Origin of the sequence: Sulfuricella sp., assembly GCF_035531155.1 — a bacterium.
Lineage (GTDB): Bacteria > Pseudomonadota > Gammaproteobacteria > Burkholderiales > Sulfuricellaceae > Sulfuricella.
This window is the reverse complement of the sequence record NZ_DATKTK010000069.1, coordinates 57,080-172,422: the sequence shown is the minus strand read 5'-3', so window position 1 is coordinate 172,422 and position 115,343 is coordinate 57,080. Positions and strand designations below refer to the sequence as shown.

The window sequence follows — 115,343 nt, the reverse complement described above, 5'->3', positions numbered from 1 at the left end:
ATTGTTGAGCGTCCTGCGGATCTGGCTGACGGCGTCCATCACATAGCGCAGGTGCACGTTCGGATCGGGTACGGCCAGGTCGCGGATTTCCCATTCGTCGCGCAACGGGCGCTCGAATTTCGGCCCCTCGCCGGTGCTGAAATACAGCCCCAGGCCCATGGCGTCCGGTATGGTGAGAATGTCCGAGAACAGGATGGCGGCGTCGAGCGGAAAGCGCGCCAGCGGCTGCAGGGTGACTTCGGTGGCGAGGTCGGGGTTTTTGCACAGCGACATGAAATCGCCGGCCCGGCTGCGCGTCTGGTTGTATTCCGGCAGGTAGCGGCCGGCCTGGCGCATCATCCATACCGGGGTGTATTCGGTCGGCTGGCGCAGCAGGGCGCGCAGGAAGGTGTCGTTTTTGAGTTTTGTCATTTCTTATTTCACCGCAGAGACGCAGAGGCGCAGAGAGGACGAAGAGTGATCACTCAGCGCCTCTGCGCCTCCGCGGTTAAAAATTATTAAATGATACCCAGGTAATTCAAAATGCCTTCCGCCGCCTGCCGGCCCTCGTGCACGGCGGTCACAACCAGGTCGGAGCCGCGCACCATGTCGCCGCCGGCAAAAACTTTCGGGTTGGCGGTCTGGAACAGGCACGGGTTGCCCTTGGCGACTACCTTGCCTTGCGGGTCGGTGGTGATGCCGTGGTCGGCGAACCAGGGCTGCGGGCTGGGGCGGAAGCCGAAGGCGACGATGACGTGGTCGCAGGGAATGATTTCCTCGCTGCCGGGAATCACTTCCGGGGTGCGGCGGCCGCGCGCATCGGGTGCGCCGAGCTGGGTGGTGACCAGCTTGACGCCCTCGACCTTGCCGTTGCCGACGATTTCGACCGGTTGGCGATTCCACAGAAAAACGACGCCTTCTTCCTTGGCGTTCGCCACTTCGCGCTTGGAACCGGGCATGTTGGCTTCGTCGCGACGGTAGGCGCAGGTGACGCTGGCCGCGCCTTGGCGGATCGAGGTGCGATTGCAGTCCATGGCGGTGTCGCCGCCGCCCAGCACGACGACGCGTTTGCCCTGCATGGAATGGAAAATTTCGTCCGGTTTGGTCAGGCCGAGGCAGTTGCGCGCATTGGAAATCAGGAAGGGCAGGGCTTCCAGCACGCCGGGCAGGTCCTCGCCGGGGAAGCCGCCTTTCATGTAGCTGTAAGTGCCCATGCCGAGGAATACCGCATCGAACTCGTCGAGCAGTTGCTGGAACGGGACGTCCTTGCCGATTTCGGTGGCGAGGCGGAATTCCACGCCCATTTCCTCGAAAATGCGGCGGCGGTTCTGGATTACTGTTTTTTCCATCTTGAATTCGGGAATGCCGAAGGTGAGCAGGCCGCCGATTTCCTCGTAGCGGTCGAACACCACCGGTTTTACCCCGTGCCTGACCAGCACGTCGGCGCAGGCCAGGCCCGCCGGCCCGGCGCCGATGACTGCGACGCGCTTGCTGGATTGCACCACCTTGCGCATGTCCGGGCGCCAGCCCTGCTTGAAGGCTTCGTCGGAAATGTATTTTTCCACTTGGCCGATAGTTACGGCACCGAAGCCGGTATTCAGGGTGCACGCCCCTTCGCACAAGCGGTCTTGCGGGCAGACGCGGCCACAGATTTCCGGCAGCGAGTTGGTCCTGTGCGACATTTCCGCTGCTTCGAACAGGTTGCCTTCCTTCACTAGCTTGAGCCAGTTGGGAATGTAGTTGTGCACCGGGCACTTCCATTCGCAGTAGGGGTTGCCGCAGGACAGGCAGCGGCCTGCCTGTTCGGCAGCCTGCACGGCATCGAACGGGGCATAGATCTCGCGGTATTCGGTTTTACGGATTTCCGCGGGTTTCTTGTCGCCATCGCGGCGAGCAAGATTCAGAAATTGAAAGACATCGTCAGACATATTGGTTCCCGTAGCTAATCAGGGGTGCAGCAGGCTATCCAGTTGTGCCGCCTTGGGCTTGACCAGCCAGAAGCGGTTGACCGCGTCGTCGAAGCTGTCGAGCAATTCGCGACCGCGCGCGCTTTGCGTGAGCTTCACATGCTCCTCGATCTGGGCGCGCAGCCATTGGCGATACTGGCCGGTGGCTTCGTTGTTGACGCGGTGAATGTCGATCAGTTCATGGTTGTAGCGGTGCACGAACTGGTCGTTTTCATCGTAAACCAGGGCGAAGCCCCCGGTCATGCCGGCGCCGAAGTTCAGGCCGGTATCACCGAGCACGATGATGTGGCCGCCGGTCATGTATTCGCAGCCATGGTCGCCGAGGCCTTCCACCACCGCGAAGGCGCCGGAGTTGCGTACGGCAAACCGCTCGCCAGCCATGCCCGCGGCGAACAGCCGGCCGCCGGTGGCGCCATACAAACAGGTGTTGCCGATGATGGTGGCCTGGTGAGACTTGTAGCTGGCGTTCCGCGGCGGATAGATCACAATTTGGCCGCCGGCCATGCCTTTGCCGACATAATCGTTGGCATCGCCTTCCAGCACTAGCTGCAGGCCCTTGGCGTTCCATACGCCGAAACTTTGGCCGGCGCTGCCATGCAGGCGGATGGTCAGGCTGTTGTCCGGTAATCCCTCGGCACCGTGCTGGCGTGCGATTTCGCCTGATAGCCGCGCGCCGATGGAGCGGTGGATATTGCCGACAGGGTAGGACAGTTCCAGCGGCCGTTTTGCCTTGATCGATTCGACCGCGTCCGCCACCATTTGTTCGGCCAGCTCGCCCTTGTCGAAAGACGGGTTGGAGGATTCGATGCAGAAACGCGGTTCGCTGTCGGGGATGCCGCCCTGGCTCAGCAGGGCGGCGAGGTTAAGCCTGTGCTGGCGCGGGGTTTCGCCGGGCAGAACTTCAAGCAGGTCCATCCGGCCGATCAGCTCCTCCATCGAGGAAACGCCCAGCTTGGCCATCCATTCCCGGGTTTCGCGCGCGACGAAGGTGAAGTAGTTCATCACCATCTCCGGCAGGCCGATGAAGTGCTTGCTGCGCAACCGGGCGTCCTGGGTGGCGATGCCGGTGGCGCAGTTGTTGAGGTGGCAAATGCGCAGGAATTTACAGCCCAGGGCGACCATCGGACCGGTGCCGAAGCCGAAGCTCTCGGCGCCGAGAATGGCGGCCTTCACTACGTCCAGGCCAGTCTTCAGGCCGCCGTCAGTCTGCACCCGTACCCGGCCTCTAAGGCCGTTGGCACGCAGCACTTGTTGGGCCTCGCTTAATCCCAGTTCCCATGGGGAGCCGGCATATTTGACGGAAGTCAGCGGGCTTGCCCCGGTGCCGCCGTCGTAGCCGGAGATGGTGATCAGATCGGCATAGGCCTTGGCCACGCCCGCTGCGATCGTCCCCACGCCCGGCTCTGCCACCAGCTTGACGGAAACCAGCGCCTGCGGATTGACCTGCTTGAGGTCGAAAATCAGCTGCGCCAGATCCTCGATGGAGTAAATGTCGTGGTGCGGCGGCGGCGAAATCAGGGTGATGCCGGGCTTGGAACAGCGCAGCTTGGCGATCATTTCGGATACTTTGTGGCCGGGCAGCTGCCCGCCTTCGCCGGGTTTTGCACCCTGAGCGATCTTGATCTGCAGCACTTCGGCGTTGACCAGGTAATGCGGGGTCACGCCGAAACGGCCGGAGGCAACCTGCTTGATCTTGGACATCCTGACGGTGCCGTAGCGCTTCGGGTCTTCGCCGCCTTCGCCCGAGTTGGAGCGGCCGCCGAGGCGGTTCATGGCTTCCGCCAGCGCTTCGTGGGCTTCGGGGGAAAGGGCGCCGAGGCTCATTCCGGCGGAGTCGAAGCGCTTGAGGATTTTTTCCACCGGCTCCACTTTTTCCAGCGGGATGGCCGGGGCGTCGGTCTTGAGCCGCATCAGGTCGCGCAGCATTGCGGCTGGCCGCTCGTTGACCAGCTGGGCGTACTTGCGGTATTCCTCGTAATCGCCGCCCTGCACCGCCTTTTGCAGTTGCATCACCACATCCGGGTTGTAGGCGTGGAATTCGCCACCGAAAATGAATTTCAGCAGCCCGCCCTGAGAGATGGGTTTCATCGGATTGAAGGCATACCAGGAAAGCTCTTCCTGATCCGCTTCGAAATCGTCGAAATTTGCGCCGCTGATCCGGCTTACCGTGCCGGGCAGGCACAGGTCGATGACTTCCTCGCCCAGGCCGACGGCTTCGAACAGCTGCGCGCCCCGGTAGCTGGCGATGGTGGAAATGCCCATCTTCGAAATGATCTTGAGCAGGCCCTTGTGGATGCCTTTGCGGTAATTCTGCGCGGCCCTATCGAAGGGCAGGGCCAGCTCCTTGTTGTCGATCAGGTCATGGATAACCTGATAGGCCAGGTAGGGGTAGACCGCGGTGGCGCCATAGCCGATCAGGCAGGCGAAATGGTGCGGATCTCTGGCGGCGCCGGTTTCCACCACGATGTTGGAGTTGCAGCGCAGCCCCGCACCGATCAGGGCATGGTGGACGCAGCCGGTGGCGAACAGGGCGTGGATCGGCAGGTGGCCTTTATCAATGGCGCGGTCGGACAGCACCAGGATGACGTTGCCGTCGCGCACCGCTTCGATCGCCTGTTTGGCGAGGTCGTCCAGCGCGCCGCGCAGGTTGGTGTGGGCCGAATCGTAGTTCAAATTCAGCGTGATGCTGCGGTATTCCACTTCGCTCAGGCTGGTGAGGCGCTTGAATTTCTCGTGCGACAGCACCGGTGAGCGCACTTCGAGGCGCCGCGCATGCTCCGGTGTTTCATCGAACAGGTTGCGTTCCGGCCCGAAGCAGGTATTGAGCGACATCACGATGCTTTCGCGGATCGGGTCGATCGGCGGGTTGGTCACCTGGGCGAATTGCTGGCGCAGGAAGTCGAAAGGCGAGCGCACCATCTTCGACAGCACCGCCATCGGGGTATCGTCGCCCATCGATCCGGTCGCCTCCTGGCCTTCCTCGGCCAGCACGCGGATGATCTGGTCGCGTTCCTCGAAGCTGACGTTAAACAGCTTCTGGTGGGCGAGCATCGCGTCGGAGTCGAAGGCCGGCAAGGCTTCTCCTTCGCCGAGGCCGATTTCGAGGTAGCGCGAGTTTTCCTTCAGCCACTGGCGATAGGGGTGGGCGGCTTTGAGTTCGGCATCGATGTCTTCCGACAGCAGCAGGCGCCCGGTTTCGAGGTCGGCGGCGATCATCTGGCCCGGCTTGACCCGGCCTTTCTGTACCACGTCTTCAGGCTTGTAATCCCACACGCCGACTTCTGACGCGATGGTCAGGTGGCGATCCTTGGTGACCACATAACGCGCCGGACGCAGGCCATTGCGGTCGAGGATGCACACGCCGTAGCGGCCATCGGTGAGCACCACGCCGGCCGGGCCGTCCCACGGCTCCATGTGCATCGAGTTGTATTCGTAGAAAGCGCGCAGGTCGGGGTCCATGCTGTCGACGTTCTGCCAGGCCGGCGGGATCATCATGCGCAGCGAGCGGAACAGCCCGGCGCCGCCCATCACCAGACCTTCCAGCATGTTGTCCATGCTGTAGGAGTCGGAGCCGTTTACGGAAACCATCGGACGCACGTCGTCCATGTTCGGGATGAAGGGCGAGGCGAATTTTTGTTCGCGTGCCCGCGCCCAGTTGCGGTTGCCTTGCAGAGAGTTGATTTCGCCGTTGTGGGCGAGATAGCGGAACGGTTGTGCCAAACGCCATTCCGGCCAGGTGTTGGTGGAAAAGCGCAGATGGTAAACAGCCAGGCTGGAAGCAAAGCGCTCATCCTGCAGGTCCGGGTAGAATACTGCCAGGTTGTCCGGGGTCACCAGACCTTTATAGGACATCACCTTCGACGACAGGGTGGGGATGTAGAAGGCTTTGTCCGCGACTTCAAGCAGCGCTTTTTCGGTGCGCCGGCGCGCAATGTAGAGGCGCCGCTCGAACGCTTCCGCATCCATGCCCTGCGGGCAGTTGACGAAGATCTGTTCAATCCGCGGCAGGGTAGCGAGCGCATACTTGCCGCAAGCCGCAGCGTTGGTCGGCACGGAGCGGAAACCGGCGACGGTCAGCCCTTGGCCTTCGAGTTCTGCTTTGAGCAGGGTCTGGGCGGATTCCCCGCGAGCGATCTCGCTGTCCAGGAAAACCAGTCCTGCGGCGTACGGCTCGCTCAAGGCAAAGCCGTTCTCGGCGGCGACTGCGCGCAGAAAAGCGTCGGGTTTCTTGAATAGCAGGCCGCAGCCGTCGCCGGACTTGCCGTCGGCGGCGACTGCGCCACGGTGCGTCAAGCGAGCCAGTGAATTGATCGCGGTTTCGACCAGCCAGTGACTGGGCTTGTCGTCCATTTGGGCCATCAGGCCAAAACCGCAACTGTCCTGCTCAAAATGCGGACGGTACAGGGTGCCGTCCAACCAGCCTTGTCTATCCATTGCCAACCCTGAAAAATCAAGTGAAAAGTGCTCGATTTTACCGGTAACGGCTTGTTGCGGCAATGGGCATTAGAGTTGGACCGGCGGGGCCGGCCTAACCTTCTTCAATGGCGAGCAGGCGCCGGGACTCCCGAATGGCGTAGTGGTCGGTCAAGCCGGTAATATAGTCGGGAATGGCGCGAGGCTTGTCCTGCTGGGCTTTTTCCTGGTATTGCGAAGGCAGGAGGCGAGCGCCCACTTCGCTGAACGTGACGGCGTTTTGCGGGGAGCAGTGCTTGAGGATGCCCTCGCGGGTTTCGAAGGTCAGATTAAGGCCGTCGAATTCAGCGTAGCGCTGTTCCGGCATATCCACTACGCGCAGGGACTGGAGGTTGTGCTCGAAGCCGCCGTAGTCCTTCATGCAGCCGTTGAGTTCATCCTGCCCGGCGTGGCCGAATGGCGTATGGCCGAGATCGTGGGCCAGCGCGATGGCTTCCGCCAGACCCTCGTCGAGTCGAGGTTGCGAGCGCCCCTTGCGAATTCCCCTTGACCGCCTATTCTTGAAATAGCGCTTCGCCCAGAAACGAAAATTTGAGCCTAGCTCAGTGAATGCGTAGCGTTTCCAGAAAGGAAATTGTTGAATACTGCCGGGGAGGACAAGCTCCGCATCCTTTTCATCGCCGAGGCGGTGTCGCTCGCCCATGTCGCCCGGCCTCTCGCCTTGGCCATGGCGCTGGACCCGGCACGCCATGCGGTGTTTTTTGCATCCGATCCACGCTTCAACGCCCTGCTCGGGGCCTTGCCCTTCCCCTTGCGACCGCTTGAAAGCATCGAAAGCAGCCGCTTTTTCACCGCCCTTGCAAATGGCACGCCGATCTACGATCTGCCTACCCTGCGCCGCTATGTTCGGGATGATCTTGAGCTTATCTCTGCCGTGCGTCCGCACTTGGTGGTGGGCGACTTTCGTCTTTCCCTGTCGGTCAGCGCGCGCCTCGCCGGCGTGCCTTATTTCTCCATCACCAACAGCTACTGGAGCCCTTATGCCCGCCAGCGGTTTCCTCTTCCGACTCACCCGCTGGCGCAGCTGCTGGGGGTTTCGGCTGCCCAGGCGCTGTTTCGCCTGGTGCGGCCCATCGTATTCGCCCTCCATGCGCGGCCGCTGAACCGGCTGCGCCGCGAACATGGCCTGCCCTCCCTAGGGTCCGACCTGCGACGCGTCTACACCGATGCCGACCACACCCTTTATGCGGATGTGCCCGAGTTCCTGGACTTGCCCTTCCTGCCCGCCCACCACCATTTTCTGGGGCCGCTGCTGTGGTCGCCGAATGTTCCCCTGCCGGACTGGTGGGAAGAGATTCCCGGCGACCGCCCCCTGCTTTACGTCACTTTGGGCAGTTCCGGCCTGCACCGGGCGCTCCCCCCGATCATCGATGCCCTGGCGGACCTTCCGGTAACGGCGATGGTCGCAACGGCCGGAGTGGCGCTGAGAACTCACCCCGAAAACGTCTTCACCGCGAATTACCTGCCGGGCGAAGCCGCCGCGGCGCGGGCTCAACTGGTTATCTGCAACGGCGGCAGCCCTACCAGCCAGCAGGCCCTTGCCGCCGGCGTGCCGGTACTCGGCATCGCGAGCAACCTGGATCAGTTTCTCAACATGCAGGCGGTCGAAGCGCACGGTGCCGGGCTCTGCCTGAGGGCTGACCGCGCCATGCCTGCCGACATCCGCCGTGCGGCGACGACGCTTTTGGGAAACCCGGCGTTCCGCGACTCCGCCCGGGGACTCGCCGGCATTTTTGCCCGCTACGACTCTGGGCGGCGGTTTTCCGAACTGGTGGCGGGCCTTAGACCCAAAACGGGTGCGCGCGGTGCACGCTGCTGATTTTTTCCAGGTTCAACAAAACAAGGGAGAAAAATTATGAGCGGCTTCAAGATACTCGACAAGAACAAATTTTTTGAAGTATTGGGTGGACTGAATGTAGAAAATCGGGGCGACGACAAGGTTGCCATGCTTTCCGAAATCGATATGTCTTCCGTGGAACGCCTGCGCATGGAGAATATGCGAGTTGTCGGTATGAAACCCTCCTACACCGCCTTCGTGGCCAAGGCCGTTTCCCTGGCACTGCGCGAGCAACCCTACGCCAATCGAATTGCAATCGAACTACCTTTCTGGAAACGGATCGTTCAGTTGAATGACGTTCACATGACCGTAGCGGTCGAAAAAGACAGTCCCGAGGTAGAGCAAGCGGTTTATGCCGGCACCATTCGCCATACCGACAAACTTGGTCTAATCGCCATCACACGGGAGCTGCAGGCGCTCGCCCAAGCCACGCCGGAAACGTCCGAACGCTGGCGGCAGTTCAATTGGATTGTCGAAAAGCTTCCCGTCTGGCTGGCCAAGCGGTTGCTTTCCATGCCCCGCTGGTCGCCTTCCTTATGGATCGAGCACCGCGGCGGCGCCGTGATGATTTCCTCGCCAGCCAAGTACGGCGTAGACATCATGGTGGGAGCATGGCCATGGCCGATCGGTTTTTCGTTCGGCCTGGTCAAACAGCGCCCGCTCGCGATCGACGGAGAAGTCGTGGTGCGCAGAACCATGATGCTGACCATGAGTTTCGACCGGCGCATAATGGTAGGCGCCCCGGCGGCCCGCTTTTTCCATACTGTCTGCGACCATCTGGAAAATGCCGAAAGGGATATGGGCGCACCGGCTTCTGTCTGAATCACCAAGTCGACACAAAGCCCGCTATCCCATATTGCCAGTGTCTCCCGGCGAACAACTTAAACTCGGCCTCGAAAAACGATCATCATCTCGGACCGTGGCGGGAAAAAATATCCGAAGACCGCGTAAAACCACAACATCGGCGAAGACAGCACCAATCCTATTTTCGGGTCCTCAAATGCAGCGTCCAGGTCGTTTCCGGCGCGTCTCACATACTCACGCAGAAACCGGTAGTTCACGGTTGGATACAATGTGTCGTAATAAAAGCGGTCATAATGAGCAATCGGGCTCAACCCAACCTTCTCAGCCATTGCGAGTAAAGTTTGCTTGGATAAAAGATGTCTGTGGTAGGGCTGATGAAGAGAAAGCGCGAAAATTTCAGGCTTGCTCAGGTCAATCGCGGATGCGTTCGGGGTGCCTATACACATCAGCCCCCCCGGCTTCATCCGTCCAACAAGCCATCCCAACCATTCGCGAGGATTTTCGACGTGCTCAATGACATCCTGGGCAATAATGCAGTCGTAAGCGCGCTGCAAGGGGGCGGGGCTCGAAAACTCCGGCACATGGGCATCATAACCGGACACATCCCGGAACCCACGCTGCCTGAGAAATTGAACGAACAGGCCTGGTCCGCACCCATAATCAAGCACGCTTTGACTGGGATTGATTCCGGGCCGGCTCAACCGATGCAAATAATTTGCATATGCCGCCCGAGCCCAAAAGTCCAAACGGTGCGCTTTCACCGGATAATTGCGATAGTAGTAATCCAAATCCACCGCCTGTTTGCAGTGCAGCGAAGCGCACACGGGACAACGCCAGACCAGAAAAGTCTCGTGCCGATATGCACGCACGTTGCACGCCACATTGCGTGACTCCCGCGCATCCTCTATCCGGCCACGCCCATCGCAGACGTTGCATACAATGCAATCCGCCATTCAAACCCCCACACTAGCCAAAGCGACGCTGCGCTTACATGCCAGGCAACGCCATTCTCGACAGTGAATCTCTCAAGAAAGAGTAAAAAAGCCTCCCGCTATTCCGGGAGGCTTTCGTCAAACAATTTCAGTTTTTTTGAAAATCAGGAGGAACGTTTTTGGCGACGTCCCACCCAGCCCATCCCCATCAACCCGATTCCGAGCAACGACAGCATCGCAGGTTCCGGCACGGTGGTGAAGTTCTGGGAAGTGTCGGTCTGCAGGACGAAGCTTGTCCCCGTATCGGCACCGGTGGCCGTCCCGTTGAACGCTGCCGGCCGGGTGTAGGTCGGCGAGCTTTGCCCCGGGAACTGCAGCGAGGCCTGAACCGTGGTGCCGAGCAGGTCAGGTTTCACGTAAGCGCTGTTGGTCGACGTGACAGTCCCGGTCAGGAAGCCCCCGCCAGTACCGAGGCTTCCCACGGAGATAAAGGAGGACAGCCCGCTGACGAAATCCCCTGCCAGAATCTGCACGCCGTCCGTGAAGCCGGTTCCGAGTGCCTGATTCGCATCGGGAGTGGTATCGAACAGGATCTGCCAGCTCCCGTTGTTCAGAACGATCGAGATGCTGGAGCAGTCGGCATTCGTGCAGGTGGCCGTCTCGGTCAATACGGCGTAGGTGGTGAGTTCATAGGTTCCCGTCGCCGTGCCGGGCGAGGCGACATAAAGATTGGGGGTCGGACTGGTGGTGCCGATGGTCCCCGCAAACGCCTGGTAAGTAAAGGTAAATTGATCCGTATCCCCCGTGGTATTGACGCCGGTCGTCAGACCATAGTCTTGAATCCAGCCTGCGCCGTTGGCGTTCCAGTCGATGCCGCTGAAGTTTTGCAGGGTACCGTCATTCGGCGGCCCGGCCGTGGTCGTATCCAGGGTTGATGCCTGAACTGCGCAGGCCCCGCCGATCATTAGCAAGCCAGCTACTGTAGCGCTGGTCATCCTCTTTAATGTTTTCATGTCGTACTCCTTCTCAAACGTCCCATTAAAAGAAAAACGGATTTTTGAAATCTCTTAGTATCTGATAAGGAACAGAGCAAGCATCATGCCAAACCCCGATGAATGAATGTTAAGTCTATATTTATCTGATACTTGTAAAAAAACAGCCGCTCTGAAATCGGGTTTTTCCATTGATACACAAAGAAGGCTGTAAAAATTCCCGACAGGAATTTTTACTTCGGCAACCGGAAGGGTCACGCAAATCAATATTCAAGCATCAGAGGAAGTGATTTTGCTTGCTGAATCCATTTAGATACCTCAGCTTCAGAAGGAACCCGACGAGTGAATTTTTTCTTCTCATTCACGTCGATCATCGCTTGCGCGAGATTTGCGGCATTACGTTGCGCCAATTCTTGAACCGTATAGATACCAGTCACCTCAAGCAACTCGGCGAACTCGGAGCCAACACCGCTAATACGGTAGAGATCAGCCATATTTGCGAATTTGAGTACCTGGGATTCGGTGAGGCCGGCTTTCCAAGCGAGCGCCTTTCTTTCCTTGGGCGTACGGCAGTTGGCCAGTAGCGCGTCCATCTTTTACACCTGCTGTGTGGAGTTTTTCTCCTGTAAAGGGGCCAATGCCCTCAACACCTCCGATCTTGTGGTTAGCGTGTAAGCGCCAGTCATGGAACGGCGTAAAATTTTTCGACAAGGGATTTGAGTGTGTGCTGCGGGATCGTACGCAGGAGCGTCTACATGCCCCTGCGCTGCGAGAAGCGCTCACGGACAGCGTAGTCTGAAGCCTCCGACAGCCAGTTGGGTTTGACGCTGTTGAGCAGTTCCCAATCGTCTTCAACGTAGCGGGTGAGCGTCTCGATACTATGCAGTGGCTTATCCCGGGCGAGGGCTTGCGCGAATTCGGCGGCAGGAATGGATCGAATGGGATGGAACGCACAGCCAAGCGATGCTTCCAAATCGGTGTAGCGAGGATTTGAGGCGACAACCATTTCATCCGAAGACGGATCGAGCCCCTTCGCTAGCGTCGCAATCCGCGCAAGGGTGACCACTTCAGCAACAAGAAGAACGACCGGCCTGTTTTTGAATTTGCATTACACTCACACCAGGAAAGCAATCGCATAACATAAAAATGTTATTGTATTATGGTTCATGCAATGAAATTAATGGGAGTTCTCCCAGATGTGTGATATTGCAACTATAATTCAAATGTCATCATGAGAGCAGCGAGCTCTTGCAATGACGCTATTCCGGCAATTGATGGATTATCCAGTTGTAAATTCTGAAGCATTGGAGTGCCATGGCTAACCTGCTGATCGCCGCGCGCAACCTCGCACGCAATCGGCGGCGGGCGCTGACAGCCCTGCTTACGGTGGCAGTCGGTGTCACCTCCCTGGTGCTCGCCGACGGCTTCATCCAGTGGATTTTCTGGGCCATGCGCGAAGGCACCATCCAGTCCCAATTAGGCCACATTCAGGTCATGCGACCGGGATACCTCAGCGCGGGCGCAGCCAATCCTTACGCTTATGTATTGCCGGAAAACTCGCCGGAACGAAAGGCGGTCGAGGCTACGCCAGGAGTCAAGCTGGCGGCACCGCGGCTGGCGGTGACCGGGCTTATCAGCCATGGCGAGACAACGGTGTCATTTGTGGCGGATGGCGTCGACCCGCAAAAGGAGGCGGAGTTGAGCAAGGCTCTGCGTATCGTGGAAGGACGGAATCTCTCCGGCGCGACCGCGAAAGAGGTGATCCTTGGGCACGGCCTGGCGCGCAATCTCGACGTGAGACCGGGCGCCACCGTGGCGCTGCTGGCCAATGCTGCAGGCGGCGGGATCAACGCCGTCGAGGCGAAAGTGGCCGGTATATTCGTCAGCGCCAACCAGGCCTACGATGATGCCGCCTTGCGTCTGCCCATCGGCCTGGCGCAGTCACTGCTGCGCGTTAACGGTGCCCACGCCTGGCTGGTGCTGCTCAATGACACCGAGCAAACGGATCACTTTCTGGAGCAGTTCCGCGCCCGCTTCCCCGCACCGGCTAACAAGCTGGAGTTCGTGCCCTGGTACCAGCAGGCAGATTTCTACAACAAGACGGTGGCGCTGTTCTCGCAGCAGATGAACGTGCTGCGGCTGATCATTGGCTGCATTATCGTGCTCAGCATTTCCAACATGCTGGTGATGAATGTGCTTGAGCGTACCGGCGAGATCGGAACGCTGCTGGCCATCGGCTTCAAGCGCAAAAAAATCCTTTACCTGTTCGCCATCGAGGGGCTGCTGCTCGGACTGGCCGGTGCATCCCTGGGGTTAGTCGCCGGTTATGGGCTGGCCGAATTGATTTCCGCGATGGGTATCCCCATGCCGCCGCCCCCCGGCATGGAAGAGGGCTACACCGGGGAAATCCGGATTACCTTGCACGTTTTGATGAATGCATTTCTGATTGCATTCATCACTACTGCGCTGGCGGGGTTGTATCCAGCATGGAAAGCTTCGCGCCTGCAAATCATCAACGCATTGCGTCACAATATTTGAGGTCCGCGAAAGCCACATGTTCAAGCTCGCCTTCCGCAACATCTTCCGCAATCGTCTGCGCACTGCGCTGACGCTGGCGGCAATTATCACCGGGGTGGCCGCCATCATTATCAGCGGCGGCTTTGTCGAGGATGTGTTTGTGCAGTTGCGCGAGGCGACAATCCACTCGCGCATCGGGCATGTGCAGATTATGCGGCGCGGCTATATCGAGTATGGTCGGCGCGAGCCGTCGCGTTATATGATCGCGCAGCCAAAGGTCGTGGTGGACGCAGTACAGCCCATTCCGCATGTGCAGGCTGTAATGACCCGCGTGAATTTTTCCGGGCTGGCCAACAACGGCCGCGCCGATTTGCCCATCATCGGCGAAGGCGTTGAACCGGGCAAGGAGGCGCGACTGGGAACCGCCACCACCATCGTTGCCGGCCGCCTGTTGCGGGAGGCGGACGCATTCGGCGCGGTGATCGGGGAAGGTGTCGCCGCCGCCCTGCATCTGCGCCCCGGCAGCTTCGTGACCTTGATGGTGAATACGCCGGAAGGTGCGCTGAACACCCTTGAGTATGAAGTCGTCGGCGTGTTCCGTACTTTCTCCAGGGATTACGACGATCGAGCCGTACGCATTCCATTGTCAGCCGCCCAGGAACTGCTGTTTACCAAGTCGGTACATAGCGCTGTCGTGTTGCTGGACGACACCGCCGCAACAGATGCGGTGACAGCAGCCATCAGAGCCAGGCTGGAGCCGCTCGGCTATGTCGTGAAGCCCTGGTATGAGTTGGCCGATTTTTATCAAAAGACCGAGGCGCTGTACCGGCGCCAGTTCGGGGCGTTGCAGTCCATCATTCTTGTCATGCTGGTTTTGAGCGTGGCCAGCACCATCAACATGGTGGTCTACGAACGCACCGGCGAGTTCGGAACCTTGCTCGCCATGGGGTTGCGCCGGCGCCAAATCTTCAAACTCGTGCTGCTCGAAAATGCGCTGCTGGGCTTGCTCGGCAGCCTGCTCGGCGTGGTCGTGGGGGGCGCGCTTGCGGGCTTGATATCGGGCATCGGCATTCCCATGCCGCCGCCGCCCGGCTCGAACGTCGGCTACACCGCTACGATTCGACTGGTGCCGTGGGTGCTCGTGGTGGCGGCCCTGACTGGGGCACTGGCGGCGGTTGCGGCTGCCGTGCTTCCGGCTCGCCGCGCCTCACGCCTGCCGGTAGTGGACGCACTGCGCCATAATATTTGAAATGCCGCTTCAGTGACTGAGCTTCTTCAGGTAATCCTTGGTGAATACCTTGTCAGGCAGGTCGCGCATGACCATGTCGCGGTATTCGAGTACCGAACGTCGACCGTGACGCAAGGCATCTTCTATCACCAATCGGGTCGGTCGCGTTTCCCCGCCCAGTGCACGAAACTCCTGGTAGTGGCCGGTTTTCAGGAGGCGGCCTGAGAGCGCATAGAACTCGGCTTTATAAGGCCGACTGTTTTTTGCGTTCACCCAATAGAGCACCTGGTGATAAGTGACTCCGCTATCGACTGCATCCAGTTGCAAAACGTGATAGGACACGCCGTCGATTTTCTCTGTGCGCAGAAGCCTGGGTTCGTAATCACCCGCGAAATTGGCGCGAGCCAGGTCCCCGTTCGCAACCTGACCGGTCAGTTTCTGCGAGAGCGGCAAGCGAATCGGCTGTGACAGGTTAGGCAGGAAAGCCCACAGGTCGCGATCCCGCATCAGCAGAATCTGACCGCGGTCAACCACTGGCGCCGTTGTCTGCACCAGGGTCTGGTTGTTGCCTTTGGAGAGTATCCGGTAAGCGCGTACGTCTTCAGCGACATCGGGTTCGGTTGTCGTGATGGTCACGTCGACCTGGAAGCCCTCGGCAGGGAAGCGGATACGATCTGCGCGCGTCAGTATTTCACGCGCAAGAGGGTCTCCGCCTGTGTTGTCGGCAGCCAGCGTCGGCCTGAAAATCGACAACAGCAGCGCGACGGCGAATATTGTCCAGAAAGGCATCAGCCGATAGCGCTTAACGTGAACGTCGCGTGGATAAGATGGAGGTATAGCCATAAGTGGTGTCCTGTCAACCCAAACCGAATAAGTCAAGATTATCCAATATTATATGATAGAGTTAAGCGAGGTCATGTGCATGCCGGGCAACAAGCAAAAATCTGTGTTTTGTCCTCGCCAGTTTTGTTCCTGGACAACTGGAAGGTGGGGTCGTGGCTAGCCTCCTGATAAGGCAGGATCAGCAGATCCTGCGGAATATTCGACTCTACACGGCTGATCTCAAGATTGGCCGCGCCTCGGAATGCGAGATACAACTGTCAGACCCGGGGGTCAGCCGCAAACATGCGCGCATTACTTTGGTCGACGGCCTCTATTACGTGGAAGATTTGGGGAGCAGAAGAGGTGTCTTCCTGAACGGAGAGAAAATCCAGCGTGCCCAATTGCAAAGCGGCGACAAGCTCGCCATTCACAACTTTCAACTGGAGTTTGTTGCCGATGAAGGAAACGCTGCTGAACCTGCGGCGGTGATTGTCGAGGTTCGAGCAGTCGGCAAAGAATATGCGCTTGGAAAGCAAATCGTTACGGCATTGCGCAACATTTCGCTCACGATCCGTAAAGGCGAGTTCATGGCGCTGGCCGGGCCGTCGGGTAGCGGCAAGTCAACCCTGCTCAATCTGATTGGCTGTATTGACACACCGACCTCGGGAAGCATCCTGATCGAAGGGCAGGACATCAGCGGCAAAACGCCCGATGAACTGGCTGATCTGCGACTAAACACGCTGGGCTTTGTCTTCCAGACCTTCAATCTGCTGCCGGTATTATCAGCATGGGAAAATGTCGAATATCCCTTGTTGCAACAGCGTGATGTGGCCAAGAAAACGCGTCAGGAACGCGTCCGGCATTATCTGAATGTGGTTGGCCTGGAACCCTATGCGCACCACCGCCCCAATGAATTGAGCGGCGGTCAACGCCAGCGGGTGGCGATCGCGCGCGCCCTCGCCACCCGCCCAAGCATTGTCCTGGCAGACGAACCGACCGCCAACCTCGATCACAAGACCGGCGAAGGGATTCTTAGGCTGATGAAGGATCTCAATCAGGAAGAAGGCACGACCTTCATTTTCTCCACCCACGATGCGCGGGTCATGGAGATGGCCGACCGGGTGATTGAACTGGCCGATGGCCAGATAATGGAATAGGGAGAACACCGTGGGAGCACATTTTTGCCCCAAAAACCGACGGCCGGGTCAGCAGCCAGGAGTTCTGGGAACCTTGCTGCTGGGCCTGCTGATAACCGCCGTCCCGGCGGGCGCAGCAGAAAAGAACAAAACCAGCCGGGATGTGGAATCCATCGACGACCTCTTCGGCAGCCCTGCTCCCGCCCCCCAGGACAAACCGGCCGTAGCGCCGCAAGACATCAGCGCACCTGCCGCGCCTGAACCCGTGCCGCCAAGCCAGCCCCCACCCTCCGAACCGCGCCTGACCGGTTTTTATCAGAATGACCTGGCTTACACCTATGCCGACAAAAAGCATTGGTCCAGATTCAACAACACCCTCGACCTTGCTACCCAAGGCCGCACGGCGGGTGGGGCGGCGTGGAAGTTGGGCGGGCGCATCAATTACGACCCGATCTACGATCTCACCGACACCTACCCCGAAGCGGTGCGCAAAGACCAGCGTTTCGAGGCCATGATCCGTGAAGCCTATATGGATTTTTCGGCGGGCGACTGGGATTTTCGTTTGGGTCGACAGCATGTCATCTGGGGCGAAATGGTCGGGCTGTTTTTTGCTGACGTGGTGTCGGCCAAGGATATGCGCCAGCTCGTGCTGCCGGATTTCGACATCATCCGTATCCCGCAATGGGCGGCGCGAGCTGAGTATTTTCAGGGGGATTTTCACGCCGAAGGGGTGTGGATACCCTACATGACGTATGACAACATCGGCAAGCCCGGAGCCGAGTTTTACCCGTTCAATCCGCCTGCCGTCGCCGGTTTTCAAACGGTCATTGCCTCGGAAAAACAACCTGTCGGCCTGAGTGACGCGGCTTACGGCGCGCGGCTTTCCTGGCTCAAGGGCGGCTGGGACGTCTCGGGTTTCTACTACACCGCCAACGACCCGTCGGCAGCCTTCTCGCGCCAGACCGCGCTGCTCCCCACCCCCGTCATCACCTATCAGCCCATCCATGAGCGCATTCACCAATTAGGCGCCACTCTAGGCAAGGATCTGGGGCCGATGGTGCTCAAGGCCGAGGCGGTCTATACCAAAGACAAGTTGTTCAGCACCACCAGCGCCACCGATGCGGACGGGCTGGTCAAGCAAAACATCCTCGATACCATCGTCGGGCTGGAATGGAGTTTCCCGCAGGAAACCCGCTTCAACGTGCAATTCTTTCAGCGCTGGTTTCCCAACCACGATGCAGGCATCGTGCCGGACAAGACCGAAAACGGTGTCTCGCTCCTCTTAAGCACCCAGGCACTGCATCCCAGGATAAAGCCTGAGCTACTGTTGATTCATAGTCTTAACCGGGACGACTGGTCTGCCCAGTTCAAGGTAACATGGCGTCTGGATGGCAACTGGCAACTGAGGGCCGGCGCAGATATTTTCTCCGGGCCAGCCACTGGCCTGTTTGGCCAGTACGATAACCAGGACCGCATCTATACCGAGGTGCGCTACAGTTTCTAGTTGCGGAGATGAAACAGCAGGACCCTGCCATTGCCTTGAGCAGTGAAATTGTGGGGTTGTGAGGCGGCCGTTGGGATATCCCGCTTGGGCGTGCGCCGTGCCGTGCTTTGGGCGCACCAAAGAAAAAGCGGCGCCAAGCGCCGCTTTAAGTGGAGTGTGGCTTCAGGCAACCGGACGTGCTTTTCTGCGCGACAGGGCTAATCCCATCAAGCCCAGACCCAGCAGAGCAAGGGTCGCAGGTTCCGGGACGGTTACCCCAGCGGCACTAGCGATGAACAGCTGCTCGTAACCGTTGTTGGCGTCGCGTCCAATGCAACTGCCTGCCGCGGTGTTAGGATCGCAGCCAAAGCGCAGGTCGACGTGCATGGAGTCATACCCCCCCGCAAGCAGGAAAGCGTTCAACTCCGGGAACACCACCGCATAAGCGGCCTGATTGGCACCCAGGTTGTTGTTGATAGTAATCGTGCCAGCCGGGCAAGACCCATCTGCTAGGTTTTCCATCAAGACGGGATAGGGGGTACCAGGCAGTATGCAGAGCCTCCCGCCAGAGAACACGTAGTCGGTGCTCGTGTTGTCACCTGCGACTGGCCCTGAACCCGTCGAGCTGTAGGCACCTGGATTACCCATAAATCTAGGATCCAGAGGAACGAGCGAGGGCTCCGCAAATGGGTTGAGAGTGTTGGTAAAGTCGAAGATCTTCGCAGCATTGGCACCCGTGCTGTCGGTCAGGGTGATCTGCGCCCAGACAGCAATATCCTGGTTGGTGGTGGCGCCGCTGCTGGTCTGGTTGTTGTTGAAGAAGAAAATCGGCGTGTTGCCGGCACCCAGGAAAGCCTGCAAGGCGGAGACTTTGGTGTCCCAGCTGTTGGCTAAGTCGCCCGTGAATTGCCCGGCGCCGCCGGGGTCCGCCGGATAAGCTGGGGGATTGCCGGTTAGAGGCTGGCCGTAGGCGGTCTTGTTCATGCTGAAGAAAGTGGTGCCGTTCACCCCGCTGGGCGTGGGGTAAGCATTGTCCATATTGGGGAAGTTCGTGACGATGGGGTTGCCGCTGCTGCCGGTCGCGTTTACGATCAGGCTCGAGATTTGGCCGGGAGAGGACTGTACAAAAAACGGATTGCTCGGCCCGGTGCCGCCGCCTTGAGCCGCATCGTAAATATAGGCATTGAGCGCCAGCGAGTAGGAATTGCCGTCGCCGTAGGTCACCCAAGGGCAGGCGAGTCCGGTGCCGTTACAATTGTTAAGATCGAACGCGGCCGCGGTTCCGCTCACGGCCGCCATGCTGGCCAGTGCGATTCCGGCGAAGAAATTTTTTGTGGATTTCAGTTTCATGACGCTCTCCTACTATCCAAGCAACAATTGAGAAGAAAAATAAATGGGGTCAGACTCGATTCATATACTTCTCTAATCCCTATCGTACTGCCCTTACCAAATCATTAAGCATTACCCATGCCAGCAGAGAACAAAGTATATAAAATATGCATTAACTTCAGCATGTTAAAAGTTATCGGTGTGGGCGGCAGGAGCTCGTCTGGAAAGTTTTCAAGCGAGACAGTAAAAATTTTCGACATTCAGACGCTATGTTTCTGGCTTAGCAAAGACCACTCCAGCATCCCCGCCAGACTCATCAACAAGCCGAACAATTGCGGCGACTCAAACTTACCTGGAAACTGGATGGCAACTGGCGGCTGGCAGCCGCTGTCGATATTTTTGAAGGGCCGGCAACCGGCCTGTTCGGTGCGTTCGACGACAAAGACCGGGTTTACACCGAGGTGCGCTACAGTTTTTGACTTTATCCCGCGCGCATCAACCGCCCAACGGACTGGCGCAGGGATCGGCTGGCTGCTGACCGCCCGTTGCCGATTCGTCCGAGAAAGACGGCTTGTCCCACTGCATAGTTCTGCAACAGCCGGGAAAGCCGGTCGCCCAGGTTTGCAGCTGTTTCCATGCCACCGGGCAGACGGCTGAACGCCCTGCCTTCGCGCACGTAGCGACCGAAAATCAGCGGGGTCATCTCCGGTTGCAGTTGCAGGCCCAGACTTGTGGCAGTGAGCCAGAAGCGCTGCACCGCACGGCCTGCGGCCACGTAATCCTCGATCGTCTCCGGCGCCTTGCTGGCGAGGATGGCAAAGTGCGCGGCACAGAACAGGCCGGGCAGGAGATCCATTTCGATCCGCGGAGTCAGATGGCCGGCCAGATAAGTGTTAAAAAAATCGACACGCTGCCAACTCGCCATGACCCAGCGCATCAGCTTGAGCGTCATGGTATCCAGCCCCAGCGCCTGATCCGGCACCTTATCCTCGCTGAAACTCGCGTTCCACTCGATGATGTCGCGATGAACCGGGTAGGCTTCGGGCAGGGTTAGCCTGAGCTTTGCATTGTCGAACATCAGTTTGGCCAGGCGCCAGCGTTGTGGCCCGTTCTCGAACCAGCGCACGGTGTAAAATTTTCCGACAGCATCTTGAAGCGCCTGTTTCTGCGATGCGGTGAGGGGGGTGGTGCGCATCGGCCGACGCTGTACGGAACGCTGCCGGATATGGGGCAGCAGGGGATCGGTCGTCAAGGCACTGTCCGGGATCAAGTCCACAAGATAGCCGGGGTGAGTATCCGGCGAACCGGGGCGGCGCCTGAATTCAGCGCGCAGGCCGTGCGCGCTGGCAGCGATGGCGAGGGTTTCCAGCAGTGCGCCGTGGGCGATCTGGCTGGGGTGGCCGTCGAGGTCATAGACGCAATGGTCGCGGGTATCGAAGGCATGGACGACCAGATGATGGTCGTCGATCACTTCGAAACGCCAGGGCTGGGTGTTGTCGCCGGAGGGCGCCCAGCGGGCGAATTCGAGAATATCTGAGATGGGTGGGGGAATCGGGTGCATTTATAGTCCGAGTTTGCGTTTGGCGAGGGCAATGGCGAGACGCTGCAAGGGGTTGCGGTTGCCGCCGGGCCGCCAGGTCAGCGCCAGCTTGTTGCGGTAGGCGTCGAAGTGATAGCCCTTGGGGGCCGTCCGAACCGGGCCGCGGCCGAGGAGAATTTTCAGGGCTTCGGTCGCCGCCACGCCAGCGCAAAGCTGGCAGGCCATGATGGTGGACGGGCCCTTGCGATTGGCCAGATCAACTGCGGAGGGGTCGGCCAGGTAGCCCATTTGCAGGCGGACAGGCGCAAGCCCCATGAGGAAACGCAGGGGTTTTTCCGCCTCAGGGCCGTCGTCCAGGCGAAAATAATTATTAAAACTCATGCCGCCGGGCAAAAAATTGAGCACCGCCGCGCCCATGCCCAACGGCGCGGCGGTGACGGCGGGGATATTTTTTGTCTCACAAGCGGCAAAGACCTGCTGGCGAGCCTGAAAAGCGAAGAAATCCAGGCCATCGACGTAGATATCCACGCCATCCAGAAAGGCATCCAGGTTGTCGCTTGTCACGCCGTCGGCAAAGCCAGTGATGTCGAGATCGGGATTGATGTCGAGCGCCTGGCGGATCATGACCTCCAGCTTGCCCAGACCCAGGGTGCTGACCGTCGCTCCAGCCTGACGATTGAAATTAACCAGATCGAAGGTATCGAACTCGGCCAGATGGAATTTGCCTATGCCCAGCCGACAAAGCGTCAGCAGGTGCGTCCCCCCCACGCCACCCAGGCCGGCAATCGCCACCCGTTTTTGGCGCAACTGCTGCTGCTCCTGCCGGGTCAGCCAGCCGATGTTGCGGGAAAAAGCTTCATCATAGGTAAAGGATTGCATGCGATCAAACCAGAGAGCCCATCAGGGGTCATTCTCCCCTAAGCAGGCGCTGTGTGATACCCAATTCATCTTCACGTGAGAAAAAATAGGGATAGATCGACTTCACGCCCTTGGCGGTCGCCCCCATCCCGCCGTAGCGGTTTATCTGTTGATCCGCGTGGCTGGTATCCAGTCTCATCAGTACGGCTGGCGCATTGACCCGGGGGCATGTCCTTTCTTCACCAAAGGGTTCAAATCCCATCATGCGTTGATAGAAAAGCACATGGCGCGGATTCACTTCAATCAGAAAATCCGTAGCGTGGTGAATGTTGTGCCCATAAATGAACGACATATGAAACAAGGCGGCCAATACACTTTTTGTCTTGATATCACGATCCACGGCAAGCCGGGTGATGTCGCAGAGCTTTCTTCCTTCTGCGCGCAGTTGATCTGCCTCCTGCTTGTAAAGTTGGTCTACCGCCATACCTTGGGGGGAGTCCATGCCCAAGGACATGGTGCCCACCACTTTGTCATCCTGGTAGGCCACCAGGGTTATCTTGTTGGGATCATGGCTTATGGCGTCGGCTTCATAGCCACGCCAGTCATACATTTTCTGGATGAGCAGGCTGGCTGATTTACGGCGGTCTTCGTTGTTAGCGAGACGAACCTTGAAAGCCTGCTCTTCGATCTTGTCATCCTGCAGGTTCGTAACGTCCCGGGGTGCCGGTATGGCGAGGTCTTTGAGCCAGTAGGGCGAGAAGGCGACAATGGTTTTATCCCATTCGTGCGGCTTTCTACGACGCTTCTTGACGCCAAAAAGAAATTTGCGAATATTAAACATGCTCTGCGTTGACAAGATTGTATGAGTTTAGTTGCGGATTTCTGGTACGACCAGTAGCCGGAAAACACAACGAAACGCATTGTGCATAGATTCGCCTCTGGGAGAGAGAGGGATAAAGGGTTTGCAGGAATCCAGGGATTTTCATTGAACCATTTCACGGGAATCTCCGTTCAGGTTCAATAGCCTGTGGACAATACCCTCCTCCTCGTGATGGGAAAAAAAATACGGATACAAAGACTTTTCGGATCCGGGGTGGTTACTTGACCCGCCGAATTTCTGGATCTGTTGTTCCGCATAACCAAGATCAAGCCATAGCAAAACCGCCGGCGCGTTGACGCGCGGGTTGGTCTTTATTTGCCCGTACCGTTTGAAGCCCAGCATTCTTTTATAAAAACGGCGGTGCCTCGGATTGACCTCGATGAGCAGGTCAGTGCAATTCCGAATGTGCCAGGCGTAGATGAAAGCAACATGAAAGAGCGAAGCGAGAACTTGTTTTGAACGGACGGCGGGGTCGAAGGCGAGCTTGGTGAATTCGCAAATCCTGCAGCCCCTGCTCCTTAAAATATTGATTTCGTCCTCATAGGTTTCGTCGGCCAGAATTCCTATGGGGGAATCGAGAGAGATGGAAATCGTTCCGATCACGGAGTGGTTTTCCATGGCCATCAAGGTTATCAGGTTGGGACTTTTCGGCGTTTGGTGGGATGTGGTGTAGCCCCTCCACGAATACATCCGGTCGATGAGCATGTTTGCGGCGTTGCGGCCTTCGTCCGTGTCGGCAAGACGGATTCTGAAGGTCTTGTGAGCTACAGCAATATCACGGATATTGGAGCGTGCCGCCTCTTCCTCCGGGAAAGGTGGATCCGGCTCTGCGGGGACATAACGTACCTCGGCAATGGCATTGCCGGTTTTCGTTTTGTCCCTGTCATGGGGAATTTTGGCCATCCTGCCCACCTCTCTCAGAGAGATTCCTGCCGTTACCTGAACCATGCTCGGCGCAACGGGGGCCACTGCCTTACAGCGCTTGGCGTCACATGTCTCCGCCGACTATAGCTGCTTCAACAAACCCCTTGCTTCCTCAATCCTGGAAAACGTTTTCCCCTTGGCCAGAAGTTGCTCAAGCTCCTTGCGCGCCTTGGCCTTGTCGCCGGATTTCACCAGTCCAAGCACAAAATGGTAGTGGATTTCAGCTGCTTCCGGCGCCAGGCTGGTGGCCTTTTGCAAGAGTGGCAAGCCGCGGGTGGTGTTGCCTTGCTCCACCAGCATCCATCCCAGGGTATCCAGGATCGACGGGTTGTTCGGTCCCACTTGATAGGCCTGTTCGGCATAGTTAAGGGCGCGGGGGTCTTTTTCCTGTTGATACAACCAGGCCAGATTGTTCAGCGCCAAGGAATTTTTTGGCTCCTGCAGCAAGACGGACTGATATTGCTCGATGGCCGCCTTGCTCTTTTTGGCCCCGAGGTAGCTATGTGCAAGATACATGCGGATTGAAGTATCGGCGGGATGTTCCTTCAGCCATTGCAGGATGCGTGTTTCCGCCTCCTTGACTTTTCCGGACTGGCTGAGGGCGGCATGCAGCTTCATCATCAATAAACTGTTCTTGCTAATGGCCAATCCCTGTTCATAGGCCTTAACAGCAAGCCCGGGCTTGGTTTGCGCCATGAACGAGTCGCCTTCGAGCAAGTAGCCCACCGGGGATTCTTCCCGCTGTTTCTGGATTTGCCGGGCTATTTTAAGGGCTTCATCATGATTGCCCTTGCGCAACTCCATACTTGCCAAAGCCAACTGGGCATCCAGATAGTCCGGCTGCAGGGCGAGCGCCTTCTTCAAGCCGCCGTAAGCCGCCCGTTCGTTCTGCATGGCCTTGTGAACGGCAGCAATGCGGTATTGGGCGAGGGCGGATCCTGGCATCAACGCCGCAAGTCTTTCATAGGACTCCAGGGCTTTTTCCTTGTTGTCGCCGGCAAGGTAGGTCTGAGCCAGAAGGTCCAGCAGTTCCGGACTCTGAGGATGGCTGGCTTGCATTTTTTGCGCCAGATCGAGCGCCTTTTTCTTTTCCCCTGTTTTCAGATAATGCCCAACCAGCAGCGTGATCGGCTGCAAGGCCTCGGGATGCTCCTTGTTGGCCCGTTGCAGCCAGGATTCCACCTCTTTGCCCTGCCCTTGGATGATGGCGAGTTGCGCAAGCGCAATCATGGCCTGAAGGTTGCCCTTGTCCTTTTCCAGGATGGCCTCAAAGCGTTTTTGGGCAGATGCCGGGTTTTTCTCCTGCAAATCGAGTTGTGCAAGGTTCATCGTAGCCGGGAAATAGGCAGGCTGCAGGGAAAGGGCTTTTTCGAAGCTTGCCCGGGCGCTAATCTTGTCCTTTTTTGCCAGGTAGACTGCGCCCTTCAGGTTGTGGGTGAGGGGATTGTTGGGCTGCGCCTTCTCCATGTTTTTCAATGCAGCCATGGCCTTGTCGTTTTCCTGCCGGCCAAGGTAGGTCATGATCAGCAGTACATCCGCCTGGGATGATTGGGTATCCAGGGTCGCAGCGGTTTCCAGTTCAGTAATGGCGCGTTCGTTTTCCCCCTGAGCCAGCCTGCTCAGGCCCAGCGAGGTATGCAGTTTGGGGTTCTTGGGTGCGATGGCGCTGGCTTTTTCAAAGTATTCCGTCGCCTTCGTGAAATCCTTGGCCTGCATGTAGGCTTCGCCCGCCAAAGCCAGCAACTGTGCGTCTTGCGGCGCCTCCTTCAGCGCACGCTGGAGCACGTCTAGCGCGGCTTTGGTCTGGCGACTTTTCAGCCGGGTTGCGACCAGCAGTTTGCGCGCATAGAGGTTGTTTGGGTCTTTCTCCAGATATGCTTTCAGATGCTGTTCGGCCTGTGGCAGCGAGCCCAAGGAAAATTGGACTGCGCCGGCAAGCAGCACACTGGGCATATGGTTGGGTGCGGCGCTCAGTATCTGCTGAAGGGAATCGAGCGCTGCGGCATTTTTCCCCTGACGGAAATCGAGCAGCGCCTGCAAGTAGTAGACCATCAGGTTCTTTGGCGCCTTCTTGCGCGCCGCCGCGATATCGGCACGGGCCGCGTCAAATTTTTCGGCGGCAAGTTCCACGGACGCCCTGCTCAGGCGCGCCGGAGTGTTGTCCGGCGTGATCTTCAGGGCCTCGCCGTAGGCGTCCAGGGCAGGTTCGATCTTCCCTTGGGCCCGCAGCAGATCGCCCTTGAAAAGCCAAGCGTCGATATTTTTCGGGTTTTTGTCCACCGCGAGATCGGCGATGCGCGTAGCAGCATCGATGTCTTTGTCCACGATGGCGAGACGGGCCATCCCGAGCAGGGCATCGGCAAAGTCAGCCCTGGCCTGGAGCGCCTGCTCGAATGATAACTTGGCATCCTGGTATTTGCCCAGAGCGAGGTAGGCATTTCCGCGCACGCCCAGTATTTCGGGGGAGGCCGGCCCCTTGGCGGCAGCCAGGCCTGTTTCATCCAGAACTTTCTGGAATTGCCCTTGCATCAGCAAGACCTTCCCCAGACCCGGCATCACCTTGTCACGGCCCATGCCTAGCGCCAGGGCCTTGCGTAGCTCTTTCTCGGCCGAAACGGGATCGCCGTTTTCCTGATAAATCATGCCTAAAAGATAGCGTGCTTCGGCATCGTCCGGGTTTTTCTGCAGGGCGTTCTTAAGCTGAATAATGGCGGCCTGGCTGTCCCCCTTTTGCTGATATTGCTTGGCTTCAGAGACCAGCGCCTGGGTGGTTTCGAACTTGCCACAGGCAGTTGTTCCTCCCCCGATTAGCACGGCAACTGTCGAAAGCATCACCCATCTATTTACCCGCTTATTGCTGCCGAAATGATGCATGCGTATTTTCCTCTCTCTGCTATCAGCAAGGGTTTGGCTGGGCGACTCGGTCTTGTGGTATCTCTTTTGCCGCAAGGTTTGACAAAACCGACCGTTTGGATTCAGACCGAAATGGAGAAAGACTCGTAAGCTTTCTATTGTTTATTAATAGACCCTGCCCTAAGGGTAGTCAAGCATGTCGCCGTCGGGGTTGTCGGAATCTATTACAACAGATGCAAGTGAGTGAGTTACTACATGCCCGGATTAATCCGGGCCGTCATTATAGCGGTTACCCATTTGGAATTCCGCGAAGAGAAGCGTTTACTTGGATGTTTGCGGGATTCCAGGGTGCGCCCGCGTCCGGAATGGCAGGGATATTTGGTGTCTGGGTTGATGATGCCAAGGCCCAAGGTTTGTCGGTTTTTTTTACATACTCCGCAGTCAAGCGCCGAGCGCCGTCTGTTAATCTGTTGTAATTAAAAGTAAATCATGTTTTGGCGCGAAACTTGCGGGTTGTATCCACCAGTCTTGAACAAAAAGTATGTGGTGAGGTGCAATGACTTTTCCAGGCAAGTTCTTGGTGGTGCTGGCAGCGTGGGCCTTGTGTGTCGGTAGCGTAGGCGCCGACAGCAATCCGCGCTCACTTCCGGCGGCGCCGGAAGCAAGTTTGGACAATCCTGAAGCGCTGGTCGCTCTGGCGCTAAAGTACGAACACGCCGAAGGCGTGGCGCGGGATTTTGCCAAGGCCGCAGACTTGTATTGTCGTGCCGCCCGCCTTGGCTTTGCCGATGCCCAGTTCGCCCTCGGATGGATGTATGCCAATGGCCGCGGCGTTTCCCGGGACGATGGGCTGGCCGCACATTTGTTCGCCATGGCGGCCGAACAGGGGCATGGCCACGCGCTGGAAATGGTCCGCTATACCCGCTCTTCTGCCGCGACACCGCTGCCACGCTGTATGTTGCCCGAGGAATCCGCGCCGGAAACGGGAAACGCGGGAGAAAACCCGGAGCAGGTGGATGCAACGGCTTATCCGAAAGGCCCCATCGTCGACCTGGTGCAACAATTGTCGCCCCGCTACTCGGTAGATCCCAAGCTGGTTTTGGCGATTATATCGGTAGAATCCGGTTTCAACGTGCGAGCAATATCGCCTAAAAATGCACAAGGTCTGATGCAACTCATCCCCGAAACGGCCCGTCGCTTCCGCGTCAAAAATGCCTTCGATCCGGCGCAAAACATCAGGGGTGGGCTGGCCTACCTGCAATGGCTGCTGGCATTCTTCAAGGGCAATGTGCCGCTGGTGGCCGCGGCTTACAATGCCGGGGAGCGGGCGGTGGAAAGGCATCGCGGGATTCCGCCCTATCCCGAAACGAGGAACTACGTGCGAAAAGTTACGGTCCTTTACGGGAAATCCACCCACCCCTTCTTGCTCAACCTGGCGGAGACGTCATCATTTGTGGCGTTGCCAGTTAACTATCATCAATAAACCAGTAACTGGTGCCCGGGTTTGAGTTTGGCACGATACTTCTTAAGTTGTTGAAACGATGCGCTCACTGCTTCTGGAACAATTCCCCATCTTCAAAAGCATCGCCCTCAGCACGTGGATTTTCGTGAAGGGTGTGCGCCTTCCCAAGCTGACATCTCCAAGGCTGGCAAGCTGTTCTTCAAGTCCGACAGGCTGCTAGCGCCACTGTTGAACGCATATTAAGGCCGGCATTGAGTCAGCCCAGGGGCTGCACCTCCGATAAACGCGATTTTTGGTCCTGTTATCGCTATCAGCAGTGCATCAGTCTTCACTAATGGGCCAAGACCTAAGTGGAATTTTTGATAGCCCACAAACACCTGCGGACTGCTCGAAACACGGCGTTTCTGTCTCATCCGGAAGCTGGCGCTATTGCAAAAAGGTAGTGTTCAGTGAGCGCCATGGACCATTTTTTTATGGTCTATAGTGAAGTTGACGATAGATATGTCATAAAAATGGGCTTTGAGGGCTTAGCCTATCTATTATGTAAATGGAGAGGGTCACGTAATTATTTGCCTGATCTTTGCGGCAAGGGTTCGTAGCGGGATGGATATGAATATCAACACGCGATTGAATGGCTGCCGTGCTTTCCCGGGCTTTCTCCTGGGGCGCGTCAGAAGCATTGTCCTTGTGGGGCTGGGGTTGCTGTTTGTTTCCCCGCTTTGGGGCGCCGAGCTCGTCCAAACCATCGAACGTATCAAGCCAGCCGTTGTGGGGGTAGGGACTTTTCAAAAGACGCGTACCCCGCCAGTGAATTTTCTGGGCACGGGCTTTGTGCTGGAAGACGGTCTCCACGTGGTCACCAACTTCCACGTCGTCCCAGAAATGCTGGATATCGCGAACAAGGAGTCGCTTGTCGTGATCACCGGCAAAGGCAAAGAGCCGGAACTCAGGATGGCAGCTCCGGTCGCCCTCGACAAGGAGCACGATCTGGTTCTGCTAAGGATCAGCGGGCCGGCTCTGTCTGCCATGGAGCTCGGGGATTCTGGCGCAGCCCGGGAGGGACAGACATTGGCTTTCACCGGGTTTCCGATCGGCATGATTCTGGGTTTTTATCCGGTGACTCACCGCGCCATGGTTTCCTCGATCACGCCTATCGTGTTGCCAGCGCGGAACGCCCGGGGACTCGACGCAAAGATGATCGGCCAGTTGCATCGGTCCGCCTATACCGTGTTTCAGCTCGACGGCACGGCCTATCCCGGCAGCAGCGGAAGCCCCCTCTACGATCCTGAAACCGGGCTGGTCTACGGCATCATCAACATGGTGTTTGTAAAGGGAATGAAGGAAGCCGCCCTCACTCATCCGAGCGGCATAACCTACGCCATTCCCGGAAATTACATCCGCGATCTGCTGCGGCGGAAATTGCCGTGAAGAGGGATACCGGAGATGACTCGAATTTACAATCATTACATTTCCATAACGGCAGTCTTTCTTTTCGTCGTGGAAGTGCTCGTGCTGATGGCCTCGGTTTACCTGGGGACAAGAATCCGTTTTCTTGAAGAGGCCCAGTTCTTTTCCGCCTCTCTCACGCCCCTATTTCCCAAGGCAAGTACCTTTGCTGTTGTCATGGCCTTGAGTATGGCGGCGATGGGGATGTATCAACTGGATTCAAGGCCGGACTCCAAAGCCACTTTACTCCGCCTGATGCCTTCCCTTGTCCTGGGGTTGGGTCTCATCAGTCTGGTTTTCTACTTGGCGCCTGACCTTTATTTCGGTCGTGGCATCCTGGGGATAGTGATGCTTCTTGCCATGGCCGGGATGCTTCTGACGCGGGCCGTTTTTTTCAAGTGGTCCAGCCTGGGGGTTTTGGAGTCCCGGGTCATGGTGCTGGGTACAGGCGCCAGGGCCAAGGAATGCCACGATCTGATCGAGAACGATCCCGGTTGCCATAAATTCAAGATCGTTGGTTTTGTGCCGATGCCGGGCGAGAAACACCAGGTGCCCTACCACTCCGTTTTGTCTGCGGAAGGGCCCTTGGTGTCCATGGTGAATAAATACAGCGTGAGCGAGGTCATTGTCGCGGTTGGAGACCGGCGCAACGGCGGCTTCCCAATCCAGGAGCTTCTGGAATGCAAACTGAATGGGGTCAAGGTGAGCGATGCCGCCAAGTTTTATGAACGCGAGCGGGGCCAGATCCGGGTTGATTCCCTTTACCCGAGCTGGCTGGTCTTTGGCGGGGGATTTGAGCAGGGAGTCTTGAGAACGGCCGTCAAGCGAGTTTTCGACCTGACCGCAAGCCTGATCCTTCTGGTGGCCACCTTTCCCGTCATGCTGGTTACAGCCCTCTGCATTTTCATCGAAGATGGTGCGCCTATCCTTTTTCGGCAGGAAAGGGTGGGGAAAGGGGGGGGAACGTTTATGGTCCTGAAGTTTCGCAGCATGAGAAATGATGCTGAGAAAGAGGGAAAACCGCAATGGGCGGCAGCGAATGACCCACGGACAACAAGGGTGGGCAGAATTATCCGGAAATTGAGGATAGACGAGCTCCCCCAGATATTCAACGTGTTGAAAGGGGAAATGAGCTTTGTGGGTCCCCGCCCGGAAAGACCCTATTTTGTTGACCAGCTCAGCGTCAAGATCCCCTATTACAACACGAGGCACAGCATCAAGCCGGGGATAACCGGATGGGCCCAGGTACGCTACCAGTACGGCTCCTCGGTGGAGGATGCCGTCGAAAAGCTGCAGTATGACCTGTACTATGTGAAAAACAACAGCCTGTTCCTGGATATCATCATCCTGATCGATACAGTCCAGGTAGTCTTGTTGGGCAAGGGGGGACGGTGAGCTCATGGCACCCAACCCCATGTTGACAACAAGCATTGCGGCACTCAGCTATGCTGCCGCCGCGGCGGCCTATTTTTTCTTATCCGGCCTCCTGTTGACCAGCTGGCGCGGACGTCTGCACGGGATGGTGCTCACTGTCGCATGCCTGTTTTCCGCGCTTTGGGCGGCGACGGTCGCCTATCAGGCCACCTTGGGACGCCCGGTATCGCTCCTGACGGATATCCTGGAAATTCTTCGGAATGCAGGCTGGACCGCTTTTCTGGTAATGCTGCTGGGACCCTTCGGGCAGACGGAAGCTTCCTCTACCTCCAGGGTCAGGCCAGCTGTGGCGGCTGTTGCAGGGTTTTACCTTTTGCTCTTTCTTGCCGCCATCTACTCCTATGGAGGCCTTGGCCCCTCTCCCTTTGGGACGATCGGCTTTATGGCCAGTATCGTCGGACGCGGGGCAATGGCGGTGATTGGCATGATCTTGGTGGAGCAGCTCTACAGGAACACGCCTGCCAAGCAACGCTGGGGGATAAAATTCGCCTGCCTGGGGATAGGCGGGGTGTTCGCTTACGATTTCTATCTTTACAGCGATGCCCTGTTGTTCAGACAGGTGAGCCCGGAGATCTGGACTGCACGAGGGATAGTCAATGCCCTGATCGTTCCCCTGGTGGCCGTGTCGGCAGCGCGCAATCCTCAATGGTCATTGGGAATCTCGGTTTCGCGCCGCATCCTGTTCCATTCCGCGACGCTGTTAGGGGCCGCCATGTACTTGCTGGTCATGGCGGCTGCCGGCTACTACATCCGATTTTTTGGGGGAAACTGGGGCACGGTACTGCAGGTCGCTTTCCTGTTCGGTGCCGTGGCCTTGCTCCTGGTTGCGCTGTTCTCGGGCACTTTGCGTTCCTGGCTCAAGGTCTTCATCAGCAAGCATTTTTTCAGCTACAACTACGACTATCGGGAGGAATGGCTGCGTTTTATCCGCACCCTCTCCGAAGGTGGGCACGGTCTGGGAGAGCGCGCCATCCAGGCTGTCGCGGAACTGGTGGAAAGCCCCGGGGGGGCCTTGTGGATCAGCCGCGAGTCCGGTAGTTGCGAGCCTGTGGCGCACTGGAACATGCCGCTGGCTGGTGGGATCGAGCCAGTGAACAGCCCCTTTTGCCGGTTTCTCGAAAATCAGCAATGGGTGATAGATTTGCAGGAGTGCGACACCCATCCTGGAAAATACGCTGCAATCACCATGCCTCAATGGCTGCGCGCCATTCCAAAGGCATGGCTGGTGGTTCCGCTGATCCAGCACGGAGGATTGTTTGGTTTTGTGGTGCTGGCACAGCCCAGGAGCAGAATCAGGTTGAACTGGGAGGTTAACGATCTGCTCAAGATCGCCGGTCGCCAGGCGGCAAGCTATCTCGCGCAACAGGAAGCGGCCAATGCGCTTCTGGTGGCGCGACAGTTTGAATCATTCAATCGCATGTCCACTTTTGTAGTGCACGACCTGAAAAACTTGGTTTCCCAGTTGTCACTGCTGCTTCCCAATGCTGAAAAACACAAAAACAATCCGGAATTCCAAAAAGACATGATCGACACGGTGGATTTCTCGGTACAGAAAATGAAGCGGCTCCTTCAGAAATTGAGCAGCGGCACTTCTGATGAGAAGCCCGCTCCGCTTCCCATTGAAAAGCTGCTGCAGCAGGCGGTGGCGGCCAAGTCAGCCGCCGCGCCGAAGCCGGTGCTCGAGATTCTGGACCCCGGCCTGGTGGTCTTCGCCAACTGGGCGCGCCTGGAGCGGGTGATCGGGCATCTTATCCAGAATGCCATTGAGGCTACTCCCAGGGACGGCCAAGTCATGGTGCACATGGCCAGGCAGGATGACGCCGCGATCATAGAGGTCAAAGACAGCGGGCATGGCATGAGCGAGGAGTTCATCCGCGAGCGGCTGTTCAAGCCTTTCGAGTCCACCAAGCCGGCGGGCATGGGGATAGGCGTGTTTGAAAGCCGGGAATATATTCACGAACTCGGGGGCCAGCTGGAAGTCGCCAGCAGCCAGCCGGGCGGCACCACTTTCCGCGTGATCCTGCCGCTTCACCGCCAGGATCAGGCGGTCGAGAGAGCCGCATAGTGTGAAAGAGAATCCGGTGAATCGGGGCAAACCTCCCCTGCTGATTATTGAAGACGATCCCGGCCTGCAGAAGCAGCTGCGCTGGAGCTTCGATGCTTACGAAGTTTTGGTGGCAGGGGATCGTGAAAGCGCACTCGCGCAGGTTCGCCGTCATCAACCGGCGGTTGTCACCATGGACCTTGGACTTCCTCCGGATCCCGATGGCGCCTCAGAGGGCTTGGCCACGCTGCAGCAAATACTCGCACTCGCACCGGACACCAAGCTGATCGTCCTTACCGGCAACCAGGATCATGCCAATGCGGTGAAGGCCATCGGCCTGGGCGCTTACGATTTTCACCAAAAACCTTTTGACCCAGAGATGCTCGGCCTGGTGATCGAACGGGCCTTTATCCTGCATGCGCTGCAGCAGGAAAACCGCCGGATGCAGCAAGTCCAAATGGATTCCCCCCTGTCGGGCATCATCAGCAGGGATCCGGGCATGCTCAAGATATGCCGCAACGTGGAAAAGGTCGCGCCCTCCGACGCCACAGTAATGCTATTGGGCGAAAGCGGAACCGGCAAGGAACTGCTGGCAAAGGCCCTGCACCAGTTGAGCCCGCGGCAAGGGAAACGCTTCATGGCGATCAACTGTGCGGCGATCCCGGAAAGCCTTCTGGAAAGTGAGCTGTTCGGCTACGAGAAGGGGGCCTTTACCGGGGCTGCCAAGCAGACCCTGGGCAAAATCGAGTTCGCCAATGGGGGGACCTTTTTTCTCGATGAGGTGGGTGACCTGCCCATGGCCCTGCAGGCAAAAATTTTGCGCTTCCTGCAGGAAAGGGTGATAGAACGGATAGGGGGGCGCGAAGAGATCCCTGTGGATGTGCGCATTGTCTGTGCGACACATCAGAACCTAAAGGAAATGATCGTGGCGGGAGACTTCCGCGAAGACCTCTATTACCGGTTGAGCGAGATCGTTGTCACGATTCCACCGCTACGGGAGCGGATGGGCGATGCCGCATTGTTGGCGCATCACTTCAAGAACAAGTTCAGCGTTCAGGAGGGGCGTTCCTTGCTCAACTTCAGCCAGGAGGCGCTGGCCACGATAGAAAGCTATTCATGGCCAGGCAATGTGCGGGAAATGGAAAACTGCATCAAGCGTGCCGTCATCATGGCGGAGGGCTCCCAAATCAGTGGGGAGGATCTCGGGCTGCAGGCCTCAACCAAGGCGGAAGAGCATCTCAATCTGCGCCAGGTGCGGGAAGAGGCGGAATACAAGGCCTTGGTGAAGGTGCTGGCGAGAGTGAATGGCAATATTGCCAAGGCGGCCGATTTGCTGGGTGTCAGCCGCCCCACCCTGTATGACCTGATGAACCGCCTTGGGCTCAAGTAACCCACCTGCCGCGAAGCATCCCATTTTTTCGCCTGTTACCATAATCATTGAACAGCCATGGGTTTAAGGGCCGAAGAATAAAGGGGCAGCGATGTTAGAAAAAACAAGGAAATTGTTGTGAGTGGTCTGTGTGGCTGGATAGGTTATGGCGCCACAATTGCCGAGAACCGGCAGATTGTCGAGCGAATGGCCGGGCCGCTGGCGCGTTTTGACGGCAGCGGCGTCCAGGCGCTGGTGGAAGGGAACAGCGCCCTGGCTGTCGCCGCTTGCGGCGACAGTGTCCACCTCTATCAAAAGGAAGGACTTTTGGTCGCGGTATGGGGCCGGGTCAGGTTTACGGATTCCCGTCTGGCCCAGCTTGCGCAGGACGAGGGTGTGGCCAAAGCGCTGGCGGACGGCTGGCGGGAAGGGAGAGGGACGGTCCTCCCGATTCTGGAGGGCGCGTATGCCCTTTGCATCCTGGATGAAGCTGCCGGGGAGGCGGTTCTGGCCGTCGATCGCATGGGGACCCAGCCGCTTTCCTACACGCTTTCTGGGAATAGGCTGGTGTTCGGTTCATCGGCGGATGCCGTCATCCTTCACCCGTTGGCAAGACCGGAGATCGACCCGCAGAGCCTCTACAATTACCTCTATTTTCATATGGTGCCCGGCCCCGACACGATCTACACGGGGCAAAAGCGCCTCCTGCCGGGCGAATACCTGGTTTTCAGGAAAGGCCGGGCGGAAACAAAAAAACACTGGGAAATGCGGTTCCTGGAAGGGGAAAAGCGCCCCTTTGACGAGCTCAAGCAGGAATTTTTGCGGCTGTTGCGCTCCAGCGTGCGCGAGGCCGCGTCAGATCAGGAGGTTGGCGCCTTCCTCAGCGGCGGGACGGACAGCTCCACGATCGCGGGTATCCTGGGGGAGGCTGGTGACCGGCCGGCCCGCACCTACTCCATCGGCTTCGAAGCCGATGGCTATGACGAGATGGAGTATGCCCGCATCGCGGCGCGGCATTTTTCCACCGATCATCACGAGTACTATGTCACTCCGGACGATGTGGTGGCGGCCATTCCGCAGATTGCAGGAATCTTCGATCAGCCCTTCGGCAACGCTTCTGCCGTGCCCGCCTTTTATTGCGCACGCATGGCGAGGGCGGACGGTCTGAACAGGATCTTGGGCGGTGACGGGGGCGACGAGCTGTTCGGCGGTAACGAGCGTTATGCGAAGCAATATATCTTTTCCCTCTATGAACGTATCCCCTCGTTATTGCGCAAGGGGGTACTGGAACCCGCCGTCTTCGGCATGCCCGGCGGCCAGAGAGTGCCGCTGGTGCGCAAGGCCCGCAGCTATATCGAGCAGGCCTCGGTGCCGATGCCGGCGCGCACGGAAACCTACAACCTGCTGGATCGTTACGGCCATGGGGAGGTTTTTACCCGGGAGTTTCTGGCTACCGTTGATCCGGGGCAGCCCCTCTCCCGCTTGAACGAAACCTATCGCCAGGCCCATGCCCAAAGCCTGATCAACCACATGCTCGCCCTCGACCTGAAATTCACCCTCGCCGACAACGATCTGCCCAAGGTGGTCAAGGCCTGCGAACTGGCTGGGATGGAAGGGGCTTTCCCGTTTCTCAACGACGAAATGGTGGCTTTCTCGGCGCGGCTGGCGCCGGAGCTGAAGCTCCGGGGGACAAAGCTGCGTTATTTTTTCAAGGAGGCGCTGCGCGATTTCCTGCCGGACGAGATCATCACCAAGCAAAAGCACGGCTTCGGCCTGCCTTTCGGCGTCTGGCTCCAGGATCACAAGCCACTGCAGGAACTGGCCGCTGACAGCCTGAATGGACTGAAATCGCGCAACATCGTGCGCGCCGATTTCATCGACAAGCTGCTTGGGCAACATCTGGACGAGCATGCCGGCTATCACGGCACCATGGTCTGGGTGCTGATGATGCTGGAACAGTGGTTCAGGCAGCGCTAGTGATCTGCTTCCGAAAATACCCCGGATTCAACCCCGCCCTAAAAAGTTTTCCGGGAGCGGCTATATTTCATAATAGCGTTGCGCTTCAGGCTTGCAATCCGCCCAAATTATCCCGAGATTCCACTTTCCATATGGCTCACGCCCCGGACTCCACCGTCATCAATGCACTTTCGCGCAGCCAGCAGCGCAAGAGAGATTTGCGCTTCATTATCTGTGGCAGCGCCGGCTCCGGCAAGAGGACCCTGACCGGGCGGCTGCCCTACCCATCCAAAATGCTGTTCGAGGGTCAACTGGCCATACTGGACGCCAGCGCGAAAGAGAAGGAAACCCGGGGCGCCCACAACCCTGATTCCGCCCTGCTGGCGGAAGAATGGTCCGCGGATCACGAACAGATCGATGCAGCCTGCCGCCTCTTCTCCGCCGACGTGGCGGTCATCCTCATCGACGCAAGCAAAGGCATGTACACCCGGAGCCGCCAGCATAGCCACCTGATATCGCTGCTGGGCATCCGCAGGGTCGTCCTGGCCATCAACAAGATGGATCTTGTGGGCTATTCGGAAATAGTGTTTCAGCGCGTCGTTGACGACTACCGCGGCTTCGCTCGCCAGATCGGGCTGGAACACATCACCGCCATTCCCCTCTCGGCGTTGCACGGCGACAACATCAGCGCGCCCGGCAACTCCATGCCGTGGCACTCCGGCGCCACTCTGACGGGTTGTCTGGAAACGCTGGAGATCGAGATATCGCGCGCAGAGGCCATTTCTGCAGCCGATGCACCGGCAAATGTGGCCGACCAGTTCGAATCCACGATTATCTGGATGCACGATGCCCCCATGCTCCCGGGTCGGGCCTATCTGCTCAAAATCGGGGCTCAGACGGTTGCCGCCACCGTCACCGACATCAAATACCAGGTGAACGTTGGCTCATCGGAACATCTGGCGGCAAAAAATCTGGGGTGCAACGCCGTCGGCGTGTGCAACCTCAGCGTTGACCGACCGATCGCCTTCGATCCCTATAAAGTCAATCGGGATACCGGCGGTTTCATCCTTATCGACCGCGTGAGCAACCACACCGTCGGGATGGGACTACTGCACTTCGCCCTGTACCGTGCACAGAACATCCACATGCAGCATGTCGACGTGGACAAGGCAACCCGTGCGGCGAGCAAGGGACAAAAGCCCTGCATGCTGTGGTTCACCGGACTTTCCGGCTCGGGGAAATCCACCATCGCCAATCTGGTGGAAAAGAGGCTGCACGCCATGGGCTGCCACACCTACCTGCTCGATGGCGACAACGTGCGTCACGGTTTGAACAAGGATCTTGGCTTCACCGAAGTAGACCGGGTGGAAAATATCCGCCGCGTGGCGGAAGTCGGCAAATTGATGGTGGATGCCGGCCTGATCGTCCTGGCCGCATTCATTTCCCCCTTTCGTTCGGAGCGCCGCCTGGCGCGGGAACTGCTCGAAGAAGACGAATTTTTCGAGATATTTGTAGACGTCCCGCTTTCGATTGCCGAGGAGCGCGATCCGAAAGGACTTTATCGCAAGGCCAGAAGTGGTGAATTGAGAAACTTTACCGGGATCGACTCGCCTTACGAGGCGCCGCAAACGCCTGAAATCCATCTCGACACCACTTCGATGCCACCCGATCAGGCGGCCGAATTGGTGGTGGCAACCATCCAGCCCAAGACGGGCTAGTTAATCAGATAGTTGGCCTTTTGTTGCGAGGGCTTTCCTGTTCTGACCCAGGAACGGTGCCTGGCTGGCAGCAATGACGAAAAGCAATATCCCGTGTGCGAACCCATAGCGCAGTAGCAGTTCCATGGGCGCTGCATAGTGAGCCCTGTCCTGGCTCAAGAGAAACTGAAAAGCGGAAAACACCTGGCCGTATTTGATGATGTAGGATTCAAAACCCGCGTGCAGGGCGAGGTAGGTCAAAGGAAACGAGGCTACGCTCCATAGCGCCCCCTGCATGGCCCCTACGCGCATGCCGGAGCCGAGCGCACAGGCCAGTTGAGCGCCCGCCAGTGCAAGCATGAACAAACCGGCGGCGACCCACAGAAACGCCATTGGCGTTCCGCCCCCGGCAAGAAGCTCGGTAAGATTGTCTGTTGCCGCTTGCCGAATTACCACGACATATACAACCGGCAACAATGCAATCGTCGCGACTGCCCACACCCAGAGAAAGCCGCCCGCTTTGGGCATCCAGGACCGCAAGGCGATAAATCCTGCCCCGAATGAAATCACAGACCAGAGCGCGAACAGGCCGATAAAACGCCCGATCGATTCCCATTCCCAAGGCCAGTCAAGAATGGGCGAGCCGACGATTTTATGAATCATTTCGAGAGGCACTGCCGTGCGCAACAGAACCCAGGCGACGATGCCGTGAAGCAGCAGGAATGGTAGCAGGTATGCGGGCCGGCGCGAGCCTGTTGTCATGTGCCTGGCTGCCCAGGCCGGGAAGCCAAATATCCATGCAATAGCACCCGCGAGGGCTAGCGCAGACAAAATGGGATGCCCTTGTGCGATCAGTTTGCGTACGTTGTAGGGTATAGCAGGGATATACGTTGCAGCCAGGAGCAGCAACGCCAGCGCCAGCACAAGTCCCCCTGCAAACAACCATGGACTATGGCGAGGTGCCGATATGACAGGCGCAGCGCGCATGGGGTGCATGGACAGGATTCGCCACGCGAGTGCACATCCCGCCCAACCCCCCGCCATCTCCAATACCCAGTCGGTCAGGTCGGCGAATTTTCCGGGCAGGAATAACTGGCCCACCTCCACTGAGCCGGCAACGACTCCCACCCCGGCCAAGGCGGCCATTTTCCAGAGAGAGGGCGGCCCGGAACGGAATTGGCCCGCAAGCAAAGCGAGCAGTATGCCCAGTGGAAAAAATAAACCCATCTTGTGCAATACTTCAGTTACTGCCCGATATTCAGTGCCGAAGTAATAGATGGCAAATGGCACCCGGGTTGTTGCCTCGGCAAGCCGGCTGCGTAAGAACGTACCGTCAGCCCGAAAATCGAAGGGATACCAGAATACGGCAAAAATCAGGGCCAGCCAGAGGAGTATCACGGCGATTAATCGGCCTGTGTTACCCGCTGCTTTTGCCTGTTCTGCGGCGGGTACCCCGGTTCGCCATCGAATCGCCAGCCAAATCCCGACCGCCGAGCCCAAACTGCCGGTGAGAATATCCGTTGTATCGGTGACGCGGGTGTACACGAAAATCTGGAGGAACTCGATCAAAGCCGCGGCGGCAGTGAGCCGGAGCCAGATTTGTTTGGTCTGGTATCTGGCGCTAAGGCTTGCCAGTACACCTGCCGGAATCCAAATCAACACATCCGTGAGCAAGCCGTAGAATCGTTGCGCAAGCTCGGCCTGCCCGTTAGCGAAAGGGATGAGGACAATTCGTCCTTCATGCCACTTGTGATAGATCTCCACCGGGCTGATGGTCAGATCCAGCGGCAGGAGATTGTAGCCGAACAACAGAAACAGGTAGCCGTAGAGCAGCCGTTGGGCGAGATCCATTGGCCCTTCGGCGGCTCGCCAGCCCAAATACCATCGGGTCACAGGCGCCCCGATTGCCCGCCAAAGAGAGATGCCGATAAAGGTACCGAGGGTTTCTGCGTAAATATCGTTCAGCGAAACGGTGCGGGGCGGGAAGAAAATCTGGGTAAATTCGATCGCCACGCTCAGGCCGGTGCAGGCAAGTAGTACGAATAGTGTTGCCACGGTACGCCAGCCTACGCTTTTTGCGTGCCACAGTGTGCCGAGCCACACAAAAGCCAAAGGCACGAACAGCAGAATGTTTGCCACCCAGTCGGCGCGAGATCCAATTCCCAGGTTAAGGGTGCGAATGTCACGAAAAATCGCCCAGGCTTCATCCCAGGAGTGTGGGTGGAAATGCAGTGGAACCAGGCTGCCGTAAATGACAAAGGCCGTATACGCGAATGCGAGTAGCAGCAGGAAGTGGCGCGCCCCAGTGCCATCCACCTCGTCAGGGTCGGGCCTGCGATGGGGCTGAGTAGGCCAGACCGAATGCGGCCTCCGGGCGCTTGGCATTTCAGGCACGGCGGTCATCCGGGTAAGGGAGGGGGCACATTTTCACGGTTTCCGGTTTCTGCCGAGCGGCCAGCCAGGGTTGCGGCCTTCGCCTGCGTAGGCGCCGGCGAACGGGTCTTTCCGACTGTTGCCGTTGAAATCACGATCCCAACCTTCATAGCCATGCAGCGAGCGGGTCTCCATTCGTATTTTCTTCAGCCGGCCCGGACGCGGATACAGGTCCAGCTTTTCCGGGGGATCAAAAGGCGCGTTGAGGTAGCTTCCCGCCACTTCGTAGTGTTCGGCCACGTTTGCCGATGATGAACCCACGGGAAGCGATAGCGGCGGCCCGCCAAACACCGCATTGCCCGCCACGAACTGGCCATACTCAGGGTCGCCTTCGCGTCTCAGAAGAACAATGCCATTTTTAGACGCAACAATTGTATTGTAGAACACGCTGATTGTTCGTGGCGTGTCGTTGTGAGGTTGAATCCGGACCGCGTCGCCCGCGTGATTCACGAACAGGTTGTTGTACAAGGCGATATTCCCCTCGCCCTGAAAGAGTGACTCGCCAGGGTTCTGGTAGAAGAAATTGCCATGGACAAGATAGAGGTCATTGGCACCGGGGCCGACCAGCGGAAAGTGCCCTACCAGCACGTTCGGCCTGGCCATGGGGCCATTCGATGCGCCCTGTTCCTTGCTGAACACATTGTCGCGAATGATGGTTGCGCTGCGTTCCTGCGGCATCCCCGGCGGTTCCGGGCGCCGGTTCTGGTGTTTGATCTGCAGGTTGTAACCGATCGTATCCAGAATCACGTTGTGCTCGATCAGTCCACCCACAAAAGGGGCGTTGCCATCAGAGTTGCCCAAATAGATGCCCGTGCCGGCGCCCACAATCCGGTTTTCCCGAATCACCCAGCCCCATGCCGGGCATTTGGTGGAGATGCCCACTGTCTGCTGGTTATTGCCATGGCCACGGATATCCAGATTCGCCAGGGTTATATGATGCGCCCACTGTGCGTGACCTTCGCATTTCACGCCGTCCACAGGCAGGCCCGCTCCATCGAGTGTCAGGTTCCGCACGGTTACATGGCTGGAGTTCACAATGCTGACGGTGTTGCGCCCCGCGTGCGCCAGGAGAATGGCCGGCAGCGCGCCGTCAGGACCGGCGACCACGATGGGAGCTTGCGCGGTCCCGTTCAGATTGTGAATGGGAAGCCCGCGTTCATAAATGCCCGGGGACAGAGTCAGCCGATCACCTGGCGCAAGCTCGCGAAGCCGGGCCACATAGGTATCTGGCGTTGCAGTGTATGCCGTGCCGCCTACCGCCGTGTTAGTCAGTAGTATGGTGGAAATCAAAGCAAGCAGTGGTTTGATCATCGACAGTCTGCCCGGCTAGCAAGTCGACCCGCAGGCCGGTGTATCAAGCAATTCCCATGGCGACACAATACGTCAAATTGCGCTATATCCAAACTGCGCGTCATGATCTGGAGAATGGCGTCAAAGCGTTCAATTCCATGCGACACGATTTCCACGCCAGAATATGTCAGCCCGCAGGCCGCCTTTCCGTCAGCAGTAGAAGACGGCTAAATCGCTTAGCTGTGGGCGGGAGCCGGGCGCGCTGCCGATGTTGCGGCGGATGCCGTTCGGGGTTCCAGGGGAAACACTGCGGACCGGTTTTATTCCTGCTATGGTTTATGGGTGAGGGTTGGTCAAGATTGAGACAGATGGCGCAAAAAGAAGAAACAATATTGGTCGTCTGTGGCGCGGGCGGCATGGGTTCCCACATGGTCAAAAGGCTGCTCGGTCGCGAATATGGGGTAACGACGCTGGACAACCTCTCCATCGGCCATCGGGACGCGGTGCCGGGCGCTGAATTCGTTCTTGGCAATCTGGCTGACCGCGCGCTTCTCGACAAGTCGTTTAGCGAACGCAAGATCGACGGGTGATGCACTTCGGTTTCTTTATCCAGGTGGGCGAGCCGGTGCAAAACCCCGCCAGGTATTATGAAAATAATGTCGTCAATGCGCTGAACCTGCTGGATCCGAGAGAATTGATGTCTGACCCCATTGACCCTCCCCAAGAATGAGGCAGAAAACAGTGGGTTATCTGTTCTGGATCAGAAAGCAAACCGTGAACATCTGCCGAATCTGTGACAGCATCGCCGACCATCCGCACTACCAACCCCAGGAGCGCATGTTTGGCTGGGGTGATACGTTCGACTATTTCAAATGCCAAGATTGCGGTTGCCTGCAAATCGTTTCGATACCGGTCGACCTCGCGCGTTTTTACCCGACGAACTACTATTCCCTGTCCAATGAACCCCTCGTTCGGCCCAGTCTGCCCAAGCGCTTGCTCAACCGCCAAAAAATGCGCTACCGGCTGACCGGCAAGGGCGCAATGTGGGAGCGCCTGACTTGGCGTTTGGGTGGCTTGCCTTATGGCGCAACCGAAGCCCTGCTCTATCTCAAACACATTCCCGGCATCCGGTACAACACCCGGTTTTTGGACGTGGGCTGCGGCGAGCATTCCGAATGGCTTGGCACACTCTCGCGTTGCGGCTTTACTTGTCTTAACGGGGCCGACCCCTATCTTTCCAATGCGGGTAAGCGCAATGGCATTCACTACCAGCAAGCCCCGCTTGATCAGGTGCCGGGCGAATTTGATGTGATCTCTTTCCATCATTCGCTGGAGCACATCCCCGACCAGCGCGCAACCTTGCAAAATGCCCACCGCCTGCTTGCTCGTGGCGGCACCTGCATTATTCGTATTCCTCTCGTGGATAGCCTGGTGTGGGAACGCTATGGCGTGCATTGGGTTGAGTTGGATGCCCCCCGTCACCTCTATCTGCATACCCAGGCCAGCCTGGCGCAGCTTGCAATCAAGACCGGATTCGATGTCGTGCGTACCCAACACGATTCCACCGAATTCGAATTTGCAGGAAGCGAACAATATCTCGCGGGTATCCCGCTCACTGCGCCCAATTCTTTTTGGATTAACCCACTCGACAACATCTTCACGGAAGAACAAATGAATCAATTTCGCGAACTGGCCGGCCAGGTCAACCTTGAAGGAAGGGGCGGGCGTGCCGCCTTCTATCTGCGCAAGCACGCCAACTCATGAGCCTAGGCCAAAGCATTCGCCACGGTGCCGCCTGGCTGTTCATCGGGAATATGGGTAGCCAGGCACTTACTTTTATTTTCGGCATCGTGCTGGCGCGTCTGCTCGCACCCGCAGATTTCGGCATGCTGGTGACCATCTCGGTTTTTACCGGGCTCGCCGGGTTCGTCTCGGGAGGCGGCATGGGGCAGGCACTGGTACGCGCCAAGGAGGCAACGAAACAGGATTATGACATCGCCTTCACCTTGCAGATCATCATCGGATGCCTGATCTACGCCAGCTTTTTCTTCTCCGCCCCATGGTTCGCCAGGTGGTACGATACGCCCTTGTATTCCGACCTGTTGCGCGTCTCAGCGCTGTCTTTCATCTTTCGCCCCTTTGTGAATCTGCCCAGCAATATCCTCTTCCGGAACATGCGCTTCAAGGCTCAAACCGGCGTCAGGATCACCACGCTGTTGCTCTCGAGTGCGGTCAGCATCGGCATGGCCTATACCGGCTATGGAGTTTGGAGCCTGATTATCGGCGGCATCGTCGGATCTGCCGCCAGTGTCCTCCTACTCGCGCCTCTGGCCAAGTGGCGACCTGGTTGGTCGCTGGATTTACGTCGGGGGCGGGATATTGCCCGCTACGGCTTCATGGTGTCAGCCAACGACATTGTGATCTACCTGCGAAGCCAATCCAGCAATTTCGTCCTTTCACGATCATTAGGCACCACATCAGTCGGACTCTACAACAAGGCCGATAGCCTCAGCCACATTCCGTTCATCGCCATCAGCGGCTCAGTCTATGACCCTCTCTTTCGTTCCATTGCCAAATCAGCCGACAATGCCGATTTGGTCAAGTATCTTTATCTGCGCAGCATCAAATTGATCTGTATCTATACCTTCCCGGCGTATGTCTTGCTGTATTGGCTAGCTGATGAAATCATCCACGTTTTGTACGGAGCGAAGTGGGCTGGCACAGCTGCACCGATGTCCATTCTCGTGATCGCTGGATTTTTCATGTCCATTAGCCACCCCGCTGGCGCAGTGCTGACCGCGCTCAATAAATTACGCCAGGAGCTATTTGTCTCACTAACATCCTTTGCCACTGTCATTGCTGCACTGGCTATCGGCATACGATACGGCATTACTGGCGTCGCCTGGGCAATGGTTGTGTCTTATGCCGCAGTATCCTTCCACATGAGCCTGACTGCCAGTAAAGCGGTCAACATCAGGCTTGCCGACATCCCTCGTGCCGCTCTGCCAGCCGCCTACCAAGGGTGCATCATATTTTTGGTGTTATACCTGCTGGATACTGGGAGCCACGGCATGATCAAAGCCCCCATACCAATAATACTCATTTACGGCATAACGGCCGCAACGACCTTCGTCCTATCAGGTGTTTTCTCGCCTTTCGAAGACCTGCGCCAAGAATCCAAGAAATGGGTAGGCGCTGTTATGACTATACTCAAAATCGGAAAAAACGGAGCCGTCAAGACTCACGAGTCGTGAATTGCGACCGCTTAGAACCGAGCGCGCAGCTTGGCAAGCCATATTTTCAGGTGCTATGAAATAAGTTCTGTTCCAAATGATTTATTTACGTTGCTTTCTTATGCTTGCGAAATGGGTGATCAACGAGGGTGTCTGAACCGCTATGAGCTGGCATATCGAATGGATTGAAGGTGGCGCAGATGCAGCGGACTCAGCACTTGCCACGCGCTGGGATGCGGCTTTCGAGGCATACGGTGATATTTGGCAGGGCAGACAATTCGCCTCTAGCTGGGAGCGCATCATTGCCGTCGCCGAGGGATGCAAACCATATCTCATTTACGCGATCGACAACGCCAATCACGAAATCTTGTATTTGCTTTATGCGAGAGAAGCGCGTCTATCCGGCCTGATGCGAACCGTTATTGAACCTGCTGGAGGCTTATTTGGTTTTGATTATCAAGACCCGTTGCCCCTCGGCGAAGCTATGCATGCAAAAGATTGGGATGCTTATTGGTCTGCATTGTACCAATCCGCCAAAGCAGTATTCCCAAAGTTAGGGCAGTTAGCTGCCTATCGATTATTTGAGACGCACGCGGGCACGATTGCAGACCCCGAAAAACCAGATTCAATCGCCCCCTACCTACCTTTTGAGCCCGGACAAACCCTGGAGCATGTCTTACAGAACTGTGGGTCGTCACATCGCGGAAATGTCCGCAGGAGACTCCGGCAGGCAGAGAATCTTGGGCCCGTGTCCCTGGAGATGATCACGGGTACCGAGGTGACCGGCGCCTTGGAGCAAATGTTCGTCACCTATGAAAATCAATGGGGCACGGATGGACGGCCTCATTGTTTTCAAAACCTTAACATGCAAATGTTTTTTAAAGACCTTGCTAACATCGCACAGCAACTCGGCAAACTGCACTTCAGCCGGCTCATGGTCGGAAATGAAATATGGCACTGGCATTTCGGCTTTGTTCATAGAGGCTCGTTGCTTTGGTTAAAGCCAACGTATGCGACCCAAGTGCAAAAGCATTCTCCCGGTCTTGTCCATCTTGCACTGCTAATAGAATATTGCCTGGACAACGATCTGCACGAAATCGATTTTGGTTATGGCTCTGAGCCTTATAAGTTTTTATGGACTAATCGCAGTCGCTCCCTATATTCGCGCAAGTTCATGGGCACCAATGCCTTGTTTATGCTTGCCACCCGCGTCAGCCACTATCGGCGCACTCTAAATCAATCAAGCTTGGCAAATTATGTAAAGTGGAAATGGAACAATTGGCGAAAAGACAATGATGCAAAATAAAATAATCTATTACCGTCGCGAAGTAGGCTCTTGTATCAACATCCTCGGGACGTTTCCCATTAATTTGCTCACTCCTGGACAAGGGACAAATGCACCTGAAACTTGGATGTCAGGAGATGCACATGGCGCAAGGGAATTGTTGTGTTAAAAGAGGGTTCGCACCATGCGCTGCGCGATCCTCTAGCAGGCGGAGGCCAGATCAATGCCCACTGTTTTCATTCTCGCCACTATTCTGCCGAGGCAAGCATGGCCGCGATAGTTGAACGAATCAAGCACGAATACTGGGGCAGTCGTGAACGTTTCATTGCATGGATGCGGCGCAACCGCCCAGAAGATGTGCTCCAGCGTTTTTCTCTGCGACTGCGAGCTTGGCGTCAACCCATTTTCGAAAGGGAGGGTATACAACTGCGCCGTACGCCATTCCTTTCTGTCCCCGTATTGGAATCCTTCGAGTCCGACAGTTATGAGAAACCTGAGGCGCGAATAGTTCAACATGCCCTGAAACCGAACGACATCGTTCTGGAACTGGGCACCGGCTTGGGTTTTATCTCCGCGCTGTGCGCCAAAAATGTGGGCAGCGAAAGAATCTATACTTTTGAAGCCAATCCGGCACTGGAGCCAATCATCCAGAAAAACTACATCCTCAATGATGTATCGCCTCATCTAGAAATCTGCCTGCTAGGCGAGGCAGACGGGGAAATTACGTTCTATCTGATGAAAAATTTCTGGAGTTCCTCCATAGTTAAACGGCATTCACGTGCAAGATCCATCCAGGTGCCGATGAGGAGCTTCAATGACGAAGTACAGCGCATCCGGCCGAGTTTCCTGATAATCGATATCGAGGGAGGCGAAAGCGACTTCATCCGTTACGCCCGCCTGGACGGCATCAGCAAGGTCTGTATCGAGCTGCATCCCCACGTCATCGGTGTGGCGGCCGTAGCCGAGGTGGTGGACTTCTTTGTCTCCCAGGGCTTCCACGAAGTGGCCGCGATTTCAGACGCCAACCATAAGTTGTACCAGCGTGAACCCGCCTCAATTGTTGCCAATAATGTGGATTGATCCCCTTTCGCGGCTCATCCACCGCCACGCCGGCCAGCACGGCCCGGTCATGCTGATGTACCACTCCGTCTCGCCGCGGAACGGCACTCCGGATTGGCCCTGGGCCGTTTCCATACAGCGCTTCCGGAGCCAACTCGATTTCCTCGCAGAGGCGGGTTGGGCCACCCCCACCATGGCAGAACTTGTCGCTGCACCGGAAAAATGGGCAGGCCGCACTGCCGTCATCACCTTCGATGACGGTTACGTGGACAACCTCGTCGCCTGGGAAGAACTGCAAAAACGCGGCATGCGTGCCACCTGGTTCATGGTCTCCGGTTCCATCGCCCGGGAACCAGCCTGGCCCGACGATGGCCGACCTGCCGGCCGCCTGCTGAATGCCGCCGAACTGCGTGCCATACAGGCTACCGGCATGGAGATCGGGTCGCATACGGCCAACCATGTCCGCCTGACGGAAGCGGACGACAACGTCCTGCGTGGCGAACTGAGCAACTCCAAGGAGGTCCTGGAAGACGTCCTGGGCAGCGAAATATCCAGTTTCGCTTATCCCTATGGCGCCTGGGATGCGCGCAGTGTAAACGCGGTGCGCGCCGCCGGCTATCGTGCCGCCTGCACCACCCGTACCGGCTGGGCGTTGCGTGATGGCGACGCTTGCCAATTGCGCCGCCTGACCATGTTCAATACGGACACGGTGGGTAGTCTGGCACGCAAGCTGTACTTCGGCAGCAATGACGTTTCCTGGCATACGCTGGCAAACCATACTCTGAAACGACTGCGCAATCGCGCACGACTATAAGGCCGGATCATGCAAGACAACATCCCCAAGCTCGCGATCCTGTTCTGGTACTACAAGGAACCGGACATCTGCCTGGAGCGCGTGCACCTGCTGCGCCGGCTTAATCCTGACATGCCAATATTCGGCCTGTATGGCGGGGAACCTGCAGAGTTCGGTGATTTTGAACGACGCCTCGCGCCTTGGCTTGATGACAACTGGGCATTTCACGTCAACCGCGACGGGGAATGGAAATGGCGTCACGGCGACAGGATGATCAGTCTCTGGCACCTCGAACATGGACAACGGCTGGATTGGGACACGCTCATCATCATGCAGTGGGATATGCTCGCCCTAGCGCCCGTGCAACACATTTTCAAACCGCTCTACCGCGATGAGATCTACCTCCCCGGCTTGCGTCCACTGGACGAGATCGAATCGCGCTTCTACTGGACCCGGCCCGACACGGAAGTCTATGACGACTACCTGCAATTCAAGGCCTGGCTCGTCCAGCATTACGGCTATAACGGCCCGCAGCAGGCCTGCCAGTTCTTCACCGCCGCCCTGCCGCGCAGCTTTCTGGACAGCTACGCCGTGATGCCGCGACCGGAACTTGGTTTTCTCGAATACAAGCTGCCCGCCTACGCGACGGTCTTCGGCACGCCAATACGCGACTTCCCTGACCTACGGGTGTCATGGTTCGGTGCCCACCCACCTGGACGTCGCTGTGTATTGACCACCGCAAAACTTGATATTCCCGCTGCGACCATCGCCGGCGAAGCCTTGACACCCGGCGGCGCTCGCCTTTTCCACCCCGTTTCCGCACATTTTCCGGCAAGCCAAAGCGGTTTGGGCCTCTGGCTCGCCCTGGAAGCATGTGCCGGTCTACTGCGGCGGGTCGCACGTCTGCTCGTCCGCAGACCATCAAGCAGGAGCTGAGTTCATGCATCTGTTCCGGCCACCTTCCCCTGCCTTCCCTGCGGCGCGTCGCAAGTGCGACATGGTGATCGTGTTTGCCGCATCAGACGGCGAGGGGCTCGGTATCGCGGATCTCTTGGACAGTTGCAGCACCTATCTGGCTTGCGACTATGAAGTGGTGGTCGCCGACGATGCGACCGAGGATGGCACTCATGAGCGTCTGCTCAAAGCCGGATGCTGGGTTATCCGCAATCCCGAACGGATGTATCTGTGGGGAAACGACCTCACTTTGCGGCGTGCGTTTCATGAAGCGCATCGGCTGTTCGAGAGCCCGATCTATCTCAAAATCGACCCGGACGCCTTAATCATCGGCCCCGGATTGGAAGGTGCCCTGAGCAGCGCTTTCAGAGCCAATCCGGAACAGGGCCTTCTGGGCACCTATCAGACGGACTGGAATGGCGAACAACGCGACTTGAGCCACTGGCGAGAGCGCATGTTGCGAGTGAGAAAGGATCTCGGCAAGCCTTATCAGTTGGCCATCCAGAATGGCTATCAAGTTGGAGATGGGGTGCAAGGCGGTGCCTATGCCTTATCCCGCGCGTGCCTGGACAGCATCATCAAGCGTGGCTGGTTCCTGGGTACCGATGGTTACCGTCCTTCAAGCGTGCGTGGGCGACATGTGGCCGAGGATAGTTTGATCGCCATGCTCACCTATGCGGCGGGATATAAGGCAGGTGAATTTGGTGGGCCAGGTCAACCCTTCGGCATCTGGGACGTCGGGCTGCCGATGCCACCGGAAGAATTGTTGCGACAAAACCGCATCGTCACACATGCCATGAAGTATCGGGATGAGGTCTCGCTGGCAGCCCGTGATTATTTCCGCGAACGCCGCACTGAATTCAGACTGGCTCGCAAACCATGATCGAGAAACTCGACATTCTCTTCCTGAACCCGGATCCCAGGCGTAGCGCGGGCTGCAATATTTCTCTCTTGGGGGTTGTCGCCGGTCTGGACAAGACGCGCTTTCGCGCACATCTGGCCGTGCCCGACAACAACGAATACCAGGATACGCTAGAGCGGCTCGGCGTGCAGGTCGTGGATTACCGGGCCAACAATTGGTGGTATCCCACACCCAGTCATTTCTACTACCATTTGGCCGGCTTACGCGAACGGGTCATGGCCTTGGTATCCGCAATTCGAGAGCGAGAAATCGACCTTGTCTATACCAATGCGGAATATACCTTCGAGGGCGGGCTGGCGGCTGCAATCGCAGGCATTCCCCATGTCTGGGCACAAAGGGTTCAATTCGCCGCAGATCTCGATGTGCTGAAGTGTTTCCCTCTATCGGAAGGGGCATTGGCCCAGCTGATGGCTGATCTGTCGGATGTGGTTATCGGCAATAGTGGAGTGGTGTTACGCAGTTTTCCAGCGGCAATCCCTCCGGACAAACTAGAGCTGATTGAGTCAGGCCTTGCCATCCCGCATTCGCTCGCCCCGCGGGCGGAAGCAAAAAGCATACTTGTGACCCTGGCGGGCATCCCGCCTGACAGCAGAATCGTGCTCACGGTCGGCCGCATCAGCCCGGAGAAGGACCTGGTTACCTTTGTCAGGACAGCGGCTCGCGTCGTGGAACAACCTGCCTACATGGATGTGCATTTTCTTCATGTCGGGAAAGCCGCCGTCCAACCATACCGCGATGAACTGACAAAATTGTGTCACGATCTGGGCATGGAAAATCGGGTCCATTTCCTCGGCAGCGTGGAGCTGGATCGCATCAACGAAATCTATCGCGGTGCGGATGCCTTCCTGCTTACCAGTACTAATTTCGAGGGGTTCGCCCGCACATGCGCCGAGGCGATGCTGGTTGAAGTGCCGGCGATTTCCACCCGTTGCGGCGGACCGGAAGATTACATACGGGACGGAGATACTGGCTTTCTGTGCGATGTAGGCGATGTGGAGACGCTGGCCCAGCGCGTCAGCTGGGTTCTGGACAATCCTGACGCTGGCAGAGAAATGGGGGTGCGTGCTCGCCCATGGATTGCAGAACACTACGACGAGCGGATTCTCAACGCCAAATGGATGGCATTGTTCGAGAAACTGGTTTCTCGCCCCCGGATGGCGGAATCCACCCGGACGCTACAGATTGAATTGCTGATCAATGTGCTGACCCATATCGGGCAAACGGGCGTCGATACTCACGACATGAACCTTCGGCTCACGCAAGCAGAAGGACTCAACCCGCTGGCACGGGGTACAAAGGCCATCCTGCGCAGACTCTCTATCTTTATGGGGAAGGGGTAGTTTATGCCGCCCAGCGTCTCCATCATCATGCCCTGCTACAATGCAGCGGCGTACCTGCCACAAAGCGTGGGCAGCGTGCTGTCGCAGACTTTTACCGATTGGGAATTAATCGCAGTGGACGACGGTTCCAGCGACGGCACGTTGGACTGGCTGCAAACCCGGACGGATCGGCGCGTGCGCGTCCATACCCAAGTCAATCAGGGCGTCAGCGCCACCCGTAATGCCGGTCTGAGGCAAGCGCGCGGCAAATACGTGGCGTTCCTGGATGCAGACGACACCTGGGCTCCGAGTTTCCTGGAAAAAATGTTGGCCGCCTTGGAAAAGCGGCCGGATGCCGTGCTGGCCTACTGCGGCTGGAAAAATATGGGACTGCCGGGGCTGCGCGGCGAGCCTTTCACGCCTCCCGATTACGAAACCCCGGCCAAACGCGAGACCTTGCTTGCCGGTTGTCGCTGGCCCATCCATGCTGCGCTGACCAAGCGCGAAGCCATCATCGCCGCAGGGGGGTTCGATCCGAACCTGAAAAATGCCGAGGACTATGCGCTCTGGCTGGAGGTCGCCGGTACCACAGCCATCGTTCGCGTCCCCGAAGTGCTGGCTCACTACCATTTTCACGGCGGTAACCAGGCCTCCGGCAACCTCGCCCGCGCGGCGCTGCAACTGCTCGACGCCCAGCAGGCTTATCTGGCCCGGCATCCGGATTTCGCCGCGCAACTGGGCCGCGTCCGCCGCCGTGATCTGCTCTATGGTAATTTGCTGAAACAGGGCTACGAGAACTACTGGAAACGCGACCTGCCGGCCGCGCGCACTATCTTCCGCCGCGTCATGCGTTCCGGGTACGGCCGTGCCAGGGACTGGTTCTATATGCTGCCCGCACTGCTGCCGATGCCAATACACGAATCGCTGCTCAAGATCCTGGACAACAGTTCGGGCAAAACCTCGCGAAACCCGGAGAACCGGGGATGAAACTGACTTTTGCCTTCTGCACCTACAACCGCTCCGACCGCCTGGAAAACCTGGTGGCCGCCATGCGCGCCCAGGATTGCCCGATCCCCTTTGAAATCCTGGCCGTCAACAACAACAGCAAGGACAACACCCTCGCTATTTTGGAAAACTTGGCCGCCCGGCCTGGCGTTTCCCTGCGCTTCGTCACCGAGACCGAGCAGGGTATCGTCCCGGCCCGCAACCGGGCTATCGAGGAGGCGCTGGAGAGCGATATTTTGGTGTTTATGGATGATGACGAACTCCCTCAGGCGGGCTTGCTGAATGCGGCCCATGACGCTATCGTCAACGAGGGAGCTGAATGCGTTGGCGGGCGCGTGGAGGTGGATTTTACTCCCCATGGCCGTCCCACTTGGCTAGAGGACGACTTGCTCGGTTTCCTGGCCGAGGTTAAACACGGCGATACGCCATTCTGGATTACCGATGACCGCACCCCCGTCTGGACAGCAAACATTGCCTACGACATGCGCCTGTTTCGTGACCATCCCGCTCTGCGCTTTGACAAACGCTACAACCGGGAAGGGTCTGGCATGGGAGGGGGCGAAGATGCCATCCTGTTCCGCACTCTGCTCGCACGCGGCACCAAAATCCGCTACCGCCCAGACATGGCCGTGTGGCATTTCATCGAACCCTGGAGGCTGAAACGCAGCTATTTTCTCAAGCTGCATTACCGCGCCGGCTTGCGCGTGGGCCGTCACGAATTACCTGCCTATCCGCGTATCCTGTTCGGAATCCCCCCCTTTCTTGTCACCCAGTGTGTGCAACAAAGCCTCAAAGTACTGGGTATGTATCTCACCGGGCAACCCGGCGCATTGCGGCAGGCGATGAATGCGACCCATGCCATGGGGTGTCTTGTTGGTTTCCGCTACCGGTCATGAGCCAACTGACTGTTCTGATCTGCACCCACAACCGGGCCGATTTACTGGAACGGGTGCTGGCTTCACTCAATGCGGCAAAACGGCCAGCCATTCCAGTGCAGATTCTTGTGGCAGCCAATGCCTGCACCGACGATACGCTGGCGCGCATGCAGGCATATCAATCGCAACAGGCCGACAAGGGCCGGCTGCCGCTGCGCGTGATTGATGTCCCCACGCCAGGCAAGTCGCATGCACTCAATCGCGCCATTCCCGAAATCGAAACCGAGCTTGTCGCTTTTGTCGATGATGACCATCGGGTCGATGAAAATTACCTGCTCGCTATCGAGCAGGCCGCACAGATCTGGCCGGATGCAGGGCTGTATTGCGGCCGCATCCTGCCCGACTGGGACGGCACTGAACCCGCCTGGGTGCATGACGAAGGGCCGTACCGGATTTATCCGCTGCCGGTGCCGCGTTATGACGGGGGAGACCATCCCAAACCCATAGACTTGAGCGGCCCTTTTCCGGGAGGCGGCAACCTGTTTTTGCGCCGCGAGGCGCTTGAGAAGGTGGGTGGCTTTTCGACAGAACTCGGTCCGAAAGGGCATGACCTTGGCGGTGGAGAAGACAGCGATTTTGTGTTGCGGGTACTTACGGCGGGAGTGAAGTTGCAATACGTCCCTGACGTCGTCCAGTACCATTACGTGGATTTGGAGCGCTTCAAGTTCCAGTACATCCTGCAAAAAAGTTATCAGCGCTCCCGCTCGGTAGCACGCGTGCATCATGGGGGTAGCGCCGTTCCCCGCTATATGTGGAGGAAGCTGGCCGACTACATGGGGGCCGCTGTGTTGTCTCTGAGCTGGCCGCGGACCCGCTTCTATCTGGTGCGGCTTGCCGCCACCTTGGGGGAAATCCGCGGCATGTCGCAGAAACCCACGGCTGTGCCCGGCGCGGAGGTGGGCGCCGATTTGGGCAGCATTGCCCCTGGTGTGGCTCCTGTTGCGGCGGCCATGGGAGTAGCGGCCATGGCGGCTCTGGCTGCGCTCCCGGCCTCGGCAATTTGGCAGGGTGTGCTAAGCTCCGCCGGCCTCGCGGCATTTTTCACATTGTTGCTGCTGGTTAAGTCGGTGACTGATTTTTCCCGCACGGGCCCAGAAATACGTGAGGAAATCCTAAGGCACTACTCCGGCTATTCTCTCCTTGCATTGCTGCGATTGGGGTCTTGGGGCTTCGCCTTGAGCGGTCTGATGGCGGGCGCGGGGGTGGCTATCTACGGGTGCCACAGTGTTTATTTTGGGCATCCGTTTTCTGCCCAATGGGCGACGGCATCGGCAGTGCTCGGTATTGTCGTTATTACCTGCCTACAGTTTGCCCGGCATCTGCTGTACCTGCCAGCCACCATCGCGGCTTCCTCCCACTACCGACTGAGCAGGTTCTACCCGCTCTGGCGCAGGCTTTCGCCTGCGAAGTTGCGGATTGCCCAGGTGATGCTGGTGTTGCTGGGCAGTGCCGCCGCCCTGGCTTGTGTTGCACGAATGTTGGAACAAGAACGCTGGTTGGCTCTGGCAGGTTTAATCATTCTGGGCACAGCGGTTACAGTCGGCACACGGAAGATGGCTCCCCGGCGGGAGGCGGTTCCAACCCATCCGGGGTCTGATGGAGAAGTCCCGGACCGCCCGAATGTCATCATGATAGGATCGGACACGCTGCGCGCCGACCGGCTTGGGGCAGCGGGCTACTACCGTTCACTCACACCCCACATCGATGCGCTCGCAAAGCGCGGGGTGCAGTTTACCAGCTGCTACGTCCCTTGTGCCCGCACGGCCCCCAGTTTGCTTTCCCTGCTGACGGGCACTTGGCCGCATCGTCACGGTATCCGCGACAACTTTGTCGGCGATGACGAACTATCGCTGCCGGTGCAGTGCCTGCCTGCTATTCTGGCAGAGGCCGGGTATCAGACGGCGGTGGTGGGTGATTGGTCGGCAGGCGACATGGGCAAGTTTAACCTGGGTTTTCAGCGGCTTGATCTGCCTAAAGATCAGTGGAATATAAAATATCTCATTCGCCAGGGCCCGAAAGACTTGCGCTTATTCCTGTCCCTGTTTACCCATAATCGGTTTGGGAAGCGCTTCCTGCCGGAACTGTATTATTTGGCGGGGGTGCCCCTTACCCGTGAAGTGGGGCGGGATGCTTGCGCCCAAATTACTGATCTTTCAACCGGAAATAGCCCGTTCTTTCTCAATGTTTTCATGGCCACCACCCATCCCCCCTTCGGTTCCGAATATCCTTACTACACGCTTTTTTCAGATCCAGAATATAGCGGAGAATCCAAGTTTGTAATGGCGCGGCTGACGGACCCCTTTGAGATCATCCGGCGCCAGGGTGACAGCAGGAAAGAGTTCGATCTGGATCAGATCCTGAATCTCTACGATGGTTGTGTTAAATGCTTCGATGACGAGGTGGCCCGGATTCTGGCTCATATCGAGGCGTGCGGGCTCAAGCAAAACACCATCGTGGTCATTTATAGCGACCATGGCATGGAGTTCTTTGAACACGAAACTTGGGGCCAGGGAAACAGTGTGGTCGGCGACTTTAGTCCCAAGGTGCCGCTGGTCATTGTTGATCCGCGTCGGCCGGGGGGTGGCATCGTGGAGAAGACCGTGCGGTCCGTTGACGTGGCGCCGACCCTGCTGGATCTGACGGGCATCGCGAAGCCGCCTGGCATGGACGGTGAGTCGCTTGAACCTTTCCTCGACGGGAAGGACTCTGTACCTGATCTCCCTGCTTTTGCTGAAACGGGTATGTGGCTTACGGATTTGCCGGGCATGCCGGAAGGGCACCTGCGATATCCGAGCTTGTTTGATCTGCTGGAAGTGCCTGACACCACCTCCGGGACTATGACCATCAAGCCGGAATATAAGGCTCGCATTATGGATGCCAAGGATCGCATGATCCGCAGAGGTCGCTGGAAACTCACCTACCAGCCGCTCATCAATGGCCATATCCTGCAACTCTTCGACGTCGTGGCAGACCCCATGTGCAAACAAAATCTGATCGATCAGCATGCGGAGATAGCCGCCACGCTTTGGCAGGACTTGCGTCAGTGGATCGACAGCATGTCTGACACACAACCCAATCTTTGAATTTTTGACAAAGGGGAATCCAAATGCCGTTCAAATCAGCCATCAAGCGAACCCTGCGCGCCTTGGGCTACAAAATCGAGAAAATCGATCCGCTAGAGGAGAGCATACCTGCCGACTACAACCACTCACCCTTTCTGCCACGCATTTATCGAGGCGCACTGGATCGCTACTTTTACTTCAAGGACATGGTAGACAAGGTGCAAAAAGTGGAGGGGGATATCGTCGAATGCGGCGTTTCGATCGGGCATGGGGCTTTGCTGTTTACCTTGTTCAGTGACTATATCGGAACACCACGGACATACTATGGCTTCGATTCCTTCGAGGGTTTTCCCGATCCGGTCGAGAAAGACGAAACCACACCCATCAAGGGCAAGGGGTTTTGGGCCAACCCGCCCGACACCGTGCTCAAAGTGTTGCGCGACGGACGTTTGGGCGAAGAGGTCATCCGCGAACGCATACGCCTTATAAAGGGCTGGTTCGACAAGACTCTGCCCAATTACGAAGGCCGTATCGCCTTGCTGCATCTCGACTGCGATCTTTACGAGTCCTACAAACTCTCTTTGGAAACCCTCTACGACAAGGTTCAGCCGGGCGGCATCATCATGTTCGACGAATATGGCGATGCACGCTGGCCGGGTGCCACCAAAGCCATTGATGAATTTTTCCAAAACAAGCCTGAAGCGGTTCAGCAGCATCCAAAATGCACCTGGAAATACCACGTCGTCAAACAGTGAGCCTTTACTGATGTTCCTCAGCCACTACAGACACGATTTTATTCTTGGCATCCAGTGGTGTTCAGACACCATTCCCCTGAATCCCCTTCTTGCGAGACGGTACACCGACTTGGCTATCCCTTCGGTGTTAAGGATACGTGTCGCACAACCGAGAGTCCTAAGTAAATGAGCAAGAAACCTGTTGTTTGCTTCTTCACCATGAGCGCCGGAGACTGGGGGGGCGCCAGCCGGGTACTGTTTACCAATCTGCGCCTGATGGATCGTGACAGGCTGACACCCTTGCTGCTGTTGCCATGCCCCGGCCCCATTGAGGATGAATTAACACAACGCAATTTACGTTATCTTGTATGGGGCCCCTTCACCGAGCCGGGCAAACCCATGGCCTATCTGCGCAGCTTTTTCCGGGCCTGGCGCTTTTTTCGGCGTGAGCATGTGGCGGTAATTCACGTCAACAGTTCCAACTTCTGGCGCCCGGCTGAACTGCTGGCAGCTCGATTATTGGGCATTCCCATCCTCGCCCATTATCATGTAATCAACGACCAGCCGGCCCCAGCCATGGCTTGGTGCCAAGCAGCCATAGCCGTATCGCGCTACACTGCTGAGCAATCGTTGCCGACAAAACTGTACAAACCCGTGATCTACAACCCAATCAGCTTGGATCGCTTTGATGCCGGGCACAGCCTGCGGGAAGAACTTGGCCTATCCGAGAGCGATACCGTGGTGGCTTTTCTGGGGCAGATTCGTGATATCAAGGGTGTGCAGGATTTCATCGCTATGGCCCGCCGAATTCCGAATCCAGACACACGTTTTCTGATTGCCGGCGAGTGCCGCGACCCAAAGAAATTTTTCGGCTCCTATTCAGAGCAGGATTTGAAAGACCTGGCAGGTGGCGATGCCCGTATCCGCTACGTCGGCTACGTGAAGGAAGTGGAAAACATCTATCACACGGCAGATATTGTGGTGGTGCCGTCGCGCTGGCAGGAGCCGCTGGGGCTTATCAACCTGGAAGCGGGTGCCTGCCGCAAGCCGGTGGTGGCTACACGCGTGGGCGGCATCCCCGAGGTGGTGGAAGATGGCGTGAACGGCTATCTGGTAGAAGCCGCAGCCGTAGAAGCGCTGGCTGACAGGGTGTCCCGGCTAGTGGCCGACCCGGTCCTGCGTGCGCAACTGGGTGAAGCCGGCCGTATCCGAGTGGAGCATGACTTCACTACACGACCAGTGCGGGAGTTTGAAGATTTATTGCTGGGCTATGCCTGGTAGTCAGTCAGCAAGGATCGCAAGGCTAGGTAAGTCGGGCTTCAGCCCGAAATGTCGGCATGAATGCCGACCTGCAGTTTCACGTTTCAACGTGACTGACTGCCAGTGTAATTGAATGCAGCAAATGAACCGGAAGGACCAAGAGGGGTTGCCGGGGGCTAAGAGAGAGGCGGATTCATTTACGAAAAGTTTGCCGGATCAATAGGGAATCTCGGTGCTCTGGATTACTTTCCGGCAGGTGCGACCTCATCGTCGGTACAGAAACGACACCACGGGTTGGATGGACTGCCAATTTTTTCAGGAGGCTTCTCGCTGGGAGATGCTGGTTCCGGTTTGGAAGTTTCGGGGGCGGTAACGTCTGCCGCTCCCACCGCTTTTTTTTCTGTTTCCACTGGCGCAGGTGGTTGGGTTTGCGGCTGAGTTGTCTCAGCCACCGGGGGGCTTCCCTCGGGAAGCGGGCCTTTGCCGCCGAGCTTCCGGTAAAGTCGCGCGAGACTGGGCGACGATGGCACCTGTTTCAATCCATCTTCCAACAGGCTGAGGGCTTTGGCCGGGCTGCCGATTCCCTTGTAATAATCGCTCAAGGCCAAGTAGGCGGGCACATAGTCCGGTTTGATCTGGATCGCTTTTTGGAAATTTTGCGCCGCTTCAGCCGATTTTCCTGCGCGGAGAAGGACCTTTCCCAGCCGCAAATGAATTTCTGGGCGCATGAAAAAACCGGGAGTTGCAGCGGCAAGCACGTAGTTAAAATTATTGGCTGCCAACTGCAACCGATAGGATCGCGCAACTTTATCATTCCAGTCGCTATCCGCACGGTTAGCGTAGTTAAGTCCCCAGCAATAATGATGCATATGAACATAATCTACACCCAGCATATCGTAGATGGCTTGTTCTTCTGGGTGGTTTTTATCCTCACCGTATACTTGTTTTAAATAGCAATAACGAGGAAGTTTGGCCATCTCGGCAGGGGTAATATAATATGACTCTACGGCCGAAGCGATGGATGGGTACAATAAAGAAAAAGCGAAAATGTATATAATTTTCCGGTATGAAATCATGATAATCCTCACGGAGTGGTAACTAATAAATTTTGCTGTGCAAATGTTATGTCGCGGGCTAGCTGTGGGTAGCATTGAGTGCCAGGGTTTTTGCCGCAACACTATCCCAACTGAATTCCTTCACGGCGCGGGTTAGCCCGTTTTTTCCAAGCTGTGCGGCAAGAATCGTATCTCCCAGCAGACGGACTAATGCCGCGTGGATTTTTTGTCCATCAGTACCATCTAGACGCAGCCCGGTTTCTTCATCGAGTACTGCTGCACCCGTTCCGCCGGCGATACCCGCCAGGGAAGGCTTGCCGCACGCAGCGGCTTCCAGAAACACCATGCCAAATCCCTCCGTATCACCATGGATTTCACGGTTGGGCATGGCGAATATGTCACAAGCATTGTACCAGCGCGGCAGGTCATCGGCGCTGACGTGCCCCAACAAATGTACGCGCTCAGCCACGCCGTGTGCACGCGCGAGATTGAGCAAATACTCCTGATCTTCGCCGATGCCGATTACCGCATACTGTACGTTTAGCCCGGTATGGATCAACGCAGGTAGGGCCTGGATTATCCGGTCGAAACCTTTGCGCCGCGACAGCCGCCCTACCGACAAGATCAGCTTGCCATCACTGGTTACATTGACTGACTGGCGCAGGTCTGCACATGCCAGGCCGGGGCGGAAGCGCGCTACGTCTACACCAGGATAGATGAGTGCGATGCGGGTCGGATTTACATCCATTTTGATGAGTTCATTGCGGGTGAATTCGCTGTTGGCGATAACCCGGTCAGCATGGCGCAGCGCGAAACGCATGGCTTTGTATTTGCCGCCGCGCCCCCAGGTGGTGAGCTCTTCACCGTGGGCGTAGATCACTACCGGGTGGAATGTCAGACGCGCCACCGCCCAGGCGCTCAGGCCTTCTGGCAGAGCGCGCCCTGCGTGGATCGCGTCAAAACGGTGTGTGAGCGCCAACCACAAGGATTTGGCAAACAGATTGACGTACATGCCCAGCGATTCAGGCCGTAGCCATGCCACGCGGCGCATGTTGATGCGGTGCACGCTGTTGGGATGGCTGGCATCTACCTCCGCGGCACCGGGCACATCGGCAGTCACAATGTGGGTTTCCTTGCCCGACAGGCGCCGGTACACCTCGGCAAACCAAACGGCGGTACCGCCCTTGGTGGGCAGGAATAATTCGGTGAGCACCAGGTAACGCGGCATGTTCAGCCTTTAAGAATGGACAACAAATTGCGCACGCTGGCGAAACCCGGCGCTTCCAAGAGTGATGGCAATACCGCCCGCACGGCGCCCACGCGGTTGCCTGTTTTACTGAGCGCATAGCCCATATTCAGGCGTGCCTGGCGCAGTCGCGTGGTGTACCCACGGCGCACCACGGCGGGCAGGCTGGCGGCCTGTTCGCCCAGGGCGATCAGGGTGCGGACGTTTTCAAACTGCGCGCGCACCGGATCCACGCGGGTGGCGCTGGTCGGGTGAATAAGATAAACCGCCAGCGGCGCGCAAACGACGCCAACGCGACGGCTACATGCTACCAGACGGGTGAGCAAGTGCACGTCCTCGCACACTTTGAAGCCCGGCGGATACCCACCCAGCGCCAGAAACGTGGTCAGCGGCACACTCAGCGTGTGGGTATCGCCAAAATGATCGGCCACAAAAGCCTCGAATTCGCGTCCTTGCATCACCACCTCGCGTGCCCCCGCCGCTTTTAGCAGCATACGTTGCCCGGACTGTCTGGCAGCCATCGACGTGCCGATCAGCTTGCCCGCCGGGTCGCGATATTCGTAATCTCCGGTCAGAAAATCCAGTTCCGAATCACGCGCAATCCAGTCGGCATGCCATTTCAAGCGGTTGGGATAATACCAGTCGTCGGCATCGAGAAAAGCCAACCAGTCGCCGCTGGCTGCCTGTGCCCCGGCGTTACGCGCGGCCGATACGCCTGCATTGAGCTGATACAGATAGCGAACTTTATCGCCATACGCAGCCGCTACCGCGGCTGTGGCATCGCAGGAGCCGTCGTCCACGACAATGATCTCGTGCGCTGGCCAGGTCTGCGCCAGCACCGAATCCAGTGCGCGCGCCAGTGTCGCCGCCGCATTGTAAGCGGGGATGATGACGGAAAATCGCGGGTTACTCATGCCGCCCATTTTCCCAGCAACCGCAACGGCAATACCAGTCCGGTGAGGCGTGCCAGCTTGGCAAAGCGTGGCAGTGCATGGATGCGCGCCAGCCACGCGCGCAGACGCGGGTGCAGGCGGGTTTCGGTCAATTCCGTATCCTTGCGCGCCATCGCCTCGGCGATTTCCTGGGTGGACAGGAAGCGCAGCGCGGGATAAGCAGCGCAGGCTTTACCCAACAAGTTATCCAACTCTCGCAAGGCAGCGTTGGCAGATTCTCCGAGAAAATTGAAGCGGTGGGTTTCCAGCAGCGTCGGACGAGCGCAGTTGGTTTGCCGCGCCAGCGCAACCAGTCCTTGTTCAGCGCGGTGGCCGAGCGCAGGCTCGAAATACTGGTCGCGCACCACGTATAGCACGTTGCCCTGGCCGCGTTCGCCGTTCAGTATGCGCCGTCCATCACCCGCCGGGCGGCCTTGCGCATCGAGGTATTCGTGACGCGTGCCGGGGGTGATGATGCAGCGCACGCCATGCGCCGACCAGGCGCGTTCGACCGCATCGTTCCACACAAAGGTAGTGGGCACGGCAACCTGCGCCGTCATGCCGAAAATGCGCTGGAACGCACCGGTTTCAGCGGCAGCGGCTTCGTTGATTTCCGGGATTGAGAGCGGCCGCGAGGGCAACACGGTAGCATCAGTCCAGCGGCTTTGCAGCCGCGAGGGCAAGTCTTCGGTGTGCGGCAGGGCGTCGCCCGCCAGCCATGCTGCCACCCGCTTGTCGGTTTGGGTGGCGGCCATGACGGCAGCGGGCCAGTAGTGTTCCATGCCATGCAACTGGGGGGAGAACACGCCCTCAACAATGCCCGCGCGCAACGCGGCCAGCACTGGCGCCAGGCGCGCGTCGTCCAATGCGATACGCAGATACTCGCGGCCAGCAGCAGCGCGTATCGCCTCGGTGTCGGCGATGGCCAGTACAATGCCCAGCGTCATCACCGGGTGCCGCCCGGTGTGATCGCAGTGGTGGTTGAGCAGCGTACGCAGAGCATCCAGCGCTGCTGCCTGGGGCAGCGCGCCCGCGCCCCAGTCGTCGCTTTCGATCACCAGCACCGGGTAGCGCCATACCGTCTCAAGCCACAGGGCGATCAGCCGCCTGGCATACAACGCCAGCAGCAGCGCCCAGACCAGCGGCAGCAGCCACAGCAGCGTCATCATGTTCAGTGCGTGTACCCCATCGCCCACGCCACTGCGGCCACTTTCGGCAGCACGCGCTCGATGCGGTCCCGGTTGCGCCCGTCTTTCCATTTATCCAGTCGAATTTCGGAGAAGGCGTTATAAGGTGTAGACAAGACGTTTGCGCAGTGTTGTTCGAGATCGTGCGTAAACGCCAGACCACACTGCTCGAAAGCTTGTCGAAACCCGGTAACCGGGTCACGTACCAGGTCTTCGTAAAACACCTCAGTCCACTGTTGGGAGGGAATCCGTTCTTTGGCCGCAAGGATTGCCCCGTTGATGGCGCGGTATTGAAAAGCGCAGACCTCCTCAATGGATTTGTCGAGATAATCGCGCCAGCCATTGGACAGAAAAAAACACCATTGTGTGTAGCGCCCGTTGTCTACTGCGACTTTTTCCTTCAGTTCGCTGGACCAGGTGGCGAATTCTTCGGGTTTGCCCCAGCCCTCGATCAGGGAATTGATGTTGTCCCCCGGGCTGCGTTTCACAAAAACGAAATGGGCATCAGGAAACAAGGCGTGCAAATAGGGCACGCACAGGCCGCTCTGGTTGTTTTTATCTACAAAGCGCGTTTTTCCGGTGTGGGCATAGAAGTAGCGGGTGGCTGTGTCACGGTTCTGTTGGCTTGCATCTAGAGCATCCAAGGCATGGGTGTCCCAGTGCTTGTTGCCCAAGGGGTGCAGGCCCACCCAGAAATCATGGGTTTCGCGCTGCAGCGTTCCGAGTTCAGCAGATTCTGAAAACGTCTTGTATGCCAGCGTCGTTCCCGCCCGGCTACACCCGATGATGAAAACGGGCCGGTTGGCTTGCATGCGGCGGGCAGCCCACCATGCGCCGCGTAACGCATGAAGGGCATTGCGGCCATGATAGCGTAGCGTTTTATCGACTTTTAGCCAGAAATCACTCAATGTCAGCCTCGTGAAAAAACTCAACCATTCTCGACCTGCTGCACGCGGCGCTTGAATGAGGCATTCCTTCCGACCGGATGTGGCGCCAGTTGACCTTGTTGGGCCTGTTCTTTGAGCAAAATGACCTTGCTGATAATGATCAAGCAGAGCATGTGGTAATAAAGATCAAAATTCGCCAAGCCAAGAAATGCGCCCGCCGAAGCAAATCCCACCATACTTACCTGTGTCATGGCGGCAAGATCTGCGGCCCATTTTTTGTCTTCATCCCGTTTTGCGGTTTTGATTATCCAGGCGCCAGCCCGCCATGTGGCAATGCCAAGCGCCAGGAACAAGGCCAACCCGACAAATCCATGTTCTCCCAGCATTTGAAAATAAATACTGTGCGCAGCATGGACGTTTTCGGGATCCGGTGCGTAGATTCTGAAGGTATCCCATTGAAAGGTTTCGAATCCGCCGCCTACGAGGGGCCGGTCACTGGCCAGGTTGAAGGCCATTTTCCATGCATTGATGCGGCCTTGTGCCGAATCATCCTGTTCGTAAGTTTTGATGGTGGACATTCGTTCAAACCACTGCTCCGGCATGATAGCCAGAATCACCATAGCCGAAACGGCTATGACCGACCCCGTGAAAAACTTGTTGCGGCTCTTTAGCCATAGAAAGCCCCCCATCACGGCCGCGCCAAGCATCGCCCCGCGGGACTGACTTCCGATCACCGCGATAGCACTCAATATCATTGCGGCTGTCAAGCCGAGACGTATCCATTTGCTCTTTGTTGTAAGCTGCAAATAGCGTAGAAGGGGAATGGTCATGATCAGCGCCAGGCCGATTTCGTTATCCCCGCCAATGAAGGATTGCAACGGACCCCTGACGGCGTAAATCCCGCCATGGATGATGGTAAAAATCCCTCCCTTCACGCCATAGAACGCTAACGACAGGGCGATCACCCAGACTAATGTCTGCAGTCGTTCACGAGTCGTAATAAGGATGAGGGTGAGAAAAATCATCAGCTGGATTTTTGCGATTTTTTCCATTTGGGTCCAGGCGAGTTCCTGATGGAATGCAAAAACAGTTGTGACCAACATCCATAGGATCAATGCAAGCAGTAACAGGGTTTCCCGGGTCTGGGGTAACGGTTTGGGTTCCCTGGAAAACAGCATCCCGGCGAGCGTGGTAAGCGCAATGATGTACGCAAAGGGAAAACTAAACGCGAACCCCCAGCTCAGTCGGTGCGGATTCATGTAACTCATCCATGACCAAACATAAATTCCGATATAGGGGTTCGCCAGGATGAAAGGCAAACAAACGAATACGACAAAAGTGACGAAGATATCCCTGATCGGCATGGTTATGCTCCTGACATTTCCGGAACGGGTGCTAGTGCCGGGTTGACGCGACTCACAACATAACGGTATTTGCCCGACGCTTCTTTCGGAATGATGTCGACTCGTTCGATTTCCACCTGAACCGCTTGTCCCAATCGCTGCTTGACTCCTGCGACGATTATTCCTGTCGATTCCTCATGAAATCCCGCATCCGTGGCCATCAGGATGCGAGTGCGCTGCAGGCTTTCCTGGACAATTTTAAACTGGCGCACCCCGGGCAAGTCGCGCAAAACATAAACCAGCGCCAGGCCGTGCATCACCGTTCCGTCCTGCGCAACCAGGAAGTCCGTGGCTCTTCCCTGAATCTCCTTGAGCAGCGGCAGCCCTCGGCCACAAGGGCAAGGTCGATCGTCCAGCACCCCTACATCGCCTGTACGATAGCGGACAAATGGGAAATCTTTCGTTGCCAGATGCGTCGTGACAATTTCTCCGGCCTGGCCATGAGGCACCGGATTGCCGGCATCGTCCACGATTTCCACAATGATGTCTTCGGCCGTGATATGCATCCCGCCAGAAGGACATGTGTGGGCGATGAAGCCCGCATCCCGTCCCCCGTAGCCGTTTGCAACCCGGCAGCCGAAGACCCGGGAGATTTGTTCACGCTGATGGTCGTAGAGTTTTTCCGAGGTCACGAATGCGACACGGATATCGAGGCCATCCATGCGCTGGCTGCGGGTTTCGGCATGATGGGCTATATGGGCTAGTGCTGAAGGATAGCCGAAGAGCATTTTGGGGCGCATTGCGCGAATTTCTGCAACAAAGCTGTCGAGCTTTGCTTCGGACATTTCAAATGCAGGCAACAGCTTTGTGCGCAACAGGCTATCGCGAATCTGGCGCACCCTGTCCTGGGTGCCCAATTCAATGGGCGAGCCCCACACAACGATTTCCGGGTCACCGATGTCGACATCCCACCAGCGGGTTGCCCGCCATTTAGCTGCCACATCGTGACTGACCCGTTCATTGCCAAGAAAGAAAATGAGCGGCTCGCCACTCGATCCACCCGTGTTGAAGCGGGAAAGGCCCTGCGCAACCTCGGATTTCAGCGGGTCTTTATTGGCGCGGATGATTTCCTTGGTCAGAAATGGCAGCCGGGCAAGATCGGAAATGCCGCGGACGGTTGAAGGATCGAATGCCCTTTCGCGGAACAGGTTCCGATAATAAGGCACGTGCTTGCCAACCTTGGAAAGGAATTCCCGCAGCCGCTCAACCCGTAATATTTCCAAACGTTCCGGAGATAACCACTGGGTGCGCTCCATTTCCTTGCGAATCTGCACCGTATCATGATGCTTCAACTTTTCGTGCAGGGGAAACAAGCAAGCGGACACCATTCGGGTATAGAAATCTAGCGGCACGTTTCCGATTCCTTTTGTTGTGAGCGAGGAGACCTTATTGGCCTGCCGGTATTGTTGTGTCGAGCAATATCCTGGAATGCTTCTACCAGTATAGCAACACGGGAACCCCATGCATTTTCGCCGGCATGGGCGATAATTTTGGGGCTATCCCACTTGCGTTCAAGGGCTGACGCGAGTGCTTGCTCCAGAGCCGTTTGGTCACCAAATGGAACTATTGTGCCCAGTTCCGGTTTGCCAACGACTTCCGCGTTGCCGCCTACGTCAGTCGTGATTACCGGCAGGCCGCAGGCCATCGCTTCGAGAAAAACGTTGGCCCAGCCTTCATTTCGGGTAGAAAGCACAAACACGTCCGCTGCGGAAAGGGGTTCCTTCAATGCCTCCGATTTTATTGGGCCAGTGAAAATTACCTGTTTATCCAGACCCAACATAGAAACTTGGGCGCGTAATTGCGCTTCCATGTCCCCTTCCGGGCCGGGGCCGCCCACGATCAGATAATGCAGCGCTGGAAAATCCTCAAGTAGTGCAGGGAGGCAGTCAATGACGCGATGGAACCCTTTTCTTTCGACCAGGCCGCCTATTGAAATGAGTATGGGCGCATCAGGAGGTAAGCCAAGTTTGATACGGGCGGTAGTTTTGTCGATGGCATGGAATTTCTTGCTATCCACACCATTTCCCACCACTTGCGCTTTGGATTCGGGAATGCCCAGAGAAAGGGCTACCTGGCGCAGGGAGTCGGATACCGAGAAAACTTTTGCCGCGGATTGCAGGGCCAAGGCCATGCGTTTCCGGAATGCGGCTTTTTTGGCAAGGCGTGATTCAGTGCCTCGCAGCGTGACGGTAAATGGAAGCCCGAGCCACCTGCCCAATAAACTCGCCGCGTATCCCTCAGGATAGGCAAAGTGGCTGTCTATGATGTCGCAATGCTGTTCATGATGAAGTCGGCGCATTAAGGTAAACGTGCTCAGCGCGAGAAAAAATCCATCCAGTGATTTGAATATGCCGGGTATCGAGAAAAAACGCGGGTGCAGCACTTCGATTCCATCCTGAATTTCTCTGTAGGGCGGTGCAGGACGAAAATGGGGCCGAAAGAAGCGGATGCATCCCTGAAATGGAAACCAGGGTGTGGGTGCAACCACCATGAGCGGCAGCGCCTTGGCAACCCGGAACATGCGCTCGCGAATAAAAACGCCGGACCCAGGTTGCGCAGCATTGGGAAACAGGGTGGTAAAGACCACGATGTGGGGCCTGTCAGGCATGGTCTGCGCCTTGTCCAGTAAGCCGACTATATAGGGCGACGTAATTTGACACGGATTTTGGCCAGTTGCGCTCAGTTTCTACAAAGTGCCGGGCGGCATTGCGCAGACCGGGCCATCTTGATTCTTCGGCAAGAAGTTGCAACACTGCGCTGGCCAGGGCCAGAGGGTCTTCCGCTTTGAACAGAATGCCGGTTTTACCATCCTGGATGAGTTCCTTGTGGCCACCCACATCGGAGGCGACCAGCAGCCTGCCCTGAGCCATGGCCTCCAGGGGCTTCAAGGGGGTAACCAATTCGGTCAGTCGCATGGAATGGCGTGGATAAGCCAGGATATCCACCAGATCATAATAACGTTGCACCTGGTCGTGGGGCACACGGCCGGTGAAGACGACTTTGCCCTGAATGCCCAGCTCGGCTGCGAGACGTTTAAGGTTGTCATCCTGTGGGCCGCCCCCAACCAGCAACAGACGTGCATCGGGTACGGCCTTGAGAATAGTGGGAAAGGCCTGTAACAGCAGGTCCAGGCCCTCGTAGGCGTAGAATGAGCCGATGAAGCCGATGATTCGGTGGCCAATCAGCCCTAGCTGCTGTTTGAGGGTTGCATCGCCGGTGCCGCCTACGGAAAATCTTTCAATATCCACCGCATTCGGAATGACGGTGACTTTTTGCTCAGGGATGCCGCGCGCCACAATGTCGCGGCGCAAGCCTTCGCAGATCGTGGTAACTGCATCGACACGTTTGAAAGCGTGGGTTTCCAGTCCTCGGGTAAGACGGTAGCGCATCCCCCATTCCTTGCTGGTGCCGTGATCCACCGCGGCGTCTTCCCAAAATGCCCGGACCTCATAGACGACGGGGATGCCATGCTTGCTTCCGACACGCAACGCCGCAATGGCATTTAAAGCGGGTGAGTGGGCATGCAAAATATCCGGGCGAATAAGCGGCACTATCTCGGCTAGCCGCGTGGCAAGGGTATTGATGATGCTGATCTGGTTGAAAAGAGGCAAAGTGGAGAGCCCCCCCTTTGCAGGCGGGGTTCGATAGAAATGCAAGCCGTCCACGTCCTCTTCGAGCACCTTGCAATTTTCCTGTTTGGCGCTGGTGATGTGATGCGTTTCCCATCCCAAGGCACGTTGTTCACGCAGGATAGCCAGCGTCCGGAAGGTGTAGCCGCTGTGAAGTGGGATGGAATGATCCAGGATGTGAAGGATGCGCATCATTCACCTTGTTGTTGAGTTGTTTTGTCGCAAACCAGCCAAAAACCTAGCCAGGATAAATCCTCATCTGAAATGGTGCGAATTGGCGTGGCCAGATAAGGGCGTACTTCCTCGATGTCGCGCTGATCGGCCAAAACAGTCGGTTTCAGTAATATCGTTCGCAAGCCGTTTTCCAACAGGGCTTCACGGTAGCGGTTTACCCGCCACCGGTTGGGCATGCCCTTGTGCCCGTACATCCACGACCACCAGTGAGTCGGCCAAGTCAGAAAATCCAGCGGATTGCTGCGGTGCAGGCCGTGACTCTTGAGATCCACCTGATGGATCGCTACGCCAGTATCGCAAAGTGCGTTGTGCATGTCGGTGAAGGTGGCGTGGAGGTCGTTGACATGTTCCAACACCGCTCTGGAGATGACGAGGTCGGCAGTATCTCTGAGGCCGGACAGGCCGCTCGGTTTAACCAGGTAGCGGATGCGTTGTTCACGTAAGCCTGAGGCCGGATACCCCTGTCGCCGAAAGCAGGAAGCAGCGCGCTCTTTTGCTTCTTCGTCCAGGCCCTCCATCAGATGACAAAGCACCTCGGCATTTATCGCTGAGATTGACACCATGGGGAAGCGGTCGACGCACACTACACTGTCGGCGCCATGCGCGATCATCAGTAATGCAACACCGGGAACGTTTCCCGGCCCGTATTCAAGGATGCGCTTGCCCGCAAGGTAACTCTCAATTTGTTCTGGTTCTATTCCAAGCATCTGGAAATATTCGTCAAAACAACTTCTGAAATAATCCGCAATCTGCCTCGCCGATTCTTGCGAGGCACCCCTGCCAGTCTGTCCCGTGAGCCTGATATATAGCCTGGGTGCGAAGTGGGCGATCTGATCCGTTAGTATGGCGTGGATGATGCGTTTGGCGTCTGCAAGGGGATGTTGCCCATACATGGCTATGTGCTCCTTGCTTCTCTGTGCGCAGCCATCTCGCAGGATGGGGCCTGCACATGAAACACGTTTCGAAGAAATGCTTCAAACATCAGAATTGTCCACAGTGATGCGCTATAGTCCCGCAAACCGGATTGATGCTGATCCACCATTTCCCGCAGGAAAGCCATGTCAAAGATTCCGGTGGAGGCCAGCGTCTCGCCCAAAATGGCATTCCGCACCCGTTGCCTGAGCGGCCCGCGGAACCAGCTTGCGAGGGGAACAGAAAACCCCATTTTGGGCCGGTAAAGGATGTCGTCCGGAAGGTAGGATTCCAGCGCCTTCTTGAAAATGTACTTGCCCTCTTGCCCATGCAGCTTGTAGGAGGAAGGCAAGCCCGACATCCACTCCACCAGCTTGTGGTCCAAAATTGGGACCCTCACCTCCAGGGCGTGAGCCATGCTGGCCCGGTCCACCTTGGTGAGGATATCCCCTGCCAGATAGGTCTTGATGTCCAGATATTGCACGCGGGAAAGCGGGTCATCGGTGGGCGCGCGGTCTGCATGGCGGCGCATTACATCAACGGCGCGGTGTCCTTGCAGGCGTAGTTTGAAAGGGTTGCTGAAAAGCTTGTCCCTTAACTTGTCGCCCATGACGGACACGCTGTGGAAGTAACCCTCGACCGGGTCGCGTGCGAGCGCCTCAAAGGTGGATTGGGCACGAAGTACTTTCGGTGCCCAGTCGGCCTTGGGATATAGCGAGCCGAGCAAGCCGAACAAAGGCTTGCGTATGCCCAGTGGCAGCAGGGCGCGCATGCGTTCTTCGTACAGGTGGTAGCGATAGCGCCGGTAACCGGCGAGATTCTCGTCCCCCCCGTCTCCCGAGAGCGCCACCGTTACGCGCTTCTTCGCCAGTTCGCATACCCGATAGGTGGGTATGGCGGAGCTGTCGGCAAACGGTTCATCGTAGAGCCCTGCCAATGTGTCGATCAGATCGTAGTCGTCTGATTCCACCTGCTCCACGTAGTGGCGGGTATGGTATCGATCCGCCACTTTTTGCGCGAAGGCGGCCTCGTTGAAAGCGGGGTCACCAAAAGAAATGGAACAGGTGTTTACGGGTTCGTTCGTCAACCCCGCCATCATGGCGACGATGGCGCTCGAGTCCACGCCTCCGGAGAGAAAAGCACCCAGCGGCACTTCGGCCACCAGCCGGATGCGCACCGCTTCACGCAAACGGGCGACGAGTTCTTCCTGTGCTTCCTGCTCTGAGATGGGCCCGTGGGGGGTAAAGGGCACATCCCAGTATTCCTGGGGAAGAGGCATGGCCTGCCCCCGCCTGAGCGTCAGGGTATGTGCGGGGGGCAGCTTTCTGGCGCCATTAAAAATGGTGCGCGGTTCCGGTACGTAGCCATAGGCAAAGTATTCTTCCACTGCGCAATCATCTATCTCGCGCGGGAAATCGGGGTAAGCCAGCAACGATTTGAGTTCCGATCCGAACAGGAACGTGCCGTCTGGCAATGTGCCGTAATAGAGTGGTTTTATGCCCAGGCGGTCGCGGGCGAGAAACAATGTTTCCTTGTTGCGGTCCCAAAGGGCAAAGGCAAACATGCCGCGGAAACGTTCCACGCAGGCTTCGCCCCATTCTTCCCATGCATGGACGATGACTTCGGTGTCGCAGTGGGTGCGGAAGGTATGGCCAAGTTGCTGCAATTCCGGCATCAGGTCTACGTAATTGTAGATTTCACCGTTGAAGGCAACTACTACGCTGCCATCTTCGTTGAACAGGGGTTGATGGCCACTCGACAAATCGATGATGGAAAGGCGCCGGTGACCCAAACCTACGCCGGGCTCGGTATGCAGCCCACCTTCATCTGGCCCGCGGTGAAGCTGGGTCTGGTTCATGCGCGCCAGCACTTGCGGGTCGATTTCGCGCTGCGCTCTCAAATCAAAAATGCCAACGATGCCGCACATGACGTAACCTCGTTATTTGCATTTAATGGGTTGCTGCATTTTCATCGGCAGGCCGAGCTTCTCATAGACCGAGAGATATCCCCGTACCATGGCCTGCATGCTGAAATGCGCTTCGACCCTTTTCCGGCTGGTCTGCCCTTGTGCTTTGAGCAGGCTTTCATTTCGAAAATACTTCAGCAAAGTTTGCGCCAGATATTCGGGATCCGATACGGGCACCAGTGTGCCGGTATGCGCTTCTTCCACCAGTTCCGGATTTCCCCCGACCCGTGTCGCAACAATCGGCAATCCGCAGGACATCGCTTCCAGAATAGTGTTTGAAATGCCTTCCCCCAACGAGGGCAGCACAAACAAATCCATATTGCGCATGAGTTCTGCCACATCCGTGCGTTCGCCGGGAAGCCATGCGAGTTGCATTGCGTTGGCTTCCTTGAGCAGGTTCAGGCAAGTTTCGCGAGAGACCCCTTCGCCAATAATCACCAGCCGTGCACGTTGGCGAGCAGAGGGTTCAATTTCCAGCAATCTGATGAATGCGCGCACCAGATTGGGATAATCTTTCACCTCTGCCATCCTGCCTACACTGCCTATCACCAAGGCGGCCTCCGCCGCGAATCCGGCTGGGCCTATATCGCGCGCCCCATCCCGTGGGTGGAAACGGGTGCTGTCAACACCGTTGTAAATCTGGCTCACTCGTTGCGGGGCGACTCCGACAGTGTGTATCAGCCATTGCTCCAGATCCCTGCTTACGGCGATATAGTGCCCCACCAAAGGGCGCGCCAATTTGCGCAGCAAATTGTATTTACGATTTTTACCATGCAAATCGAACACATCGCGGCCATGTTCCCCATGGATTCTGGCGCGAATGCCGGCAGCCGCTGCGACAAACTGGCCCTCAATCGCAGACAGGTTGCGGGTGTGCACAATGTCCGGGGAAAGCGCCCGCAACAACCGCCATAAATGGAAATACCATGAGACATCCCGACCGGCAGGTTTGGCTAAGGCATAAAAATCTACATCGTTTCGCCGGATGCGCCCCCTGAAATCAGTATAGTCATCCAGGCAGATCACCACATGCCGGAAACTTTCCTTCGGCATGTGGTTGATCAGATTGACCATGCCATTTTCCATGCCCCCGACCCTGAAATGATGGACGATATGGGCGATCAGAGGGGGTTCACGCTTTGCCATGATGTTGCCGCTTATTGGCGTGATACATGGGCGATGCTTTCCTGGATGGCTGGAAGCATGTCCTGAATAAATGCCTTCAGCGCCAAAGCCGCTGATTCCGGGGTGTCTTCATAGGGCGAATCGATAATGATTGCTGCACCATCGTCTTGCTGCCCAAGCATCCGGGCCTTTGCCAGAAGCAGTTTTGCCAGATAGGGGTTGACGGTATAAGTGCCCGCCAGGCTGTTCCAGCTCCAGACCAGCAAGCGCTTGTTGGGTGCACGCAGCAAAGTCTGCTGGATGGTTTCATTTCTGCTGCGCAGAGAAATCACGCGATGTGCTTCACCTACGTTGCTCCATATCGGATGCTTTTGAGTGACCATGTAGTTTTGGGAAGTGATCAGTGCGGCACCCTGGCGTTGAGTCCGGTAGTAGCCCACATACAGGCTGACGGCCATGCCGTCCTTCTGGTAAGTCTGCAGGGTGTGTGCATCGGGCCCAATGTAATGAGGTTGCCAGTCGGAAAGGGTCGCATTTTGCTTGACCCACCCGTTCATTGAATCGGGCAATTCGATCAATAGTCCCCTGGTTTTGACCGGGCGGCTATCCAGATATGCTGCGTAGGCAGGCCACAGGGCGGCAACGGTGATGATTACAATGCTCGCTACGACAAACGTGCGGCTCGGCATGGATGTGCTAGCCGCACCCATCGTCGATCTGACCTCGCCGGGCTGGTGATCTTCCTGATCCTCTCGCCAGAGGGCGCCAATCCAGAAAAGCAGCAGCATGACGACACCGAAAAACATCCAGCCATAAATGAGATGGTCAACGCCCAGTGCCAGCTTCATGTCGCTCAAATGGGCGATCATCACGATCATGTAGGCGCGCATCCCGTTTGCGATCACCGGGACAATCAACGACAGGGCGGCAAAAATCAGTCTGCGTTTCGTGCTGCGGTAGGTCAAATAGGCATACAGGCTGCCCAAGGTGAACGAGGCGATGAGATAGCGAAGTCCGCTGCAGCCTTCCACTACTGACCACTGTCCGCTGGGTATCGCGAAAAAGGTGCCCTCGCGATAAACCGGAATGCCGGTTAATTGCAGAGCAGCTACGACAAAGTCGGCAGTGAAATTCATCATGTGGGGAATCAGGAACTCTCCGGCCGGGACTGCAAAAAACAGGAAGCCGAGGGGGAATGCGATTGCACGTGCAACCGGCGCCCCGAGAAGTGTCCATACTGCCACCGGGATCATGGCTACCAGGCAGTACTGGGCGAAGACCAGCACGCTTCCGGCATCAGAAAAAAGCCAGCCGAACCCCAATCCTGCCATGACCAGCAAGCCGCGGGAATCCGGGCGAGGCGTGATTTCGGCGAGTGACTTGCGCTTCGTCCATATGAGATAGATGCTGATGGGGAATATCAGAAAACCGTGCGCAAACGTCTCGGATCGTTGCCAGATGGCAACGGTGGACAACACGGTTTGCTGGTATATGGCAAGAATGACCGTAAGGGTGGCGAGCGTCAGGATTGTTGCCGTCCTCCATGGCAACAATACAGGCCCGGCAATGTGGGCAGCAGAGGCGGTGGTTATCGCTTGGGGGTCAGTTCCTTTCATGGTTGTTTTTCCTTGAGGGAGGTGGTGCGGTTTGTTTCCTGTGATGCCCATGTTGCTGGCGTTTCTGCGAGTAATGCATCCACCTGCGCCAAACTGCTATCCCAGTCGTAATCAGCCAGAATTCTAGCCCGCGCAGCTTTACCCATCTGGTCGCACGTCGTTTCTGCCAGCAGCGTCAGGATCTTCCGTCCAAATCCCCGGGCGTTGGTGGCAACATGCAACTCATGGCCTTGAACAGCCTGAATTCCCTCTGCTGCTTGGGGAGATGCAACCACGGTTTTTGCCATGGCCATGGCTTCCAGCACTTTGTTCTGCAATCCTCTCGCCATACGCAATGGCGCCACCGCAAGCCGAGCGTGAGCAAGGTATGGCCGGATATCCGCTACTGTGCCGGTTACCGTGACCCCGGGCAATCGTGCCAATTCACGAACCACTGCAGTCGGGCGGGAACCGACGATGCAAAAACGGGTTCGGGGAAATGCTGCATGCACGGCGGGAAAAATTTCTTGGGCAAACCAGCGCACGGCGTCCACATTCGGCCAGTAGTCCATGGCACCCGTGAATACCAGGGGGTGTTCACCTTCCGGGTAAGGATTGGGATATTCGCGCTCAGGCGAAAAGTAGTCGGTGTCTACGCCGTTGCCGAAATAGCCTGTTTTGTTTGCACTTTCAGGGGCAAATTGCTTGAACAGCTCCGCCTCCTCGCGGGAAACGAACAACGATGCGTCGAATTCCTTTGCTACCTCACGCTCATAGCGCCGCAACAGTTTTCCTTCTCGCCGGTAGAGCCACGACAGCGGCCAGCGTTTGCTTTCGGCATACTGGTTCCATTTGTCGGAGTCGACATCGACAAAATCGATGACGCGGCGCATTCCATCGGCCTGTCTTACGTACTGGGCCATGGCCGATGAAAAAACCAGGACGCGCTTGACTGGATGGTTGGCAAGTAGATCGTTAACCCAATGTTGCAATCCGGGATTACGGTAATAAGGCAGTGTCAGCGCTTGGCCGGTTAGCAGACCAGACAGGCTGCGCAAACGCGCAGCGAATGGGTTGAGCCTGGCGAAGTGGCTTTCCCCGCAAAACGATTTAGTGGTATCCACGTGCCGCCAGTCAGCCTCGTCATCCACAAAAGTACCTAGATGCACCCGGTAGTGCCGGCTCAAATGGCTGAGCAAATGGAAGGAACGTATCTTGTCACCCTTGTTGGGCGGATAGGGTAGGCGGTGGGTAAGATACAGCAATTCTTCAGGCATTATCCTAACCCAGATTCTTCACAATATGGGGACCGATCAGGTTGGCCAGCGACAGCGGAAGCTTTTGCCATGCCTTGATAAAAAACTGATATTTAGGATTAAGCGGGTTGTGATCCGGTACCGCTCTGGCCCGGTGCAGTTGGTATTCGTAGTAGAGCGGCTGTGGTTCGAAGCCCCAGTTCTTCTTGAAGTCGAATGGCCCGGTGCCGCGCTTGCTGCGGCCATAGTCGAACACCTTGATGCCGCGCTCGCAGGCGCGCCGCATCAGCTCCCAGTACTTGAAATCGTTGGCTGCAACATCGCGTGCTGCCAACGTGTCACCGGCGTAGTAGGGGAGTACCTCGTCGCGGAAATAAAAGCTCAACACACTGCTCAAGACCTGCCCGTCCTTGACCACCGACAGCACTTCGCAATCGTTGCCGAATATTTCTTGCAGCAGCGCGAAATAGCGTTTGGGCAGCGCGGGTGTGCCATGACGGTGGACATTGTCCGCGAACACGGAAAAAAACCGCTCCACGCCGTCATCGATTTCGCTGGCAAGCTCGGCCTGGATGCCCTTGCGCACCATTGCGCGCTGTTTGCGCGGAATGGCGAGCATGTTGGCTTCCACGTCCGGAGCTATGGTCTTGCGGAAGGTGACGTACAGGTCCTTGCCCGGCCATTCGGTGTGAAAAGGCACCATGTTGCGGTATTCAAGGAAGTCCACGTTGAGACTTGCGGCCAGCATTTGCGCCGCCTCGTCCAGCGCCTGGCGTGCCGGCTCCGTGCTGGCGATGATGCCGCCGTATGCGCAAAACGGCAGTGAAGATAATGAATGCCCGAATAGTCTGCTGTCGATTTCTGCCAGCGGCAGCACGCCCTGGATGGCGCCGTTCTCCTCGGCCAGCAGGAAGTGGGTGTGGTGGCCGAAGGCGCGCTCTATCACTTCTTTCCAGCCGGCGCGGTGGAAAAATGTGGCTGCGGGGCAGCCGAAAACGAACTGATCCCAGCGTGCGGTGTCGCCCGGCGTCATCACGCGCACCTGCAGTGCGGTTGGGGTCGCCGCGCTTCCGTTCATGTTTCTGCTTTCATGAACACGCGATCCATGCGGTCCCAGTGAAAATCCCGTAACAGCGCCTGAATGCGGGATTCCATGCGTGTCAGATTGACGTAATGGCGGAAGTGCGTTTTTGACGAGATGCCCAGTTGGCGAGGCTGGTCTGGATCAAGCTCCCACGGGTGGAAGTAGAAAATGCAGGGCTTGCCTTCCTGACGGTTGACACGGCGTATGAGCCAGCGCGACGCTTTATAGGGTAGTAGTCTGAAATAACCGCCGCCGGCCGCCGGCAGGTTGCGGCCCAGCAGCGCCACAGTGGTGGGGGGGAGTTCCAGCACGCCGCCCTCGCCGCGCGGGTAGTGGGCAAAGCGCGGCGCCTCGGGCATGCCGTAATGGTCGTGCCGGATCGGATAAATGCTGGAGCTGTATTGATAACCCGCCTCCAGCAGCACGTCGTGCGCCCACAGATTGTCAGCGCCGATGGAAAAGCTCGGGGCGCGATAGCCGATAACCGGGCTGCCGGAGATGTCCTCCAGCAGTTTCTTGGCGTGTGCGATGTCCTTGCCGAAGTCGTGCCGGCTTTGCTCATTGACGCGGTGATGACCATAGCCGTGGCTGGCGAGTTCATGGCCGTTGTCTACGATGCGCCGCACCAAGGCGGGGTAGCGCTCGGCGATCCAGCCCAGAGTGAAGAAGGTGGCGTGCGCGCGACCTTCATTCAGCAATGCCAGTGCGATGTCGATGTTGCGCTCCACCCGGCACGGCAAGCTGTCCCAGTGCTCGCGCAGGATGTGGGGAGCAAAGGCCGAGACCTGGAAGTAATCTTCCACGTCGATGGTCATCGCATTGCGGATCAACGCTGGAGCCGTCGGGGACTTCCCGGAAGGTTTCTGCATGACGGTCAGCTCCGCGAACCATTCTCCAGCCATCCGCGAATTGCCTCCGCGATGCGTGTCGAGGCTTGGCCATCCCAGAATTCAGGGACCCTGCCTGCCTTGCCGCCGCTGTGCAGGATATCCTCGAAAGCTGCCAGTATCCTTTCCGGGTCCTGGCCGGCGATGGTGTTGGTTCCCTGTTCCACCGTGATCGGCCTTTCCGTGTTGTTCCTCAGCGTGATGCACGGGACGCCAAGGGCCGTGGTTTCCTCCTGGATGCCGCCCGAGTCGGTCAGCATGGCACGGGCATCCTTCATCAATCCCAGCATTTCCAGATAACCCATGGGCGGTAGCAGCAGCAGTTCGGGAACGTCCAGCACCTCTTCCAGGCCAGACCTTTCGATCATGGTGCGAGTGCGCGGATGCATCGGGAAGATGACCGGCAACCTGCGGCTGATTTTCAGGACGGTCTCCAGCAGGGTGCGCAGGATGGCGGGATCGTCCACGTTGGAGGGTCGGTGCAGGGTGAGGACGGCATAGCCGGCATCGCCGCCCAGGAAATCCTCTCGGCCAGCGTCTTTCAGGATTTGGGACAGAGGGACGGCCCTTTCCAGGTTGCGGCGCAGGGTGTCGATCATGACGTTGCCGACAAAGTGGATGCGCGATTCGGCTATCCCCTCCCGCAACAGGTTTGCGCGTCCGCTAACTTCGGTGATAAAGAGCAGGTCGGATATCTGGTCGGTCAATATCCGGTTGATTTCCTCCGGCATGGCACGGTCGAAGCTGCGCAGGCCAGCCTCGACGTGAATCACGGGGACCCCCTTCTTTGCCGCCACCAAGGCGCAGGCCAGGGTGGAGTTCACGTCGCCGACCACCAGTACAGCGGAAGGCGGCTTGGCATCCAGCACTGGCTCGAAGCGGCGCATGACCTCTGCGGTTTGAATTGCGTGACTCCCGGAACCCACCCCCAGATTGATATCCGGTTGCGGGATGCCGAGCGCCTCGAAATACTGGTGGTTCATGGCTGCGTCATAATGCTGGCCGGTGTGAACCAGACTCAAGGCCGGCAGTGGCCTGAGATCCCCCAGTGCGGCCATGATCGGGGCCATTTTCATGAAGTTCGGGCGCGCACCCACGACGCAAAGGATGCTGCCCAGAGTTTGGACTCCTGACGTGGGTATTTGCATTGACTATCTTCTTTTCGAAAGTTCCTTATTTACTCTGGGCAAGGAGAGAATCTGTTTGAGCAGTTCCAGCACCGAGATGACGGAGTTCTCCATTTTGGCAAGCCTTTCATCCATGTTTTCCAGGCGGATGCGGGTTTCCGCTTTGTCCGGCACGGTGGCGGAAGTGATTTGGGCGTCGGCTCCCGAGACGGGAAGATCAAACTCCTGCTGAATATCGCGAATGACTTCGTTGATCTCTGAGCTGCCAAAATCGTGCAGTTCTTCCAGGCAGCCCATCAGCAACAGGCGGTCACACAGGGTATTGATCTTTCTGGGAATGCCGGTCGTGTAGTCGTAAATGGCAGCAAAGGCGTCCTCACCGAAGGAAGGGTCGCCGCGCCAGCCAACAGTGCTCAGCCGGTGCTCGATATACGACCTGGTTTCCGAGGCATCCATCGGCCCCAGATGATAAGTGGCTATCACCCTTTGCCGCAATTGTTCCATCTCACTGCCATTTAGGGTTTTCCTGAACTCAGGTTGACCGAGCAGGAAGGTTTGCAGCAAGGATTTGTCGACGGTCTGGAAGTTGGAAAGCATCCTCAATTCTTCCACCGCGCTGGGAGCAAGGTTCTGCGCCTCGTCCACCACCAGGAGGGCACGTTTCCCCTGGCGGTCGCACAGCCGAAGGAACCCCTCGAGATCAGTCAGAAGGTCGGCCTTGCTCGCGTCCTTGAAGGGGAGGCCGAAGGCGGCCGCAGCCATGCGCAGAGTGTCATCCGAACCGAGGTGGGTGCTCACCAGTTGCGCCGCCAATATCTTTTCCGTTTCCATCTTGCGGAAAAGGTTGCGCACCAGGGTGGTCTTGCCCGCCCCGACTTCGCCGGTGATGACGATGAAGCCCTCCCCTTGGGCCAGACCGTATTCCAGGTAGGCCATGGCGCGCTTATGGCCTTTGCTGCCGAAGAAGAAATTCGGGTCGGGCTTCAGCTGGAATGGCTTGGCGCTTAAGCCGTAGAACGATTCATACATGCCGAGAGCCCGCTAGAATCTCATGAATAGGGAGGCGATCAGGGCGTTCTCCCTATAATCGCCGCCGTCCTGGCTGGAGTCCCGCTGCAGCCGCCGCAATTCAACCGAGCCGCTGAGCTTGGGCTGGAACTGTCTGGTCAGGCTGAGCCGGATGGTCTTGTCATTGTCTGTTCTGCCCAGAGAGGGGTAGGTGTTTCTTGCATACACAGCGTTAATGTTGGCGCTGGTGCGTGGGTCTATCCGCCAGTTCCAGAAAGCGGTGCCGCCCACCTGTTTGGTTCTGTCGGTCAGCGCCAGGATGGAACTGCCAAACAAGGCGCTGTCTTGGGCTTGTGCGGTCTGCGCGTCGCGCGACACGCTGAACAGGCTGAGTACGAGCGTGTTTTTTGTACCCGTCACCGCAACAGATGCCTGCAGGCGTTTTTGCAGAAAGAAGCGGTTGGTAAAGTAATTTACGGATTGCGCTAGGGCCGGGGGAAGCGCGTTGCCCTGTATGAAGGCGTCAACAGTTTGCTGCCGGATGACTGGATCGGGTATCGTGGCGGCCCATAACTGGTTCAAGAAACTAGCGGTGTCTATCGTGACGGGGATCAGGAACTGGGATTGGGTAGAGGTAATGTCCTCGCTGTAATTCAGGCTCCAAGCGGTCAGGCGAGTGCGATGGCTGGCCGCGAGCGAATAGGTGTCACCAAAGAATCTTCGCCCCGCGCTGGCATCGATGCTTGTCCTTGCGCTGGGCGCCCAGGAAAAGCCGGCGGACCAGAAGGAACCTTCGGGCTTTGCCCCGACCGAGATATAGTTATTTTTTTCGTAGCCTCCGGTGGCTGTCAGTCTGAATTTCGGGGTGACCGAGTAGCGAAGACTGCCGGAAAGGACTTCCGTGTCGATGTCTTGGATGCTGGTGTTGGCGGTATTTCCATAGCTGGTTTTTCCATTGCTGTAGTTCAAGCCCCAGCCCAAAGTTCTAAAGGCCGATCCGCTATTCAGGCCGAGCTGGATGCGGTCCGTCTGGGTATTCAACAACCCGCTGCCGCCAGTGCTGACTTCGTCATGAGCATAGCGAATCTCGGTTGAGGCATAGTTGCTGAAGCTATGGCGCAGATAGGGGCTGACGGTATAGGTCCTTACCTCGGTGCGGTTTCCGGTGATATTGGTGTTGTCAGCCGCCTGCGGACCCAACAGGGAAATGTTTTGCTGGCTGATCGCGGCTCGCCCATCCAGAAATAACAAGTTGTCAACCAGTTCCGCATTGGCGTCGGCGTTCAATATGTGATTCATCGTGTCTCGGCTGCTATCCTCCGCGTACACAAGATTCTGCATTACGTAATTGGCGTTGAGCTTCAACCGGGGGCTGGTGCCCATCAAGGATATGCCGGGATTGATCTGGGTAATGAATTCGCTCTTCTCATGCCCTGGTGGCGCCAATGCCACATTGTCGGTATAGGTCTCTATCAGGGCGAGACTGGGGGTAAATTTCCATTCTGCAGCGCCTGCATGAGAGTACACAAGCAGCATTGCCGTGGTGATGGAGCAGATTGCAGGAAACGAAAGCCTATGGCAGGTGCCGCATTCAGGCGCTTTAGCCATAGTGACCATAATACTCCCCGCCGGTGAATGCCCTGGCCTTGTTGTAAATCAGATTAACGACATCGCATGTTTCAATTTGCCGGAGCGCTTCCTTGATCGCTTGCTGGGTTGTGCTTTCAGCCGCCACCACCAGGACAATCTGCCCCATTTGGCTTGCCAGCACATGCGCCTCGCTGGCAAGCAGCAAAGGAGGGGAGTCGAATATGACAATGCGGTCGGGGTAACGACGTGCAATTTCCCTGAGCAGGTCGCTCATGGCCTGGCTCGCCAGCAGTTCGGTTGCACGCTTGTGCCTGCTTCCGGCTGGAAGGATGGCGAGATTTTCGACATTGGTTCTGATCAGGACGTCAGCCAGATCAAGCTTGTCGTCGAGAAGCACATCCATCAAGCCGCGCCCGGTCTCCAATCCGAGGTAATCGGGTATCGCGGGCCGGGCCACATCGGCATCCACCAGAAGAACCGTGTGATCCATTTCCATCGCGATGCTCATCGCCAGGTTGGCGGCGCAGAAGGTTTTTCCTTCCCCGGCAAGGGCGCTGGTGACCATGATCAGATTGGCGTTGTTGACCGGCTCGGCGCCCTGGTTGAAGGCATTCTTGATCAATGGGCGCTTGATCAAGCGGAATTCCTCGGCGATTTGTGTTCTTTCCCCATCAGGAATGATCATGCCCAACCGGCGTAATTTCGCCAGATTGATCATGCCCTGTTTTGACACCTGTCCTCCTGACGAAAGAGTCGGGTCGATCCCGGCTTCGCCCTCTCCGCCCCCACTGGCGACCGTTTGGTCTGGATGTTTTGGCATCTCCGGCGCCATTTCCACTGAAGAGGATGCTCCCCCCCTTTCGATCTGGTCGAGCTTGCCTGCTGCCTTTTCAATAATGCTCACGCCGCCTCCCGATGGGTGCTTCGCCGTGGCCTCATGCGGGGGGGGCTTTTCCCCTTTTTCGATCTGGTCGAGCTTGCCTGCTGCTTTTTCAATAATGCTCACGCCGCCTCCCGATGGTGTCCATTCCCTAGTCGCCAATCCTGTTGTTTTGGACGCTTTGTGCTGAATCTCCGGACTAGTCCTGTGGCTAGAATGGTTGAATTCAAAACGGCGGCATGTTTTTGAGTGCCTTCGCCAACAACGCGCCATATAAACCCAACAAAAATAGCAAAGAGAGGCCGAAGGCATAAACTCCCTTTTTTCGCTTGATCATTTCCTGGTCCGTCCAAATCATGCTCACCGTGCCCAATACCGGGAAGCCGCTTATCTCCCGCAGGGCGCCCTGGCTCTGGAAGGTGGGCCGGATTTGGCTCATCAGGAACGCAGTCCCGATTCCGGCCAGCAAGGCGCCCAGAAACGCCAGGGAGACCAGTCTAAAACGGTTCGGAGAGGTGGGGATTTGCGGAACCATCGGCGGATCAATGATCTTGAATGTCATCATCTCAGTTGTAGTGGCCATTTCGCCAGACATTTTTGCGCTTTCCCGGCGTTCAAGCAGTTTTTCGTAGTTGCCCTTGTTGACCAGATAGTCGCGGTTAAGCTGGGTAAATTCCGCTTCCACCTGGGGTATTGCATTGATCTGGGCCTTCAGGTGATTATAGCGGGCAGAATATTCTGCCACGCGAGCCCTCATGGAAGCCGTCCTGGCTTCGGCCTCCGCTAGCGCAACATTGAGCTGTTGCAGCATGGGGCTATAATTTTTCCCGGGGTCGGCGCTGTGCTTTCTCAGCTTGGCCTCTTCCTTCTTGCGTTCCTCAAGCTGAGCAATCAGACGCTTGGCAGCAACGATGTCCGGGTGCTGTTCGGTAAAGTTCAGGCGAAGTGCATCCAGATTCTTGTTCAGGGCCTGGATGCGAGCGTCTATTTCCGGATTCGAGACCGCTTCCGGGTTTGAAGCCGCGGCAGCCGGGTCCTGACCTGCCATCAGGACGGGTTCTTCGTCAGTCATCTGGTTCTTGATGGCATCGCGCGCATTCTCGGCTTCCCGCAACTCCAGTCTTGCCTGATTGAGACTCTCCGAGGTTTCAGCCAGCTTCGCAAAATAATCCCCGCCTTCACGGGGCAGCAGCCCAACGTTCTTCCGCTTGAACTCCTTCAGAGCATTTTCGGTGGCGACCAGCTTCTCCTCATAATCCTTGATCTGCTGTTCGATGAAGTGAACTGCCGACGCCGAGTCCTGCTTCTTGTCCCCGAGGCTGCCCTCGACAAAGATGGTCAAAAATGACTGGACCACGTCTTTCGCGAGTTTGGGGTTTTCGTTGCTGTACAAAATGGTATAGAGGTTATCCCGGCCGGCCGTAGCTATCTTGATCTCGTCCATCAGCCCCTTGATCTGCTGCTCCCGATCCTTCGCCGTGCTTGTCTTGATGTCCAGATCAACCATGCGCAGGACCCTTTCCACGTTCGGGCGACTGAACAGGGTACGGCTCATGATTGAGACTTGCTGTTCCAGGTTGGGCGTGGTTGTCATTCCCGACATCAACGGCTTCAAGATGCTCTGGGTATCCACGTAAATCCTTGCCGAGGCCTCATAACGGTCAGGTAACTTGTACACCGTAATCCACCCGGCCAAGGCAACGATCCAGGCGGCTATTACCGCATACCAGCGATATTTCCATATCCCCTTCAAATGGGAAAGCAACTGGGCCATCAGTTCTTGCATCTTGAACTCTCCTTGTTTTTACCCCGGCTATTCAGCAAAAGCAAAACATCTGTCCGTGGCCTTTGTGCCGTCATCAGGCCTGGAAGCCCGATGGCGGAATTTCATTCATTTCCGCCCAATCCATTAGCATTTTTTAATTATCTCTGCCCTGGCGAGCGAGGCGCGCTAAAAGAGAAGGCCAGGAAAATGGGGGCCGGGGAGTTAAAAAAAGCTTTCAGGTATAACCAGAACATCTCCCGGACGCATGGGAACATTGGCTGACATGTCGCCGTCCTTGATCAGGTCGTTCAGCCGGACGGCGAACTGCTGCTGTGTTCCGCTGATGCTGCGTATGATGCTGGCCTGGTTGCCGGCTGCAAAATCAGTGATTCCTCCCACTGCAATCAGAACATCCATCAGACTCATGTCCTTGCGGTAAGGTAGTGCCTGCGGTCTTGCTGCCTGGCCGATGACCCGGATTTGCTCGTCATATGGCCCGACAAATCCGGTAACTATGACCGTTACAACCGGCTCCTGGATGTATTTGGCCAGGGCTTTCTCGATGTCTCGCGCCAGTTGGCTTGAGGTCTTGCCGCTGGCCGGCAGGTCCTCCACCAGCGGGGTCGTGATTTTGCCATCCGGACGGACCGGCACTGTCATTGAGACTTCCGGGTTGCGCCACACGATGATATTCACGCTGTCCCCGGGGCCGACCAGGTAGTCATGCGCGGGGGGAGGGATGTCTGTTGCGGAGATGGGCTGATGTGCAGTGCCGGCGCAACCGCCAAGGGTAAGAATGGAAAATGCGAAAGCAAAGCAAGCCAGCCATCTCGCAGTATTGGTGTGTTGTGGAGAGTTCATTTGGATTACCTTTTGTAAGGAGGCCTGATACCTGCTTGGAATACCAAATTACAACTTCAGACTAGATAACGCCTCCAGCATTGTCAAGTTATCTGAACAGCATGCAGAGCCCCTTTGCCCCCATGCAATGATGGCGTGGCATTTTCTATGCCCGGATATTTCATAAATTCGCGTGATGATCGCGCAGGTTTTGGTTTTGTATGGGGATGTTAGTTACGGCATAACCTGAAGGTTAGCCTTCACTGAAACTTCGTTTTGTGAAAGAGGGGCTAGTTATGCATACGCCCGACTGTCTCGCCGTGGTCGGCGCGTAGCGGCGAGAGCCCGGCGGGGACACTCCATGCGGGTGAACAAAACTCAAAATGAAACAAAAGACTAGCGAGGGCGCGTGCAATTTTACGAAATATCCGGGCTAGAATCGCTCTTCAGGTTTCTTCCACTGTGAACAGGCGCCGGTACTCCCGGATGGCGTAGCGGTCAGTCATGCCGGCGATGTAGTCGGCAATGGCGCGAGGCTTGTCCTGTTGGGCTTTTTCCTGGTATTGCGGCGGCAGGAGGCGAGCGTCGTCGAGAAAAGCCTGGAACAGTTCGCGGATGATGCGCCGCGCCTTGCTGCTCATGCGCATGACGCGGTAGTGGCGATAAAGCTGGGCGTGCAGGAAGCGCTTCAATTCCTGTTGCTCCTCCCGTATCGTTGGGCTGAAGGCGATCAGGGGCGGTGCTTCACGCACGTCGCCAATGGATCTGGGGGCGGCGGCAGTGATGTTTTCCGTGCTTTGGCTGATCAGGTCCAGTGCCAGGGTATTGATCATGCGGCGCACAGTTTCATGGATCAGGCGCCGGTCGGCCAGGTCGGGATAAAGTTCGCGCACTATTTTGAGGTGGCGGGCGAAAAGGCTGACCTCGGCCAACTGTTCCAAAGTGATCAGGCCGGAGCGCAGGCCGTCGTCGACATCGTGATTGTTGTAGGCGATCTCGTCGGCGAGATTGGTCACCTGGGCTTCCAGTGATGGGCGTTTGTCGTGCAGGAAGCGTTCGCCCACCTGGCCCAGGGCTTCGGCGTTGTGGGGAGAGCAGTGCTTGAGGATGCCCTCGCGGGTTTCGAAGGTCAGATTAAGGCCGTCGAATTCAGCATAGCGCTCCTCCAGCATATCCACTACGCGCAGGGACTGGAGGTTGTGCTCGAAGCCGTCGTAGTCCTTCATGCAGCCGTTGAGTTCATCCTGACCGGCGTGGCCGAAAGGCGTATGACCGAGATCGTGGGCCAGCGCGATAGCTTCCACCAGATCCTCGTCGAGGCGCAGATTGCGGGCGATGGTTCGTCCGATTTGCGCCACTTCCAGGCTGTGTGTCAGTCGCGTGCGAAACAGGTCGCCTTCGTGATTGACGAACACCTGGGTCTTGTATTCGAGCCGGCGAAAGGCGGTGGAGTGAATGATGCGGTCACGGTCGCGCTGAAATTCGCTGCGCCCGCCGGGCACCGATTCAGGGAAGCGGCGGCCTCGCGAGGTTTCCGACAAGGCCGCGTAGGGGGCGAGGCCCTCAGGCATGGCGGGTGGTTTCAAGCAGGGTTTCCCGCAACACCTGTTCCGTGACATCGGCGGTGATCACCGCTGTGCCTATCGTTTTTAGCAGCACGAAGCGCATTTTGCCGTTTTCCACTTTCTTGTCTATCGCCATGTGCTCCAGATAGGCATCCACCCCGAGATCGGGTGCGCTGACGGGCAGCCTGGCGCGTTCGAACAGCGTACGGATGCGGCACACCTCGGCTTCGCTGATCCAGCCCAGTCGCTGTGACAAGGTTGCCGCGAGCATAGTGCCGGCGGCAACGGCCTCGCCGTGGAGCCAGTTACCGTAACCCATACCGGCTTCTATGGCGTGACCGAAAGTATGCCCCAGATTGAGCAGGGCGCGGACGCCGCCTTCGTGTTCATCGGCGATGACCACTTCCGCCTTGTTCTCGCAGGAGCGCTTGATGGCATAAGCCAGCGCCTCAGGGTCGCGCGCCAGCAGCTTGTCAATGTTTTGCTCCAGCCACTCGAAAAAAGGCAGGTCGCGGATCAGGCCGTATTTGATCACTTCGGCCAGGCCGGCGGAGAGTTGGCGGTCGGCCAGGGTGCTCAGGGTGGAAGTGTCGGCCAGTACCAGCTTGGGCTGGTAGAAGGCGCCGATCATGTTTTTCCCCAGCGGGTGGTTGATCCCGGTTTTCCCGCCCACCGAGGAATCCACCTGTGCCAGCAATGTGGTTGGAATCTGGATGAAAGGTACACCACGCAGGTAGGTGGCGGCGGCAAAGCCGGTGAGATCGCCGATGACGCCCCCACCCAAGGCGATCAGGGTGGTCTTACGCTCGCAATGTCGCGTCAGGAGGGCGTCGTAGATCAGGTTTAGCGTATCCGAGTTTTTGTATTCCTCCCCATCGGGCAGGATGATAGTCACGATATCCACACCTTCCGCCGCCAGCGGTTTACTCAATGCATCCAGATACAGCGGCGCTACCGTAGTGTTGGTGACGATGGCAACCTGCTTGCGGGCCAGATGAGGCAGAATCAATTCGGGGCGCGTCAGCAGGGCGGTGCCGATGTGAATCGGGTAAGCGCGCTCGTTCAAGTCTACGGTAAGGGTTTGCATGGGTTGTGGTAACGGCTTAAGTTGAAACAATAATGTCAAAATAACCACCGATCCAGTTCCTTCCCCCTTTTAGGGGGAAGGCTAGGATGGGGGTGAGAGGGTGATTTTATTGATACAGCATCTTTATCGAGACTTTTTACCCCCATCCCAACCTTCCCCCTGCGAGGGGGAAGGGGCAATGGTGAGAGGCGCTTGTTTTGATTCGAGCTGTTTCAGCTGTTCTTCGATCTGGTGAACCAGTGCATGGACGCTTTGTGCTCCCGAGTCCACAATGATGTCCGCGATTTCACAGTACAAGGGGTCGCGCTGCGTAAAAAGCTCTTTTAGTTTTGCCAGAGGTTCGGCGGTTTGCAGCAGGGGACGGTTTTTGTCGTGACGGGTGCGTTGCCACAGGTCCTCCACCTTTGCGCGCAGGTAGATCACCGTGCCGTTGCGGCGGAGGTTGTCCCGGTTTCGGCGGCTCAATATCGCGCCGCCCCCGGTCGCCAGCACGATGTTTTTTTGTCCGGTAAGCTCCTCGATAACCGCCGCTTCACGGGTACGGAAACCCGCTTCTCCTTCCAACTCGAAAATCAGGGGAATATTGACCCCGGTGCGCTTTTCGATTTCATGGTCGGAGTCGACAAAGGGCCTGTTGAGGTGCCTGGCGATCAGCTTGCCTACGGTGGTTTTGCCTGCGCCCATCAGCCCGATTAAAAAAATATTGCCTGTCACTCGTTCCCTTTAAGGGTTGTCATCGTGACAGGCATTTTAGCGGAAAAAAGGGAGCTTGGTGCAGCTAACGTTCCAACAAGCCCATTCGAGGCCCTATCTCAGGTTGAGGCTTTCCTTGAGAATCTTGGGGGTGACAAAAACCAGTAGTTCTCTCTTGTCATTACGTTTGTCGGTGTTTCTGAACATAAAGCCGAGAACTGGAATATCGCCGAGCAGTGGCACCTTAGTCACCGTGCTGGCTTCCTCCTGGTTGAAGATGCCGCCGATTACCACTGTCCCGCCATTCTCCACCAGCACCTGAGTGGTAATCTGCTTGGTATTGATAGCCGGGCCTGCGACGGTGTTTTCACCTCGGCTGTCCTTGCTGACCTTCAGGTCCATGATGATATTGTCGTCAGGCGTGATTTGCGGCTTCACTTTCAGGCTCAGCACGGCCTTCTTGAATGTCGTGGTGGACATGTTGGCGGTGGTTACCACGTAGGGGATGTCGGTGCCATCCTCGATGAGAGCCTCTGACTGGTCGGACGTGAGCACGCGCGGGTTGGAAATGATCTTCCCCTTGCCATCCGCTTGCAGCGCTGACAGTTCAAGATTCAGAAAGCGGGTCGCATTCGATTTAAACAGGAGCAGGGACAAGACCCCGGCTGTGCCAGCGGCGCTTTTTGCGGGCAGGCTGACATTCATGGAGTCGTTGGGCCAGGCAGGAGTTGTTGAACTTTGACCGGTGTGGAACCCAGTGTCATTCAGATTGCCCCCGATGACTGCGCGTGCATCCCCGGTTAGCGGAAAGCCTTGCCCCCCCATATCGTGAAAGCCGAGGCGAGCCCCCAGTGCTCGGCTGAAAGTGTCGTTTGCCTCAACAATGCGCGCTTCAATCATTACTTGCCTGACCGCAATATCGATCCGGTTGATCAATTTCCGGACTTCTTCCAGCTTGGCCGGGGTGTCCTGGACAAAGAGCATGTTGGTACGCGGATCCCAGACGGCGCTGCCGCGTTTAGAAAGGATTTTCTGTTTGTCGTCTGTAAGGATCTTCTGGAAGGACTCGGCCTTAGTGTATTTAAGCTGGAAGGTTTCCGTCCGCACCGGTTCCAGTTCAGAAATCTGTTGCCTTGCTTCCAGATCCAGTTTTTCTTTGGTAGCAAGCTCCTCGCTGGGGGCAATCATGATGACATTGCCGGATTTGCGCATGCTTAATCCCGATTGCTTAAGGGTAATATCCAGGGCCTGGTCCCAGGGAACGTCCTTCAGGCGAAGGGTGGTGGAGCTTCTGACGGAATCGCTGATAACGACATTCATTCCGGCAAAATCTGCAAGGACCGCAAGCAACGTGCGGGTTTCAATATTTTGGAAGTCGAGGGAAAGCTTCTCACCGCTGTAGCCGGTCTTTGTTCCTTGCACCAGTTTGCTAGGATCTTCAATAATCGGTTTGATGTCCAGAATGAACTGGCGGTCGGTTTGATATGCGGAGTGTTCCCACAGCCCCTTGGGTTCGATCACAATGCGGGCATTGTTACCATGAGCAAAGGTACTGACTGTTTGCACCGGCGTGCCGAAATCCACAACATCGAGCTTGCGCTCCAAGTTGCGTGGGAGGGTGGCATTGATAAATTCCACTACGATGGATTTGCCTTCGGTGCGGATATCAATACCGGTATTTGCATCGGAAAGGTCGACAACGACCCGGCCTTCACCGCCTTTGCCGCGGCGGAAGTCGACGTCCTGCAGAGAATGTTTTTGTGTGCCGGGGAGAGCTTCGGCAAATTTCGCGCTCATATTTGAGGTCACTCCGGTGGCTTCGGTACCCTGCAGAGTGATCAAAAGGGTGTTTCCGGCAATCTTGGTTTCATAGCCGGCGGGCCTAGCCAGATTGAAGACCAGCCGGGTGCGGCTACCTGACTGAACAATATTCAGGTTACGCAATACGCCTTCACCGACATCGATATTGCTTTTCCCCAATGCGTTGGCCGTATCCGGAAGATCCAGCGCAATTCGCGGCGGATTGTTGACGGCAAACCCGGCAGGCGGATTTTTCAGGGCGTGCTTCAGCTTCAGGGTGATCAATAATTTGCCACTTTGAAGGGCAGAATAATCCACGCTTTCGATGCTGTTTTGCGGCATCTGGGTAGTTTCCGGATTGGCGCCACGAGGCTCGACAGCCGCGTGGCTGCTGGCAAGGAACAGCGTGATCAGGCAGGCGGCCTGGAGAGAAAAACGAAATGTCGATTTAATAGTGTTCATGGCGGCCTCTTTTACTTTTGTTTTACTTTTGGCCTGGCGCGCTGGCCAGATTAATGCGGGTGTTTTGCTCGACCCAATTCCCGGTGCTGTCCTGAACGATTTCTGTCATGACAATTTCGTTCTCCGTAATTTTAGTGATCATGCCGAAATTTTGCCCCATGTGCTCACCAATTTTGACCCTGTGCAGAGTGCCGTCAGAGGTTCTTATCAAGCCATATCTGACCTTGTTTTGTTCCAGAAAGCCGACCATCTTCAGGTTCTCAAGCGGATATTTTTCTAGTTCTTCTTTGTTGCGCTTGAGATCAGGCTGGAGTCCGCCGCCTTGACCTGGTTGTAATTTGCGTGGCTTGAAAGGGTCAGGCAAGTCGAAAGCAGTGTAGGCGAAAGATTCATAAGGCTTGATTTCCGGCAAGGGTTCAATCTTGCCACGCAATCCTTCCCCGGACTCGTTGATGAATCGCTTCAAATCATCCAAGCCATCCCCGCTGCAGGCCGAAAGGCCAAGACTGGCTAGAATTAAAAAAAGGTGGGTGGGCCTCACTTCTTGGCCTCCTTGGCAGATTTTCTCTGCGCAGCTTTCTGCGCTGCGAGTTCGTTTTCATCAAGGTAGCGGTAGGTTTTTGCAACGGCGCTCATGGTCAATGTCTGGCCGCTGGGGGTGATATTGATTTCATTTAGGGTGACGATGCGCGGTAGGCGTGAAACATCGCTGGCAAAGGCTCCGAGGTCATGATAATTGCCGGTTACGCGTATGGAAATGGGTCGCTCAGCGTAAAACCCGGATAAGGTTTCATTATCTGCGGGTCGAAACAGTTCAAATTCCAGTCCGCGTCCCAGGCCGGCTTGGTTGATGTCCGTCAGGAGCGCATCCATTTCAGCCTTGTTGGGCAGTTGTTTGATCAGCGCGCCGAAAGCCTGTTCCAGATCTTTGAGCTGTCGGCGGTATGTATCCAGATTGACAGCCTGTTTTTTCTTCGAGATAAAGGTTTCGCGTAGTTGCGATTCTTTTTCTTTGGCGATATCCAGGTCGGCAAGCTGGTTTTGCCAGTCGAACCAGTATCCGGCGAAAAGGATTAGTATGAACAGTCCGCATAGCGCAAGCGCTTTCGGAACTATTGGCCAGTTGCCAATGTCTTTCGGATGGAGTTTTTTGAAATCGTCCAGATTCATGCTTTTTTATCCTTGGGCTTGGCGCTGCCCTCCACCTTGTCCTTGTCGGCGGCGGCCGCTGGCGGGACAAGTTTGACGTTCAAGGAAAATTCGCTGGCACGCAGGTTGTTTATTGTGGCGGCTTTGACCTCGATCAAATTTGGGGTCTGCAGCCAGGGGGAGGCTTCCAGGCTGCGCATCAATGTGGCTACTCTTGCGTTGGATTGCGCATACCCTTGCAGGCTAATGTTATTGCCACTTTGTTTGACTGCTTTGAGATACACCCCGTCAGGTAATTGGCGTACTAGTTGGTCAAGCAGATAGACGACTGACGAGCGATTGCTCTGCAGGGTTTCCACCACTTGCTTGCGAGCCAGCATGGCTTGCGTTTGTTCTTTCAGGACTTTGATTTCTGCAATCTGGTCATCGAGTTTCTTGATTTCCGTTTCCAGAAAGTTATTTCGTGCCCCCTGATTTTCTATCTGGGTGCCCAGTATGGTATGAACCATAAATACAATCAGCAAGCCCAGTACCGAAGCGGCGCCTGCCATAAAGGCAAGCTCGCGCTGGCGTGCGGCTCGTTTTTGCTCGCGATGGGGTAACAGGTTGATGCGGATCATTGATCGAACCTTCGCATGGCAAGGCCGCAGGCAATCAGTAATATCGGTGCGTCCTGCGCCAATTGGCGGGGTTTGACGCGCGAAGAGATCGCCATGTTGGCAAAAGGATTGGCAACGGAGGTGCGGACCTGGGTGCGTTGCGAAACGGCTTCGTCCGCGCCAGGGGTCATGGCGCATCCACCCGCCAGCAGAATATGGTCAACCCGGTTGAACTGGGTTGAAGAGAAGAAAAACTGCAGTGCTTTCGCCACTTCCAGCGCGAGCGAGTCTAAAAAGGGTTGAAGTACTTCGGTCCCATAGTTTTCCGGCAGGCCGCCGTTGCGTTTCGCAATTTCGGCTTCTTCCGCCGACAGGCTATAACGGCGCTGGATTTCCTGGGTCAGCTGATTTCCGCCGAAAGTTTGCTCGCGCATGTAAACCGACTGGTTGTTGAGCAGCACGTTGACATGCATCATGGCGGAGCCGATGTCGATGAGGGCAATGGTCTGATCCTGTCCGGCATTAGGCAGTTGCGGGGCGATCAGCTCATAGGCGGTTTGGGTCGCGTAAGATTCCACATCCATGACCAGCGCTTTTAGTCCGGCTGCTTCGATAGCGGCGACCCTATCCTCAACTTTTTCCTTGCGTGATGCCGCGATTAAAACCTCGGCTTCCTCCGGATTGTTTGGAACGGGGCCCAACACTTGAAAATCCAGGTTGACCTCGTCCAGAGCGAAAGGAATATACTGGTTGGCTTCGCTTTCCACCTGCATCTCGAGTTCATTTTCACTCAGTCCGGCAGCAACAATGATTTTTTTGGTGATGACGGCCGCCGCAGGTAAAGCCAGAGAAACGTTTTTGGTCCGCGTTCCCATTTGGCGCCAGGCGTGTTTAATGGCTTCCGAAACCGCTTCGAGGTTTGCGATGTTGCCGTCTGCAACCGCATCTTTTGCCAGGGGCTCGATCGCATAGCGCTCGATACGGTACAAGCCTTTACCGGCATCGCTGAGTTCGACCATCTTGATGGATGAAGTGCTGATATCAACGCCGATGAGAGGCGGAGATTTTGCCTGCAGGAAATCGAGATTCAAATTGAAGTCGAGCTGCAACGAATTTCCTTTTCAATATTGGCCGGTTATGTGCGTATGCGTATAATTTACATTAAATGCTAGCAACAAGTGCTGAGCGTGTAAAGTATTTTTTTGGCGTTTCTTTTGTCGAGCCAGTGCGCCTATAATCCTCCCCTTAAGTAATTTATGTCAATTGGCTCTGATATTAAATTAAAGTTAGAAAGCGTTTGATGAACTCACGTTGGTGGCGATATCCGCTGTTGGCCTTCTCGGCCTTAGGCCTTATTTTTTCTGCTGCGATCATGCTGGCGGGAATTCTGGCCTACCCTGACCTCCCTTCGCTGGAGGTGCTGACCGATTACCGGCCCAAAATCCCGCTGCGCGTTTATACCGCGGAGGGCGCGTTGATTGGCGAGTTTGGCGAGGAGCGGCGTGCGCTGATCAAGATTGGGGACGTGCCCAAGCCGATGCGGCTAGCGATTCTGGCTGCAGAGGACGACAGGTTCTATAGTCATGGCGGGGTGGATTACATGGGGGTGGTGCGCGCAGCCCTGGCGAATCTGACCGCTGGCGGCGCCCGGGAAGGCGCGAGCACGATTACGATGCAGGTGGCGCGAAATTTTTTCCTGTCCGGAGAGAAAACGCTGACTCGCAAATTCAGCGAGGCGCTGCTTGCGCTGAAAATCGAACACTATTTATCCAAGGACCAAATCCTCGAACTTTATGTTAACCAGATTTATCTGGGGCAGCGCGCCTATGGTTTCGCCGCTGCTGCCCAGACCTACTTCGGGCGCCCGCTTGAACGATTGACCGTGGCAGAGGTTGCGATGCTGGCGGGACTCCCCAAGGCGCCCTCGCGCTACAACCCTGTGGTTAACCCGAAGCGGGCAAAAATTCGGCAGCAGTATGTCCTGCGCCGCATGCATGATCTCAAATACATTACCGATACGGAATATCAGGCCGCTCTGGCGCAGCCTCTGGCGGTGAAGCGTGAAGTGCATAATACAGAGGTCAAGGCGGATTATGCGGCGGAAATGGTCAGGCAGGCGATGTTCGAGCGCTATCAGGAGGCGATTTACAGCAGCGGTATGAAAGTTTACACCACGCTGCGCAAGGCGGACCAGGAGGCCGCCTATCAGGCGTTGCGCCAGGGCGTGCTGGATTATGACCGCCGCCATGGCTACCGTGGGCCGGAGGGTTTTGTTGAGCTGCCGGTTAGAACGGCAAATCTTGATGAACTGCTGGAAGACGCTTTGGCGGATGCGGATGAAAGTAACGGCCTGGTGCCGGCGATCGTTCTGGAGGCGGGTTTGAAGCGGGTAAAGTGCTACATCAAGGGGGGTGAAACTGTCCAGATTAGCAACGAAGGCCTGAAATTCGTGCTTAAAACCCTGAGTGACAATGCCAGCCCGAAAACACGGCTGCGCCGAGGGGCGCTGATTCGCGTCCAGAAGGATGACAAGGTGGGGTGGCAGATTTTACAACTGCCGCAAGTCGAATCGGCGCTGGTCTCGGTGGTGCCTCAGGACGGTGCGATTCACGCTCTGGTCGGAGGGTTCGATTTCAACCGCAGTAAATTCAACCACGTCACACAGGCGTGGCGTCAGCCGGGTTCGAGCTTCAAGCCGTTTATCTACTCGGCGGCGCTGGAAAAAGGCTTGACCGCCGCAACCGTCATCAATGATGCCCCCATCGTTGTGGATGCTGCCCAAACCGGTGGCCAGGTCTGGGAGCCGAAAAATTTCGAGGGTGATTATGCCGGCCCGATTCGATTGCGCACCGCCCTGACCAAGTCGAAGAACCTGGTTTCTATCCGGGTGTTGCAGTCTATCGGCCCATCGTATGCACAGGATTACATCGCCCGTTTCGGCTTTTCGCCAGAGAAGCACCCGCCCTACCTGACTATGGCACTAGGGGCGGGATCGGTAACCCCTATGCAAATGGCCGCGGCTTACTCGGTGTTTGCCAACGGGGGCTACCGTACGCAGCCTTATTTGATCGACCGGATTGTCGATGCACGCGGGACTCTGCTGGTGCAGGCCAAACCCAAGCGTGCTGGCGATGATGCTGAGCGCGCGATCGATGCGCGTAATGCGTTTATCATGACTTCCATGATGCGCGATGTGGTACGTTTTGGTACCGGTGCGCGCGCCATGCAACTGAAGCGTCAGGATCTCGCCGGAAAGACCGGAACCACCAATGATCAGGTGGATGCCTGGTTCACGGGTTTCAGCCCGGGCCTGGTGGCAATTGCCTGGATCGGCTTTGATCAGCCTCGTTCCATGGGCGGAGCCGAAACAGGTGCGCAGGCGGCGTTGCCGATCTGGATGGGTTATATGGGCAAGGCGCTGAAAGGCGTGCCGGAAACAGATCTGGTGGTGCCGGAAGGTGTGGCGACAGTCAAGATCAACCCACAAAGCGGACGCCGTGTTCCCGCAGGGAGTGAGGGAATTTTAGAATATTTTTATCAGGAAAATATTCCGGCCGAGCAAACCGGCTTATTCGAAGGCTTCTTTGGCGGTGGCGGAAAGTCTGCAGAAGAGGTTAAGGATCAATTGTTCTGAATTGCCAAGACCGGATGACCCTACCTAAAGACTTGGGAGAAAAGCCCGCCCAGCTGTATCGGGAGAGAGAAAAAGCGGCGAATCTCCGAATGCGTGAGCGAATTGCGCACCAAGCGGCTCGCATTCTTGCGGAGGACGGTCTTCAGAATTATGCCTTGGCCAAGCACAAGGCCGCTCGCCAGATAGGTGCGCCGGACACCCACAACCTGCCTGATAATGACGAAGTGGAGCGAGCCTTAAGGGATTATCAGGCTCTTTACCAGCGGGATGAGCAAAGTGTGCGTTTGCGTCAGTTGCGGCAGCAGGCATTGAAGGCGATGCGCCTGCTGGAGCCGTTCCATCCTTATCTTACCGGTTCGGTTTTGAATGGCACGGCGACCCGCCACTCGGACATTAACCTGCAGTTGTTCACGGATAGCGCCAAGGAGGTGGAATTGTTTCTACTGGCCAGGCAGATGTCCTATAAAAGCGGCGAAAAACATCTCCATTTCGGGGGTGAAGAGCGCTCCCTTCCTGTCTTTACCTTGCGGGAGGGCCCCGCAGAAATTAATGTTACGGTTTTTGCCACGAAGGACATACGCCAAATTCCGCACGGCCATGCTGAAAAAAATGCGCGCGCGCATGCCAGGCAGGTCGAGGCATTGCTTGAAGAGGGATAATGCCCTTATACTTTCAAGTGCACTTTTGCCTGCTGCGCATAGTAAAAGGATTTTGCGTTTTTGTTTTTCTAAAAGCTTAGAGCTAAAATTTTATGACACCTTCATTGCCTTCCTGCCCGCACTCTTGCCATATAAATTTATGGGCAATCCTTGCGGGGTGTCAAAATGACATTCTTTCTGCAGTTTCTAGTGGGGCGACATGGTGAATCCCACCCCAAATTCGTCCCGGGGCTTATCGGTTGCCGACGAAGACGACGCCAGCAGTTTTACGGTTAGCTGGAAGAAAGAGATTGTCTACATACTTCGCGCAGCGATGGAAAAGACCGAGCTGGTAAGCGCTTATTTTAATCGCGGCGAAAGTTTCATACTGACATCCATCATCGCCATAGACCCGGACGAGGAGCTTGTTTTTCTGGATTTGGGCGCTAACGAAGTGTTCAACAAAAAAATTCTCGATAGTGAAAAAATTATTTTCGTTACGGCCCATGACAAGGTCAAGGTTCAGTTTGTCGGCCGCTGGATAGAAAAGGCCCGGCGCGAAGGCCGGGATGTGTTCAGGATCGAGCTTCCCAAGTCATTGATCAAGCTGCAGCGGCGGGAATATTATCGGGTGACGACGCCTATAGCCAACCCGTTGAAATGTATCATCTTAATGGAAGGCCAGCGCAAGGTTGAAATGGTGGTTGCAGACATCAGCATCGGCGGAGTGAGCGTGGTTCTCCCGCCGGCAGATGCTGTCGTTGAACCGGGAATGATATTCAATGGATGCAGCCTGGTTTTGCCCGAGATCGGCAATATTGTGGCGACCCTGGAAATACGGAACGTGTTCGAAGTGACTTTAAGAAACGGGTTGAAAACCAGGCGGGCAGGCTGTCAGTTCGTCAACTTGTCGGCCAATATGCAGTCCATGATTCAGCGTTACATTATCAAAGTGGAGCGGGAGAGAAGGGCCATGGAACTGGACCGGCAATAATTCGTAGGGTGATGGGTGATGAAAACCTTTCGACCATCACTCCATTTAGCTTTCCTTGAGCCAGTTCGCCGCATCCAGTGCAAAGTAGGTCAGGATCCCGTCCGCGCCGGCGCGCTTGAATCCCAGCAAGGCCTCCAGCACGCAGGCCTTCTCATCTAGCCAGCCATTCTGGGCGGCCGCTTTGAGCATGGCATATTCGCCGCTAACCTGGTAAACAAAAGTGGGTGCCTGGTAGGTGTCCTTGATGCGTCGAACGATGTCGAGATAGGGCATGCCGGGCTTGATCATCACCATATCGGCCCCTTCTTCGAGGTCCAGTCCGATTTCCCACAGGGCTTCATCGCTGTTGGCCGGATCCATCTGGTAGGTATATTTGTTGCCCGTCCCCAGATTGGCGGCGGAGCCGACCGCGTCGCGGAACGGCCCGTAAAAGCTCGAGGCGTATTTGGCGGAATAAGCCAGAATCCGGGTATGGATATGATTATGAGCATCGAGCGCGTTGCGTATCGCGCCGATGCGTCCATCCATCATATCCGATGGGGCGACCACATCGGCGCCGGCCTCGGCGTGAGTGAGCGCCTGCTTTGCCAATACAGCCACGGTCTCGTCATTCAAAACGTAGCCGTTGCCGTCGATCAGCCCGTCCTGGCCATGGCTGGTGTAGGGGTCGAGCGCAATGTCGGTGATAATGCCTAACTCCGGAAAACGCTGTTTCAGGGCGCGCACCACGCGGGGTACCAGGCCTTCTGGATTATGTGCTTCAGCCGCATCCAGACTTTTGAGGGGCAGATCGATCACCGGGAAAATCGCCAGAGCCGGGATGCCGAGCTTGACGCATTCTTCCGCCTGATGAAGAAGCTTGTCCAGGGTTTGCCGGATCACCCCAGGCATGGAGGCAACCTTCTCGCTGCGGCTATTGCCGTCCAGGACAAACACCGGGTAAATAAGGTCGGCCGGCGTCAGCAGGGTTTCGCGCATCATACGACGGGAAAACTCGTCGTGCCGCATGCGTCGCATGCGTTTATGAGGATATTTGCCCAAAGCGTGCATACCAGTCCTATTCTTAGGATGGAGTCCGCGGATCGCGCGGACTCACTATGTGTTGCATCGAAAATGCTGAAATCTATGTCAACCCGGATGTTTCATAAATTCGCGCGCCCTCGCTGGTCTTTTGCTTCGTAGGGAAATTTTGTTCAGTCGGGCGTATGAATAACTACGCCACTCTTTCACAAAATCCCCCTACAAAACAAAATCCTGCGCGATCATCACGCGAATCTATGAAACACCCGGGTTAAGCGCGGAACTTTATTCAAGCCATTCCACTCTGAGCAAGTGGACGATAACCCTTTCGTCCCCCGCTTTTCCTCCCTGAGCGGGTGCCTTAATCCCCTTTAAGGCGTTTTGTCCCCCCGGGTTTACTCCCCTTTACCCGGGGGTTTTTTTTCCCCAAAGATTATCAATGTCGCCAGATTGCGTCAATGCGCAACAACGGCCCCCGCATCCTCCTGGGAGGCGGACAGCCATTTTCCTATCATCGCTTCCGCTTCGTCGAGGCCGGTCCGTTTCAAGCTGGAAAAAAGTTGAACCGTGCAGTTTGGGTAAGTGCGCTCGAGTTCCGCCCGAACGGCGCGCAGAGTGGTCGTGGCTTGCTGCTTGCTGAGCTTGTCCGCCTTGGTGAGCAGGACATGCACCGGTTTGCAGGTGGGGATAAACCAGTTGAGCATTTGGTGATCCAGCGGGGTGAGCGGGTGGCGGGCATCCATAATCAGCACCAGCCCGTATAGAGATTCCCGCTCCATCAGGTAGCGGCTCAGCACGCTCTGCCAATGCACGCGCATGGCCTCGGGCACCTTGGCGTAGCCGTAGCCGGGAAGGTCGACCAGAAAGCGGTCGTTACCGAGGCTGAAAAAATTGATCAACTGGGTGCGCCCCGGCGTTTTGCTGACAAATGCGAGGCGGTTGCGGTTGGCCAGAGTGTTGATTGCGCTGGATTTCCCCGAGTTGGAGCGGCCCGCAAAGGCAATCTCGATGCCGCTGGGCGGCGGCAGGTCGGTGAGCTTGTCCGCCGAGATAAAAAACTGTGCTTCTTGAAATAATGCCATGTTGTTCCTTTTTCAGTCTGGCATGATAAGGCAAATTTGATATAGAATGCCAAGTTATTTTTAGTAAATCCATACAACGGTTTTTAAGGAGCAAGCAATGAAACAAGCCATGGTGATGGCAGCGGTTGTCGGGTTGATGGCCGCATCAGGGGTAAACGCGGAAACGGTAGCCAAGGCTGACCCGGCGAAGGCTCAGCAGATCGTCAATACAGTCTGCATTGCGTGTCATGGTGCGGATGGCAATAGCCCGGTTGCGGCCAATCCGAAACTGGCATCCCAGCATCCTGATTACCTTAACAAGCAGCTGGCTAACTTCAAATCGGGCGAACGCAAGAATCCAATCATGACGGGGATGGTCGCGGCCCTTACTCCGGAAGACATGAAGAACCTGGCGGCCTATTTTGGCGGGCAAAAGCAGGCGCCGGCCGCCGCCAAGGACAAGGCGCTGGCAACGCAAGGTGAAAAAATCTATCGTGGTGGTGTGGCTGCGATGGGCGTGCCGGCCTGTAGCGGCTGCCACGGCCCTGCTGGTTCCGGCATCCCGACGATGTTCCCTCGCTTGGCCGGCCAGCATGGCGAATATATCGAAACCCAGCTGAAGAATTTCCGCACCGGCGAGCGCGCCAACGACCCTGGCAATATGATGCAGATGGTCGCCATGAAAATGTCCGACAAGGACATGAAAGCCGTGGCGGAATATATTACCGGGCTGCACTAAATTGATTCTCTGATCAAAATCAGACGGCAATAAGAGAAAGGGTGGCGCAAGTCACCCTTTTTTGTCAGTTGAGAATACCCATGCAAGCAATGCGCACACCGTTTTCCAGAGCCGTTTATGAGCTGTTGAGTTCAATGCGGTTCGCCATCAGCCTGCTGACCGTGCTGGCGATTGCCTCGGTCATCGGCACGGTGTTGAAGCAGAATGAGCCCTATTCGAATTACCTGATCGAGCTGGGCCCCTTCTGGTTCAAAGCCTTCGCGGTGCTGGGGCTGTACGACGTCTATCATGCCAGCTGGTTCCTCGGCATCCTGACCTTTCTGGTGCTTTCCGTCAGCGCCTGCATCTACCGGCAGGTGCCGCGCATGCTGCACGAAATCCGCTCCTTCCGGGAGCATGCCGCCGAATCTTCACTGCGCGGTTTCGTCCATCAGGCTACGTTCCCGGCGGAAATGGCGCCCGCCGCAATGCGGCAGCGCTTGACCGGGTATTTGTCCGGCCAGGGCTACCGTTTCAAGCTCGGTGTCGAAGACGCACAGTCCGTGCTGATCGCCGCCAAGGCCGGCAGCTACAATCGCCTGGGCTACATCCTGACCCACGGCGCCATCGTGATTATTTGCCTCGGCGGCCTGATCGACGGAAACATCCCGCTCAAGGTGCAAGAGCTGCTGGGCTACAAGAAAATCGAAACCCGCGATCTGCCGGTTGACCGGGTTCCCGCGCTCAGCCGCCTTTCCCCGGCCAATCTCTCGTTTCGCGGCAGCATTTCGATTCCGGAAGGGGGGGCGGCGGACGTCGTTTACCTGAATGTTGCCGACGGCTATCTGGTGCAGGATTTGCCCTTCCGCATCCGCCTCAAGAAATTCCGTATCGAACACTACGCTACCGGCCAGCCGAAATCCTTCGAAAGCGACATCGTCATTGCCGACCGGGATTCCGATAAGGCGTTCGAGGGCACCGTGTCGGTGAATCACCCCATCATCTACAAAGGCGTCGCCATCTATCAGGCGAGCTTCGGCGATGGCGGCTCGAAGCTTTCCATGAATGGCTGGAACCTGTTTGCGCCGACCGCCACCCCCTTTCCCTTCAACGGCGTGGTGAGTCAGAGCTCCAGTCTTGCCAACGGCGAGGCGCAGTATTCCGTCGAAATTACCGAGTTCAAGGTGTTCAATGTCCAGGACACCGGCGAAGAGCCGGCGCCTGAAGGGAGGTCGCCGGATTTCTGGCAGAAGGCCTCTCGCGTGCTCGGCGAGGCGGCCTCTTCGGCGCCCAGGAAGCGGGTGCACAACGTCGGACCCAGCTACCAGTACAAAATTCGCGATGCCCAGGGCCAAGCCCGGGAGTACCACAACTACATGCAGCCGCTGGCGATCGACGGTGTCCGCTATCTGGTGAGCGGGGTGCGTAGTGCGCCCAACGAGCCGTTCCGTTACCTGCGCTTCCCGGTGGATGAAAATGACGGGATCGAGGGGTATATGCGTTTGCGCGCAATGCTGTTCGACCCGTCGCTTTACCCACAAATCGCGCGCCGGTTTGCGGCGGAGGCGATGCGGGAGGAGGCGGGCAACGAGGCGTTGCGTGCGAAGCTGACGGAGAGCACGGTGAAAGTGGTGGACCTATTCGCCCATGGTGGTTTCGATGCGCTCGCCAAACTCATCGAGAGCTCGGTGGCGAAGGCCGAGCAGGAAAAGGCGGCCGCAACCTATCTCAAGGTGCTGGAGCACGCCCTGCTCGGGGCCTATCAGATGTCGCGCGAGCGGGCTGGACTTAAGCCCGCACCGGTCAACGCGCAAACGCTGCAATTCGTGCGCGACAGCCTGAATGCGATCAATGACAGTTACGCCTATGGCGGGCCCGTCTACCTGCAACTGACCGGCTATGAGGAAGTACAGGCCAGCGGCCTGCAATTGACCCGTTCACCCGGCAAAAACATCGTCTATACCGGCTCGGTGCTGCTGATCCTGGGCGTATTCGCGATGTTCTATATCCGGGAACGCCGCATCTGGCTGCTGGTCAAACCGGAGCATCAGGGGCAACCGGGTGAAGTGCTGTTTGCCATGTCGAGCAACCGCAAGACCCTGGATTTCGAGAATGAATTCAACCGGCACAAGCAAAACCTGGCCGAGTTGCTGAAAGGATAACGATGGAAGCGATACAAGGGGGTTATCGGCGCCCCGCTTTTTTCCGTGGCCTGAGCGGGTTCGACTGGGTTTATTCCGCGGCCCTGGTGGCAGGCAGCGTCTATGCCTACAGCCTGTACGGCAGCGATATGGACGCCTACGAGCAAGGCATCCTGTTCCTGACGGCCGCCTCGTTCATCGGCCTGGGCTGGTTCTGGAAGCCGATACGCGTTCTGTTGCCCGTGGTCGCGGCGCTCTCCCTGTTCGGCGTCAGCCAGTATCACGGCGAACTGGCCCGCGCCGGCCAGTCGTTCTGGCTGAAATACCTGTTCGCCAGCCAGTCCGCCATCATGTGGATGAGCGCGCTGTTCGTCATGGCCACGGCAGGCTACTGGCTCGGCCTGGCGACGCGCTCCGACTTCGCCAACCGCGTTTCCGCCGGCATTACCTGGAGCGCCGCAGCGATGGGGCTGATCGGCCTGATGGTGCGCTGGTACGAGTCCTACCTGATCGGCGCCGATGTCGGCCACATCCCGCTCAGCAACCTGTATGAAGTGTTCATTCTGTTTTCCATCATCACCGCGCTGCTTTACCTGTACTACGAGCAGTACTATCAGAACCGCCAGCTCGGCGCTTTCGTGCTGCCGGTCATCAGCGCCGCGGTCGCCTTCCTGCTGTGGTACACCTTTGGCCGCGAAGCGCATCACATTCAGCCCTTGGTGCCGGCTCTGCAATCCTACTGGATGAAAATCCATGTGCCCGCCAACTTCGTCGGCTACGGGGCATTCGCCTTGGCTGCCATGGTGGGGGTGGCTTACCTGCTGGTGCACAAAGGCCTGCTGGCGAGCCGCCTGCCGGCGCTGGAAGTGCTCGACGATGTGATGTACAAGGCGATCGCGATCGGTTTCGCTTTCTTCACCATCGCCACCATTCTCGGCGCGATGTGGGCGGCGGAAGCCTGGGGCGGCTACTGGTCGTGGGACCCGAAGGAAACCTGGGCGCTGATCGTCTGGCTGAATTACGCTGCCTGGCTCCATATGCGGCTGGTGAAAGGCTTGCGCGGCGCGCTGCTGGCATGGTGGGCAGTGGTGGGGCTGGTGGTCACGGCGTTTGCGTTTCTCGGCGTAAACATGTTTCTTTCCGGCTTGCATTCCTACGGGACATTATAGGAAACAAAAGTAACTTGGTTGACATATGTCAACATGCTTTGTCTGCACGCACGTTAAAGTACGTGCATTGAATCTACATATTTAATCGTTTGCCTTGGAAATCAAGCAAACCGCGAATATGCGGCAGGCCGGAGTGCCATGTATCAAGGAGATGAAGCGTGAAGCAATTCGTGGTGATGACAGCAATGCTGGCGGGGGCGGCAGTCTCCTGCGTCGCGGCAGCGGCCCCCCTCAAGGGTGACCCGGAAAAGGGCAAGCAGATCGCCTCCCAAGTCTGCCTGGCCTGCCATGGCGTCGATGGCAACGGCACCGAGCCGACCAACCCTGAATTTCCCAAGCTGGCGGGCAAGCAGCCCGAGTACCTCCTCAAGCAGCTCAAGGATTTCAAGGCGGGCAAGCGCAAAAACGAGATCATGGCTGGCATGGTGGCGAACCTGACGCCCGATGACATGGCCAACCTTTCTCTCTATTATGCAGGCCAGAAAGCCAAGCCCGGCGTGGTCAAGAACCCTGCCCTGGTGGCCCAGGGGAAAAAGATTTACATGGACGGCAACCCGGATGCCGGCGTGCCGGCCTGTGCCGGCTGCCACGAGCCGGATGCCTCCGGTTATGGTTTTTTCCCCCACCTCGCCGGACAGCATACCGAGTACACTTTTTTGCAGCTGAAGCGTTTCAATACCGGCGAGCGCGATAACGACAAGGGGCTGGCGATGCAGTCCGTCACGGCTAAAATGACGGAGCAGGAAATGAAGGCCGTGGCGGAATATCTTGCTGGCGTCCAATTAAAATAGGCTGGAACACCCCCTTCGGGTCGTATAGGACAAGAGCCCGTGCGGAATGGTATACAAGGAAATCAATAATGAAAAAACTTTGCTTCCTCGCGCTGGCTTTGACTGTGGCACAGTCAGTCCCTGCTCTGGCCGGCGTGCCCCAGCAGCCCAAGGCGCCGGGGATCGAATCCAAGGACTATATCTGGAATGAACCGGCCGGCGAAAAGGCCGAAATTCTCAAATTGAAGGGTGATACCGAGCGCGGCCGCAATGCCTACCGTGTTTGCCAGGGCTGCCACAAGCCGAACGGCGCCGGGCTGCCGGACGGCACCTATCCGCAGCTGGCGGGCCAGCACGCCACCGTGCTGATCAAGCAGATGGCCGACGTGCGCGATGGCCGCAGAGAAAACCCGAAGATGTTCCCGTTCGCCGGCAAGCATATCATCGACGTGCAGGAAATCGCCGACGTCGCCATTTACCTGCAGAACATGAAAATTCCGCACGACAACGGCAAGGGTCCGGGCACCAGCCTGGCGCGCGGCAAGGAGCTGTACAAGAACGACTGCCAAGTTTGCCACGGCGAAAACGGCGAGGGCAACGAGAAGAAGTTTTACCCTGTCCTGGCGGGGCAGCATTACAAGTACATGCTGCGCCAGATCGCGAATATCCGCGACGGCAAGCGCAGGAACGCCAACCCCAAGATGGTGAAGGTGGTGCAGAATTACACCGATGCGGACATGGAAGCGGTGGTGGATTATATGTCCCGGCTGTCCATGCCGGAGCGCAGCGCCGCCAGGCAGTGATTTATTCCCGGAATTAGCGCCGCCGCCTCGGGGTGGTGGCTGTGAAAGGCTGGCCTCGGAGTGCGGCAAACAGCTGCAGGATGGGGTTGATCACGGGTTCCAGCTTTTTGCGCATCAAGGTGCCGGAGGCGGTGGTAAGCGCCAGCACCGGTGTCGCTACTTCTGCGCCCATGCCGGCCAGTGCAACCATCGCCCGTATTTCTTCTGCCAACTCCGGCACCGTGTTGAGCAGTTCCCGTATTTTCACCAGCTGTTCGTGACCGGCGCAGAGTGCTTCGGCATGGGCAAGGGCAGCCTCGACCGAGCTTTCATGGTGGCCGAACTCCGGCCGCACCGCTGAGAAATAGGCTGCCACCGCGTTCAACAGGGCGACGACTACATCCTGGTTTTCCGGGCGACGCAACACTTCCTCGCTAGTCTGGAGGAAGGCTTGCCCCGACCCGGATAGCAGTCGTTCCAGCTGGCGGGCGTAAGTATTGCCCTGCTCGATTAGCGGTGTCAGTTTTGCCCGCTGGGCCTCCCAATCGGAGCGTGGCGTGCGCTGTTCCGGCAGATCGTCCGGCATTCGCTCGAGAAAGCCGATGTAGTAGGCATTGTCGTAGGCCGCCTTCTTCCACAGGCGCTGTCGGGCAGCAGCATCGGTCAACCCGGGCTGGAGCACGATCCGCACGGTGTCGATGATGATATGGGGTTCGTTTTCGAAGGGCAGATGTTCGATCAGGTAATCCGCCAGAATTTTGCCCATTTGCCCTTGTACGACGCATTCCCTCTCCAGCATGCGCCGGGCGTTGTCGGCGGTCGGCATGGCCCACCAGGCGCAACGCGCCAGTTCGTCGGTGAGGCCGTTGGAATAGGCGACTGACACTACCGCCTCGGGTTCGCCGAGCAGCAGCAGGCGGTCCAGTCCCTTGTCGCGCGCCTGCCCCATGCGCGTCCAGCGCTGGATATAGACCGGATAGCCGCCCGGCGAGCCGATGGCGTGGCCCGCGAGCAGTTCGCGCACCCGGCGCAGGTACTGGTCGCTGCGCCCGACCGGATGCAATTTGACCGCAGCTTCGCCGCGCGGGGACAGGCCGAGCACCGTCATGTTGGCTTCATCGATGCGGATGGCCTGGATTTCTCCGGCGAGCAGTACGTTGAGACGCAGGGCGTCTTCGGGTGTCAGTTCGGACATAGATAAACCTTAAAAACTCAATTGAACCGCAGAGGCGCGGAGGCGCAGAGGAACCATGTTTTTACTGAAAACTGCTGCTTCACCCGACTGGTGATGATGCTTTAAGCCTTAACATATGGTTTTTTCTCTGCGCCTCTGCGCCTCCGCGGTAAAGTTTTTCAATTCAACTGAATGCGTTGTCCCCATGGCACCGGCGCCTTGCCTTTGACCAGCCAGATGACGGGGTAATGAGGTTCTGATCGGGGGAAGTCGCCCTCGGCGTCGGTAAAATACAGCAACATGTCGGGCGTTCGCCCCTGTTGCTCGACCCATTCGAATACCGGCCGGAAGTCGGTGCCACCCCCACCCTGAAATTCCCTGGGCAGCTTGAATTCCTCCCAGGGTTCGAAGACCCACGGACCTCCTTCGGCCAGGGCGGTGTCGCAGGCATGCAGGGTGACCCGGGCACGCAACTGGCCTTTGAGCGTGTCGATCTCGGCCAGAAACTCGTTCAACTCCTCGCTGTTGACCGAGCCGCTGGTGTCGAGCACGACCACGATATCAGCCTGGGTGCTCCTCAGGGAGGGCAGGATCATCTGCCCCTCGCGGCGCGAAGGACGCATATAGCTGTAATCATCCCGGGCAACCTGGGTCATGTAGCGGGCCAGCAGCATGCGCCAGGGCAGCTTTGGCTGCATCAGTTCGCCCACCATGCGCGCCAGCAGTCCGCCCAGTTTGCCGGCCTGCTGCGCCTGCTGGGCAGCTCCTGCTAGGCGCTGCTGCCACTGTGAGGCAAGGCCTTCACGTTCCGCCGCAGTCAGCGGCTTGGGTTGAGGGGCGCCGCCAGATTGGTCGTCCTTCTGTTGGCCCTGCGAACTGCCGCCGGACTGGGACTGGTTCTGCTGATCGGATTGCTGACCCTGGCCGCCTTCGCGCTGCTCGTCCCCCTTTTGCTGGCCGCTGCTGGTCGGGTCTATGTCCTCGCCGTCATAGATGTGTTGATCCATCGGTTCATCGGTGTTGTTCTCGGCTATGCAGGGGTAGATCTCTTCGGCGGTCATGCCCTCGTAAAGATCCAGAACCAGGGCGCCGGGCGGTGCCTTGAGGCCATCCTTGATCAGCAGGGGATTGATGGCGAAGTCGCAGGCGACATCCCAGCGCTGCTTGATGCGATGCTGGCGCCGCGCGAAGTGGGACAGCGCGCAGTGCAGCGCTTCGTGCGCCAGTACGAACTGGGTCTCGTCCAGGCTCAGTGCTGCGATGTATTCCGGGTTATAGTAGAAGTTGCGGGCATCCGTGGCGGTAGTGCGGCACCACTTCGGGTTGGCGGCGACCATCGGCAGGCGCAGGGCGAGGGCGCCGAGAAAGGGTTTGTCCAGGATCAGCCGGGTGCGGGCGGCAGCCAGCTTGGTTTCGATTTCTGCCATGAATGGTTAACCACGAGGGAAAAGCAATAACCACGAATTACACGAATAAAGGCCACGAATTAACACGAATGAACCGATGTTGAGGGGTGTTTCATTCGTGTTAATTCGTGAACATTCGTGTAATTCGTGGTGAATGGTTTTTTTCAAAATCACATCTCGTACAGCATCAAATCGGCCACCGCGTTCGCCCACTTGGCGAACTGCGGCACGGCGAACAAAGGCTGGCCGATGGCGCGGTGCATGTCTGACACCAGCATGATGCCCATTTCCTTGAGCGGAAAACGGCTGGCGTAGTCGAGGATGTGGCCATGAATAGCGCGGGCATCGGCGCTGCCCTTGGCGCGAATGGCGCGCCCCACCAGGGCCGAGGCGACGGCGTATTGCAGGTCCACTTCGCGCGGCACGGCGACTTCCTCGCCACGCAGGATCGCATCCAGGTCCGGCATGCGGTCGAGGTTCTCGATGAAGGCGTTGAGTTCGAGTCCGGCTGCCGGTCCGACGCAAGCTTGCAGAGTGGGCAGCAATAGCTCGGGGTGGTCACCGAATTTTTGCAGGGCGCGGTGGGCAAATTCCCAGGAACGCGGGCTGGGGAAGGCAACCGGGTTGTGCGCCGGGTTGAAATCGAACAGCAATTCGGGACGGAAGCGCAGAAAACCGATCAGGCGTTCATCGATGTGGTTGGCGTAGGCCCAGGCGACCCAGTCGTCGAGATTGGCCTCGACCTCGAAATGGGAAAAACGGTTGGCCAGCGGCGCCGGCATGGTATAGGTGACGCCGCGATCGCCCTGGCGGTTGCCGGCGGCGAAGATGGCCCAGCCTTCCGGGATCTGGTAGGCACCCAGGCGGCGGTCGAGAATCAGTTGATAGGCAGCGGCGGAAACGCTGGGCGGTGCCGAGGTGATTTCATCCAGAAACAGGATGCCTTGCAGGCCGTGCCTTTTGGCATCGGGCAGCATCGAGGGGATGGCCCATTCAACGCGATCATCGATTCTAAACGGGATGCCGCGCAGGTCGGAGGGCTCCATTTGCGACAGGCGGATGTCGATCATCGGCACCCCGTGGCGTGCAGCAACCTGGGCGATGATCTGGGATTTGCCCACGCCCGGTGGCCCCCATAGCATGACGGGGGTGTGATGCCCTTCCCGGGCGCTCAGAAATTCGCGATCCAGGATGGTGGAAAGTTGGGCCGGACGCATGGTGCATTCCTCAATTTAGACTAAGTTTAATTGTATCGGAGTTCGAGGGTAAAATACTATAGTCAGATAGGCTATGTGTGGCGTGCAGAGTTTGAATTCAAGGGGGTTATGTCACAATCCGGCTAACCCTCTGCCTGATTCCATACCCTACTCTGGAGCAGGGTTGTTCAGCTCGGCAAGTGCCTCTAAGCCGGTCTCCGGCTCGGGCTGGAGGGCAGACTTTCAACCCTTGCCGTGAATTTCCCGCATCATGGTGTGGGTGGCGTTTGCCGCCTGGTGTCTGGCGATGGCCGCTGCTGCACCGATTTATAAGCAGAGCGGCCATGCATAGAGGCGATCAGAAAGCCTGAACTGTCACCGCCGGGACATTTCCCCAAAAACTTCGTCTGCGGCCTGCAAGGTTTTCCCGATTTCCACGTCGGTGTGAGCAGCGGAAACGAATCCTGCCTCGAATGCGGAAGGTGCAAGGTAGATGCCTTTTCCCAGCATGGCGTGGAAGAAATGGTTGAAGGCGGTCTTGTCGCATTCCATCACTTCGGCATAGCTGGTCGGGGGCGTGGCGCGGAAGTAGACGCCGAACATGCCACCAACGGACTGAGCCGAAAAAGTCACCCCATGCTTATTGGCCGCTGCGGTCAAGCCATCGATCAGCTTGCGGGTTGCTGCGGCCAGTTTGTCGTAGAAGCCCTGTGCCTGCACCAGCCTGAGCGTAGTCAGCCCGGCCGCCACCGCCACCGGGTTGCCGGACAGGGTGCCGGCCTGGTAGACGGGGCCGAGCGGAGCGAGCTTCTGCATGATGTCACGACGGCCGCCGAACGCCCCGACTGGCATGCCGCCACCGATCACCTTGCCGAGCGTGGTCAGGTCGGGAACGATGCCGAACAGTCCCTGGGCGCACTTCGGCCCGACGCGGAAGCCGGTCATCACTTCGTCGAAGATCAGCACGCTACCATGTTGGGTGCACAGTTCGCGCAGCGCCTTGAGGAACTCGGGCTTGGGCGCGACCAGGTTCATGTTGCCGGCAACCGGCTCGACGATCACCGCAGCAATTTCGTTGCCGATTTTCCTGAAGGTTTCCGCCAGTGCTGCGCTGTCGTTGTAGGCCAGTACCAGGGTATGCGCCGCGGTTTCTGCCGGCACCCCGCTGGAGCTGGGTTGGCCGAAGGTGAGTGCGCCAGAGCCGGCCTTGACCAGCAGCGAGTCGGCGTGGCCGTGGTAACAGCCTTCGAACTTGATGATCTTGGAGCGGCCGGTGTGGCCCCGCGCCAGGCGGATGGCGCTCATGGTGGCCTCGGTGCCGGAGCTGACCAGGCGCACCTGATCCATGCTGGGCAGCAGTGAGCACAAAGTCTCGGCCATTTCCAGCTCAAGCGCGGTGGGCGCGCCGAAACTCAAGCCATTGGCGGCGGTTTCCTGCACCGCCTTGACCACCTCGGGGTGGGCGTGGCCGAGGATCATCGGTCCCCAGGAACCGACGTAATCGATATACGCCTGGCCGTCTTCGTCCCAGACGGTGGCGCCTGCGCCGCGCTTGAAAAACAGCGGGGTGCCGCCGACCGAACCGAAAGCCCGCACCGGAGAATTGACGCCGCCGGGGATGAACTGGAGTGATTTCTCGAAAAGCTGCTGGTTGCGTGAGGTCATGGTCATTACCTTAGTGCAATGTATGGGGGATTGATTTTTCGAATAACACGGCAAAGCGGCTGGCGGTTGCCCCGATATCGTCGCTGTCGAATAGCGCGGAGATTACCGCCACGGCGTCGGCGCCGGCTTCGATCAGGGAGGTGACGTTATCCGCGCTGATGCCGCCGATGGCGACGACAGGGATGTTCAGGCTGCGCTTCGCTTCGTGCAACAGAGTTAACGATGCGGCAGCCGCGCCGGGTTTGGTCGGCGACGGGAAGAAACTGCCGAAGGCGACATAATTCGCGCCATGGGCTTCGGCATCGAGTGCCCGTTGCAAGTCGTTATAGCAAGACACGCCGATGATTTTATCCGGGCCGAGGATCAGCCGGGCTTCACGCACGCCGCCGTCGTCCTTGCCCAGATGCACTCCGTCCGCACCGGTCAGGTCGGTGAGGCGAATGTCGTCATTGATGATCAGCGGCACATGGAACTGCCTGCACAGCGCCAGCAATTCGCTGGCCTGCTCGTGGTGCAATGCGACATCGCCCCCCTTGCTGCGGTATTGCACCAGGTGAGCACCGCCTGACAAGGCTTGCCTGACCTGGCGCACCAGACTTTCGGTGTCGGCGCATTCCGGGGTGATGGCATAAAGGCCGCTAACCGCGGGCGGCATCTTCTTCCTCGCGTGCCCAGAAAAGACGGTCGGGAATGTGTTGCCCCATGCCCGGGCGGAAACCGGCTTTCAAGGCTTGCCAGGTGAATTCCTGTGCTTCCTTCACCGCTTCCGGAATATCCAGGCCGTGGGCGATCGAGGCGGCGATCGCCGAAGCCAGGGTGCAACCCGAACCGTGGTAGCTGCCTGGCAGGCGCGGCCAGCTGTCGCTGCGCAACACGCCGCTTTCGCCGTAGAGCGTGTTCACCACCTGGGGGGTATTTTCATGGGTGCCGGTGATCAGCACGAATTCGCAGCCCATCTCGATGATGCGCCGGGCGCATTCGGCGAGATCGGGTTCGGCGTCGCCCTCGTCGTCATCGAGCTGTGCGATACGCCTTGCTTCCAGGCTGTTGGGCGTGAGCAAGGTGGTCTGGGGGATGAGCATTTCCTGCAAGGCAGTGAGTATGTCGTCGCCAGCCAGCTCGTCTCCCCGGCCGGAGGCGATCACCGGATCCAGGATCAGCGGTATATCCGGGTAATCAGCGACCACCTCGGCGATGGCGGCAACATTTTCCACGCTACCGATCAGGCCAACCTTGAATACCCCCACCGGCATGTCTTCCAGTACGCAGCGCGCCTGGTCGGCAACCCATTCGGCATCCATGGCCATCACGTCCTCCACGCCCAGAGTGTCTTGCACCGTGATGGCGGTGACCACCGACAGGGGATGGCATCCCATGCTGGATAAGGTCAGGATGTCAGCCTGCAGGCCGGCGCCGCCACTCGGATCGGAAGCGGCAAAAGTCAGGACGATCGGGGGTGTTTCACGAGTGTTTGCCATGAGTACGGACGTTGTCATGCCGGAAAAAATCGGGTGGTGCCTACGAGGGTAGGGGTTGATCGAAAGACAGTATCTTAACCTAAATTGATGGGGAGATTCCCGGCATTTTGCCGAAGGAGTTATGACAAGGCGCTTTGCCTGAAAAGAATTTATTATACAATGGTCGAAAATAGTGTCTATCAAGATAGCCTCAAAGGCTGATACCATTCCGGGACAGGGTGGATTTGCCTGTAAAGAAAAGCCTGGAGGATACGAGTGAGCGGAGAAACACAAACCATTGCGGGCGCCAAGGTGATGGTGATTGATGACAGCAACACCATACGCCGCAGCGCCGAGATTTTTCTGGTGAAGGCCGGGTGTGAGGTTATCCTCGCAGAAGATGGGTTTGACGCTCTATCCAAGATTGCCGATCATCAACCCGATGTCATTTTCGTTGACATCATGATGCCGCGCCTGGATGGCTACCAGACTTGTGCGCTGATCAAGAAAAACCCAAAATTCAAAGCCACTCCCGTTATCATGCTATCCAGCAAAGATGGTTTGTTCGACCGCGCTCGCGGCAGGATGGTGGGATCCGATGAATATTTGACCAAACCTTTTACCAAGGAAAGTCTGCTTAAAACCGTGGGTCAGTACATGGCCCAACGCAGTGTCAGCTAGAGAGGGAGCAAATGGCTATCAATAAGATTATGGTCGTGGACGATTCACCTACCGAAAGATTTTTCCTTGGTGGCTTGCTGAGTAAACAGGGGTATCAGGTGGTTACCGCCGAAAGTGGCGAGGAGGCAATCACCAAAGCCAAGCAGGAAAAGCCCGACTTGATCATCATGGATGTGGTGATGCCGGGCCTGAATGGCTTCCAGGCGACACGGGCAATCTCCAAGGATGATGAAACCAAGGATATTCCTGTCATCATGTGTACCACCAAGGGGCAGGAAACCGATAAGGTATGGGGAATGCGGCAGGGCGCCAAGGATTACATCGTCAAACCGGTGAATCAGGACGAGCTGCTGAAAAAAATTACGGCGCTCGGTTGATCTCCATGTCTCCGTACGTTGCTTGGGAGCCTGTTGGATTTATGGGGATCGAAGCGAAAACTCGGCTGGGTGAGGACAGATTTTGCTGGTTTTGCAGGTCAATAGTCGTTCTATTGACCAAAAAAGCGGCGAAATATGGACCGCCCAGGCGGGTTTGCAGCCGATTCATCATGAGTCCGACAGGCTCCTACGGCTTACAAGGGTAGCAGATGGCAAGAAAAATCAGCCTGCGAGAATTTCAGGAGAGCGTGATGGCCAAGCTGCAGAGCTTGGCATCTAGCGATACGGCCAGCCCCTCCAAGCTGGGTGTCCAGATTGGCTCGCAATTCTGGCTGGTCAATCTTTCCGATATCAGCGAGGCGTTGCCTATTCCAAAGTTGACGTCCGTTCCCCTGGCGCAGGCATGGTTTTGCGGCGTGGCGAATTTTCGCGGCAATCTCTATGGCATCGTTGATTTTTCCCATTTTCTCGGTGGCGTGCCAACGCAATTCGGCGTGGATTGCCGCCTGCTTCTGGTTCATCAGAAATTTTCTGTCAATTGCGGAATCGTCGTCAGTCGCATGCTGGGATTGCGCAATCCCGAGAAAATGCAACGGGTGGAAATACAAGGGGAGGCTCCGCCCTGGGTTGCTGCCGAATACCATGATGAAACCGGACAGCGGTGGCAGGAACTGAACATGCAGGTGTTGACCAGGCACGCCCAGTTCTTGAACGTGGGCCTGTCATAAGGGTTGTTCGGCGGCGCTATGAATGATCATTCTGTGAGTGGCAAATAAAACTAGGGATGGAGATTTAAGCATGGGATTCAAGTTGCCAAGTTTCAATCTTTTCAAGGGAAAGCCCGGACAGGCTGCTCCGACCGGACCAACCACGAAGTCGGGGCTGAATACTGCCCTGGTGCTGAAAGGGCTCCAGAAGATGGCCGGTGATTCGGGGCAGCCACTGCCGCTTATCGGCGAAAAACCTTTGAAACAGCAGTTGAAGATACTGGGTGGCGCGTGGGCCATTGCTGTGCTTTTCTCCTTTTCTCCGCTGATCTGGTACGGCGCGAACCTGTATATCCTGAAACAGCATACGAGCATTTCGACAGAAATGCAGATGTTGTCACAACGGATAGCGAAGGGTGCACAGCAAGCGGCGCAGGGTAGCCCAATCGCTTTTGCCCAGTTGAAAGAAGCCGAGCATCAATTTTCCGCCCACATTAAAACCCTGTTGCAGGGCGGCGCCGGCGTACCCGCCTCGCCGGCCGTCGTTCAGCCGGCGCTGAAAGAGATCAATACGCTATGGAGCAAGATGCGCAAGGATGTCGGGCAGATTGCTTCCCAGGAAAAAAACCTGATCAACCTGAGCAATAACGTTGCCGGGGTTAACACCAGCAACACGGCCTTGCTCGAACTTACCGAGCTGCTGGCCGGCCAGCTGATTCAGTCAGGCGCGGGCGTGCGGGAGGTTTCCGCCGCCCGACAGTTGGGGATGCTGACCCAGCGGGTTGCGAAAAATGCCAACGTTCTGTTGCTGTCGGGAAGCGATGCCGATCTCGACGAACCCTTTCTGCAAGGCAGAAGCCTCGCCATCTTCCGCAATATCATGGCCGGCCTGGAAAACGGGAGCGGCGGCATGTTGCTGAGCCCGGTCAAAGACCCGGATGCGCGCGAAATGCTGGGTGATATCGACGCAACCTTCAAGGATTTCGCCAAGCATGTCGATCAGACACTGCAAAACGTCCAGGGACTGGCGGCGGCCAAGGAGGCCCAGCGCTTCCTGTTCAAGGACGGCGACAAGATGCTGGACTTCTCCAAAAAGCTGACTGAGAGTTACAACAGGAATGCCAGCAGTGGCTTGCTGGAAGCGTTGCTGACCGTCATTTTCGGTAGTCTTGCATTATCGTTCGCCGTGCTGTTCGCCAAGGTGTTGCTGGATGACGCCAAGCGGAAGGCGGCCATCAGCGAGCAGGAAAACAAACGGAACCAGGAGGCGATTCTGCGGCTGCTCAATGAAATGGGCGATCTGGCGGAAGGCGACCTGACAGTGAGGGCGCGAGTGACCGAGGATATCACCGGCGCTATTGCCGACTCGATCAACTACGCGATCGACGAGTTGCGCTCGCTGGTGGTGGGGGTAAACAAGGCAACAGAACAAGTGGCACGGGCTTCACAGGAGGCGCAGGGCACCTCCGAGCATCTGCTGCAGGCTTCGGAAAAGCAGTCGCGTGAAATTGAGGAAACCAGTACGGCGGTGTTGCAGATGGCAG

Annotated in this window: 95 protein-coding genes and 2 pseudogenes (2 of these 97 running past the window's edge); 41 read left to right on the top strand and 56 right to left on the bottom strand. The window is 57.2% G+C overall.

The window, feature by feature from the left end; translation table 11 throughout:
- The 5 genes and pseudogenes from hemE to VMV64_RS16580 all read right to left on the bottom strand — a co-directional run.
- A protein-coding gene (gene hemE, locus VMV64_RS16600; RefSeq protein WP_325332358.1) for a uroporphyrinogen decarboxylase crosses the window boundary here: on the bottom strand, positions 1–411 show its start. The gene continues 654 nt to the left of window position 1, outside the view; the window shows 411 of its 1,065 coding nt (coding positions 1–411); its start codon is at positions 409–411; its stop codon lies beyond the left edge, outside the window.
- 86 nt (positions 412–497) lie between these two features.
- Positions 498–1,907, bottom strand: a complete 1,410-nt coding sequence (locus VMV64_RS16595) for an FAD-dependent oxidoreductase (RefSeq protein WP_325332356.1) — start codon at positions 1,905–1,907, stop codon at positions 498–500.
- Between the two features lie 18 nt (positions 1,908–1,925).
- Positions 1,926–6,380, bottom strand: coding sequence for a glutamate synthase large subunit (gene gltB, locus VMV64_RS16590; RefSeq protein ID WP_325332354.1), 4,455 nt, complete (start codon positions 6,378–6,380; stop codon positions 1,926–1,928).
- Positions 6,381–6,474: 94 nt separating this feature from the next.
- Positions 6,475–6,618: a hypothetical protein gene (locus VMV64_RS16585; protein WP_325332572.1), complete on the bottom strand. Its 144-nt coding sequence runs from the start codon at positions 6,616–6,618 to the stop codon at positions 6,475–6,477.
- Positions 6,601–6,873 (bottom strand): annotated as a pseudogene (locus tag VMV64_RS16580) (deoxyguanosinetriphosphate triphosphohydrolase); the annotation flags it as partial. The gene VMV64_RS16585 and the pseudogene VMV64_RS16580, both read right to left, overlap by 18 nt.
- A gap of 123 nt (positions 6,874–6,996) precedes the next feature.
- Between VMV64_RS16580 and VMV64_RS16575 the strand changes: the two are divergent.
- Together VMV64_RS16575 and VMV64_RS16570 are read left to right on the top strand one after the other, a co-directional pair.
- A complete protein-coding gene (locus VMV64_RS16575) occupies positions 6,997–8,238 on the top strand; it encodes a glycosyltransferase (RefSeq protein WP_325332352.1) in 1,242 nt (413 codons plus the stop codon).
- 36 nt (positions 8,239–8,274) lie between these two features.
- A complete protein-coding gene (locus tag VMV64_RS16570; protein WP_325332350.1) occupies positions 8,275–9,078 on the top strand; it encodes a 2-oxo acid dehydrogenase subunit E2 in 804 nt (267 codons plus the stop codon).
- 59 nt (positions 9,079–9,137) lie between these two features.
- Here VMV64_RS16570 and VMV64_RS16565 read toward each other — a convergent pair whose 3' ends face one another.
- From VMV64_RS16565 to VMV64_RS16550, 4 genes are all read right to left on the bottom strand, one after another.
- Positions 9,138–9,848: a class I SAM-dependent methyltransferase gene (locus VMV64_RS16565; RefSeq protein WP_325332348.1), complete on the bottom strand. Its 711-nt coding sequence runs from the start codon at positions 9,846–9,848 to the stop codon at positions 9,138–9,140.
- Between the two features lie 308 nt (positions 9,849–10,156).
- The gene (pepA, locus tag VMV64_RS16560) at positions 10,157–11,005 is read right to left on the bottom strand and encodes a flocculation-associated PEP-CTERM protein PepA (RefSeq protein ID WP_325332346.1); all 849 of its coding nucleotides are present in this window, start codon (positions 11,003–11,005) and stop codon (positions 10,157–10,159) included.
- 242 nt (positions 11,006–11,247) lie between these two features.
- Entirely contained in the window at positions 11,248–11,577 is a 330-nt protein-coding gene (locus VMV64_RS16555; RefSeq protein ID WP_325332344.1) for a DUF4332 domain-containing protein, read from the bottom strand.
- A 158-nt stretch (positions 11,578–11,735) separates the two neighbouring features.
- Entirely contained in the window at positions 11,736–12,050 is a 315-nt protein-coding gene (locus VMV64_RS16550) for a hypothetical protein (protein WP_325332342.1), read from the bottom strand.
- A gap of 248 nt (positions 12,051–12,298) precedes the next feature.
- On the opposite strand from VMV64_RS16550, the gene VMV64_RS16545 reads away from it, so the two are divergent.
- Both VMV64_RS16545 and VMV64_RS16540 read left to right on the top strand, forming a co-directional pair.
- Positions 12,299–13,522: an ABC transporter permease gene (locus tag VMV64_RS16545; RefSeq protein ID WP_325332340.1), complete on the top strand. Its 1,224-nt coding sequence runs from the start codon at positions 12,299–12,301 to the stop codon at positions 13,520–13,522.
- Positions 13,523–13,538: 16 nt separating this feature from the next.
- On the top strand, positions 13,539–14,750 hold the full coding sequence (locus tag VMV64_RS16540; protein ID WP_325332338.1) for an ABC transporter permease: 1,212 nt from the start codon (positions 13,539–13,541) through the stop codon (positions 14,748–14,750).
- Positions 14,751–14,759: 9 nt separating this feature from the next.
- Here the strand turns inward: VMV64_RS16540 and VMV64_RS16535 are convergent, their stop codons facing one another.
- The gene (locus VMV64_RS16535) at positions 14,760–15,572 is read right to left on the bottom strand and encodes an outer membrane lipoprotein-sorting protein (protein ID WP_325332336.1); all 813 of its coding nucleotides are present in this window, start codon (positions 15,570–15,572) and stop codon (positions 14,760–14,762) included.
- Positions 15,573–15,724: 152 nt separating this feature from the next.
- On the opposite strand from VMV64_RS16535, the pseudogene VMV64_RS16530 reads away from it, so the two are divergent.
- The 3 genes and pseudogenes from VMV64_RS16530 to VMV64_RS16520 form a co-directional block, all read left to right on the top strand.
- Positions 15,725–15,997, top strand: a pseudogene (locus VMV64_RS16530) (FHA domain-containing protein); the annotation flags it as partial.
- A gap of 39 nt (positions 15,998–16,036) precedes the next feature.
- Positions 16,037–16,708, top strand: a complete 672-nt coding sequence (locus tag VMV64_RS16525) for an ABC transporter ATP-binding protein (protein WP_325332570.1) — start codon at positions 16,037–16,039, stop codon at positions 16,706–16,708.
- Positions 16,709–16,781: 73 nt separating this feature from the next.
- Positions 16,782–18,191, top strand: a complete 1,410-nt coding sequence (locus VMV64_RS16520; RefSeq protein WP_325332334.1) for a DUF1302 family protein — start codon at positions 16,782–16,784, stop codon at positions 18,189–18,191.
- Positions 18,192–18,353: 162 nt separating this feature from the next.
- Here VMV64_RS16520 and VMV64_RS16515 read toward each other — a convergent pair whose 3' ends face one another.
- Entirely contained in the window at positions 18,354–19,520 is a 1,167-nt protein-coding gene (locus VMV64_RS16515; protein ID WP_325332332.1) for a PEP-CTERM sorting domain-containing protein, read from the bottom strand.
- Positions 19,521–19,831: 311 nt separating this feature from the next.
- Here VMV64_RS16515 and VMV64_RS16510 point away from each other — a divergent pair, with 311 nt between their 5' ends.
- On the top strand, positions 19,832–19,978 hold the full coding sequence (locus tag VMV64_RS16510; protein ID WP_325332330.1) for a hypothetical protein: 147 nt from the start codon (positions 19,832–19,834) through the stop codon (positions 19,976–19,978).
- A 2-nt stretch (positions 19,979–19,980) separates the two neighbouring features.
- Here VMV64_RS16510 and VMV64_RS16505 read toward each other — a convergent pair whose 3' ends face one another.
- From VMV64_RS16505 to prsT, 5 genes are all read right to left on the bottom strand, one after another.
- On the bottom strand, positions 19,981–21,060 hold the full coding sequence (locus tag VMV64_RS16505; protein WP_325332328.1) for a nitroreductase family protein: 1,080 nt from the start codon (positions 21,058–21,060) through the stop codon (positions 19,981–19,983).
- Complete coding sequence (locus VMV64_RS16500) at positions 21,061–21,918, bottom strand: ThiF family adenylyltransferase (RefSeq protein WP_325332326.1); 858 nt, start codon at positions 21,916–21,918, stop codon at positions 21,061–21,063.
- Between the two features lie 28 nt (positions 21,919–21,946).
- Positions 21,947–22,738 (bottom strand): N-acyl amino acid synthase FeeM domain-containing protein, encoded by a 792-nt coding sequence (locus VMV64_RS16495; RefSeq protein ID WP_325332324.1) that lies wholly within the window; start codon positions 22,736–22,738, stop codon positions 21,947–21,949.
- Positions 22,739–22,879: 141 nt separating this feature from the next.
- Positions 22,880–23,680 carry an N-acyl amino acid synthase FeeM domain-containing protein gene (locus VMV64_RS16490; RefSeq protein ID WP_325332322.1) on the bottom strand — a complete coding sequence of 267 codons (801 nt, stop codon included), beginning with the start codon at positions 23,678–23,680 and terminating at the stop codon, positions 22,880–22,882.
- Positions 23,681–23,782: 102 nt separating this feature from the next.
- Positions 23,783–26,533, bottom strand: coding sequence for an XrtA/PEP-CTERM system TPR-repeat protein PrsT (gene prsT, locus VMV64_RS16485; protein ID WP_325332320.1), 2,751 nt, complete (start codon positions 26,531–26,533; stop codon positions 23,783–23,785).
- Positions 26,534–27,110: 577 nt separating this feature from the next.
- On the opposite strand from prsT, the gene VMV64_RS16480 reads away from it, so the two are divergent.
- The 7 genes from VMV64_RS16480 to cysC all read left to right on the top strand — a co-directional run bounded on the left by VMV64_RS16480 (position 27,111) and on the right by cysC (position 37,983).
- Positions 27,111–28,037, top strand: coding sequence for a transglycosylase SLT domain-containing protein (locus tag VMV64_RS16480; RefSeq protein WP_325332318.1), 927 nt, complete (start codon positions 27,111–27,113; stop codon positions 28,035–28,037).
- 588 nt (positions 28,038–28,625) lie between these two features.
- The gene (locus tag VMV64_RS16475; protein ID WP_325332316.1) at positions 28,626–29,444 is read left to right on the top strand and encodes a serine protease; all 819 of its coding nucleotides are present in this window, start codon (positions 28,626–28,628) and stop codon (positions 29,442–29,444) included.
- Positions 29,445–29,459: 15 nt separating this feature from the next.
- Positions 29,460–30,857, top strand: coding sequence for a TIGR03013 family XrtA/PEP-CTERM system glycosyltransferase (locus tag VMV64_RS16470; RefSeq protein ID WP_325332314.1), 1,398 nt, complete (start codon positions 29,460–29,462; stop codon positions 30,855–30,857).
- A gap of 4 nt (positions 30,858–30,861) precedes the next feature.
- The gene (prsK, locus tag VMV64_RS16465) at positions 30,862–32,961 is read left to right on the top strand and encodes an XrtA/PEP-CTERM system histidine kinase PrsK (protein ID WP_325332312.1); all 2,100 of its coding nucleotides are present in this window, start codon (positions 30,862–30,864) and stop codon (positions 32,959–32,961) included.
- Between the two features lie 16 nt (positions 32,962–32,977).
- Positions 32,978–34,330: a PEP-CTERM-box response regulator transcription factor gene (gene prsR / locus VMV64_RS16460; RefSeq protein ID WP_325332310.1), complete on the top strand. Its 1,353-nt coding sequence runs from the start codon at positions 32,978–32,980 to the stop codon at positions 34,328–34,330.
- Positions 34,331–34,447: 117 nt separating this feature from the next.
- Entirely contained in the window at positions 34,448–36,286 is a 1,839-nt protein-coding gene (locus VMV64_RS16455; protein ID WP_325332308.1) for an asparagine synthetase B family protein, read from the top strand.
- Positions 36,287–36,417: 131 nt separating this feature from the next.
- Positions 36,418–37,983, top strand: coding sequence for an adenylyl-sulfate kinase (gene cysC, locus VMV64_RS16450; protein ID WP_325332306.1), 1,566 nt, complete (start codon positions 36,418–36,420; stop codon positions 37,981–37,983).
- On the opposite strand, the gene VMV64_RS16445 is transcribed toward cysC, so the two are convergent.
- Together VMV64_RS16445 and VMV64_RS16440 are read right to left on the bottom strand one after the other, a co-directional pair.
- Positions 37,984–40,278, bottom strand: coding sequence for a VanZ family protein (locus tag VMV64_RS16445; RefSeq protein ID WP_325332304.1), 2,295 nt, complete (start codon positions 40,276–40,278; stop codon positions 37,984–37,986).
- A 111-nt stretch (positions 40,279–40,389) separates the two neighbouring features.
- Positions 40,390–41,706, bottom strand: coding sequence for a hypothetical protein (locus VMV64_RS16440; RefSeq protein ID WP_325332302.1), 1,317 nt, complete (start codon positions 41,704–41,706; stop codon positions 40,390–40,392).
- Positions 41,707–42,101: 395 nt separating this feature from the next.
- On the opposite strand from VMV64_RS16440, the gene VMV64_RS16435 reads away from it, so the two are divergent.
- The 14 genes from VMV64_RS16435 to VMV64_RS16370 all read left to right on the top strand — a co-directional run bounded on the left by VMV64_RS16435 (position 42,102) and on the right by VMV64_RS16370 (position 58,267).
- Positions 42,102–42,275 carry an NAD-dependent epimerase/dehydratase family protein gene (locus VMV64_RS16435; protein WP_325332300.1) on the top strand — a complete coding sequence of 58 codons (174 nt, stop codon included), beginning with the start codon at positions 42,102–42,104 and terminating at the stop codon, positions 42,273–42,275.
- A gap of 151 nt (positions 42,276–42,426) precedes the next feature.
- On the top strand, positions 42,427–43,449 hold the full coding sequence (locus VMV64_RS16430; protein WP_325332298.1) for a class I SAM-dependent methyltransferase: 1,023 nt from the start codon (positions 42,427–42,429) through the stop codon (positions 43,447–43,449).
- Positions 43,446–44,939 (top strand): lipopolysaccharide biosynthesis protein, encoded by a 1,494-nt coding sequence (locus tag VMV64_RS16425; protein WP_325332296.1) that lies wholly within the window; start codon positions 43,446–43,448, stop codon positions 44,937–44,939. The genes VMV64_RS16430 and VMV64_RS16425 overlap by 4 nt, the downstream gene beginning before the upstream one ends.
- 142 nt (positions 44,940–45,081) lie before the next feature.
- Positions 45,082–46,224 (top strand): GNAT family N-acetyltransferase, encoded by a 1,143-nt coding sequence (locus tag VMV64_RS16420; RefSeq protein ID WP_325332294.1) that lies wholly within the window; start codon positions 45,082–45,084, stop codon positions 46,222–46,224.
- A gap of 141 nt (positions 46,225–46,365) precedes the next feature.
- Positions 46,366–47,283, top strand: a complete 918-nt coding sequence (locus tag VMV64_RS16415) for an FkbM family methyltransferase (RefSeq protein WP_325332292.1) — start codon at positions 46,366–46,368, stop codon at positions 47,281–47,283.
- Positions 47,273–48,076, top strand: coding sequence for a polysaccharide deacetylase family protein (locus tag VMV64_RS16410; protein WP_325332290.1), 804 nt, complete (start codon positions 47,273–47,275; stop codon positions 48,074–48,076). The genes VMV64_RS16415 and VMV64_RS16410 overlap by 11 nt, the downstream gene beginning before the upstream one ends.
- A gap of 9 nt (positions 48,077–48,085) precedes the next feature.
- Positions 48,086–48,991, top strand: coding sequence for a hypothetical protein (locus VMV64_RS16405; RefSeq protein ID WP_325332288.1), 906 nt, complete (start codon positions 48,086–48,088; stop codon positions 48,989–48,991).
- Between the two features lie 4 nt (positions 48,992–48,995).
- A complete protein-coding gene (locus tag VMV64_RS16400; protein WP_325332286.1) occupies positions 48,996–49,892 on the top strand; it encodes a glycosyltransferase family 2 protein in 897 nt (298 codons plus the stop codon).
- Entirely contained in the window at positions 49,889–51,271 is a 1,383-nt protein-coding gene (locus tag VMV64_RS16395) for a glycosyltransferase family 4 protein (protein ID WP_325332284.1), read from the top strand. Before VMV64_RS16400 ends, VMV64_RS16395 begins: the two co-directional genes overlap by 4 nt.
- 3 nt (positions 51,272–51,274) lie before the next feature.
- Positions 51,275–52,237 carry a glycosyltransferase family 2 protein gene (locus VMV64_RS16390; RefSeq protein WP_325332282.1) on the top strand — a complete coding sequence of 321 codons (963 nt, stop codon included), beginning with the start codon at positions 51,275–51,277 and terminating at the stop codon, positions 52,235–52,237.
- Positions 52,234–53,151, top strand: coding sequence for a glycosyltransferase (locus VMV64_RS16385; protein ID WP_325332280.1), 918 nt, complete (start codon positions 52,234–52,236; stop codon positions 53,149–53,151). The genes VMV64_RS16390 and VMV64_RS16385 overlap by 4 nt, the downstream gene beginning before the upstream one ends.
- Positions 53,148–56,273, top strand: coding sequence for a sulfatase-like hydrolase/transferase (locus VMV64_RS16380; protein WP_325332278.1), 3,126 nt, complete (start codon positions 53,148–53,150; stop codon positions 56,271–56,273). Before VMV64_RS16385 ends, VMV64_RS16380 begins: the two co-directional genes overlap by 4 nt.
- Positions 56,274–56,296: 23 nt before the next feature.
- Complete coding sequence (locus VMV64_RS16375) at positions 56,297–57,007, top strand: TylF/MycF/NovP-related O-methyltransferase (protein WP_325332276.1); 711 nt, start codon at positions 56,297–56,299, stop codon at positions 57,005–57,007.
- Positions 57,008–57,172: 165 nt separating this feature from the next.
- The gene (locus VMV64_RS16370) at positions 57,173–58,267 is read left to right on the top strand and encodes a glycosyltransferase family 4 protein (RefSeq protein WP_325332274.1); all 1,095 of its coding nucleotides are present in this window, start codon (positions 57,173–57,175) and stop codon (positions 58,265–58,267) included.
- 221 nt (positions 58,268–58,488) lie between these two features.
- Here VMV64_RS16370 and VMV64_RS16365 read toward each other — a convergent pair whose 3' ends face one another.
- The 30 genes from VMV64_RS16365 to VMV64_RS16220 all read right to left on the bottom strand — a co-directional run bounded on the left by VMV64_RS16365 (position 58,489) and on the right by VMV64_RS16220 (position 93,318).
- Entirely contained in the window at positions 58,489–59,322 is an 834-nt protein-coding gene (locus VMV64_RS16365; protein ID WP_325332272.1) for a tetratricopeptide repeat protein, read from the bottom strand.
- 58 nt (positions 59,323–59,380) lie between these two features.
- The gene (locus VMV64_RS16360; protein ID WP_325332270.1) at positions 59,381–60,529 is read right to left on the bottom strand and encodes a glycosyltransferase family 4 protein; all 1,149 of its coding nucleotides are present in this window, start codon (positions 60,527–60,529) and stop codon (positions 59,381–59,383) included.
- Positions 60,530–60,531: 2 nt separating this feature from the next.
- A complete protein-coding gene (locus tag VMV64_RS16355) occupies positions 60,532–61,461 on the bottom strand; it encodes a glycosyltransferase family 2 protein (protein WP_325332268.1) in 930 nt (309 codons plus the stop codon).
- A complete protein-coding gene (locus tag VMV64_RS16350) occupies positions 61,458–62,648 on the bottom strand; it encodes a hypothetical protein (protein WP_325332266.1) in 1,191 nt (396 codons plus the stop codon). The genes VMV64_RS16355 and VMV64_RS16350 overlap by 4 nt, the downstream gene beginning before the upstream one ends.
- Before the next feature lie 2 nt (positions 62,649–62,650).
- The gene (locus VMV64_RS16345) at positions 62,651–63,574 is read right to left on the bottom strand and encodes a sulfotransferase (RefSeq protein WP_325332264.1); all 924 of its coding nucleotides are present in this window, start codon (positions 63,572–63,574) and stop codon (positions 62,651–62,653) included.
- Positions 63,575–63,594: 20 nt separating this feature from the next.
- Positions 63,595–64,917 (bottom strand): putative O-glycosylation ligase, exosortase A system-associated, encoded by a 1,323-nt coding sequence (locus tag VMV64_RS16340; RefSeq protein ID WP_325332262.1) that lies wholly within the window; start codon positions 64,915–64,917, stop codon positions 63,595–63,597.
- Positions 64,918–64,919: 2 nt separating this feature from the next.
- Positions 64,920–66,284, bottom strand: coding sequence for a phenylacetate--CoA ligase family protein (locus tag VMV64_RS16335; RefSeq protein ID WP_325332568.1), 1,365 nt, complete (start codon positions 66,282–66,284; stop codon positions 64,920–64,922).
- Positions 66,285–66,298: 14 nt separating this feature from the next.
- Positions 66,299–67,564 (bottom strand): glycosyltransferase, encoded by a 1,266-nt coding sequence (locus VMV64_RS16330; RefSeq protein ID WP_325332260.1) that lies wholly within the window; start codon positions 67,562–67,564, stop codon positions 66,299–66,301.
- The gene (locus VMV64_RS16325) at positions 67,557–68,777 is read right to left on the bottom strand and encodes a TIGR04063 family PEP-CTERM/XrtA system glycosyltransferase (RefSeq protein ID WP_325332566.1); all 1,221 of its coding nucleotides are present in this window, start codon (positions 68,775–68,777) and stop codon (positions 67,557–67,559) included. The genes VMV64_RS16330 and VMV64_RS16325 overlap by 8 nt, the downstream gene beginning before the upstream one ends.
- Positions 68,777–69,712 (bottom strand): class I SAM-dependent methyltransferase, encoded by a 936-nt coding sequence (locus VMV64_RS16320; protein WP_325332258.1) that lies wholly within the window; start codon positions 69,710–69,712, stop codon positions 68,777–68,779. Before VMV64_RS16320 ends, VMV64_RS16325 begins: the two co-directional genes overlap by 1 nt.
- Positions 69,713–69,714: 2 nt before the next feature.
- Positions 69,715–71,658, bottom strand: a complete 1,944-nt coding sequence (locus VMV64_RS16315) for an XrtA/PEP-CTERM system amidotransferase (protein WP_325332256.1) — start codon at positions 71,656–71,658, stop codon at positions 69,715–69,717.
- 12 nt (positions 71,659–71,670) lie between these two features.
- Positions 71,671–72,843, bottom strand: coding sequence for a TIGR03088 family PEP-CTERM/XrtA system glycosyltransferase (locus VMV64_RS16310; RefSeq protein ID WP_325332253.1), 1,173 nt, complete (start codon positions 72,841–72,843; stop codon positions 71,671–71,673).
- Between the two features lie 11 nt (positions 72,844–72,854).
- Complete coding sequence (xrtA, locus tag VMV64_RS16305) at positions 72,855–74,438, bottom strand: exosortase A (protein ID WP_325332251.1); 1,584 nt, start codon at positions 74,436–74,438, stop codon at positions 72,855–72,857.
- A complete protein-coding gene (locus VMV64_RS16300) occupies positions 74,435–75,694 on the bottom strand; it encodes a TIGR03087 family PEP-CTERM/XrtA system glycosyltransferase (protein WP_325332249.1) in 1,260 nt (419 codons plus the stop codon). Before VMV64_RS16300 ends, xrtA begins: the two co-directional genes overlap by 4 nt.
- A 4-nt stretch (positions 75,695–75,698) precedes the next feature.
- Positions 75,699–76,751, bottom strand: coding sequence for a FemAB family XrtA/PEP-CTERM system-associated protein (locus VMV64_RS16295; protein WP_325332247.1), 1,053 nt, complete (start codon positions 76,749–76,751; stop codon positions 75,699–75,701).
- The gene (locus VMV64_RS16290) at positions 76,748–77,626 is read right to left on the bottom strand and encodes an XrtA system polysaccharide deacetylase (protein ID WP_325332245.1); all 879 of its coding nucleotides are present in this window, start codon (positions 77,624–77,626) and stop codon (positions 76,748–76,750) included. The genes VMV64_RS16295 and VMV64_RS16290 overlap by 4 nt, the downstream gene beginning before the upstream one ends.
- A 5-nt stretch (positions 77,627–77,631) precedes the next feature.
- Positions 77,632–78,792, bottom strand: a complete 1,161-nt coding sequence (gene wecB, locus VMV64_RS16285; protein ID WP_325332243.1) for a non-hydrolyzing UDP-N-acetylglucosamine 2-epimerase — start codon at positions 78,790–78,792, stop codon at positions 77,632–77,634.
- Between the two features lie 3 nt (positions 78,793–78,795).
- The gene (locus VMV64_RS16280; RefSeq protein ID WP_325332241.1) at positions 78,796–79,800 is read right to left on the bottom strand and encodes an XrtA/PEP-CTERM system-associated ATPase; all 1,005 of its coding nucleotides are present in this window, start codon (positions 79,798–79,800) and stop codon (positions 78,796–78,798) included.
- Positions 79,801–79,812: 12 nt separating this feature from the next.
- Complete coding sequence (locus VMV64_RS16275; protein WP_325332239.1) at positions 79,813–81,387, bottom strand: TIGR03016 family PEP-CTERM system-associated outer membrane protein; 1,575 nt, start codon at positions 81,385–81,387, stop codon at positions 79,813–79,815.
- Entirely contained in the window at positions 81,380–82,375 is a 996-nt protein-coding gene (locus VMV64_RS16270) for an XrtA-associated tyrosine autokinase (RefSeq protein ID WP_325332237.1), read from the bottom strand. The genes VMV64_RS16275 and VMV64_RS16270 overlap by 8 nt, the downstream gene beginning before the upstream one ends.
- A gap of 100 nt (positions 82,376–82,475) precedes the next feature.
- Positions 82,476–84,035 carry an XrtA system polysaccharide chain length determinant gene (locus VMV64_RS16265; RefSeq protein WP_325332235.1) on the bottom strand — a complete coding sequence of 520 codons (1,560 nt, stop codon included), beginning with the start codon at positions 84,033–84,035 and terminating at the stop codon, positions 82,476–82,478.
- Positions 84,036–84,236: 201 nt separating this feature from the next.
- Positions 84,237–84,875, bottom strand: coding sequence for an XrtA/PEP-CTERM system exopolysaccharide export protein (locus VMV64_RS16260; protein ID WP_325332233.1), 639 nt, complete (start codon positions 84,873–84,875; stop codon positions 84,237–84,239).
- Between the two features lie 425 nt (positions 84,876–85,300).
- Positions 85,301–86,425 (bottom strand): deoxyguanosinetriphosphate triphosphohydrolase, encoded by a 1,125-nt coding sequence (locus VMV64_RS16255; protein WP_325332564.1) that lies wholly within the window; start codon positions 86,423–86,425, stop codon positions 85,301–85,303.
- Positions 86,418–87,506 carry a 3-dehydroquinate synthase gene (gene aroB, locus VMV64_RS16250; RefSeq protein ID WP_325332231.1) on the bottom strand — a complete coding sequence of 363 codons (1,089 nt, stop codon included), beginning with the start codon at positions 87,504–87,506 and terminating at the stop codon, positions 86,418–86,420. The genes VMV64_RS16255 and aroB overlap by 8 nt, the downstream gene beginning before the upstream one ends.
- A 123-nt stretch (positions 87,507–87,629) precedes the next feature.
- Positions 87,630–88,220: a shikimate kinase AroK gene (gene aroK / locus VMV64_RS16245; protein ID WP_325332229.1), complete on the bottom strand. Its 591-nt coding sequence runs from the start codon at positions 88,218–88,220 to the stop codon at positions 87,630–87,632.
- 93 nt (positions 88,221–88,313) lie between these two features.
- The gene (gene pilQ, locus VMV64_RS16240; RefSeq protein ID WP_325332227.1) at positions 88,314–90,461 is read right to left on the bottom strand and encodes a type IV pilus secretin PilQ; all 2,148 of its coding nucleotides are present in this window, start codon (positions 90,459–90,461) and stop codon (positions 88,314–88,316) included.
- A gap of 22 nt (positions 90,462–90,483) precedes the next feature.
- Positions 90,484–91,002 (bottom strand): pilus assembly protein PilP, encoded by a 519-nt coding sequence (locus VMV64_RS16235; RefSeq protein WP_325332225.1) that lies wholly within the window; start codon positions 91,000–91,002, stop codon positions 90,484–90,486.
- The gene (locus tag VMV64_RS16230; RefSeq protein WP_325332223.1) at positions 90,999–91,631 is read right to left on the bottom strand and encodes a type 4a pilus biogenesis protein PilO; all 633 of its coding nucleotides are present in this window, start codon (positions 91,629–91,631) and stop codon (positions 90,999–91,001) included. The genes VMV64_RS16235 and VMV64_RS16230 overlap by 4 nt, the downstream gene beginning before the upstream one ends.
- Entirely contained in the window at positions 91,628–92,230 is a 603-nt protein-coding gene (locus VMV64_RS16225; RefSeq protein ID WP_325332221.1) for a PilN domain-containing protein, read from the bottom strand. Before VMV64_RS16225 ends, VMV64_RS16230 begins: the two co-directional genes overlap by 4 nt.
- On the bottom strand, positions 92,227–93,318 hold the full coding sequence (locus VMV64_RS16220; RefSeq protein WP_325332219.1) for a pilus assembly protein PilM: 1,092 nt from the start codon (positions 93,316–93,318) through the stop codon (positions 92,227–92,229). Before VMV64_RS16220 ends, VMV64_RS16225 begins: the two co-directional genes overlap by 4 nt.
- A gap of 191 nt (positions 93,319–93,509) precedes the next feature.
- Here VMV64_RS16220 and VMV64_RS16215 point away from each other — a divergent pair, with 191 nt between their 5' ends.
- The 3 genes from VMV64_RS16215 to VMV64_RS16205 all read left to right on the top strand — a co-directional run bounded on the left by VMV64_RS16215 (position 93,510) and on the right by VMV64_RS16205 (position 97,475).
- Complete coding sequence (locus VMV64_RS16215) at positions 93,510–95,843, top strand: penicillin-binding protein 1A (RefSeq protein ID WP_325332217.1); 2,334 nt, start codon at positions 93,510–93,512, stop codon at positions 95,841–95,843.
- Positions 95,844–95,998: 155 nt separating this feature from the next.
- Positions 95,999–96,502 (top strand): hypothetical protein, encoded by a 504-nt coding sequence (locus VMV64_RS16210; RefSeq protein WP_325332215.1) that lies wholly within the window; start codon positions 95,999–96,001, stop codon positions 96,500–96,502.
- Between the two features lie 199 nt (positions 96,503–96,701).
- Entirely contained in the window at positions 96,702–97,475 is a 774-nt protein-coding gene (locus VMV64_RS16205) for a flagellar brake protein (RefSeq protein WP_325332213.1), read from the top strand.
- A gap of 45 nt (positions 97,476–97,520) precedes the next feature.
- Here VMV64_RS16205 and hemB read toward each other — a convergent pair whose 3' ends face one another.
- Together hemB and yihA are read right to left on the bottom strand one after the other, a co-directional pair.
- Complete coding sequence (gene hemB, locus VMV64_RS16200) at positions 97,521–98,525, bottom strand: porphobilinogen synthase (protein WP_325332211.1); 1,005 nt, start codon at positions 98,523–98,525, stop codon at positions 97,521–97,523.
- A 425-nt stretch (positions 98,526–98,950) separates the two neighbouring features.
- A complete protein-coding gene (yihA, locus tag VMV64_RS16195) occupies positions 98,951–99,577 on the bottom strand; it encodes a ribosome biogenesis GTP-binding protein YihA/YsxC (RefSeq protein ID WP_325332209.1) in 627 nt (208 codons plus the stop codon).
- Between the two features lie 97 nt (positions 99,578–99,674).
- Here yihA and VMV64_RS16190 point away from each other — a divergent pair, with 97 nt between their 5' ends.
- From VMV64_RS16190 to VMV64_RS16170, 5 genes are all read left to right on the top strand, one after another.
- The gene (locus VMV64_RS16190) at positions 99,675–100,295 is read left to right on the top strand and encodes a c-type cytochrome (protein WP_325332207.1); all 621 of its coding nucleotides are present in this window, start codon (positions 99,675–99,677) and stop codon (positions 100,293–100,295) included.
- A gap of 80 nt (positions 100,296–100,375) precedes the next feature.
- A complete protein-coding gene (locus VMV64_RS16185) occupies positions 100,376–102,436 on the top strand; it encodes a cytochrome c biogenesis protein ResB (protein WP_325332205.1) in 2,061 nt (686 codons plus the stop codon).
- Positions 102,437–102,438: 2 nt separating this feature from the next.
- Positions 102,439–103,584 (top strand): c-type cytochrome biogenesis protein CcsB, encoded by a 1,146-nt coding sequence (ccsB, locus tag VMV64_RS16180; protein WP_325332203.1) that lies wholly within the window; start codon positions 102,439–102,441, stop codon positions 103,582–103,584.
- A gap of 158 nt (positions 103,585–103,742) precedes the next feature.
- Positions 103,743–104,375, top strand: a complete 633-nt coding sequence (locus VMV64_RS16175; RefSeq protein ID WP_325332201.1) for a c-type cytochrome — start codon at positions 103,743–103,745, stop codon at positions 104,373–104,375.
- A gap of 68 nt (positions 104,376–104,443) precedes the next feature.
- Positions 104,444–105,157 carry a c-type cytochrome gene (locus VMV64_RS16170; RefSeq protein ID WP_325332199.1) on the top strand — a complete coding sequence of 238 codons (714 nt, stop codon included), beginning with the start codon at positions 104,444–104,446 and terminating at the stop codon, positions 105,155–105,157.
- Between the two features lie 13 nt (positions 105,158–105,170).
- On the opposite strand, the gene VMV64_RS16165 is transcribed toward VMV64_RS16170, so the two are convergent.
- The 6 genes from VMV64_RS16165 to VMV64_RS16140 all read right to left on the bottom strand — a co-directional run bounded on the left by VMV64_RS16165 (position 105,171) and on the right by VMV64_RS16140 (position 112,055).
- Positions 105,171–106,331, bottom strand: coding sequence for a hypothetical protein (locus VMV64_RS16165; protein WP_325332197.1), 1,161 nt, complete (start codon positions 106,329–106,331; stop codon positions 105,171–105,173).
- A gap of 158 nt (positions 106,332–106,489) precedes the next feature.
- Positions 106,490–107,737, bottom strand: coding sequence for a DUF2201 family putative metallopeptidase (locus VMV64_RS16160; protein ID WP_325332195.1), 1,248 nt, complete (start codon positions 107,735–107,737; stop codon positions 106,490–106,492).
- 149 nt (positions 107,738–107,886) lie between these two features.
- On the bottom strand, positions 107,887–108,933 hold the full coding sequence (locus tag VMV64_RS16155; RefSeq protein ID WP_325332193.1) for a MoxR family ATPase: 1,047 nt from the start codon (positions 108,931–108,933) through the stop codon (positions 107,887–107,889).
- A 354-nt stretch (positions 108,934–109,287) separates the two neighbouring features.
- Positions 109,288–110,577, bottom strand: coding sequence for a glutamate-1-semialdehyde 2,1-aminomutase (hemL, locus tag VMV64_RS16150; protein ID WP_325332191.1), 1,290 nt, complete (start codon positions 110,575–110,577; stop codon positions 109,288–109,290).
- A gap of 10 nt (positions 110,578–110,587) precedes the next feature.
- Positions 110,588–111,232, bottom strand: coding sequence for a thiamine phosphate synthase (gene thiE / locus VMV64_RS16145; RefSeq protein ID WP_325332189.1), 645 nt, complete (start codon positions 111,230–111,232; stop codon positions 110,588–110,590).
- Positions 111,216–112,055 (bottom strand): hydroxymethylpyrimidine/phosphomethylpyrimidine kinase, encoded by an 840-nt coding sequence (locus tag VMV64_RS16140; protein WP_325332187.1) that lies wholly within the window; start codon positions 112,053–112,055, stop codon positions 111,216–111,218. The genes thiE and VMV64_RS16140 overlap by 17 nt, the downstream gene beginning before the upstream one ends.
- A gap of 294 nt (positions 112,056–112,349) precedes the next feature.
- Between VMV64_RS16140 and VMV64_RS16135 the strand changes: the two genes are divergently transcribed.
- From VMV64_RS16135 to VMV64_RS16120, 4 genes are all read left to right on the top strand, one after another.
- The gene (locus VMV64_RS16135) at positions 112,350–112,715 is read left to right on the top strand and encodes a response regulator (RefSeq protein ID WP_325332562.1); all 366 of its coding nucleotides are present in this window, start codon (positions 112,350–112,352) and stop codon (positions 112,713–112,715) included.
- Positions 112,716–112,726: 11 nt separating this feature from the next.
- Complete coding sequence (locus VMV64_RS16130; RefSeq protein WP_325332185.1) at positions 112,727–113,092, top strand: response regulator; 366 nt, start codon at positions 112,727–112,729, stop codon at positions 113,090–113,092.
- A gap of 209 nt (positions 113,093–113,301) precedes the next feature.
- Positions 113,302–113,820, top strand: a complete 519-nt coding sequence (locus VMV64_RS16125; protein ID WP_325332183.1) for a chemotaxis protein CheW — start codon at positions 113,302–113,304, stop codon at positions 113,818–113,820.
- 70 nt (positions 113,821–113,890) lie between these two features.
- A protein-coding gene (locus VMV64_RS16120) for a methyl-accepting chemotaxis protein (protein ID WP_325332181.1) crosses the window boundary here: on the top strand, positions 113,891–115,343 show its 5' portion. It continues 701 nt past the right edge of the window; 1,453 of the gene's 2,154 nt are visible here — the first part of the coding sequence; it begins with the start codon at positions 113,891–113,893; the stop codon falls past the right edge of the window.

Excerpts from the sequence above, each read along its gene's own strand:
- VMV64_RS16595 (WP_325332356.1), bottom strand. The coding sequence starts at position 1,907 with ATGTCTGACGATGTCTTTCAATTTCTGAATCTTGCTCGCCGCGATGGC.
- gltB (WP_325332354.1), bottom strand. The coding sequence starts at position 6,380 with ATGGATAGACAAGGCTGGTTGGACGGCACCCTGTACCGTCCGCATTTT.
- VMV64_RS16570 (WP_325332350.1), top strand. The coding sequence starts at position 8,275 with ATGAGCGGCTTCAAGATACTCGACAAGAACAAATTTTTTGAAGTATTG.
- pepA (WP_325332346.1), bottom strand. The coding sequence starts at position 11,005 with ATGAAAACATTAAAGAGGATGACCAGCGCTACAGTAGCTGGCTTGCTA.
- VMV64_RS16555 (WP_325332344.1), bottom strand. The coding sequence starts at position 11,577 with ATGGACGCGCTACTGGCCAACTGCCGTACGCCCAAGGAAAGAAAGGCG.
- VMV64_RS16545 (WP_325332340.1), top strand. The coding sequence starts at position 12,299 with ATGGCTAACCTGCTGATCGCCGCGCGCAACCTCGCACGCAATCGGCGG.
- VMV64_RS16540 (WP_325332338.1), top strand. The coding sequence starts at position 13,539 with ATGTTCAAGCTCGCCTTCCGCAACATCTTCCGCAATCGTCTGCGCACT.
- VMV64_RS16535 (WP_325332336.1), bottom strand. The coding sequence starts at position 15,572 with ATGGCTATACCTCCATCTTATCCACGCGACGTTCACGTTAAGCGCTAT.
- VMV64_RS16515 (WP_325332332.1), bottom strand. The coding sequence starts at position 19,520 with ATGAAACTGAAATCCACAAAAAATTTCTTCGCCGGAATCGCACTGGCC.
- VMV64_RS16505 (WP_325332328.1), bottom strand. The coding sequence starts at position 21,060 with ATGCACCCGATTCCCCCACCCATCTCAGATATTCTCGAATTCGCCCGC.
- VMV64_RS16500 (WP_325332326.1), bottom strand. The coding sequence starts at position 21,918 with ATGCAATCCTTTACCTATGATGAAGCTTTTTCCCGCAACATCGGCTGG.
- VMV64_RS16495 (WP_325332324.1), bottom strand. The coding sequence starts at position 22,738 with ATGTTTAATATTCGCAAATTTCTTTTTGGCGTCAAGAAGCGTCGTAGA.
- VMV64_RS16490 (WP_325332322.1), bottom strand. The coding sequence starts at position 23,680 with ATGGCCAAAATTCCCCATGACAGGGACAAAACGAAAACCGGCAATGCC.
- prsT (WP_325332320.1), bottom strand. The coding sequence starts at position 26,533 with ATGCTTTCGACAGTTGCCGTGCTAATCGGGGGAGGAACAACTGCCTGT.
- VMV64_RS16480 (WP_325332318.1), top strand. The coding sequence starts at position 27,111 with ATGACTTTTCCAGGCAAGTTCTTGGTGGTGCTGGCAGCGTGGGCCTTG.
- VMV64_RS16475 (WP_325332316.1), top strand. The coding sequence starts at position 28,626 with ATGAATATCAACACGCGATTGAATGGCTGCCGTGCTTTCCCGGGCTTT.
- VMV64_RS16470 (WP_325332314.1), top strand. The coding sequence starts at position 29,460 with ATGACTCGAATTTACAATCATTACATTTCCATAACGGCAGTCTTTCTT.
- prsK (WP_325332312.1), top strand. The coding sequence starts at position 30,862 with ATGGCACCCAACCCCATGTTGACAACAAGCATTGCGGCACTCAGCTAT.
- cysC (WP_325332306.1), top strand. The coding sequence starts at position 36,418 with ATGGCTCACGCCCCGGACTCCACCGTCATCAATGCACTTTCGCGCAGC.
- VMV64_RS16440 (WP_325332302.1), bottom strand. The coding sequence starts at position 41,706 with ATGATCAAACCACTGCTTGCTTTGATTTCCACCATACTACTGACTAAC.
- VMV64_RS16435 (WP_325332300.1), top strand. The coding sequence starts at position 42,102 with ATGGGTTCCCACATGGTCAAAAGGCTGCTCGGTCGCGAATATGGGGTA.
- VMV64_RS16425 (WP_325332296.1), top strand. The coding sequence starts at position 43,446 with ATGAGCCTAGGCCAAAGCATTCGCCACGGTGCCGCCTGGCTGTTCATC.
- VMV64_RS16420 (WP_325332294.1), top strand. The coding sequence starts at position 45,082 with ATGAGCTGGCATATCGAATGGATTGAAGGTGGCGCAGATGCAGCGGAC.
- VMV64_RS16410 (WP_325332290.1), top strand. The coding sequence starts at position 47,273 with ATGTGGATTGATCCCCTTTCGCGGCTCATCCACCGCCACGCCGGCCAG.
- VMV64_RS16405 (WP_325332288.1), top strand. The coding sequence starts at position 48,086 with ATGCAAGACAACATCCCCAAGCTCGCGATCCTGTTCTGGTACTACAAG.
- VMV64_RS16400 (WP_325332286.1), top strand. The coding sequence starts at position 48,996 with ATGCATCTGTTCCGGCCACCTTCCCCTGCCTTCCCTGCGGCGCGTCGC.
- VMV64_RS16395 (WP_325332284.1), top strand. The coding sequence starts at position 49,889 with ATGATCGAGAAACTCGACATTCTCTTCCTGAACCCGGATCCCAGGCGT.
- VMV64_RS16390 (WP_325332282.1), top strand. The coding sequence starts at position 51,275 with ATGCCGCCCAGCGTCTCCATCATCATGCCCTGCTACAATGCAGCGGCG.
- VMV64_RS16385 (WP_325332280.1), top strand. The coding sequence starts at position 52,234 with ATGAAACTGACTTTTGCCTTCTGCACCTACAACCGCTCCGACCGCCTG.
- VMV64_RS16380 (WP_325332278.1), top strand. The coding sequence starts at position 53,148 with ATGAGCCAACTGACTGTTCTGATCTGCACCCACAACCGGGCCGATTTA.
- VMV64_RS16375 (WP_325332276.1), top strand. The coding sequence starts at position 56,297 with ATGCCGTTCAAATCAGCCATCAAGCGAACCCTGCGCGCCTTGGGCTAC.
- VMV64_RS16370 (WP_325332274.1), top strand. The coding sequence starts at position 57,173 with ATGAGCAAGAAACCTGTTGTTTGCTTCTTCACCATGAGCGCCGGAGAC.
- VMV64_RS16365 (WP_325332272.1), bottom strand. The coding sequence starts at position 59,322 with ATGATTTCATACCGGAAAATTATATACATTTTCGCTTTTTCTTTATTG.
- VMV64_RS16360 (WP_325332270.1), bottom strand. The coding sequence starts at position 60,529 with ATGCCGCGTTACCTGGTGCTCACCGAATTATTCCTGCCCACCAAGGGC.
- VMV64_RS16355 (WP_325332268.1), bottom strand. The coding sequence starts at position 61,461 with ATGAGTAACCCGCGATTTTCCGTCATCATCCCCGCTTACAATGCGGCG.
- VMV64_RS16350 (WP_325332266.1), bottom strand. The coding sequence starts at position 62,648 with ATGATGACGCTGCTGTGGCTGCTGCCGCTGGTCTGGGCGCTGCTGCTG.
- VMV64_RS16340 (WP_325332262.1), bottom strand. The coding sequence starts at position 64,917 with ATGCCGATCAGGGATATCTTCGTCACTTTTGTCGTATTCGTTTGTTTG.
- VMV64_RS16335 (WP_325332568.1), bottom strand. The coding sequence starts at position 66,284 with ATGGTGTCCGCTTGCTTGTTTCCCCTGCACGAAAAGTTGAAGCATCAT.
- VMV64_RS16330 (WP_325332260.1), bottom strand. The coding sequence starts at position 67,564 with ATGCCTGACAGGCCCCACATCGTGGTCTTTACCACCCTGTTTCCCAAT.
- VMV64_RS16325 (WP_325332566.1), bottom strand. The coding sequence starts at position 68,777 with ATGCGCATCCTTCACATCCTGGATCATTCCATCCCACTTCACAGCGGC.
- VMV64_RS16320 (WP_325332258.1), bottom strand. The coding sequence starts at position 69,712 with ATGTATGGGCAACATCCCCTTGCAGACGCCAAACGCATCATCCACGCC.
- VMV64_RS16315 (WP_325332256.1), bottom strand. The coding sequence starts at position 71,658 with ATGTGCGGCATCGTTGGCATTTTTGATTTGAGAGCGCAGCGCGAAATC.
- VMV64_RS16310 (WP_325332253.1), bottom strand. The coding sequence starts at position 72,843 with ATGGCAAAGCGTGAACCCCCTCTGATCGCCCATATCGTCCATCATTTC.
- xrtA (WP_325332251.1), bottom strand. The coding sequence starts at position 74,438 with ATGAAAGGAACTGACCCCCAAGCGATAACCACCGCCTCTGCTGCCCAC.
- VMV64_RS16300 (WP_325332249.1), bottom strand. The coding sequence starts at position 75,694 with ATGCCTGAAGAATTGCTGTATCTTACCCACCGCCTACCCTATCCGCCC.
- VMV64_RS16295 (WP_325332247.1), bottom strand. The coding sequence starts at position 76,751 with ATGAACGGAAGCGCGGCGACCCCAACCGCACTGCAGGTGCGCGTGATG.
- VMV64_RS16290 (WP_325332245.1), bottom strand. The coding sequence starts at position 77,626 with ATGCAGAAACCTTCCGGGAAGTCCCCGACGGCTCCAGCGTTGATCCGC.
- wecB (WP_325332243.1), bottom strand. The coding sequence starts at position 78,792 with ATGCAAATACCCACGTCAGGAGTCCAAACTCTGGGCAGCATCCTTTGC.
- VMV64_RS16280 (WP_325332241.1), bottom strand. The coding sequence starts at position 79,800 with ATGTATGAATCGTTCTACGGCTTAAGCGCCAAGCCATTCCAGCTGAAG.
- VMV64_RS16275 (WP_325332239.1), bottom strand. The coding sequence starts at position 81,387 with ATGGCTAAAGCGCCTGAATGCGGCACCTGCCATAGGCTTTCGTTTCCT.
- VMV64_RS16265 (WP_325332235.1), bottom strand. The coding sequence starts at position 84,035 with ATGCAAGAACTGATGGCCCAGTTGCTTTCCCATTTGAAGGGGATATGG.
- VMV64_RS16260 (WP_325332233.1), bottom strand. The coding sequence starts at position 84,875 with ATGAACTCTCCACAACACACCAATACTGCGAGATGGCTGGCTTGCTTT.
- VMV64_RS16255 (WP_325332564.1), bottom strand. The coding sequence starts at position 86,425 with ATGCCTGAGGGCCTCGCCCCCTACGCGGCCTTGTCGGAAACCTCGCGA.
- aroB (WP_325332231.1), bottom strand. The coding sequence starts at position 87,506 with ATGCAAACCCTTACCGTAGACTTGAACGAGCGCGCTTACCCGATTCAC.
- pilQ (WP_325332227.1), bottom strand. The coding sequence starts at position 90,461 with ATGAACACTATTAAATCGACATTTCGTTTTTCTCTCCAGGCCGCCTGC.
- VMV64_RS16230 (WP_325332223.1), bottom strand. The coding sequence starts at position 91,631 with ATGAATCTGGACGATTTCAAAAAACTCCATCCGAAAGACATTGGCAAC.
- VMV64_RS16225 (WP_325332221.1), bottom strand. The coding sequence starts at position 92,230 with ATGATCCGCATCAACCTGTTACCCCATCGCGAGCAAAAACGAGCCGCA.
- VMV64_RS16215 (WP_325332217.1), top strand. The coding sequence starts at position 93,510 with ATGAACTCACGTTGGTGGCGATATCCGCTGTTGGCCTTCTCGGCCTTA.
- VMV64_RS16205 (WP_325332213.1), top strand. The coding sequence starts at position 96,702 with ATGGTGAATCCCACCCCAAATTCGTCCCGGGGCTTATCGGTTGCCGAC.
- hemB (WP_325332211.1), bottom strand. The coding sequence starts at position 98,525 with ATGCACGCTTTGGGCAAATATCCTCATAAACGCATGCGACGCATGCGG.
- yihA (WP_325332209.1), bottom strand. The coding sequence starts at position 99,577 with ATGGCATTATTTCAAGAAGCACAGTTTTTTATCTCGGCGGACAAGCTC.
- VMV64_RS16190 (WP_325332207.1), top strand. The coding sequence starts at position 99,675 with ATGAAACAAGCCATGGTGATGGCAGCGGTTGTCGGGTTGATGGCCGCA.
- VMV64_RS16185 (WP_325332205.1), top strand. The coding sequence starts at position 100,376 with ATGCAAGCAATGCGCACACCGTTTTCCAGAGCCGTTTATGAGCTGTTG.
- ccsB (WP_325332203.1), top strand. The coding sequence starts at position 102,439 with ATGGAAGCGATACAAGGGGGTTATCGGCGCCCCGCTTTTTTCCGTGGC.
- VMV64_RS16170 (WP_325332199.1), top strand. The coding sequence starts at position 104,444 with ATGAAAAAACTTTGCTTCCTCGCGCTGGCTTTGACTGTGGCACAGTCA.
- VMV64_RS16165 (WP_325332197.1), bottom strand. The coding sequence starts at position 106,331 with ATGTCCGAACTGACACCCGAAGACGCCCTGCGTCTCAACGTACTGCTC.
- VMV64_RS16160 (WP_325332195.1), bottom strand. The coding sequence starts at position 107,737 with ATGGCAGAAATCGAAACCAAGCTGGCTGCCGCCCGCACCCGGCTGATC.
- VMV64_RS16155 (WP_325332193.1), bottom strand. The coding sequence starts at position 108,933 with ATGCGTCCGGCCCAACTTTCCACCATCCTGGATCGCGAATTTCTGAGC.
- hemL (WP_325332191.1), bottom strand. The coding sequence starts at position 110,577 with ATGACCTCACGCAACCAGCAGCTTTTCGAGAAATCACTCCAGTTCATC.
- thiE (WP_325332189.1), bottom strand. The coding sequence starts at position 111,232 with ATGCCGCCCGCGGTTAGCGGCCTTTATGCCATCACCCCGGAATGCGCC.
- VMV64_RS16140 (WP_325332187.1), bottom strand. The coding sequence starts at position 112,055 with ATGGCAAACACTCGTGAAACACCCCCGATCGTCCTGACTTTTGCCGCT.
- VMV64_RS16135 (WP_325332562.1), top strand. The coding sequence starts at position 112,350 with ATGGTGATTGATGACAGCAACACCATACGCCGCAGCGCCGAGATTTTT.
- VMV64_RS16130 (WP_325332185.1), top strand. The coding sequence starts at position 112,727 with ATGGCTATCAATAAGATTATGGTCGTGGACGATTCACCTACCGAAAGA.
- VMV64_RS16125 (WP_325332183.1), top strand. The coding sequence starts at position 113,302 with ATGGCAAGAAAAATCAGCCTGCGAGAATTTCAGGAGAGCGTGATGGCC.